General features: G+C 66.3%; 89 protein-coding genes (2 of these 89 running past the window's edge). 48 read left to right on the forward strand and 41 right to left on the reverse strand.

What is annotated here, in order from left to right:
• The 6 genes in view from HBF26_RS00715 to HBF26_RS00740 are tightly spaced (at most 13 nt apart) and all read left to right on the forward strand, a layout consistent with a single transcriptional unit that may run on beyond the window.
• On the forward strand, positions 1-507 hold the 3' portion of the coding sequence (locus HBF26_RS00715; RefSeq protein ID WP_167122089.1) for a lipopolysaccharide biosynthesis protein. 918 nt of this gene lie to the left of the window's left edge; the window shows 507 of its 1,425 coding nt (coding positions 919-1,425); the start codon falls outside the window, past its left edge; its stop codon occupies positions 505-507.
• Positions 507-1,394: a glycosyltransferase family 2 protein gene (locus HBF26_RS00720; RefSeq protein ID WP_167122091.1), complete on the forward strand. Its 888-nt coding sequence runs from the start codon at positions 507-509 to the stop codon at positions 1,392-1,394. The genes HBF26_RS00715 and HBF26_RS00720 overlap by 1 nt, the downstream gene beginning before the upstream one ends.
• Positions 1,391-2,584, forward strand: a complete 1,194-nt coding sequence (locus HBF26_RS00725; RefSeq protein ID WP_167122093.1) for an O-antigen ligase family protein — start codon at positions 1,391-1,393, stop codon at positions 2,582-2,584. Before HBF26_RS00720 ends, HBF26_RS00725 begins: the two co-directional genes overlap by 4 nt.
• Positions 2,577-3,059, forward strand: a complete 483-nt coding sequence (locus HBF26_RS00730; protein ID WP_167122095.1) for a serine O-acetyltransferase — start codon at positions 2,577-2,579, stop codon at positions 3,057-3,059. The genes HBF26_RS00725 and HBF26_RS00730 overlap by 8 nt, the downstream gene beginning before the upstream one ends.
• The gene (locus HBF26_RS00735; protein ID WP_167122097.1) at positions 3,056-3,877 is read left to right on the forward strand and encodes a glycosyltransferase family 2 protein; all 822 of its coding nucleotides are present in this window, start codon (positions 3,056-3,058) and stop codon (positions 3,875-3,877) included. Before HBF26_RS00730 ends, HBF26_RS00735 begins: the two co-directional genes overlap by 4 nt.
• 13 nt (positions 3,878-3,890) lie before the next feature.
• Positions 3,891-5,369 carry a right-handed parallel beta-helix repeat-containing protein gene (locus HBF26_RS00740; RefSeq protein ID WP_167122099.1) on the forward strand — a complete coding sequence of 493 codons (1,479 nt, stop codon included), beginning with the start codon at positions 3,891-3,893 and terminating at the stop codon, positions 5,367-5,369.
• A gap of 16 nt (positions 5,370-5,385) precedes the next feature.
• Here HBF26_RS00740 and galE (HBF26_RS00745) read toward each other — a convergent pair whose 3' ends face one another.
• Positions 5,386-6,363: a UDP-glucose 4-epimerase GalE gene (gene galE / locus HBF26_RS00745; RefSeq protein ID WP_167122101.1), complete on the reverse strand. Its 978-nt coding sequence runs from the start codon at positions 6,361-6,363 to the stop codon at positions 5,386-5,388.
• 41 nt (positions 6,364-6,404) lie between these two features.
• A complete protein-coding gene (locus HBF26_RS00750) occupies positions 6,405-7,829 on the reverse strand; it encodes an undecaprenyl-phosphate glucose phosphotransferase (protein WP_167122103.1) in 1,425 nt (474 codons plus the stop codon).
• A 388-nt stretch (positions 7,830-8,217) separates the two neighbouring features.
• Here HBF26_RS00750 and HBF26_RS00755 point away from each other — a divergent pair, with 388 nt between their 5' ends.
• The 5 genes from HBF26_RS00755 to HBF26_RS00775 all read left to right on the forward strand — a co-directional run bounded on the left by HBF26_RS00755 (position 8,218) and on the right by HBF26_RS00775 (position 14,705).
• The gene (locus HBF26_RS00755; RefSeq protein ID WP_167122105.1) at positions 8,218-8,541 is read left to right on the forward strand and encodes a hypothetical protein; all 324 of its coding nucleotides are present in this window, start codon (positions 8,218-8,220) and stop codon (positions 8,539-8,541) included.
• A gap of 125 nt (positions 8,542-8,666) precedes the next feature.
• On the forward strand, positions 8,667-9,782 hold the full coding sequence (locus HBF26_RS00760) for a polysaccharide biosynthesis/export family protein (protein WP_240151151.1): 1,116 nt from the start codon (positions 8,667-8,669) through the stop codon (positions 9,780-9,782).
• 44 nt (positions 9,783-9,826) lie between these two features.
• Positions 9,827-11,164 carry a UDP-glucose dehydrogenase family protein gene (locus HBF26_RS00765; protein WP_167122107.1) on the forward strand — a complete coding sequence of 446 codons (1,338 nt, stop codon included), beginning with the start codon at positions 9,827-9,829 and terminating at the stop codon, positions 11,162-11,164.
• 14 nt (positions 11,165-11,178) lie between these two features.
• On the forward strand, positions 11,179-12,567 hold the full coding sequence (locus tag HBF26_RS00770) for a YjbF family lipoprotein (protein WP_167122109.1): 1,389 nt from the start codon (positions 11,179-11,181) through the stop codon (positions 12,565-12,567).
• Entirely contained in the window at positions 12,567-14,705 is a 2,139-nt protein-coding gene (locus HBF26_RS00775) for a YjbH domain-containing protein (protein ID WP_167122111.1), read from the forward strand. Before HBF26_RS00770 ends, HBF26_RS00775 begins: the two co-directional genes overlap by 1 nt.
• 3 nt (positions 14,706-14,708) lie before the next feature.
• Here HBF26_RS00775 and HBF26_RS00780 read toward each other — a convergent pair whose 3' ends face one another.
• Entirely contained in the window at positions 14,709-15,146 is a 438-nt protein-coding gene (locus HBF26_RS00780; RefSeq protein ID WP_167122113.1) for a low molecular weight protein-tyrosine-phosphatase, read from the reverse strand.
• Between the two features lie 35 nt (positions 15,147-15,181).
• Here HBF26_RS00780 and HBF26_RS00785 point away from each other — a divergent pair, with 35 nt between their 5' ends.
• From HBF26_RS00785 to HBF26_RS00795, 3 genes are all read left to right on the forward strand, one after another.
• Positions 15,182-15,793, forward strand: a complete 612-nt coding sequence (locus HBF26_RS00785; RefSeq protein ID WP_167122115.1) for a phosphatase PAP2 family protein — start codon at positions 15,182-15,184, stop codon at positions 15,791-15,793.
• A gap of 54 nt (positions 15,794-15,847) precedes the next feature.
• Positions 15,848-17,578 (forward strand): MOSC and FAD-binding oxidoreductase domain-containing protein, encoded by a 1,731-nt coding sequence (locus HBF26_RS00790; RefSeq protein WP_167122117.1) that lies wholly within the window; start codon positions 15,848-15,850, stop codon positions 17,576-17,578.
• Between the two features lie 95 nt (positions 17,579-17,673).
• The gene (locus HBF26_RS00795) at positions 17,674-20,289 is read left to right on the forward strand and encodes a bifunctional diguanylate cyclase/phosphodiesterase (RefSeq protein WP_167122119.1); all 2,616 of its coding nucleotides are present in this window, start codon (positions 17,674-17,676) and stop codon (positions 20,287-20,289) included.
• 9 nt (positions 20,290-20,298) lie between these two features.
• Here HBF26_RS00795 and HBF26_RS00800 read toward each other — a convergent pair whose 3' ends face one another.
• The 4 genes from HBF26_RS00800 to HBF26_RS00815 all read right to left on the reverse strand — a co-directional run bounded on the left by HBF26_RS00800 (position 20,299) and on the right by HBF26_RS00815 (position 23,055).
• Positions 20,299-20,598 (reverse strand): DUF3247 family protein, encoded by a 300-nt coding sequence (locus HBF26_RS00800; RefSeq protein WP_240151152.1) that lies wholly within the window; start codon positions 20,596-20,598, stop codon positions 20,299-20,301.
• 251 nt (positions 20,599-20,849) lie between these two features.
• Positions 20,850-21,263 carry a hypothetical protein gene (locus tag HBF26_RS00805; RefSeq protein ID WP_167122123.1) on the reverse strand — a complete coding sequence of 138 codons (414 nt, stop codon included), beginning with the start codon at positions 21,261-21,263 and terminating at the stop codon, positions 20,850-20,852.
• Positions 21,264-21,273: 10 nt separating this feature from the next.
• On the reverse strand, positions 21,274-22,386 hold the full coding sequence (locus tag HBF26_RS00810) for a zinc-dependent alcohol dehydrogenase (RefSeq protein WP_338039608.1): 1,113 nt from the start codon (positions 22,384-22,386) through the stop codon (positions 21,274-21,276).
• A gap of 159 nt (positions 22,387-22,545) precedes the next feature.
• Complete coding sequence (locus HBF26_RS00815) at positions 22,546-23,055, reverse strand: ferritin-like domain-containing protein (protein WP_167122127.1); 510 nt, start codon at positions 23,053-23,055, stop codon at positions 22,546-22,548.
• Between the two features lie 206 nt (positions 23,056-23,261).
• On the opposite strand from HBF26_RS00815, the gene HBF26_RS00820 reads away from it, so the two are divergent.
• Positions 23,262-24,155 (forward strand): manganese catalase family protein, encoded by an 894-nt coding sequence (locus tag HBF26_RS00820; RefSeq protein WP_167122129.1) that lies wholly within the window; start codon positions 23,262-23,264, stop codon positions 24,153-24,155.
• Between the two features lie 102 nt (positions 24,156-24,257).
• Here the strand turns inward: HBF26_RS00820 and HBF26_RS00825 are convergent, their stop codons facing one another.
• Both HBF26_RS00825 and HBF26_RS00830 read right to left on the reverse strand, forming a co-directional pair.
• Positions 24,258-25,805, reverse strand: coding sequence for a lactate dehydrogenase (locus HBF26_RS00825; RefSeq protein WP_167122131.1), 1,548 nt, complete (start codon positions 25,803-25,805; stop codon positions 24,258-24,260).
• Between the two features lie 77 nt (positions 25,806-25,882).
• Complete coding sequence (locus HBF26_RS00830) at positions 25,883-26,332, reverse strand: nuclear transport factor 2 family protein (protein WP_167122133.1); 450 nt, start codon at positions 26,330-26,332, stop codon at positions 25,883-25,885.
• Between the two features lie 163 nt (positions 26,333-26,495).
• Here HBF26_RS00830 and HBF26_RS00835 point away from each other — a divergent pair, with 163 nt between their 5' ends.
• From HBF26_RS00835 to HBF26_RS00845, 3 genes are all read left to right on the forward strand, one after another.
• On the forward strand, positions 26,496-26,879 hold the full coding sequence (locus HBF26_RS00835; protein ID WP_167122135.1) for a TraR/DksA family transcriptional regulator: 384 nt from the start codon (positions 26,496-26,498) through the stop codon (positions 26,877-26,879).
• A 275-nt stretch (positions 26,880-27,154) separates the two neighbouring features.
• Positions 27,155-27,976: an alpha/beta fold hydrolase gene (locus HBF26_RS00840; protein ID WP_193569750.1), complete on the forward strand. Its 822-nt coding sequence runs from the start codon at positions 27,155-27,157 to the stop codon at positions 27,974-27,976.
• Positions 27,977-28,166: 190 nt separating this feature from the next.
• Positions 28,167-31,070, forward strand: coding sequence for a TonB-dependent receptor (locus tag HBF26_RS00845; RefSeq protein ID WP_167122139.1), 2,904 nt, complete (start codon positions 28,167-28,169; stop codon positions 31,068-31,070).
• A 186-nt stretch (positions 31,071-31,256) separates the two neighbouring features.
• Here HBF26_RS00845 and HBF26_RS00850 read toward each other — a convergent pair whose 3' ends face one another.
• Positions 31,257-31,724, reverse strand: a complete 468-nt coding sequence (locus tag HBF26_RS00850) for a DUF1203 domain-containing protein (RefSeq protein ID WP_167122142.1) — start codon at positions 31,722-31,724, stop codon at positions 31,257-31,259.
• Positions 31,725-31,901: 177 nt separating this feature from the next.
• Between HBF26_RS00850 and HBF26_RS00855 the strand changes: the two genes are divergently transcribed.
• The gene (locus HBF26_RS00855) at positions 31,902-33,200 is read left to right on the forward strand and encodes an NAD(P)/FAD-dependent oxidoreductase (RefSeq protein WP_167122144.1); all 1,299 of its coding nucleotides are present in this window, start codon (positions 31,902-31,904) and stop codon (positions 33,198-33,200) included.
• A gap of 100 nt (positions 33,201-33,300) precedes the next feature.
• Here the strand turns inward: HBF26_RS00855 and HBF26_RS00860 are convergent, their stop codons facing one another.
• The 3 genes from HBF26_RS00860 to HBF26_RS00870 form a co-directional block, all read right to left on the reverse strand.
• Positions 33,301-34,164, reverse strand: a complete 864-nt coding sequence (locus HBF26_RS00860; protein ID WP_167122147.1) for an aldo/keto reductase — start codon at positions 34,162-34,164, stop codon at positions 33,301-33,303.
• Between the two features lie 109 nt (positions 34,165-34,273).
• The gene (locus tag HBF26_RS00865; protein ID WP_167122149.1) at positions 34,274-36,562 is read right to left on the reverse strand and encodes an ATP-binding protein; all 2,289 of its coding nucleotides are present in this window, start codon (positions 36,560-36,562) and stop codon (positions 34,274-34,276) included.
• Positions 36,559-37,209 carry a response regulator gene (locus HBF26_RS00870; protein ID WP_193569724.1) on the reverse strand — a complete coding sequence of 217 codons (651 nt, stop codon included), beginning with the start codon at positions 37,207-37,209 and terminating at the stop codon, positions 36,559-36,561. The genes HBF26_RS00865 and HBF26_RS00870 overlap by 4 nt, the downstream gene beginning before the upstream one ends.
• A 351-nt stretch (positions 37,210-37,560) precedes the next feature.
• Here HBF26_RS00870 and tviB point away from each other — a divergent pair, with 351 nt between their 5' ends.
• The 4 genes from tviB to HBF26_RS00890 all read left to right on the forward strand — a co-directional run bounded on the left by tviB (position 37,561) and on the right by HBF26_RS00890 (position 43,078).
• Positions 37,561-38,829 carry a Vi polysaccharide biosynthesis UDP-N-acetylglucosamine C-6 dehydrogenase TviB gene (gene tviB / locus HBF26_RS00875; RefSeq protein ID WP_240151176.1) on the forward strand — a complete coding sequence of 423 codons (1,269 nt, stop codon included), beginning with the start codon at positions 37,561-37,563 and terminating at the stop codon, positions 38,827-38,829.
• A 14-nt stretch (positions 38,830-38,843) separates the two neighbouring features.
• Positions 38,844-39,854, forward strand: a complete 1,011-nt coding sequence (locus HBF26_RS00880; protein ID WP_167122152.1) for an NAD-dependent epimerase — start codon at positions 38,844-38,846, stop codon at positions 39,852-39,854.
• A 33-nt stretch (positions 39,855-39,887) separates the two neighbouring features.
• On the forward strand, positions 39,888-41,546 hold the full coding sequence (locus HBF26_RS00885; protein ID WP_167122155.1) for a GMC oxidoreductase: 1,659 nt from the start codon (positions 39,888-39,890) through the stop codon (positions 41,544-41,546).
• A gap of 131 nt (positions 41,547-41,677) precedes the next feature.
• Positions 41,678-43,078, forward strand: a complete 1,401-nt coding sequence (locus HBF26_RS00890; RefSeq protein WP_167122157.1) for a TIGR03013 family XrtA/PEP-CTERM system glycosyltransferase — start codon at positions 41,678-41,680, stop codon at positions 43,076-43,078.
• A 13-nt stretch (positions 43,079-43,091) separates the two neighbouring features.
• On the opposite strand, the gene HBF26_RS00895 is transcribed toward HBF26_RS00890, so the two are convergent.
• Positions 43,092-43,733: a DnaJ domain-containing protein gene (locus HBF26_RS00895; protein ID WP_167122159.1), complete on the reverse strand. Its 642-nt coding sequence runs from the start codon at positions 43,731-43,733 to the stop codon at positions 43,092-43,094.
• A 111-nt stretch (positions 43,734-43,844) separates the two neighbouring features.
• Here HBF26_RS00895 and HBF26_RS00900 point away from each other — a divergent pair, with 111 nt between their 5' ends.
• Complete coding sequence (locus tag HBF26_RS00900; protein WP_167122161.1) at positions 43,845-44,549, forward strand: hypothetical protein; 705 nt, start codon at positions 43,845-43,847, stop codon at positions 44,547-44,549.
• 421 nt (positions 44,550-44,970) lie between these two features.
• Here the strand turns inward: HBF26_RS00900 and HBF26_RS00905 are convergent, their stop codons facing one another.
• Entirely contained in the window at positions 44,971-47,460 is a 2,490-nt protein-coding gene (locus tag HBF26_RS00905; protein ID WP_167122163.1) for an autotransporter family protein, read from the reverse strand.
• On the opposite strand from HBF26_RS00905, the gene HBF26_RS00910 reads away from it, so the two are divergent.
• The 13 genes from HBF26_RS00910 (at position 47,434) to HBF26_RS00970 (ending at position 75,296) form a co-directional block, all read left to right on the forward strand.
• Complete coding sequence (locus HBF26_RS00910; RefSeq protein ID WP_167122165.1) at positions 47,434-50,055, forward strand: hypothetical protein; 2,622 nt, start codon at positions 47,434-47,436, stop codon at positions 50,053-50,055. The two genes, HBF26_RS00905 and HBF26_RS00910, sit on opposite strands and share 27 nt — an antisense overlap.
• 85 nt (positions 50,056-50,140) lie before the next feature.
• A complete protein-coding gene (locus HBF26_RS00915; protein ID WP_167122167.1) occupies positions 50,141-51,664 on the forward strand; it encodes a hypothetical protein in 1,524 nt (507 codons plus the stop codon).
• Between the two features lie 424 nt (positions 51,665-52,088).
• Positions 52,089-58,748 (forward strand): polyketide synthase, encoded by a 6,660-nt coding sequence (locus tag HBF26_RS00920; protein ID WP_167122169.1) that lies wholly within the window; start codon positions 52,089-52,091, stop codon positions 58,746-58,748.
• Positions 58,745-65,146: a non-ribosomal peptide synthetase gene (locus HBF26_RS00925; protein ID WP_167122171.1), complete on the forward strand. Its 6,402-nt coding sequence runs from the start codon at positions 58,745-58,747 to the stop codon at positions 65,144-65,146. The genes HBF26_RS00920 and HBF26_RS00925 overlap by 4 nt, the downstream gene beginning before the upstream one ends.
• Positions 65,147-65,170: 24 nt before the next feature.
• Positions 65,171-66,301, forward strand: coding sequence for a glycosyltransferase family 2 protein (locus HBF26_RS00930; RefSeq protein WP_167122173.1), 1,131 nt, complete (start codon positions 65,171-65,173; stop codon positions 66,299-66,301).
• Complete coding sequence (locus HBF26_RS00935) at positions 66,295-67,404, forward strand: polysaccharide deacetylase family protein (RefSeq protein ID WP_167122175.1); 1,110 nt, start codon at positions 66,295-66,297, stop codon at positions 67,402-67,404. Before HBF26_RS00930 ends, HBF26_RS00935 begins: the two co-directional genes overlap by 7 nt.
• Entirely contained in the window at positions 67,392-68,654 is a 1,263-nt protein-coding gene (locus tag HBF26_RS00940) for an O-antigen ligase family protein (protein WP_167122177.1), read from the forward strand. The genes HBF26_RS00935 and HBF26_RS00940 overlap by 13 nt, the downstream gene beginning before the upstream one ends.
• Positions 68,651-70,006: a phenylacetate--CoA ligase family protein gene (locus tag HBF26_RS00945; RefSeq protein WP_167122179.1), complete on the forward strand. Its 1,356-nt coding sequence runs from the start codon at positions 68,651-68,653 to the stop codon at positions 70,004-70,006. Before HBF26_RS00940 ends, HBF26_RS00945 begins: the two co-directional genes overlap by 4 nt.
• A complete protein-coding gene (locus HBF26_RS00950) occupies positions 70,003-71,121 on the forward strand; it encodes a glycosyltransferase (RefSeq protein ID WP_167122181.1) in 1,119 nt (372 codons plus the stop codon). Before HBF26_RS00945 ends, HBF26_RS00950 begins: the two co-directional genes overlap by 4 nt.
• Positions 71,118-72,326 (forward strand): glycosyltransferase, encoded by a 1,209-nt coding sequence (locus HBF26_RS00955; protein ID WP_167122184.1) that lies wholly within the window; start codon positions 71,118-71,120, stop codon positions 72,324-72,326. Before HBF26_RS00950 ends, HBF26_RS00955 begins: the two co-directional genes overlap by 4 nt.
• A complete protein-coding gene (locus HBF26_RS00960; RefSeq protein ID WP_167122186.1) occupies positions 72,323-72,961 on the forward strand; it encodes a polysaccharide deacetylase family protein in 639 nt (212 codons plus the stop codon). The genes HBF26_RS00955 and HBF26_RS00960 overlap by 4 nt, the downstream gene beginning before the upstream one ends.
• Positions 72,958-74,124 (forward strand): glycosyltransferase family 4 protein, encoded by a 1,167-nt coding sequence (locus HBF26_RS00965; RefSeq protein ID WP_167122189.1) that lies wholly within the window; start codon positions 72,958-72,960, stop codon positions 74,122-74,124. Before HBF26_RS00960 ends, HBF26_RS00965 begins: the two co-directional genes overlap by 4 nt.
• Positions 74,121-75,296, forward strand: coding sequence for a hypothetical protein (locus HBF26_RS00970; protein WP_240151153.1), 1,176 nt, complete (start codon positions 74,121-74,123; stop codon positions 75,294-75,296). Before HBF26_RS00965 ends, HBF26_RS00970 begins: the two co-directional genes overlap by 4 nt.
• Position 75,297: 1 nt before the next feature.
• Here HBF26_RS00970 and HBF26_RS00975 read toward each other — a convergent pair whose 3' ends face one another.
• Together HBF26_RS00975 and HBF26_RS00980 are read right to left on the reverse strand one after the other, a co-directional pair.
• The gene (locus tag HBF26_RS00975) at positions 75,298-76,050 is read right to left on the reverse strand and encodes a glycosyltransferase family 2 protein (protein ID WP_167122193.1); all 753 of its coding nucleotides are present in this window, start codon (positions 76,048-76,050) and stop codon (positions 75,298-75,300) included.
• Positions 76,047-76,988, reverse strand: a complete 942-nt coding sequence (locus HBF26_RS00980; protein WP_167122194.1) for a class I SAM-dependent methyltransferase — start codon at positions 76,986-76,988, stop codon at positions 76,047-76,049. The genes HBF26_RS00975 and HBF26_RS00980 overlap by 4 nt, the downstream gene beginning before the upstream one ends.
• A 246-nt stretch (positions 76,989-77,234) precedes the next feature.
• Here HBF26_RS00980 and HBF26_RS00985 point away from each other — a divergent pair, with 246 nt between their 5' ends.
• The 4 genes from HBF26_RS00985 to HBF26_RS01000 all read left to right on the forward strand — a co-directional run bounded on the left by HBF26_RS00985 (position 77,235) and on the right by HBF26_RS01000 (position 83,202).
• On the forward strand, positions 77,235-77,606 hold the full coding sequence (locus HBF26_RS00985; protein WP_167122197.1) for a hypothetical protein: 372 nt from the start codon (positions 77,235-77,237) through the stop codon (positions 77,604-77,606).
• Between the two features lie 69 nt (positions 77,607-77,675).
• Positions 77,676-78,944, forward strand: a complete 1,269-nt coding sequence (locus tag HBF26_RS00990; protein WP_167122199.1) for a TolC family protein — start codon at positions 77,676-77,678, stop codon at positions 78,942-78,944.
• Positions 78,941-80,059 carry an efflux RND transporter periplasmic adaptor subunit gene (locus HBF26_RS00995; protein ID WP_240151154.1) on the forward strand — a complete coding sequence of 373 codons (1,119 nt, stop codon included), beginning with the start codon at positions 78,941-78,943 and terminating at the stop codon, positions 80,057-80,059. Before HBF26_RS00990 ends, HBF26_RS00995 begins: the two co-directional genes overlap by 4 nt.
• Entirely contained in the window at positions 80,059-83,202 is a 3,144-nt protein-coding gene (locus HBF26_RS01000) for an efflux RND transporter permease subunit (RefSeq protein ID WP_167122201.1), read from the forward strand. Before HBF26_RS00995 ends, HBF26_RS01000 begins: the two co-directional genes overlap by 1 nt.
• Here HBF26_RS01000 and HBF26_RS01005 read toward each other — a convergent pair.
• The 11 genes from HBF26_RS01005 to HBF26_RS01055 form a co-directional block, all read right to left on the reverse strand.
• Complete coding sequence (locus tag HBF26_RS01005; RefSeq protein ID WP_167122203.1) at positions 83,169-83,993, reverse strand: TIGR04325 family methyltransferase; 825 nt, start codon at positions 83,991-83,993, stop codon at positions 83,169-83,171. The two genes, HBF26_RS01000 and HBF26_RS01005, sit on opposite strands and share 34 nt — an antisense overlap.
• A 115-nt stretch (positions 83,994-84,108) precedes the next feature.
• Entirely contained in the window at positions 84,109-85,245 is a 1,137-nt protein-coding gene (locus HBF26_RS01010) for a GNAT family N-acetyltransferase (protein ID WP_167122205.1), read from the reverse strand.
• Positions 85,242-86,789, reverse strand: a complete 1,548-nt coding sequence (locus tag HBF26_RS01015; protein WP_167122207.1) for an oligosaccharide flippase family protein — start codon at positions 86,787-86,789, stop codon at positions 85,242-85,244. The genes HBF26_RS01010 and HBF26_RS01015 overlap by 4 nt, the downstream gene beginning before the upstream one ends.
• The gene (locus HBF26_RS01020; protein WP_167122209.1) at positions 86,786-88,486 is read right to left on the reverse strand and encodes a hypothetical protein; all 1,701 of its coding nucleotides are present in this window, start codon (positions 88,484-88,486) and stop codon (positions 86,786-86,788) included. The genes HBF26_RS01015 and HBF26_RS01020 overlap by 4 nt, the downstream gene beginning before the upstream one ends.
• Before the next feature lie 74 nt (positions 88,487-88,560).
• Positions 88,561-89,565, reverse strand: a complete 1,005-nt coding sequence (gene galE / locus HBF26_RS01025) for a UDP-glucose 4-epimerase GalE (protein ID WP_167122219.1) — start codon at positions 89,563-89,565, stop codon at positions 88,561-88,563.
• A complete protein-coding gene (locus tag HBF26_RS01030) occupies positions 89,562-90,395 on the reverse strand; it encodes an alpha/beta fold hydrolase (RefSeq protein WP_240151155.1) in 834 nt (277 codons plus the stop codon). The genes galE (HBF26_RS01025) and HBF26_RS01030 overlap by 4 nt, the downstream gene beginning before the upstream one ends.
• The gene (locus HBF26_RS01035) at positions 90,392-91,168 is read right to left on the reverse strand and encodes a serine aminopeptidase domain-containing protein (RefSeq protein WP_167122221.1); all 777 of its coding nucleotides are present in this window, start codon (positions 91,166-91,168) and stop codon (positions 90,392-90,394) included. Before HBF26_RS01035 ends, HBF26_RS01030 begins: the two co-directional genes overlap by 4 nt.
• Before the next feature lie 2 nt (positions 91,169-91,170).
• Positions 91,171-92,538, reverse strand: coding sequence for an outer membrane beta-barrel protein (locus tag HBF26_RS01040; protein WP_167122223.1), 1,368 nt, complete (start codon positions 92,536-92,538; stop codon positions 91,171-91,173).
• Positions 92,539-92,578: 40 nt separating this feature from the next.
• Complete coding sequence (locus tag HBF26_RS01045) at positions 92,579-93,334, reverse strand: CpsD/CapB family tyrosine-protein kinase (RefSeq protein WP_240151156.1); 756 nt, start codon at positions 93,332-93,334, stop codon at positions 92,579-92,581.
• 11 nt (positions 93,335-93,345) lie between these two features.
• Complete coding sequence (locus tag HBF26_RS01050; protein ID WP_167122225.1) at positions 93,346-94,878, reverse strand: XrtA system polysaccharide chain length determinant; 1,533 nt, start codon at positions 94,876-94,878, stop codon at positions 93,346-93,348.
• A gap of 36 nt (positions 94,879-94,914) precedes the next feature.
• A complete protein-coding gene (locus HBF26_RS01055; protein WP_167122228.1) occupies positions 94,915-95,538 on the reverse strand; it encodes an XrtA/PEP-CTERM system exopolysaccharide export protein in 624 nt (207 codons plus the stop codon).
• A 119-nt stretch (positions 95,539-95,657) separates the two neighbouring features.
• On the opposite strand from HBF26_RS01055, the gene HBF26_RS01060 reads away from it, so the two are divergent.
• A complete protein-coding gene (locus tag HBF26_RS01060; protein ID WP_167122231.1) occupies positions 95,658-96,407 on the forward strand; it encodes a YdcF family protein in 750 nt (249 codons plus the stop codon).
• A gap of 51 nt (positions 96,408-96,458) precedes the next feature.
• On the opposite strand, the gene HBF26_RS01065 is transcribed toward HBF26_RS01060, so the two are convergent.
• The 4 genes from HBF26_RS01065 to ispG form a co-directional block, all read right to left on the reverse strand.
• Positions 96,459-96,773, reverse strand: a complete 315-nt coding sequence (locus tag HBF26_RS01065; RefSeq protein WP_167122233.1) for a hypothetical protein — start codon at positions 96,771-96,773, stop codon at positions 96,459-96,461.
• Between the two features lie 82 nt (positions 96,774-96,855).
• Positions 96,856-97,215: a hypothetical protein gene (locus HBF26_RS01070; RefSeq protein ID WP_167122235.1), complete on the reverse strand. Its 360-nt coding sequence runs from the start codon at positions 97,213-97,215 to the stop codon at positions 96,856-96,858.
• 78 nt (positions 97,216-97,293) lie between these two features.
• Positions 97,294-98,124: an aldo/keto reductase gene (locus HBF26_RS01075; protein WP_167122237.1), complete on the reverse strand. Its 831-nt coding sequence runs from the start codon at positions 98,122-98,124 to the stop codon at positions 97,294-97,296.
• Positions 98,125-98,200: 76 nt separating this feature from the next.
• A complete protein-coding gene (gene ispG / locus HBF26_RS01080; protein ID WP_167122239.1) occupies positions 98,201-99,460 on the reverse strand; it encodes a flavodoxin-dependent (E)-4-hydroxy-3-methylbut-2-enyl-diphosphate synthase in 1,260 nt (419 codons plus the stop codon).
• A 76-nt stretch (positions 99,461-99,536) separates the two neighbouring features.
• On the opposite strand from ispG, the gene HBF26_RS01085 reads away from it, so the two are divergent.
• Positions 99,537-101,033, forward strand: a complete 1,497-nt coding sequence (locus HBF26_RS01085; protein WP_167122241.1) for a phospholipase D-like domain-containing protein — start codon at positions 99,537-99,539, stop codon at positions 101,031-101,033.
• Here HBF26_RS01085 and HBF26_RS01090 read toward each other — a convergent pair.
• From HBF26_RS01090 to HBF26_RS01100, 3 genes are read right to left on the reverse strand one after another with little or no spacing between them, the layout of a single operon-like run.
• Positions 101,017-101,307 carry a DUF6587 family protein gene (locus HBF26_RS01090; protein ID WP_167122243.1) on the reverse strand — a complete coding sequence of 97 codons (291 nt, stop codon included), beginning with the start codon at positions 101,305-101,307 and terminating at the stop codon, positions 101,017-101,019. The two genes, HBF26_RS01085 and HBF26_RS01090, sit on opposite strands and share 17 nt — an antisense overlap.
• The gene (gene feoB, locus HBF26_RS01095) at positions 101,304-103,151 is read right to left on the reverse strand and encodes a ferrous iron transporter B (RefSeq protein WP_167122245.1); all 1,848 of its coding nucleotides are present in this window, start codon (positions 103,149-103,151) and stop codon (positions 101,304-101,306) included. Before feoB ends, HBF26_RS01090 begins: the two co-directional genes overlap by 4 nt.
• Positions 103,148-103,393, reverse strand: coding sequence for a FeoA domain-containing protein (locus tag HBF26_RS01100; protein ID WP_167027079.1), 246 nt, complete (start codon positions 103,391-103,393; stop codon positions 103,148-103,150). The genes feoB and HBF26_RS01100 overlap by 4 nt, the downstream gene beginning before the upstream one ends.
• A gap of 106 nt (positions 103,394-103,499) precedes the next feature.
• Here HBF26_RS01100 and HBF26_RS01105 point away from each other — a divergent pair, with 106 nt between their 5' ends.
• Complete coding sequence (locus tag HBF26_RS01105; RefSeq protein ID WP_167122247.1) at positions 103,500-104,285, forward strand: enoyl-CoA hydratase-related protein; 786 nt, start codon at positions 103,500-103,502, stop codon at positions 104,283-104,285.
• A complete protein-coding gene (gene dacB, locus HBF26_RS01110; RefSeq protein ID WP_167122248.1) occupies positions 104,273-105,730 on the forward strand; it encodes a D-alanyl-D-alanine carboxypeptidase/D-alanyl-D-alanine endopeptidase in 1,458 nt (485 codons plus the stop codon). The genes HBF26_RS01105 and dacB overlap by 13 nt, the downstream gene beginning before the upstream one ends.
• A 15-nt stretch (positions 105,731-105,745) precedes the next feature.
• On the opposite strand, the gene HBF26_RS01115 is transcribed toward dacB, so the two are convergent.
• Complete coding sequence (locus HBF26_RS01115; RefSeq protein ID WP_167122249.1) at positions 105,746-106,231, reverse strand: glutathione peroxidase; 486 nt, start codon at positions 106,229-106,231, stop codon at positions 105,746-105,748.
• 81 nt (positions 106,232-106,312) lie between these two features.
• On the opposite strand from HBF26_RS01115, the gene HBF26_RS01120 reads away from it, so the two are divergent.
• From HBF26_RS01120 to HBF26_RS01130, 3 genes are all read left to right on the forward strand, one after another.
• A complete protein-coding gene (locus HBF26_RS01120; RefSeq protein WP_167122250.1) occupies positions 106,313-107,317 on the forward strand; it encodes an ATP-binding cassette domain-containing protein in 1,005 nt (334 codons plus the stop codon).
• A complete protein-coding gene (locus HBF26_RS01125; RefSeq protein ID WP_167122251.1) occupies positions 107,314-107,988 on the forward strand; it encodes a methionine ABC transporter permease in 675 nt (224 codons plus the stop codon). Before HBF26_RS01120 ends, HBF26_RS01125 begins: the two co-directional genes overlap by 4 nt.
• 79 nt (positions 107,989-108,067) lie before the next feature.
• Positions 108,068-108,880 (forward strand): MetQ/NlpA family ABC transporter substrate-binding protein, encoded by an 813-nt coding sequence (locus HBF26_RS01130; RefSeq protein WP_167122252.1) that lies wholly within the window; start codon positions 108,068-108,070, stop codon positions 108,878-108,880.
• Positions 108,881-108,887: 7 nt separating this feature from the next.
• Here HBF26_RS01130 and lpxK read toward each other — a convergent pair whose 3' ends face one another.
• The 5 genes from lpxK to HBF26_RS01155 all read right to left on the reverse strand — a co-directional run.
• A complete protein-coding gene (gene lpxK / locus HBF26_RS01135) occupies positions 108,888-109,865 on the reverse strand; it encodes a tetraacyldisaccharide 4'-kinase (RefSeq protein WP_167122253.1) in 978 nt (325 codons plus the stop codon).
• Positions 109,866-109,869: 4 nt separating this feature from the next.
• Positions 109,870-111,645 carry a lipid A export permease/ATP-binding protein MsbA gene (msbA, locus tag HBF26_RS01140; RefSeq protein WP_167122254.1) on the reverse strand — a complete coding sequence of 592 codons (1,776 nt, stop codon included), beginning with the start codon at positions 111,643-111,645 and terminating at the stop codon, positions 109,870-109,872.
• On the reverse strand, positions 111,642-112,070 hold the full coding sequence (locus tag HBF26_RS01145; protein WP_167122255.1) for an ExbD/TolR family protein: 429 nt from the start codon (positions 112,068-112,070) through the stop codon (positions 111,642-111,644). The genes msbA and HBF26_RS01145 overlap by 4 nt, the downstream gene beginning before the upstream one ends.
• Before the next feature lie 4 nt (positions 112,071-112,074).
• Positions 112,075-112,734 carry a MotA/TolQ/ExbB proton channel family protein gene (locus HBF26_RS01150; RefSeq protein ID WP_338039610.1) on the reverse strand — a complete coding sequence of 220 codons (660 nt, stop codon included), beginning with the start codon at positions 112,732-112,734 and terminating at the stop codon, positions 112,075-112,077.
• 499 nt (positions 112,735-113,233) lie between these two features.
• A protein-coding gene (locus HBF26_RS01155; RefSeq protein ID WP_167122256.1) for a GH92 family glycosyl hydrolase crosses the window boundary here: on the reverse strand, positions 113,234-115,343 show its 3' portion. The gene runs 1,232 nt beyond the window's last position; 2,110 of the gene's 3,342 nt are visible here — the last part of the coding sequence; its start codon lies beyond the right edge, outside the window; its stop codon occupies positions 113,234-113,236.

A 115,343-nucleotide genomic window follows, 5' to 3' on the forward strand; every position in this document is an offset into this window, starting at 1 on the left:
CCCGCCGCCGTGACCATACTCTACGGGCAACGGTATGCCGGTGTTTCGGGCCTCATTCCGCTCATGCTGCTCTTCGGCATGCTGCGCCCGCTGGGTTCGCTGATCGGCGCGCTCAGCCAGAGCCTGGGTCGTTCCGACATTGAGTTCGGTTGGAACCTGAAGATCTGCGGGGTGGCGCTGCTGGTGACGGTCGTCGGCGCGTACTCGGGCTCGCTGCAGGTCATGGCGGTGGCGCTCGCGGTCAGCCAGGTGCTGGCAACGGTTCTTTCCTACTACTTCTTTTCCTCGAAGATCATCGATATCACGGCCCGTGAATTCTTCGGTTCGTGGATGGTCGAGAGCTTCGTGCCCTATGCCTTCCTCATGTTGGCGGTGGCCCTCTATCCCGGCGAGGACTGGAAGGCCAGCGTGGTCCGCTTCCTTCTGGTGACGCCGGCCCTGCTCTGGGTGGTCTGGCGGAACCGGGACACCTGGCTCTCCCGATTCGCGCAGCCAGCAGGTGCCTGATGACCGACACGACCATGCCCCTCGTGAGCGTCTACGTTCCCACGCGCAATCGGTCCGCCCTGCTGCGGCGGGCACTCGATTCGGTGCTGGAGCAGACCTGGCCGAGGATCGAGATCCTGGTGTGCGACGAAGCGTCCACCGACGACACGCCCGAGGTGCTCGCGTCGTATGCGCGTCGTCATCCGGGCAAGGTCACCGTGTTGCGCAACGACACGCCGCAAGGCGCCTGCAGCGCGCGCAACCGCTGCATCGAACAGGCCTCGGGCACCTACGTCACAGGTCTGGACGACGACGACTTCTTCCACCCTCAGCGCATCGAGTGCCTGGTGGAGCTGTACCGCCGTCACAGACCGTCGTTCGCATGCAGCCGATTCCGGTACTTCCAGTCGGTGGCCGACGTGGCGGCGCTGCGCGACCGCATGCACGGCGAGGCCGAACTGGCCAGGGCGGACAGGCTCGATCTGCACGCCCTGCTGTACGCCAATCTCGCCGGCAACCAGGTGCTGACCGAGTTGTCGCGCATGCGGGAACTGGGCGGCTTCGACGAGAGCATGCCCGCCTGGCAGGACTACGACATGTGGATCCGGCTCGCAGAGCGATTCGGCCCCGCGGTGCGCGCCCGCACCCTTCTATCGTTCGTGGACGACGACCGCTCCCGTGCGCGCATCCGCAACTCCAGCAAACGGGCCGAAGGCAGCGGGCGCTTCATCGCGAAGCACGAGCGCCTGATGAATGCGGACCAGCGGCGCAACCACCGGAACATCCAGTACGTGATGAACCGGGAGCGGCCGCCGCTGGCCGACATCGTGCGCAACGTGTCCCTGGGAGGCTACAAGTCGACCGTGAAGCTGCTGCTGCACAAGTTCTTTGGCGTGGCGATAGGATGAAGATCAACAAGACGCGCGCCGCGGCGGTGACCCTGATGGCCATGCTCTTCGTGCAGGTTCCCCTCACGCACAGCACGGCCAGCAAGTCGCACGTGAATGTCTACCATCTCCTCCTCCTGCTGCTGCCGATGCTCTACTTCCCGGCGCTGCGCTATCTCAAGTTGAATCCGGCCACCGCGTTCATCGCCACCCTCGCCGCGACGTCGCTGGGCGCCGCCGCGGTCTACGGCGGCGGGATGCGATCGACGCTGGTGGTGTTCGTCGCCGCGTCGTACTTCCTCGGAAACGTGTTCGGGCGAAAGCTGCCGGACCTCGACCTGCGGCGCATTTTCGTGTGGATCCTTGGCTGCTGCATCGCGTTCATCGTCGTGCGCGACGCGGTGTACGCCGGCCAGCTCGGTGCGGTGTACGCCCGCACCGAGGGCGCCTCCAGCGTTCTTTACATGTCCACCGGCGGCCGCAACATCGAGGCCAGCCTGCTTGCCCTGCTCTCCATACTCCTCCTCGGCACGCGCGCCTATCCGATAGCGGCGGGCATCGCCTTCCTCACCAGTGCGACCATGCTTTCGCGTGCCGGCTTGCTCGGGGCCGCGGTATCCATCGGCATCGCCGCGTACCGTGCAAGGAAAACCCGGTCGTACTATTTCCATACCTTCATCGGGATCGCGGCGGTGGTCCTGGTCGCGGGGCTCGTGCTGTCCTCGGTGGTGGATATTCCGGTGCTCGACCGCTTCAACCTGCAGGCGGAAACCCAGCTCGAACACAAGAACGTGGGGCGCCTGGCCCTTTGGAACAGCGCCACGCTGGCGCTGGAACATAATCTGTTCGGTTACGGCGTGGGCAATGGCGTGCCGCTCATGGAAGAGATATCCGGCCTCACCTTCGTCGAGAACAACGTCCACAACATCTACCTTCAGTTCCTGCTCGAAGGCGGCATCCAGTCGTTGCTGCTCTTCCTGATCATGGTGGGGCATATCCTGCTTCGTCCGGCCGAAGGTCAGCAACGCAACATCAAGGCCTTCCTGCTCCTCTACCTGATGCTGGCATTCATCGAGTTCAGCGGCTACGAGGCGTATTTCTGGTTCTTCGTGGGCATGTTCTACGCGCGGGAGGATGTGCGTCGCGCCCGCCTCCGGCAATCGGCGCGAACCAGGCGCGATGTCCTCCCCTCGGTGGCCCACCATGCTTGACGATTTTCGTGCCGACGTGCGCCGGTACCAATCCATGCCGGGCTACCGCGGGTTGCTCTGGTGGATGCTGGATCAGTCGTTCTGGGTGATCCTGTGCTATCGCCTGATCGCGACGGCGCGCGGAACGCGCCTGCACGCGCCACTGCGCGTCTTCGAAAAGCTGGCCGAGTTCGTGCACAAGTGCTACCTGCCGACCACCGCGACGATCGGCCCCGGACTCGTGATCTATCACGCCTTCGGCATCGTCGTGAACGGCAAGACGACGATCGGCGCGAACTGCACGCTCTATGCCCGCGTGTGCATCGGCAACCGCTGGCCCGGCGACGGCACGCCGGTCATCGGAAACAACGTCACCATCGGTACCGGGGCGTGCATCTTCGGACCGGTGGTCATTCCGGACAACTTCGTGGTGAAGGCCAATGCCGTCATCACCCCCTCCTCCCCCACCACGCCCCCTGCTGGAGCATCGTCATGAGCGAGGCCGCCGTGAGATTGTCCATTGTCATCATTACCTGGAACGAACTGGGCAACCTGGAGCGCTGCCTGCGCTCCCTTCTGGACAAGGTGGATTTTTCGCGCGACGAGGTCATCGTCGTCGACAACGGTTCCACCGACGGCAGTGCGGAGTTCGTGGCTACCCTCCCGCAGATTCGCTATTTCCCTCTGGAGCGCAATTTCGGTGTGGGGCCGGCCCGGAACCGCGGGCTGTTCCTCGCCCGCGGCAAGTACTGCATGACGCTGGACAACGACACCATCTTCCTCACCGACGACCCGGGCAGCATCGTGGACGACTTCTTCCTCTCTCACCCCGACGCGGGCGTAGTGGGCTTCGAACTGCTGAACATCGACCGGAGCCGGCAGGACTCCACGCGACGCTTCCCCCGTTTCTACCAGCCGATCGCGGCGCGCGTGCCGTTGAGCCGCCGCCTCGGCTTCGTGCGACGCGAACTGGAGCGGCACCTCATGCTCGACACCCGCTTCGACGAAGGGAACGACCCGATGGAGGTCGATTACGTGCTGGGTGCGAACCAGACCTTCACCAAGGACGTGGCCGCGCTGCTGATGGGCTATGACGACCGCATCTTCTTCGGACCGGAAGATGCGGAATTCTGCGTGCGCACGAAAAAGCTGGGGCTGCGGAACTACTACAGCCGCAGGATCTCCGTGATCCACGACTACAAGCGTCGCACACGCAAGTTCTCGAAGCTCACCCTGAAGCACCTGGCCGGATTCGCCTACATGCTGAGGAAGCACGGCGGGGTCTACCGCTACTCCCTCAGCGAGCGCCGCTGAACCGGAGGCCGCCATGGATCGCCGCACGTTCCTCCGCCAGACGGCCGGCGCACTGGTGCTGGCATCCTTCCTGCCCCATGACACGTTTGCCGCTGCCTCGCCGGCGGGAAGGCGCTATTACGTCGACAGCGCCATGGGCGACGACGGACGTGACGGAAGCAGCGCCGCGACGGCCTGGCGCAGTCTCGGCAAATTGAACCAGACTACTTTCGGTCCGGGCGACCGGATCTTCTTCAGGCGCGGCGGAAGCTATGCCGGCGTGTTCGCCCCGAAAGGTTCGGGGCGCGCGGATGCACCGATCGTCGTCGACGCCTATGGCGACGGCGACGCCCCCCATCTGCACGCGGACGGCAGCGCGGCATCGACCGTGCTGCTTCGCAACGTCCAGTACTGGACGCTGCGAAGTCTCGCGATATCCAATCGCGGCCCGCAACCCGCGCCGCGAAGGACGGGCGTTCACCTGTTGCACGAAGATGCAGGCGTCGTGCACGGCATCGCCCTGCAGGGGCTGCACATTCACGATGTCAATGGCTCGCCGATGAAGAAGGCCGGCGGGGGCAGTGCCGTTCTCGTGGAAACGAAGGGCAGGAGCCGCCCGACGCGCCACGACGGCCTTGCCATCGAGGACAACACGATCGAACGGTGCCAGCGCGACGGCATCCTGTTCCTGCGCGCCGGCAGCCGCGACGGCGGTCTTGCGACCTGCGTGGTCGTTCGCGGGAACCGCATTCGAGGGGTGCCCGGCGACTGCATCCTCGTGAAGGGCTGCCGTGGAGCTCTCGTGGAGCGGAACACGGTCGGCGAATGCGGCACACTGCCCCGCGGCGAGGCCGCCGCGGGCATCTGGCCGTTCGACTGCGACGACACGCTGGTCCAGTACAACGAAGTGAGCGGCCATCGGGCTCCGGCCGACGGACAGGCTTACGACGCCGATTTCCAGTGCCGGGGCACGATCATCCAGTACAACTACAGCCACGACAACGTCGGCGGCATGGCACTGCTCTGCAACGACGGAAGCGATAAGCAGGGCATCGGTAACAGAGGCACCATCGTGCGCTACAACGTCAGCATCAACGACGCACTGCGCAAGACCGGCAGCGCCTCGCTGCGCATCTCGGGCCCCGTGGACGGCAGCCAGATCTACAACAACATCATCATCATTCCCGACAAGCCCGACGCCGGTTCGCAGCTGACCCTCTTCAAGGCCACGAGCTGGAGGGGCGTACCCAACGACACGGCCATTCACGACAACATCGTGGTCGCCCCGCGAGCGCCCGGCGTCGACATGAACCTGGCCACGCAGACACGGATGGCCGCGAACCAGGTCTACGCGGAGGGCGTGCCGGGAACATCGCCGGGCAACCGGCGGATACTGGAGCGCTTCCGGACCTACCGGCCAACCCTGGCCGAAGCGAACGCACTGGTAAAGGCCTGCTTCGCGAACGGCAAGCCCGTGCCCGACGCCCTGCAACGGATCGCCAGGCTGGCCTGATATCGCGCGTACCGGATCAATAGCGCGGCTGGAGGTGCCAGCGCCATGCGCTGTCGAGAATATCGTCCAGCACACCGATCCGCGGCTGCCAGCCGAGCATGCGGCGCGCCTGGAGGCTCGACGCCACGAGTGTGGGTGGGTCGCCCGGCCGCCGCGGTGCGATCGCGTGCGGCACCTCGCGGCCCGTGACCCGCTGCGCGGCCGCGATGACTTCGCGAACGCTGAAGCCTTCGCCATTGCCCAGGTTGAACGTGAAGGCGCCTTCGTTTTCTTCCAGGAATTCCACCGCCAGCAGGTGCGCGGAAGCGAGATCGTTCACGTGGACGTAGTCGCGAACGCAGGTACCGTCGCGGGTGTCGTAGTCGTCGCCGAACACCTTGAGGCCGGGCCCGTTGCCGAGCACCGCGCGTAACAGGTTCGGGATGAGATGGGTTTCCGGATGGTGCGACTCACCGATGATGCCGGAGGGGTCCGCGCCGGCGGCGTTGAAGTACCGCAGGGCCACGGAGCGCAGACCATACGCACGGTACGCATCCGCCAGCACCCGCTCGATCATCAGCTTGCTCTGCCCGTACGGATTGATCGGATCGGTCGGGTGGGTCTCGTCGATGGTGTCGCTACGCGGATTGCCGAACACGGCGGCGGTGGACGAGAACACCAGCCGCTGGATGCCCGCCTCGCGCATGGCGGCCAGCAGCATGAGCGTGTTGGCCACGTTGTTGCGGTAATACTGGTAGGGGTCCACGACCGATTCGCCGACCAGCGAGCGTGCGCAGAAGTGCATCACCGCATCGAACTTGTGGGTGGCGAACAGCCGCCACAACGTGACCGCATCGCCGATATCGCCGTGCACGAACGCCACATCGTCGGCCACCGCCTCGCGATGGCCTGTCGAGAGGTCGTCGTAAACCACGACATCGTGCTGGTTCTCCACCAGGTAACGCACCATGTGCGAGCCCACGTAGCCCGCACCGCCACAGATAAGGAACTTCAATCGATACCCCGCCGGAGAGTGGATAAAGGTGCCTGGTGCCGCTAGCTCGCTTCTTCGACGCGTACCTCCACGGCAGGCGCGGCCGCCGACGGCGCCTCGCTGTGCACGAAACCCTTGAAGATGGTGAGGAAGATGATGCGCAGGTCGAATGCGAGCGACCAGTGGTTGATGTAATAGAGGTCGTATTCGATGCGCTTGACGAGGTCGGTGTCGCCCCGCCAGCCATTGATCTGCGCCCATCCGGTAATGCCGGCCTTCACCAGGTGCTTGTGCATGTATCCGGAAATCTCGCCCTTGAACTTCTCGACGAACATCGGCCGTTCCGGCCGCGGTCCGACAATGGACATGTCGCCTCGCAGCACATTGATGAACTGCGGCAGCTCGTCGAGGCTGGTCTGCCGGATGAAGCGCCCGAAGCGGGTGGTGGTCTTCGCCTGCGCATTGCCCCACTGCACGGCCTTGTTCTTTTCCATGTCCACAGGCATGGAGCGGAACTTCAGCATCTCGAATTCCTTGCCGTCCAGGCCGACGCGACGCTGCCGATACAACACGGGACCGGGGCTGGACAGTTTCACGCCAATCGCCAACGCCAGCATCAGGGGGCTGATCATGAGCAGAATCATGGCCGCGATCGCGCGGTCCTCGAGCGCCTTCAGCAGCCAGGCATGGCCGAGCAAGGGGCTGTCGCGCAGCGTGACCATCGGTATGCCACCGCAGTCGACCATGCGCTGATTGATCAGCTGCCGACCCAACATGTCGGGCACGAACTTGACGGTGACCACCCGCTCTTCCATGCGGTCGAGCGCGTAACCGATGGCGCGGTGCGCGCTCACCGGCAACGCCACCAGCACCTCGTCCCATTCGCCCCGGTCGAGGATCTCGTCGATATGCCGCAGCGAGCCGGCGCAGCGCACGCCCTCCGGAACACCCTGGTCGTGGCTCGTGGCGACGTAGGCACTGATCGTCATGCCCAGCGCCGGGTTGGCCCTGGCCTGACGAACCATGTGCAGACCCGACTCAGTCGCGCCGACAAGCAGGCAACGGCGCAGACCCACGCCCTGGCGCCTCAGGTACCACAGCGTGGCGGCGGCCAGTTGGCGTACGGCTGCCATCAGTGCCAGACCGAGAAAGAATGTGAGCGTCACCCATCCACGCGAATACAGGTCGCCGACCTTGAGCAGATAGCCCAGCGCGAGCAGCGCCGCGAAGCCGGTCGTCCATGACGCTGCGATGCAGCAATATTGCTCGTACGCGCGCTCCCCAAGGGGACGCTCATACACCCTGAACAGGATCGACGCGGCGAGCGTCGCAAGCATCAGGATGATCAGCGCGACGACGTAGAAGCTGCTCATTCGCCACGTGTCGAAGCGAATGAAGTAGGCGAGGTAAGCCGCGACGACCGCGCAGATGGGGTCGCTCGCGCGAATCTCGAAATCCAGTAAGGCGTTGAATTTAGACAATTGCATGACAAGTACCTTCTGCCGGAGCGGGACGCGCCAAAACGGCGAACCTCCCAAGGTACGTGTCCCCACTGTAGGCCCCGCCTGTCTGTTACTGCACCAGGCGACGGGCCGACACGTTTCGGACCGGACCTCCAGCACAGAAGGCCCGATCTGAGAAATGTCGTACTTATCCAGTCCGACGGCCCATGCTGCATCGCACGCAAAACCTTGCGCAATCCGACAACGTGAAATTTGGGAGTGGTGTCACAAAAACAGTGGTCGGTATCGTGCGTTCAGCTGATTGCCTTGCTTACGGAACACAGTTGGCGGTGAATGCAATGCGCACCGCACGCGAGAGAACACGTTCATGAACGCGGTGCGTCGTGCCCTTTCCCTCTTGGAGACAACGCTCATGAGACGTCTATTTGTTGCGTGCATCCTTCTTGCGGTCGCGGCACCGCTCCTCGCCCAGAGCCAGCGTCCGGCGAACGCCGACGACTCCTCGCAGAACAATTCCCGCAAACCGCGCGTGGCCACGCCTGGCCAGGCGCATCAGGCCGCACGCGGCGCCATCGCACCCGCTCGCATGGGCGCGGGCACGGCCGCAGTGGCGGCGGCATCCGGTGCCACCGCGAACGATGCGAACGGCACCGGCAACGACGGTACCGGCGGCACGGGAGGTACGGGCGGCACCGGTGGCACGGGCGGAACCGGCGGTACGGGGGGAACGCACTGAAAGACGACGCAGGCGTCTGGCCGTATAGACGTCCGTTCATATTCCCGATCGGTTAATGTTTGATCGGTTTAAGTACGTCGATGGCCTCCTCACGAAGGCGCCACGATCGAAGGACCCCGTAAACGATGAAGTTCCTGCCGACTCTCGGTCTGGCCGGGTGCTGCCTGTTGCTGCAAGCATGCATCCTCGCACCCGGCCAGCACATGAAAACCGGCGAGTTGAACGACAAGGAAAGCGCAACTGGCAGCCGTTACCAGCTTGTTCCCATCACGCCCAAGCTGATCGCCATGGACCGCGCCAGCGCGGTCGCGCCTGACATCGATCCCGCGCTCACCGCGTACAAGCCGGACTCATATCGTATCGGCCCCGGCGACTCCCTCTACATCACGGTATGGGAGCATCCGGAACTCACCTCCCCCGCGGGATCGCAACAGCAGACCGCGGCAAACGGTCGCCTCGTGCGGCCCGATGGCACGCTCTTCTATCCCTACGTAGGCCTGCTGCACGCATCGGGCCTCACGGTGGAGGAACTGCGCACCGCCATCACGGAGAAATTGACGAAGTACATCGAGAAGCCGCAGGTCGACATCAGCATCGTCAACTTCGCCAGCCAGAAGGTCACGCTGTCCGGCGCCTTCGTGAAAACCGACCCGCAGGACATCACCATAACGCCCCTGACGTTGAGCCAGGCCATCGGCTCCGCGGGCGTCAACGCACAGCTCGCCGACCTTTCCAATGTGGTGCTCCGGCGCGACAACCACGATTACCACCTCGATCTGGACGCGCTCTCCCGATCGTCGGAGGGCGGTCGCGACATCTATCTGAAAGGCGGAGACAGCATCTACCTCCCCTATAACGACCGCCACGAGGCCTATGTCATCGGCGAGGTGCTCCGCCCCCAGGCCATCGCCTTCAAGACGAGCGATCTCTCGCTCACGCAGGCCCTGGGCCGTGCCGGCGGCCTCAACCAGACGAGCGCCCGTGGCAAGTCGGTATACGTGATTCGCGGCGTGGAAGACTTCGAAAAAGCACCCGCCACCATTTACCAGCTCGACGGCACCTCACCCTCCGCGTTCGCGGTGGCCGCACAGTTCGCCGTCAAGCCTGGCGATGTCGTCTTCGTGGGTCCTGCCGGCATTACCCGCTGGAACCGGTTCATCAGCCAGTTGCTGCCCTTCTCCGGGCTGATCAACAACGCGGCCACGGCGCAATACAACCTGGATCGCGACAGCAAGCTCTGAGCGCTTGCGATCCACCCCACTTCAACACTCTACGGGCGACATAAATGAAGGTCACCATATTCGGCACCGGCTATGTGGGTCTGGTCACGGGTGCCTGCCTCGCGGAAATGGGCAATCACGTGGTCTGCGTCGACGTCGACGAGGCGAAGGTCGAGGCGCTCCGCCGCGGCGTGGTTCCCATCTTCGAACCGGGGCTCGAGCCCATCGTCAAGCGGAACCATGCGTCCGGACGGCTGGACTTCACGACCGATCCCGGTCCGGCCGTCGCACACGGGGAGCTTATCTTCATCGCGGTGGGCACACCGCCCGACGAGGACGGCAGTGCCGACATGAAATACGTCCTCGGCGTGGCACGCACCATCGGCGAGCACCTCGGTGCGTATGCGGTCATCGTCAACAAGTCGACCGTGCCCGTGGGTACGGCGGACCGCGTGCGGCGCGCCGTGAACGATGTGCTGGTGGAACGCGGCGCGGCGGTGGACTTCGACGTCGTATCCAATCCCGAGTTCCTGAAGGAAGGGGACGCGGTGGAAGACTGCCTGCGTCCGGATCGCATCGTGGTCGGCTCGTCGAGCGATCGCGCCATCGCGCGCCTGCGCAAGCTCTATGCCCCGTTCAATCGCAACCACGACCGCATGGTGGTGATGGACGAGCGTTCGGCCGAGCTGACCAAGTACGCGGCGAACGCCATGCTCGCCACCAAGATCAGCTTCATGAACGAGATCGCGAATATCGCCGAGCGCGTCGGCGCCGACGTGGAACTGGTTCGCCAGGGCATCGGTGCGGACCCGCGCATCGGCTACCACTTCATCTATCCCGGCGTGGGTTACGGCGGATCGTGCTTCCCCAAGGACGTGCAGGCGTTGGAACGGATCGCGCGCGGCCACGACTACGATGCGCGACTGCTCGCGATGGTGGAAGCCGTGAACGCCGATCAGAAGACGCGCATCCACGCGCAGATCTCCGAATACTTCGGCGGCGACCTGAAGGGCCGGACGGTGGCCGTATGGGGCCTGGCGTTCAAGCCGAACACGGACGACATGCGCGAAGCACCCAGCCGCAAGCTCATGGAGGCGCTCTGGGCCGCCGGTGCACGCGTGCGCGCCTACGATCCGGAAGCACGTGCGGAGACCCGCCGCATCTACGGCGACCGCGACGACCTGGTGCTTTGCGACGATCCGTACGAGGCACTGGACGGCGCCGACGTCATGGCCCTGGTGACCGAATGGAAGGCCTTTCGGAGCCCCGACTTCGCCCGGATCAAGGCGGCTTTGAAAAGCCCTGCGCTGTTCGACGGCCGCAACCTCTATGATCCGCGCACGGTCGAAGACGCCGGCATCGCTTACTACGGCATTGGCCGCGGCCGATCCCTGCGGCACTGAGAGCGCAGGCGATCGTGCGACGTCGCGCCCTGCCCCTCACGCGTCTGTCGCTGCGTGCCGCCTGCTTCGGCGGTATCGGTCTGCTGCTGACCGCGTTGACGGCATGCTCGTCGGTTTCCCGTGGCAGCCTGGAGTCGTTGCGGCTGGCGGTGCGGCGCGAGACGGTACATCCCACGCCGGCATCCGTCGCGGCTACGCCCTATTTCCAGATGCAGGCCAACGGCCCCGACGGCGAGGCCATTCTCATCCTCGCGCGCGTTGCCGACGGGGAACTGGGCTGGTACGGCGCGGGGCGCGATGCGGTGTTCACCCGCGACGGGCTCGTGGTGAAGACGGTGGGCCTGCCACAGGATCTCGACGGAACGAATTTTCCCGCCGGCAATCCGTTCCACGACGGTTTGCAGCACCTGAGCGCACCTGTCACCTACAGTCGCCGGGTCGACTGGTCGCCGGGCTACCGCTATGGCATCGCCTTGACGGCCACGCTCGAGCCCAAAGCCATCGAAGACGTCGACATCCTCGGCACGGTCCATCGTCTTCGCCGCATCGACGAGCACGTATCCGCGCCGGCGCTGGGCGTGAGCATGACGAACCGCTACTGGATCGATCCGGCCGACGGCTTCGTCTGGAAGAGCCGTCAATACGTCGCCCCGGGCCTGCCTCTCGAACTCATTCAGCTGCAGCCGTACCGCGAGTCCACGGCGTCCGCTGATGCGAGTCCGCCACCGGCGGCATCTCCGGGCAACGGCGAGCGGCTCTCCGTGGCCACGGCCCGGCAGGCGCCACCTGACGCATACACCGTCGCCGCCGCATGGCTGCAACCCGGCCTGCGGCGCGAGCAGCTTCGCCTCCGTGCCGGCCTCGTGTACGAACTGGGGGCCATCCGTAACAAGGCGCTCGGCGAGGGCGACCTCACGCTGTCCGCGGCAGGCAAGTCGTTCCAGTCGTGGTTATCGGCGCTGCCCATCACCGGGAGACGAACAGGGGTCTCGCTGGATCCGGCCCGTCTCGAAGCCGGCCGGGCCAAGGATTGGCCCATGAGCACGGGCGACACCCTGGTCTATCCGGCCCGTCCCGATGACGTGCGCGTGGTCGGCGCCGTCGAGAAGGCCTGCCGCGTGGCCCACGTGGCCATGCAGGATGCACGCCGCTACCTCGCCGCATGTCCCGTATCCGCCGCGGCCGATCCGGATATCGTGTTCGTCGTGCAGCCCGACGGCACCGTGTTCGAGCAAGGCGTGGCCCTGTGGAACCGCTCCGCACCCCGGCCGCTCGCACCGGGTGCCTGGATCTACGTGCCATTCAACAGGCACGCCATCGCCGGCGCAGCGGACGATGCATTCAACCGGGACGTCGCCGACTTCCTTGCCACGCAGGTGCCTGGCGACGGCGGTGGCCCCTGATGCGTCGCCGCACATGGCACGGCTGCTGTCGCACCGCGCTCGCCTTGCTCGCCGGGGGTGCATCGGTGGTGCACGCGCAGGAGGCCTTCACGCAAAGCGACTTCGGTGGCGTGGGACTGCTGCAGACACCGACGGCGCGCATGGCGGAGGAAGGCGAGTTCAGTTTCGTGCTGAGCCGCACGACGCCCTATACGAACTACAACGTCTCCATGCAACCGTTGCCGTGGCTGGAAGGCTCGTTCCGCTATACGAATGTGAGCAATCGCCTTTATGGGCCGCGCTCGCTCAGCGGCAGCCAGACCTACAAGGACAAGTCCATCGACGCCAAGGTACGCCTGTGGCAGGAGAGCCGCTGGCTGCCTGCGGTGGCAGTCGGCGCGCGCGACGTGGGCGGCACGGGCCTGTTCTCGAGCGAATACGTGGTGGCGAGCAAGCGCGCGGGACCGTTCGACTTCAGCCTTGGCCTGGCCTGGGGCTATATGGGCGCACGGGGCGATATCGCCAATCCTCTGGACATCCTGAGCGATCGCTTCAGCACGCGCCCCACAGGCGGAACGGGAACCGGCAAGTTCAGCGTCAACAAATTCCTGCGCGGCCGGCCGGGATTCTTCGGCGGCGTGGAATACCGCTCGCCGTGGGAGTGGTTGATCCTCAAGGCGGAATTGGACGGCAACGACTATAAGCACCAGCCTCAGAACAACAACCAGCCAGAGCGCTGGCCGGTGAACCTCGGCGCGGTCTTCCGTCTCAACCGCAATGTCGACCTCACCGTGGGCTACGAGCGCGGCAACGTGGTCACGGCGGCTATCAACCTGCACAGTAACCTCGCGACGCACGTCGACCCACCGAAGGTTTTCGATCCCGCACCCGAGCCACTGGCCACAGACGCTTCGCCGCCCGACGTACCGCCGCCGCCACGCGCCGCGCCGGAACAGGTCGACTGGCACGCGGTGGCCGAAAGGCTGCACGAGAACGCGGGCATCGACGTGTCGCGCATCGGACGGCGCGGCTCCGAACTCGTCATCCATGGCGAGCAGCAACGCTTCTTCTACACTGCCGAGGGCGTCGGTCGCGCCACGAGAATCGTCGACCGCCGCGTGGACGACAGCATCGGATGGCTCACCGTCGCCAGCGAACGCAACGGGCTACCCATCGTGGAAACCAGCGTGCACCGGCCGCGATTCGTCGAACTGCTGGACGACCGGCTCTCACTCGCCGACTTCCGCCGCAGCGTGGAGCAGGACCCGGTGACCTCGCGCGAGGAACAAGTGCTCTATCGCGCGCCGCTCAAACGCTTCACGGGCGGTACGTCACTCGGCTACCAGCAGAATCTCGGTGGCCCGGACGCGTTCGTCCTTTACCAGGTATACGGCGCCGCCTCGGGTACGTTCAACTTCAGCCGCAATCTGTGGCTCGATGGCGTGCTGGCCGTCAACCTCGCCAACAACTACGACAAGTTCAAATACGACGCCCCGAGCAACCTCCCGCGCGTGCGCACCGACCTGCGGCAGTACCTGACCCGCTCGGACGTGACCCTCCCCAATGTCCAGCTCACCGGAACGCGACGCCTCGGGCAGGATCTTTACGGGCTGGCCTATGCAGGCATGCTGGAAAGCATGTACGGCGGCGTCGGCGGCGAGGTGCTCTACCGGCCGTTCGGCGAACGGTGGGCCGTGGGCGCCGATGTGAACTGGGTGAAGCAGCGCGGCTTCCGGCAGGACTTCTTCCTGCGCCGATACCACGTGATCACCGGGCAGGCCACAGCCTATTTCAACACCGGCTTCCACGACGTCACGGTGGCGGTGAGCGTCGGTCGCTACCTTGCCGGCGACTGGGGCAGCACGGTCGACGTGTCGCGCGAGTTCGCGAACGGGGCCCGGATGGGCGCCTATGCCACGATCACCAATAAGTCAGGCAGCGCAGGATACGGCGAAGGCAGCTTCGACAAGGGCATCTACGTGTCCATTCCCTTCGACATGCTGTTGCCGCATTCCTCGCGCAGCCGCGCCACCCTGCTCTGGCAGCCACTGATACGCGACGGCGGCGCGCGCCTCAACAAGCGCTACACCCTGTACACGCTCACGAACGACCTGGACGGCGACCTGTTCGACAAGAATCTGGAGAAGATCCGCGAATAGAACCTACAGGTAGCGCAGCCAGCTCTGCACGCCCTGCTCGATCATGCCGTACGCCTGCTCGTAAGCCGGCCGCCGCTGGCGGTAGGGATCGGGAATATCGCGACCGCCAATCCATTTGTCGAGCAGGAACACCTTGCCGCTGGCTTCGGGCGCCATGCGCCGGATCGCGTCGACATGGCTCCGTTCCATGGCCAGAACGAGGTCGGTGTCGCGCAGCAGGCGTTCGTCCACCTGTCGAGCGACATGACCTTCGCCATCCACGCCGTGCTCGCGCAGCAGCTCCAGTGCCGTGGCGTCCATGGGGTGGCCTGTCATGGCGCCGAGGCCGGCGCTCGACACGGTGGCGGCGTGGCCGGGACCGAGTCGATGCCGAAGCAGGTATTCCGCAGTGGGACTCCGGCAGATGTTGCCGATGCAGACGATCAATAGGCGCTGAAACATGTGGCCATAATAGACAACCGATGGGAGAGTCGCACGTGACGATATGGATGGCCATCACCGCACTGGGCGATAGCGCGGTGCTGCTTCCGATGATGGGCTGGATGACGATCTGCCTGGGCCTGCCGCCGTCCTGCCGACGCGACAGTTGGCGCTGGGTCGTGGCTGCCGCCGCGTGCGGCGGATGTGTGGCGCTTTCCAAACTGCTGTTCATGGCATGGGGCTTGCGGCCGCCGGGGCTCGATTTCACGGGTTTCAGCGGACACACCGCGCTTGCCATCTTCGTGTGGCCCGCGCTGGCGGCCCTGCTCTCGCGCGGTTGGGGACACGCCGCCCATCGGGTGGCCATCGTTCTCGGCCTCGCAACCGGCCTTGCGGTCGGCATATCGCGGCTGGTCCTGCGTTTCCACAGCCCGTCGGAAGTGTGGCTGGGCGCGGCGCTCGGAGCCGCCGTCGCCTTCTGGTTCCTGCGCGGCGTGTCCTCGCCGCGCACCACACCGGACGTGTCGCAAGGCCCCTGGAAGGCGGTGCTCGGCTGCGGCGCCCTGACCATCCTGGCACTCTGCTACGGACGGGTGTTTCCTTCGCAACACCTGCTGCAAGACATCGCCATCTGGCTGAGCGACCATCCTGCACCATTCACCCGCTGAGCGGCGGAACCGATCCGCCCGGCGGGCTATCCTGCAAACCAGCGGAGAGACGACATGGCAAGCGTGCTTTCGGTCAACGTCGGGTTGCCACGCGAGGTGGCATGGGAAGGCCGGATCGTTCGTACCGGCATCTTCAAGTCTCCGGTGGAAGGCCGGGTCATGGCCCGCACGCTCAACATCGACGGCGACGGCCAGGCGGATACCGCGGGCCATGGTGGCCCCAACCGCGCCGTGATGGTCTATCAGATCGAGTCGTACCGCTATTGGGAGGCCTTCCTCGGGCGTCCGCCGCTGGAGTACGGCCGGTTCGGCGAAAACCTCACCATCGAGGGACTGCCGGACAACGAGGTTCGCATCGGCGATCGCTACCGGATCGGTGGCGCGCTGTTCGAAGTCACCCAGCCACGGGTCACCTGCTATCGGGTGGGCATCCGCATGGAGCATCCGCAGATGGCGTCGCTGCTGGTGGCGCACCGTCGTCCCGGCTTCTATTTCAAGGTGCTGGAAGAAGGCGAGATCGGCGCCGGCGACCCTATCGAGCGCGTGTCGCGGGGGCCGGAGGACCTGACGGTCGCCGACGTGGACGCGCTGCTTTACCTTCCCGGCCATTCCCGCGATACCCTGGAACGCGCCCTGCGCATCCCGGCGCTGAGTCCGGGCTGGAAGCAGTCGTTCGCAAAAATGCTGGAAGACGAGGGCCGCCCCAAGGGCGCGGCAAGGAGCCAACCGGCGTGGAGCGGCTACCGGCCATTCACCGTGCAGAGCGTGCATCGCGAAAACGACGCCGTTCGATCGTTCGTGCTCGTGCCCGAGGATGGTTCGCTGCTGCCCCCGGCCTTGCCGGGGCAGTTCCTGGCGTTGCGTATCGATCGGGGAGACGGGCAATCGCCCGTCCTGCGCAGTTATTCCATCTCCGGCTGCGTACCGGGACAAAACTTTCGCATCAGCGTCAAACGGGGGAACGGCGAAGGTAGCCGCTTCCTCCACGAACACGTGGCGGCCGGTCAACGCGTGGAAGCGAGCGCACCACGCGGCGATTTCACCCTGATGGCGAACGGCTCGCCCGTGGTGCTGATCAGTGCGGGCATCGGTATCACGCCACTCCTCCCCATGCTCGGCGCACTGGCGGCGGAATCCACGCCCCGGACGGTCTGGTGGATTCACTGCACGCGCAGCGTCGCCGACGACGTGTTCCGGGACGAAGTGCGCAGTGCGCTGGCGAAGCTGCCCGCAGCGCGCGAGTGGTCGTTCTACAGCCGGCCCGACGTTGGCGACGTGGAAGGCCGCGACTATATGGTGGGCGGCAGGATCGACGGCTCGCGTCTTGCGGCCATGGGCTTGCCACCCGACGCGCACTACTACCTTTGCGGACCGCAGGCCTTCATGCGGCAGACGATGGCGGACCTGGGCCGGCTCGGCGTGGACGCCTCCCACATCCACAGCGAGACATTCGGCGCGGAAGCCTCTCTGACTCCCGGCACGGCCGGGCCCGGGGACCAACCACCCCATCCGCCTGAGGAAGCAGGCACCGGTCCGACGGTCACGTTCACTCGCAGCGGCCTCAGCGTGGCCTGGGACCCGCGCTACGGCTCGCTGCTTGAGCTTGCGGAGGCATGCGACGTGCCGGTTCGCTGGTCGTGCCGGACCGGCGTCTGTCATACCTGCCAGTGCGGGCTTGTCGAAGGCGCGGTCGCCTACGCGCCCGACCCGCTCCTGCCGCCGCCGGAAGGGGATGTACTCATCTGTTGCACGACGCCGCGAGGGCCGCTGTCGCTCGACTTGTGATTTCACATTCCCGTGACGGCCCGCGACTTGCCGACGGGCAGGCAGGTTGCTAGTTTCGATCCAGGTGAGTCCCTTACCGCCCTCCGCGAGCGCCCATGGCCGAAGCAGCACATTATCGTTCCGCGCGGCTGGTCCGCATGGTCGGTGGTGTGCTCGCACTCGTCCTCGCCGTCGGTCTGGCGCTGGTCCTGGACACGGACTACGAACGGCGCGTCGAGACGGCACGCGTGCAGACCAAGGCATTCGCCGACAGTGGCCAGCACCTGCTCGGTGAACACCTGGGTGTCGTGCAACGGGCCATGGAAGGCGTTGCATCCGACAGCGCCGAATTCGTCGCCACCGTACCCGACCGCGCGCGGGCACTGATATCCGAGAACATGGCGGGGGTCGCCAGGCGGCAGAAGAATGAGATCGCCGATCTCCTGTTCGTGGACGGAAACGGCAAGGCGATCACCCCCGGCGAGGGCGACCCCACGCTGCCTGCCTGGGTACACGACGCAGAGAACCATGAAAACCTCCGCCTGGGCCCGCTGGAATCGAGGCGCGGACAATGGCTGTTGCCGATCGCCGTACCTGCCGGGGACAACCGCTGGGTGCTCGCTCGCCTCCGGCAAACCCAGTTGCAGGTCATCGTGGAACACGTGCACGCGGGCACCGGCGGCGTGGCGGCCATTACCGATCGCTACGGGAAGATTGTCGCGCGCACCGGCCATTCGCCGGGAGCCGTCGGAGAATCCGCCGACGGCCTGTTCGAACCGTTCGGCCCCGCCAACAGCCGCAGGGTGACCCACACCGACGGCGTGAATCGCATGGTGGCGGTCAGCGGTCCGGAGAAATATCCCCTATGGATAACCGTGGGCGTCGCCACCTCCGCCGTCCTCAGTCCATGGTATCGCTTCGCCTTTTTCGGCATCTGTCTCTACCTCGTGTATTGCGTCGGCTTTGCCTACCTGTACCGCCGCGTGGCGGCCAGCGAACGAGCGCAGATCCGCGAATTGAACGAACGGCTGCAGATCCAGTCGCAGCTGGCCGATGCGGAGCGACGTTTCCGTCTGGCCTTCGACAAGAATCCCCTGCCTTACTGGGTGTTCGATACCAAGACCCTGGCGTTCCTCGAGGTGAACGAGGCCGCCGTTCGCAACTATGGATATTCGCGAGACGAATTCCTCTCAATGCGCATCACCGACATCCGGTCTTTGCAGGACGCGCGGATCCTGGAACGGCTTTTTCAGGCGCCCGATCGGAGCGAGGATGTCGAACCGGACACGGTCTGGGTGCACCGTCGCAAGGATGGCACCACCCTCGACGTACGTGTGCACGCCGCGAGCATCGATTTCGACGGACACGCGGCGCGACTCGTGCTGGCCGAGGACATCACCGAGCGGCTGCGTTCGGAACGTGCCCTTACCTATCGCGCCACCCACGACGTCATCACCGGACTTCCCAACACGGAGGCAATGGTCGAATACCTTGACCACGGCATCGGCGAGCAAGCATGGTATGAGCTCGTCTATATCCATCTCCGCGGCATCGACCAGGTAAGCGACACGTTCGGTCTGGAAGTCGGGCGCAACGTGCTGCGGCAGGTTGCCGCGCGATTCGCCGCCATCGGCACTGCGCACGGCATGGTGGCCCATCGTCCCGGCGAGCGATTCCTGGTCGCGATCGTCGATCCGGACCGACGCGACGACGTCGTCGCGAAGCTGCTGGCGGTGGTCAACGAACCAGTGGCCGTCAACGATACCTTCCACACGCTCGACCCGCAGTTGGGTACTGCCTCGCATCCACTGGACGGACGCCGTGCCGGACAGGTGATTGCCAGCGCAGCGCTGGCGGCACATGCCCGCACACACGCACCGGAGCCTATCCAGGTGTTCGAGCCAGCCATGGCCGAACGTGCCATGGGGCGCCTGACGATGGCCTCGCGCATGCGCCAGGCCATCGATTCGGGTGAGTTGACGATGCACTTCCAGCCCATCGTGGACGCCCCCACCGGCGAGATATGCAAGCTGGAAGCACTCGTTCGCTGGTGCCAGCCCGACGGCACCCAGGTCCCGCCGGCAGTGTTCATCCCGCTCTGCGAAAAAGCTGGCCTGGTCCTGCCACTCGGCCGCTGGACACTGGACTCCGTCGCGAAGGCCTGCCTGGAGTTGGCCGGGGCCGGCCACGGGGAACTGCCCGTAGCCCTGAACGTATCGGCGGTGCAGTTCCAGCGTGGTGACGTGGCGGCCCAGGTACGCGCCGTGGTGAACGCATACCACCTGTCCGCGCATGCGTTGCAGGTGGAACTCACCGAGAGCAGCCTGATGGATCAGGAGCGTGCGGTACCCGCGTTACGAGCGCTGCGTGCACAAGGCACGCATGTGTCACTGGACGACTTCGGTACCGGGTTCTCGAGCATGAGCTACCTGCGCGACCTGCCGATCGATTCGCTGAAGATCGACAGATCGTTCGTGGTGGGCGTCGACACCGACGAGCGTGCGGCATCGATCTGCCGCTCGATCATCGTGCTCGCACACACCCTCGGCATGACCGTGGTCGCCGAGGGCGTGGAGAGCGAGAGCCAGTACAGCTGGCTGAGCCGTAACGGATGTGATCAGATCCAGGGATATCACGTGGCGCAACCGATGCCGCTGCCCTCCCTGCTTGCGTATCTCGCCACACGCCCGCCGGCGCGGCCGGCGCATTCGCGCGCCGCCGATACGGGCTGAAGGTTTGCCTTACGCTTTCGTGGCGCCCATCGTCACCGAATCGAGATGCTCGACGCGCACGATGTCGCCCAGCCATACCACCCCGCTCCATCCTGGCTGCTGAGGGTCTTCGAGTTTCACCGTGCCGTTGATGCCTTCGACGTCGTTCGCATCCTTGAAGACCTGGATGGTCGGCGTAACCATCACCACGCCCTCCACCGGCGGATCCCCCGCCACATGTATGCGAACCCGTGCATTGGTCGCCAGTTCTTCCACCCAGCGTTCCAGTCGGGCGACATCCTCGGGATCGGTGAATACCTTACTTGCCATGCGGCCCATGGTCCGGTTCCTCTGCGAGTGCCGTAGCAGAGCCCACGCCGAGGAAATGCCGGGCGCGGACCTCCATAACGGCATCGCATGCTAGGCGTGCATCCGTCATGCACCGAGCTCGATCGTGTGAATACGGTGACGACATCCGGCGTGGCTGCCCATTAAGCAATGTGAAGAGCATTGACGTGGACGTGGGTTAGTTGCACGCTCGAATCGACATGATGACGTGCGAATCGCACTCGCGGGTTGAGTCAGTCGCCGGCGCGCCGCAGCAGCCACGCGGCGGCAAGCGCGGCCCCCGCGATCATGACGGCCGAACGCGCGCGCGGCGACCGCCGCGCATCCGAGGCGAGACTCTCCACGACATCCACGCGATCCGCGAAGAGCAGCATCAGCCAGTGACGAAGGTCGTTCTCACTGTGGCGAAAGGCCCTGCGCCGGATCCAACCGCTGACGCCGCGCGGTGGCACGCTGGTGCCGAACACGGGCGGCCGCCTGAAGTGCTCCGTGGACTGGAGGATCTCCACGTCCGAGATCTGTGGCTCGGGATCGCCCCAATGCACGCCATCGAGGCGCGGGGGTCTGCGCTCCATCGGCACGGCGGGACGGTTGGCCCGGTCGAGGTCCGCGCCCCACCCGGGAATACGGTCTTGTGGTCGATTCATGGCGAATACCTCAGATGGCGGTCGAGGAAGGGCTGTCGGCGCCCGGCGGTATGAGGACGGTCTTGATGCACTGATCCTGCTTGCGCGAGAACATCTCGTAGGCGTCGCTCACCTCTTCGAGCGGCACGCGGTGCGTGATGATGGCGCGCGGATCGAGCCTGCCTTCCTGGATGTGCTCTATCAGCCGCGGCAAGTGTCGCTTCACGCTCGCCTGGTTCATCCGGAGCGTGAGGCCCTTGTTGAGTGCATTGCCGATCGGCACGGCGTTGAAGGTGGGCCCGTAGACACCCACGATGGAGACGTTGCCGCCCTTGCGAACCGAGTTGATGGCCCAATGCAGCACCGTGGCGGCGCCCGCCTGGAGCTTCATCATCACGCCGGTGAGGTGCTGCATCACGCTGCCGGCTGCTTCGCAGCCCACCGCATCGATGCAGACATCGGCGCCGAGGCCGTCGGTCATCCTCTTGATATGAATGGCCATGTCGCCTACGGAGCGGAAGTTCACGGTTTCACACTGCGCATAGCGTCGGACGAAGTCCAGGCGGTACTCCACGTGGTCGACCACGATCACCCGCCCCGCTCCCATGAGCCAGGCACAGCGCGCGGCGATGATGCCGATCGGACCCGCGCCGAAGATGACGACCGTGTCATTTTCCCGAATGTCGCCCATTTCGGCGGCCTGGTAACCTGTAGGAACCACATCCGTCAGCAGAACGGCGTCTTCAATGTGCATGCCGGGCGGGATGACCGTCGGCCCGATGTCGGCAAAGGGGACGCGAACGTACTCCGCCTGGCCACCGTCATAGCCCCCCGTGGTGTGCGAATAGCCATAGATGCCCCCAGCCGCAGTGGCTTCCGGGTTTACGTTGTGGCAATTGCTGTAGAGCTCGCGCTGGCAGAAATAGCATGTGCCGCAGAAGATGTTGAACGGGACGAGCACCCTGTCCCCGACCTTCAGATTGCGGACGTCCGATCCGACATCCACCACTTCGCCCACGAACTCGTGGCCGAAGATAGAGCCCACGCGGGTGTCGGGCACAAGGCCATGATAGAGGTGCAGGTCCGACCCGCAGATGCACGAACGCAGCACTTTGACAACCGCGTCGAGCGGATGTTCGATCACAGGATCGGGAACGTGGCGCGCGCTGACCCGATAGGGCCGGCGATAAGTAGTCGCTAGCATGGCGTTCTCCCGTGACTATGGGTGTCCCTCGTCCTTCGCATGCAGCCGTGCACGAACGAGAGGATGTGCGGTGACGTGGGCGCGCCGGAACGTATGCGATCAGCGCTTGGCTTCGACGTCTGGGGTTGCATCGCGAACCAGGAACTCCTCGGTCAGCTGCGGCAGATGCTCCAGCACCCACTTCGCCATGGCCTGCTCCTGGGGGAGGATCTGCTCGCACACCCGCTTCGTCTCCTCGTCGCCCGCTGTCTCGGCTGCGGCGATGAGAGCGGTATACATGGCGATCTCAAGGTTCTCGAACACGTAGCTCGCCATCGCGCCTTTCACGATCTCATCGGAATTCACCATTCCGCCGGCCGCCTGTCCGAAGGCGGCGACCTTGCCCATCATGTCTTTCATGACCGACGGCTTGCCGCCGTGACGTTCGATGCACTGGCGAAGGAGTTCCTGCTGGCCGAGCGTTTCCTGCAGATGCTCCTCGATACGCTGCTTCACCACGGGGTAATGCTCGATGCGGCTGGCCTGCGCCTTGAGCATCTGCTCCGCCTGTTGCTCCATGGCGTGGGCGTCGCGCAGCCAGTCAAGGAGGTTCTCGCGCATGTCGGCCATCTTTGTGCTCCTTCGGTTGGGGGTCGGGGAGCGCCCATGCTTCAGGAACGGACGTGCAGTGCGTAGCCACGCTGTGTGACGGAAGCATGATGTGACGGGAAGGACTTCACGTGAGTGCAGTGCGTCGTCACTAACGATGCCCACTGCCTGCACCCCGGCTCTGTCCATCATGGCGAACACGCAAGCCACGAGGAGCACAGCCAGCGATGTTCAATCACAACAAGCGACTCCAATACACCGTCCGTGTCAGTGAATCCAATCCCGGTCTGGCCAACCTCATGCTGGAGCAGTTCGGCGGTCCGCAAGGGGAACTGGCTGCGGCCATGCGCTATTTCACGCAGGCGCTTGCCGAGGAGGATCCGGGCCGGAAAGACATGCTTCTGGATATCGCGACCGAGGAGTTGAGCCACCTGGAGGTCATCGGGTCCATCATCGCGATGCTGAACCGCGGAGCGAAAGGCATGCTCGCCGAGACCGTCGACCAGCAGGCCGACATGTACCGGGCCCTGCAAGGCGCGGGTAACGACAGCCACGTGACCCAGGTGCTCTACGGCGGTGGCCCGGCGCTCGTCAATTCCGCCGGCGTTCCCTGGAGCGGTGGATATGTGGACACCATCGGCGAGCCGACGGCCGACCTGCGTTCCAACATCGCCGCCGAGGCGCGCGCCAAGATCGTGTACGAGCGCCTGATCAACGTCACCGAAGATCCGGGTGTCCGGGACGCGCTCAACTTTCTCATGACGCGCGAGATCGCGCACCAGAAGTCGTTCGAGAAAGCGTTGTACTCTATGGACAAGAGCTTCCCGCCGGGCAAGCTCCCAGGCGACCCGCGCTTCACCGACACCTATGTCAACACGTCGCGAGGCGAAGGCGATCGCACCGGACCGTGGTGCGAGGGCAAGGGATTCAGCGAGGTCATCGTGCCCACGGAGGACAGCGTACCTGTGGATGGCGGCGACGGCCACGCCGACGTCAAACTGTCGCGCGGCGAGAAGGCGGCCGTCGACGCGTTCGCCGCCCGAGGCAAGTCCGATCCGAAGCGAGACCCTGTCACGGGCGCGGATCTGGGCACACTGCAACAGGAAGAAACCAGGAAGTAAAAAGATGGGGCCGCGAAAGCGGCCCCATCCACCATGTCCCTCAGTGAATGGGCGGCTATGGGGCCACGCGGCACGAACGATCGTCCGGCCGGCGTGAGGCGATCAAGCCTTCACGCCGTGAAGCCTCGACGGGTCGGCTTCCAGACCGACGGTGGCATGCACGGCAGCCAATGCCTGGTCGCGCGACGCCTGCTTTTGCCGCGTTGGTGGGCTTGCTTCGTCGTCCAATGGGCGAAGCAGGGCAAGCAGGTCGCGGGTTTCCGATGCGCGACGGGGAACCGTGGTCTGCTCCACCAGCCTGGCCATCACGTACCTGGAACGTTCCGTCGTCTGGCTGGCGGAGCGGGTGATGCTCGCTTTCGCAAGCCGGCCCTTGTCATAAGCAATGTCGGTCTGGCTATCGGCGACGTCTTCGACGTGCGTGTAGACATAGTTCTGCGACTTCGGGTCCAGCGTCAGCATCAGGGCGCTGTCCGCACTGAGCGGCGAGTGGTAGCTGGCGCTCAGTTGCGAGTGCACGTTCTGGGAAATACTCCGATCGAGCGCGCCGTTTCCGCCGATGCGTGTTTCCTGGGACACCGAGTAGGCGAAACCGTCCTTCTCGGAGGGCTTCAAGGGATTCGGCGCGCTCGCGGCCTGTACGATCGACGCATGGAAGTCGGGCAGCCCCGTGAGCACCGAGGCTTGCACGGCGGAAAGCGCGCCGGCCATTGGCACGAGGCCCGAAGACGAACCATCCGGCGGTGCCGTCAGTTGACCGAAGGCGCTCTTGAACATTGCCATGAAGGTTCTGTCGCCCTGCCCGCGTACCGCCGCGGCATCGAACTGCCGAAGGTATCCCGCCAACGCCTCGGCACGCTGCGCGCGGTTGCCGAGGATGGCTGTTGCACCGACGTCGACGGTCATGTCGATGGTTCCGCTCTCGCCGCTCAGCGTGAGGCTGCGCGTCGCGGCATCGGCGTGGAATACGAGGTTGGTGGGTGTATGGCCCGCCTGCGCCGAGCGCACGGTGACGTCGACCGAGGACAGCACGGCGGTGTCGAAGCCCGTCAATCCTTCGAGGTCGACGCGGGGCGGTGTCGACACCGCGCCATCGAGCGCCTTCTGGAACGCATCGGCAAGCTTTCCCACGGCTGCACGCTCGGCGTCGTCGAGGGCGGCGCTGCCGTGAATGCCGACCGCAAGGCTGCCATCCTCGGTAGTCATGTCCAGCACCACCGATTTTCCGCCGGCTGTCCGTATGCTCAGCGTGGTGGTGGCCTGCGCACCATTACCGGGCGCCGCGAGGGGCCCGCTCAGGCGCACGCTCTGGGAGAAGTCGCTACCGTCCGTCGCGAACCGGTCCAGCAGCGACTTGCCGAGGCCATCGAAACGACCGCTCAGCGAAGCGGCCGTGTAGCGACTCGCCATGATGGAAGAGATCGCGTCCTGGGACGGCGTCTGCCACACGGGTGTCGATGCCGGCGGAAATGCGTACGTCGGCGAAGGTTCGGGCGCAGCGAGCGCGCTCAGCGTAAGCACCACCGAGGCGGGAGCGGTCGCCGTGTCCGGCGCTGCATGGGCGGAAACGGACGGGGCCCGGGCTACGGACGGCGGCAATACCTCGAGGAACAGGGCGCCCGCCGTGACCATACCTGCTTGTCCGATCATGCCCCGAAGTTCCCGTCGTTCCGTGGGTCGCCCCTATCGCCCCTGTGACGGCCCGAGGCGCGGAAACTTGAGCACCCTCAGTGGCCGCAATCGTCGCGGCTGTTGTCCGCGATACCGGCGATCAGCCAGCGGCCGTCCATCTTCACCAGGTGCACGAGATCGGTGCCGCAGTGCTTCACCTTGCCGTTCACCAGGAATTCGTACGGCGTCCAGACCATGGCCAGGTCGCCGTCGACGCGCACCAGCGAATCGTGGATACGCTCCTCGATGGCGTCCTTGCCCGGCTTGATGCGATCGATGAACTCCCCCAGCGTCATCCGCACCACCTTGCCCTTGCGCAGCAACGCCACACTTCCCTCGGGCTGGACAGTTGCCCGCATCGCACCCTGGTCGTACTTCGCCATGCCGTCGAACATCGCCTGCACCGGGGCCAGCACGGCGGCCTGTTCCGGTGTCGAGGCGAACGCGGGCGCCACGGCGCCGGACAAGGCCGTGGCTACGATGACGGCGAAGGAACGGGCTTTCATGCGGATACCCCTGGGGCGCGGTGGCGTTCCGCCATCCTAGCCGCGGCTCGGCGCCCCACGCCATGGTACTTCCGGCATCCCGGGCGACACCGCAGGCGCCGCCGAATTCGACAAGCCGGGGGCGCGGCCGCCTGCTATACCGATCATTTCCCAGGAGAACCTCATGGCAACCACGTCTCTCGATCACGACTTCCTGTCCCGCCAGAAGCAACGGCTCCTCGATCTGCGCCGGCAACTGGTGGCTGTCGGCGATGCCGCCGGTGCCGACGAGCAGGCGCTCCAGGCGGCTGCCGGCGGAGAACCGCAGGACGCCGGCGACGACGGCGAGCGTTTCGCCCAGCAGGAAAACGACGAAGCCTTGCTCGGCCACAACGAGCGCCGCCTGGCTGCCGTGGACCGCGCACTGGAGAAGATCGACGAGGGCACTTACGGTATCTCGGACGGGAACGGCGAAGCCATTCCGCGCGCACGTCTCGAGGCCGTGCCCGAGAGCTGCTACACGGTGGAGGAAGCCGCCGATCAGGAGCGCATCGATCGCACTCGTTGACGCTACCGGCACCCGCGCTCCGCAATCGTCCAAAAACGAGGGCATGCGCGTCCTATCCGCTCCTGGCGGCAACGCCTAAAAAGGACGAGGGCCACCAAGGAGACACACCCGTGACCGACTCACCCGAACCGGCACTCGACCCGGCGCGCCGCAACTTCGTCATCGGCGCCGGCGTCCTCGCCGCAGGCGCATTGACAGGTATCGGAACCCTCGCCGCCAGCACCGCGGCCACCGCCGCCCCCGCTTCAAACACCACCGGAAAGAAGGAAAACACGATGCCGTTCATCACGACCAAAGACGGAACCCAGATCTTCTACAAGGACTGGGGCAAGGGCCAGCCGATCGTATTCCACCACGGCTGGCCGCTCAGCGCGGACGACTGGGATGCGCAGATGATGTTCTTCCTCAATGCGGGCTTCCGCGTCATCGCGCACGATCGTCGTGGACACGGCCGTTCCACCCAGACCGACACCGGCAACGACATGGACACCTACGCCGCCGACGTTGCCGCGCTGACGGAACATCTCGACCTGAAGAATGCCGTCCATATCGGCCACTCCACGGGCGGCGGCGAAGTGGCGCGCTACGTGGCGCGGCATGGCAAGGGCCGCGTCGCCAAGGCCGTGCTCGTGAGCGCCGTGCCGCCGATCATGGTGAAGAGCGCCGCCAACCCGGGCGGCCTCGACATCTCCGTGTTCGACGGCTTCCGCAAGCAGCTCGCGGCCAACCGCGCGCAGTTCTATCGCGAGGTGCCGATTCCGTTCTACGGCTACAACCGCCCCGGCAAGACGCCCAACGAGGGCACCGTGGGCAACTGGTGGCGCCAGGGCATGATCGGCGGCATCAAGGCGCACTACGACTGCATCAAGGCGTTCTCGGAGACCGACTTCACCGAAGACCTGAAGCAGATCGACGTGCCCACGCTGGTGATGCACGGCGACGACGACCAGATCGTGCCTTTTGCCGATTCTGCGCCGTTGTCGGTGAAGCTGCTGAAGAAGGGCGAGCTCAAGGTGTACAAGGGCTACCCGCACGGCATGCTGACGATTCACGCCGACGAGCTGAACAAGGATCTGCTGGCCTTCATCAAGGCCTGATGCTTCAGCGACAACCGTGGGAAGCGCGCTCGCGCGCTTCCCACATCTTCATGCGTTCATATCCACCCGGCAGCTGAACGGGTGCCTCGCATTCTGTTGCGACGCAGGATGACAGTTGGGTGTCGCTCCCCCATCCTCCCGCCGCAAGGGCGCCGCGGGGGCGCCGCAAGAACTTGCGGGGAAAAATCGAATGATTCGTCGCCACCTGCCGCGCGGCTTTGCCGTGCCTGCTTTCCGTGCGAAACCGCTTTCCATGGCCTGCGCCGCCGCGGTTTCCTTCGCTTGCAGCGCGACATGGGCACAGGAACAGCCCCCGCAGGACACCTCCGGCAACGCACCCGCGACACCTGCGGCCACCGCCCAGAAGCCGAAGCGCAACGCGAACCCCGATGCCGTGAGCAACCTCGATGCCGTGGTCGTCACCGGCATCCAGGGAAGCATCCAGAACGCGATCAAGGCAAAACAGAACTCCGACAACATCATCGAAGCCATCTCCGCGGAAGACATCGGCAAGCTGCCCGACAGCAGCATCGCCGAGAGCCTGGCGCGCCTGTCCGGTCTTGCCACGCAGCGCGTCGATGGCCGCGCCAACCAGATTTCCATTCGCGGCCTGTCGCCCGACTTCGCCGGCACCACGTTGAACGGCCGGGAGCAGGCCACCATCGGCGAGAACCGCGGCGTCGATTTCGACCAGTATCCATCCGAGCTGATCAGCGGAGCGGCGGTGTACAAGACGCCGGACGCCAGCCTCATCGGCCAGGGCCTTTCCGGCACCGTGGACCTGCACACGATCAGGCCACTCGACCTACCCAAGCGAGCGATCGCCGCCAACCTTCGTGGAGAAAACAACTCCCACGGCAGTCTGAACCACGGCACGGGCGTCGGCGACACAGGCCATCGCGCCAGCTTCTCGTACATCGACCAGTTCTTCGACCACACGCTCGGCCTGGCGGTCGGTTTCGCGCAACTCGATTCGCCGGTGCAGGAGAAGCAGTACCAGGCCTGGTGGTGGAACCTCAATAACGGGTCGGAAGGTGCGGAGAACCACTGGGGTGCGCCGCATACGCCGGGCATGCCAGATAACGTGCTGTCGCAGCAGGGCATGCAACTGCGCGCGAAGTCGGAAAACCAGCTGCGAAACGGCCTGATGACCGTGCTGGAATGGGCGCCCGACGATCACTACCACTCCACGCTGGACCTCTACTACTCCACGTTCGACCAGAAGACGTATCTGAACGGTGCGCAGTGGTCGAGCAGTTCGTACGACAACGTGTCGTACTCGAACGTAGGCTACGTCCCGGCTCTGCCCTATCCCATCGTCACCACCGGGCACATCGACGGCCTGCAATCCGTTTTGCAGAACGAATACACCAAGGAAAAGGATCGCCTGTTCTCCGCGGGCTGGAACAACCAGTACGACTTCGGCAACGGTTGGGCAATCAACGCCGATGCCTCGTATTCCAGCGCGAGGAAGCGCCTGCACGACGCCTATCTGTTCGCCGGCCTGCCCGGCCAGGCCACGTCGTCCACAGACTTCGCGACTCCGAAGCACGAAGGTTTTCCCGACTTCACACCGGGCGTGAATTTCGCGGACCCGACGGCGATCTTCTTCACCGATCCGAACGACTACGGCTACAACGGCCGCGAGGAATTCGACAAGCAGAAGGACACGATCAAGGCCTTCCGCCTCGAAGTCACCCATCCCGTGGGCTGGATATTTTCCGATGCCACGCTGGGCGTGAATTACTCCGACCGCCGGAAGACGAAAGAGGCCAACGTGTTCTTCGCCTGGCTGAACGGTAACGGATCCACCATCGACACCTACGTGCCCGGTTTCGCGGCGCCCATCGATCCGTCCTTCCTGCGCGGCACCACCGATCTCAGTTACGGCGGCATTCCGGGCATCGTCAACTACGACGTGCTCGGCGCATTGGCAAACCAGTTCTACCTCACGCAACGTAATGGCCAAGCCGACTGGAGCCGCAACTACACGGTGAGGGAGAAGGTTCCGGTCGCCTATCTGAAGTTCAACATCGACACCACGATGGGCGACATACCGCTGCGAGGCAACGTCGGCGTGCAGGCCGTGCGCACGGACCAGTCGTCGGTGGCGCTGCAGACCAACGGCGATGAGCTGGTCGGCCGCATTTCCGACGGTACAAAGTACACCAAGGTGTTACCGAGCCTGAATCTCGTGGCCGAGATCGCGGACAAGCAATACCTGCGATTCGGTCTCGCCAAGACGATGGCGCGCGGCCGCATCGACGACGAGAAGGTGGCGACCTCGGCGGGCGTTGCGCTGGTGAACGACGGCCCGGCCGCAGGCCAGGTGCTGTGGTCCGGCAGCGGCGGCAACCCGAAGCTGAAGCCCTATATCGCGGTTGGCGCGGATCTGTCGTGGGAAAAGTACTTCGGCACGGCCAGCTATGTGGCGGCCGCGGTGTTCAACAAGAACCTGCTGAACTACATCTACAATCAAACCACGCTCGACTACGACTTCTCCAAGTACACGAACGACAATCCCACGTTGACGCCCACCAGCACGCGCGGTTCGTTCACGCGGCCCGAGAACGGCACCGGCGGCAAGATGCAGGGCCTGGAGCTGTCCGGTGCGCTCGAACTCGGCCTGCTCACCCGTGCGCTGGACGGCTTCGGCGTGCAGGCGAACTTCTCGCTCACCAACAGCACGCTACCGGTCAGCGCCGTTTCCACCATTCCCGGCAGCCCGTCCACCCTGCCCGGTCTGTCTCGGAAGGTTGCCAACCTTGCCCTGTATTACGAGAAATACGGCTGGTCGGTGCGCATCGCGGAGCGCTACCGCTCGTCGTTCACCGGCGAGGCTGTCGCGTTGTTCGACCAACTGGGCTACACCAAGGTGCTGGCGGACCGGCAGACGGACTTCCAGCTGGGCTATGCCTTCGAGCACGGCGCATGGAACGGGCTGTCCGTGCTGCTCCAGGTGAACAACCTGACGAACTCGCCCATGAAGACCCAGCAGATCGCGGCCCTGCCGAACAGCGTGAAAGTGGCGCGGCCGCTGGAGTACGACAAGTTCGGCCGCACGGTGATGTTCGGGGTGAATTACAAGCTGTAACCGCCCTCCGGAGGTGAACAAGCCCAGCAGGGCACCTCCACCTGGCAGCAGACTTCCTCGTCCACCTGGACGAGGAAGCCCTTGCCCTGGCATAGGGGACAGACGGCCGTTTCGTCGGCAGCTGGCATCGCGTGGCCCTCGTGACGTGAGACGCCACCGTTATACGCCGCGGCCGCGCCGGAAGCACTACGCCCGGTCGACGCGCGCCGCGTAGCAACCGTAGCCGGCGTAATGCGCGTGCAGGTAGCTCACCTGCTCCATCGCGAACAGCTGCTCGATGGCGTGGGTCAGCTGTTCGCCGTGCACCACCCTTGCGTCGGCAATATGGTGGTTGCGATCGAAGCCGCGCAGGGAGATGGTGCGCACACGCAGCGGTTCCGGCACCTCGTCGATCGCGTCGTAGGCCACGGTGGCCCCTTCGCGCACGAAGATCGCGTGGCTTGAACGAAACGGCGTGTCCGCCGGTTGATGCATGTAGTTGAGCAGCAACAGGCACTCGCCGCGCCGCGCGTTGCGCAATTCGATGCGCTCGGGGAAGCCCGTGTCGTCCGACGCCCGCATGCGAACGATGCGGCGAGCCTGCAACGACGCTTCGTCGAGACCGTAAAGCGGGACAAAGGGCGCGGGATCGAGACCGGTAATGCGAAAGGACATGGCTGGCTCTTCGTTCGGGGATGGGACGTATCCTCCGCTCCGCCGTCCGGCGCGGCCATCCGGTTCTTGCGCACGCATGTGCGTCCTGACCGCGTCTTGTCGATTCATGCACTCGTGCCTTCGCGACGCGGCAACGATCGCAACGGTATGCTGCCCCGACGATATGGGAGATGACGCATGACTATCCCGAAAGATCCCGGCGCGCATACCGTCGCGATCGTCGGCGGCGGAGCCGCCGGCATCGAACTGGCTACGAGGCTCGGCAGGCGGCGAGACCTGGACGTGGTGCTGGTGGACAGAGACGCCAGCCATTTCTGGAAGCCGCGGCTGCACGAGCTCGCTGCCGGCCTGCTGGGCGACGGCGAGGAAGCCGTCTCGTATCTCGCGCATGGACAGGCGCACGGGTATCGATATGAACCCGGCGCTCTCGTGCGCGTCGATGCGGACGCCCATCGCATCGCACTGGACGAGGTGCGGATGCCGCTTACGGACGAGGCCATCCTGCCACCGCGGTCGCTGCACTACGACACGCTGGTGCTCGCCATCGGGAGCCGGGTGAACGACTTCGGCACACCGGGCGTGCTCGACTACTGCGACATGCTCGACAGTCCGGCGCAGGCCATCGCGCTGCGGCGCAAGATCCTTGCGCTGGCCTTGCGCACCGCAGGCGATCCGGCTCGCCGCATTCGCATCGGCATCGTGGGCGCCGGCGCCACGGGCGTGGAACTGGCCGCCGAGCTGCATCACGCATTCAACGACATGCACCGCTATGGGGGTTTGGCGGGCGCGTCGCGGCTCGACATCACGCTCATGGACATGGCCCCTCGCGTCCTCCCGGCCGTGGACCCGCGGACCTCGGCCTCGGCGGAACGCATCCTCGAAGGCATGGGCGTGCACGTGCGGGTGGGCGTCGGCGTCGATGCCGTCACGTCAGAGGCCTTCCATCTGTCCGATGGCGACACCGTGCCTTGCGACATACGCGTTTGGGCCGCAGGCGTCACGGGACATGATGTCGTCGCCGGCCTCGGACCGTTCGAGCTTTCGCGGGATCGCAGGATCGTCGTGGACGAATACCTGAAGGCCCGCGGGGTGCCTGACGTCTATGCCATGGGCGATTGCGCGTTCGCGGCGGCTCCCCATGGCACCAGCGTGCCGCCTACCGCGCAGGCTGCGCACCAGCAGGCGAACTACCTGGCCGACGCCCTGCCGAAGGCGATTCACGGCCACCCGGCAAGACCTTTCGTGTATCGCCCGAAGGGAACGCTCGTATCGCTCGGCGAATACAAGGCCACCGGCGAATTGCCGGTGGCGGAAAAGCGCGCGCCCATTCCGATGCGCGGCTGGCTGGCAAAACTCGTCTACGTCTCGTTGCAGCACATGCATCGCGTGGCGCTGCACGGCTGGGCGAGGGCGAACGCCCTCTGGCTGGCCGACTGGCTCCGCGACACCACGCTGCCGCCGGTAAAGCTGCATTGAGCCCCTGTGGGAGCCGCTTCAGCGGCGATGGGTGATCGCGGCAAGCTAGCCGGCTGCCGCGGGATCGCCGGCGTAGCCGGCTCCCACAAAGAGCTTGGTCTTACTTCTTCACCGCGTGCTCGAGCGCCTCGAAGTCTTCCTGCGACAGTTCCAGCGAAGCACCCTTGATGTTTTCTTCCAGATGATCCGCGCTGCCGGTACCCGGAATGGGCAGCATCACGGGGGAGCGCTTCAGAAGCCACGCCAGGGCAACCTGCCCGTCCGTCGCGCCGAGCTTCTTCGCGATGGACGAAAGCACCGATCCTTCCTTCGCCAGCTCGCCCGCCGCGAGCGGGAACCAGGGGATGAAGCCGATGCCATGCTCCGTGCAGTAGTCCAGCACGGCCTCGCTCTGCCGGTTGCCGAGGTTGTACAGGTTCTGGACCGTGACGACCTTGAAGAATTTCGCCGCGGCCTGGATTTCCTCCACGTTCACCTCGGACAGGCCGACATGGCGGATCAGGCCTTCGTTCTGCATGTCACGGATCACGCCGAACTGCTCGTCGCGCGGTACCTTCGCGTCGATACGGTGGAGCTGCCAGAGATCGATACGGTCGACGCCGAGGCGGCGCAGGCTCATCAGCACGCACTGGCGCAGGTACTCGGGCCGCCCTACCGGCGCCCAGATATCCGGGCCATGGCGGGTCAGTCCGCCCTTGGTCGCGATCACCATGCCCTTATAGGGATGGAGCACCTCGCGAATGAGGTCCTCACTGACGAAGGGGCCGTAACTATCGGCCGTGTCGATCAGGTTCACGCCGAGGGCCGGCAGTTTCTCCAGCGTCTGGCGCGCCGCCCTCGGATCGGCCGGGTCGCCCCAGATTCCCTTCCCGGTGATGCGCATGGCGCCGAACCCAAGGCGATTGACCTCGAGGTCGCCGCCGATCCTGAACGTGCCGCTGGCCGCTGCGTTGATACTGCTCATGGACTTGCTCCCGTGGGATGGATGAAGGGTGTCATGCACACATTGGGATGGACCCGACGGTCTAAACCCCCCAGAGGCAAGCTTCGAAAATAATCGCGACGGCGTCTTGTCAAAGATGCTCGTCGATCCTGCCGAGCAACTCGTCGATGTCCCCGCGGGCGACGGGCCGGGCAAGAAGCAGCGCTTCCACCTGTTCCACGTCCCGCGCCACCGTCGTCGCCCCGAGCATGAGCGCCGCACCCTTCAGGCGATGGGCGACGTGCAGGGCGCGTTCGGGTGCGGCTTCCTGAAGGGCCGCGCGAATGGCCACGAGGTCGAGCCGGGCTTCGTCGCGGAAGGCCCGCTCCGCGATCGAGGTGCCGGGCGCCCCGGCGATGGCATCGCGCAAACCGCCGAGGGTCAGGGGCTTGCCCAGAACGGTATCGATACCGCTCTCCTCGCAACGGCGCACGTGCGCTTCCCCGTGGTTCGCCGAGATGGCGATGAAGCGTGTGCGCACCGTGCCGGCGCCGGCCTCGCGCGCGCGCAATTCCGCAGCAATGTCGTAGCCCTGCATGTCAGGCAGCTCGCAGTCGAGCAGAACCCCGGCAAACATGCCCGGTACGAAGGCGTCGATGGCCGCCTGTCCGTGATCCACGGTGTGTGTGTCGTAACCGAGGAACTTCAGCTGCGCCGCGATGATCTGCCGGTTCGCCGGGTGGTCCTCGACAAGGAGGATCGTGCCCTTCGGCTCGGGGACGGCGTCGTCGGATGCTCCGGCGAAATCCTCGGGCGGCGCGACCGGCACGCGGCTGGTCGGAAGCTCGATGCGCACGGCGGTACCGGCGCCGACGTCGCTGCTGAATTCGAGCCGGCCACCGAGGTGGCGCACGATTTCCGCACAGATGCCGAGCCCGAGACCTGTACCGCCCATGCGCCGCGAATGGGTGCCGTGCGCCTGCGAGAACGGTCGGAAGAGTTCGCGCTGTCGCTCCGGCGGCACCCCGATGCCCGTATCGAACACCTCGAGAACGAGGTGGCGCACTTCGTCGGTACCGTCGTTCGCCGTCTGCCAGAGTGCGATGCCCACATGGCCGCGCTCGGTGAACTTCACGGCGTTCGACAGCAGGTTTTCCATCAGCTGGCGCATCCGTGTCTCGTCGAGCAACAGCCATGGCAAGGCACCCATCGGCAAGTCCAGGCGCACGGCCAGGCCCTTGTGCTCGATCGCGGCACGCTGCCCTTCGATCACTTCGCGCGCGACCTCCACGATATCGCACGCCGCGAGGTCGGGCGTAAAACCCTCGCTTTCCGAGCGGCTGTAATCGAGGGCGCTTTTCAGCAGGTTCTGAAGGCTGCGGCTGCTCGACTGCGCGATGGCGATCAGGTCGCGTTGCGCGCCGTCCAGCGAGGTGCGCGAGAGCAGGTCCACCGACGACGCCACGGCATTCACCGCATTGCGCACCTCATGGCTCATCACGGCGAGCAGCATCGTCTTCTGGCGTTCGCCGCGCCTCGAGGCGAGTTGCGCACGCCGCAACTGCCAAATGGCAAACACCAGCACCACGATAAGGGTGAGCCCCAGGCCGATCTCCACCCGATACGCGGAAGCCACCTGGGACAAAGTCGGTGCGCGCAGGTAGGCCGTTTCCAGCCAGCGCTCGATCACCGCGCGGTTATCGTCGGGCCCGATGCTCCGGAGGCTGTCGTCGATGATGGCGAGCAACTCGGGTGCGTCCTTCCGCACCGCGACGCGCACGCTGATCGGCATGTCCGGGACATCGCCGGCGATGCGCAGGCTCAATGCGTAGTCGCGCCGCACGATCGGATGGTAGGCCACGTCGACGCCCACGCCGGCATCGGCAATGCCGCTCTCCACCGCCGCCAGCACCTGGTGGATGTCGGCAAGGGGAAGACGGGTCACCGACGGATGCTCGCGACGCAGCCACGATTCGTAGACACCGCCACCCTTGAACGCGACCACCCGGCCGTCCAGGGCACGCATGTCCAGCGTGGCGGGGCCGACCGTGCGACTGATGATCAGGGTCCGACCTACGTAGAAGGGCTTCGACACGAGTGCGCGATCACCGACGTCGGCCTCCAGCAGCCGATCGCTGAGCGACGGCAGCATGTCGATGCGGCCTTCGTTGAACGCCCTTACCGATTCCTCCCAGGATTTTGTGCGCACGGTGACGAAGCGCAGCCCGGTGTGCCGGGACACCAGTTCGAGGTATTGGCTGACCAGTGGATTGCCCCAGGTGCCGCCCACCTCCGATCCCTGCTGCGGGTCCACGGCGATGCGCAACACGGGATGCGCGGCGATCCAGGCCTTGCGCGCGGCGGTTGCGGCCTCCGGCGTTTCCGTCGCCCCCGCGGCGAAAGCGAGCAGTCCGAAAAGGACGGCGAAGAATCGCCTCACGCCGATCCACCATCCAGCGCGAGAATGTAATCGCGCAGCAGGTACAACTCGTTGTCTGAGGAAATCCGCAGCTTCCGGAAGGCGGCCGACTTCTGCGTGCTGATCGTCTTCAGGCTGCGCCCGGAACGAGTGGCGATCTGCCCCACGGTCAGGCCTTCCAGCAACTGGCGAATCACTTCCCATTCGCGCGGGGACAACGGCACGAGCGCGGGAGGTTCGTCACTCTCCACACCGCGCTGCGGCAGGAAGCCGCGCCCGGTCATGATGGCGTCGATGGCACGGATGACATCGTCCGGTTCCTGGCTCTTGGCCACGAAACCATCCGCGCCAGCCTGTCGCAGGCTGTGGATCACCAGGCCCTGGTCGTGCGCCGAGACCACGAGGATCTTCATCCGGGGGTAGGCCGCGCGCAACTGCTTGATCAGCGCGATGCCGTCGATGTCATCCAGCGCCAGCGAGTAATCGATGATGGCCACGTCGACCGGCATCGTGGCCAGCATGGCGCGGAACGGACGGCTGCTCGAATGGCTGCCGACGATGGTGATGGAGGGGGCTTTTTCGAGGTGCGCGACCAGCCCTTTCAGGACGAGCGCATGGTCGTCCAGCAAGGCCACGCGCACAGAGCCGAGATAGGATCGCGCGGACATGAGTGGACCAGATAGCCGGATATTGCCTGTCGAATGCCTACTTTCGTGGGCGATGCGGACGCACCATATATCGGTGCGCACCCGCTTGTAAATGTCGTCATTCTAGGACTTTGGCAGCTTCCGACTGCACGCTATCGGCCATTCGACCACCTCCGTAAGCCATACAGGCAATCCCGGTCCGTGTTGCTACGCTCTCATCGCCCCGCCAGACGGGGTTTTTCGATGCCGTAAGGGGTGAAAGCGGGCATGGACACAGAAAGCCGCACAGCAGCAGCCGGCACCGTCGGCGTGGCTGAATCCGTAACGAACGCGCGTCCGTGGGACACGCCCGCCGGCCTCCTGGACCGTCCCCTGGACGGTGTCCGTTTGGGCATTGTCGGACTCGGCTATGTGGGGCTGCCCCTGGCGGTCGAGTTCGGCAAGCGTTACGCCACGCTCGGATTCGACATTCGCACCGGCCGCATCGACGAACTGCGCGCCGGCCACGACGCCACGCTGGAAGTGGACGCCGACGAACTGGCCGCGTCCGCGCGCCTTCGCTTTTCGGCCAGCCTCGACGACCTGGCGGCGTGCGACGTCTATATCGTGACGGTGCCGACGCCCATCGACGAGGCGCGCCGGCCGGACCTGACGCCGCTGCTGCGGGCCAGCGAGACGTTGGCGAAAGTGCTCAAGCGCGGCGACGTGGTGGTGTACGAGTCCACCGTCTATCCGGGCTGTACCGAGGAAGTCTGCGTTCCGGTCCTCGAGCGCGGTTCGGGTCTCGTGTTCAACCGCGACTTCTTCGTGGGTTACAGCCCGGAGCGCATCAATCCGGGCGACAAGACCCATCGCGTGAGCAGCATTCTCAAGGTGACCTCGGGCTCCACGCCCGAAGCCGCGGACTTCGTGGACGCCCTGTACCGCTCGGTGATCGGCGCCGGCACCCATCGCGCCAGTTCGCTCAAGGTGGCCGAAGCAGCGAAGGTCATCGAGAACACCCAGCGAGATCTCAACATCGCCCTGGTGAACGACCTGGCCATCCTGTTCAACAAGCTGGGCATCGACACCCTGGAGGTTCTGGAAGCCGCCGGCACCAAGTGGAACTTCCTGCCCTTCCGGCCCGGCCTGGTGGGCGGCCATTGCATCAGCGTCGATCCCTACTACCTCACGCACAAGGCCCAGCAGGTCGGCCATCATCCCGACGTGATCCTCGCCGGACGCCGCACCAACGACAGCATGGGACCGTACATCGCCGGCGAACTGGTGCGGCTGATGGTGCGCAAGGGCATCAACCCCGTGCACGCGCGCGTGCTGGTGCTCGGCCTCGCGTTCAAGGAGAACTGCCCCGACCTGCGTAACACCCGTGTCGTGGACATCGTCGCGGCCCTCGGGGGGTATGGCGTGGCGGTGGACGTGCACGATCCATGGGTGCAGGCCGGCGAGGCACGGCACGAATACGACATCGACCCCGTCGCCGAACCGGCGCGGGGCACGTACGACGCGATCGTCGTGGCCGTGGGCCATCGTGAGTTCGTCACGATGGGCGCCGAAGGTATACGCGCCTTCGGCAAGCCCCTCTCCGTGGTGTACGACGTGAAATACGTGCTGCCCCGCGACGCGGTGGACGGCCGGCTCTGAGCCAAGGCCACGGTATGACGATCCTGGTCACCGGTACCGCGGGCTTCATCGGTTCACACGTGGCCACTCGTCTGCTCGGGCTCGGCGAAGCGGTTGTCGGCCTGGACAACCTTTCCGACTACTACGATGTCGGGCTGAAGGAAGCGCGTCTGGCCCGCCTCCGGGAACTTCCCGGATATACGCATGTGCATGCGGACCTGTCCGATCGCGGCGCCATGGAACAGGCCTTCGCGATACACCGTCCCAAACGCGTGGTGCACCTCGCCGCCCAGGCGGGTGTCCGCTACGCCGCGGAGAACCCCCACATCTATGTATCCAGCAACGTCACCGGCTTCCTGCACGTGCTGGAGGGGTGCCGGAAGCATGCCGTGGAGCACCTGGTGTTCGCGTCCACCAGTTCCGTGTACGGCGCGAACACCCGCATGCCGTTCTCTGAGCACCAGCCGACGGAGCACCCGCTGACGCTCTACGCCGCCACCAAAAAGGCGAACGAACAGATGGCGCACGCGTATGCGCACCTCTACGGGCTGCCGTGCACGGGGCTTCGGTTCTTTACGGTCTACGGTCCGTGGGGCCGCCCGGACATGGCGCTGTTCCTGTTCACCCGGGCCATCCTGGCCGGCGAACCCGTGCGCGTCTTCAACCATGGCCGCCACAAGCGGAGCTTCACCTATGTGGACGACATCGTGGACGGCGTCGTCGGGATCCTCGGACGTGTTCCCTCACCGGACCCCCATTGGTCGGGCGATCGGCCCGACCCAGGCAGCAGCGGCGTCGCTCCCTATCGAATCTACAACATCGGCAACGAGAAACCGGTGGAGCTCCTGCGTTACATCGAAGTGCTGGAAAAGTGCCTCGGCAAGACCGCCCGCCTCGAGATGCTCCCGTTGCAGCCCGGGGACGTGCCGGACACGGAAGCCAACGTATCCGCCCTCGTGCAGGCCACCGGCCACGCGCCGAAAGTGGATGTGCACGAGGGCGTGCCGCGCTTCGTGGACTGGTATCGCAGGTATTACCGTGCATAAGACACCCACCCCCTGCCCGCCCGGAGATCCGCGGTGATCATCGACTACCTCGACCCACATGCCGCCGGCGATTATCGCGCGGACCTGTGCATCGTCGGCGGCGGCCCGGCCGGTATCGCCATCGCGCTTGCATTCGCCGATTCGCCGTTCACCGTCTGCCTGATCGAGGGTGGCGGCGTCTCGGGCGAAGACCGCAGCCAGTCGCTATACGAGGGCGAATCCGCGGGCGATCTGCCACTCGATGCCGGCATGTCGCGCATGCGCGTCCTCGGCGGCAGTTGTACCTTGTGGGGCGGTGGCTGCATTCCGTTCTCCGACGACGACCTCGCGCCTCGCGACTGGGTGCCCGACAGCGGATGGCCGCTGCGTTACGCCGACCTCGCCCCGTGGTACGACAAGGCGCGCGAGTTCTGCCGCATCAGTGCCTTGCCCCAGCCGGGCCACTTCGACGGATCGCCGCCGCGCGCGCCGCTGGACCTCGACCCGGAAGCCCTGGCGAACTTCGTCTTCGCGCGCAGTCCGATCACCTTCGGCGACGCGTATCGAGAGGCATTGCGCCGTTCCGCCAATGTGACCGCACTGCTGCACGCGAACGTGATGGAACTCGACGCGACGGCCGACGCCGCCACGGTCACGGGCGCACGCATCGGCTCCCTCGACGGACGGCGCGGATACGTTCGCGCGCGACACTACGTGCTTGCCGCCGGCGGCATCGAGAACGCGCGCATCATGCTGCTCTCCGACAGCGTCGCACCGGCAGGCCTCGGCAACGACCGCGATCTGGTCGGCCGCTATTTCATGGACCACCCTTGCGGCGCCATCGGCAGCGTGCGTGCGGACGATCCCGACCGCCTCACACGGCCGTACGAACGCACCATCGGCAAAGTACGCGCGCCGCTGTCCCCGGAAATCGGTCTTTCTTTCGAGGCCCAGCGCACGCATCGCAGCCTCAATGCACGAGTCCATCCCTTCGCGGTCGAGGGCCAGGTGCCCCGCGGCATCCGCGCACTGCGCGATGTGCGCGCGGCGCTGCGCCCGCCCCGCCACACCGAAGCGACCCTGCTGGAAGCGCGGATCTGCGCCGCCATGCAGAATGGGCCAACGGGGCCGGCCGTGGCCATGCACCAGAAGTTCGTGCTGAGCGCGATGCGCGTCGGCCTGCACATGGGCGACGTGATGAAAGCGGCAGCGCAGAAGTTCGCCGACCGGCCCACGGTGCGCAGCGACCGGGCCGAACTGGTCGGATTCTTCGAGCAGGCACCGCAGCGCGACAGCCGGGTGCTGCTCGGCGAATCGCGCGACGCCCTGGGCCTGCGCCGCGTGCGGGTCGAATGGCGACTCAACGATCTCGACAGGCATACGTGGCGCACCACGACGGTGATCGCCGGCCAGCGCCTCGCCGCCGCCTGCAACGGCCGTTTCGAGCCCGCGGCCTGGGCCATGGGCGACGCGCCTCCGGAGGTGCACGGTACCGCTCACCATATGGGCACGACACGCATGTCCGTCGATCCCGCCACGGGCGTGGTCGACCCCGACGGAAAAGTGCACGGCATGGCCAACCTGCACGTGGCCGGCAGTTCGGTCTTTCCGACCGGTGGTTGGGCATTTCCGACGTTCACCATCGTGGCGCTCAGCCTGCGTCTGGCCGAACAACTCCGCGCGCTGTTGAGCGAAAGCGCCGGTCTGTTGTAGTGGATCGCCCGCGAGACGGCCATTCGGACTAGCCATGGGCCGTCCGGAAGTGCAATCGACAGCCCGCGATACCCAACCTAGTCTCTCCGATATCCGCACGCGACACGACGCGTGCTTCAAGGGGACGACCGATGATTCGCCTGTTCAGACAGCCGATCGTGCGCTGGCTCACGCTGATGGGCTGCTGCGAAGTGTTGCTTCTTGCCGCATCGCTCAATGCCGCAACGTGGATTCGCTTCGCCCCGTCACCCGAAGACCTCGCCGCGTCGTCGCATTCCTTGACGGCCCGCGCCGCGATGTTCGCTATCGTGATCTTCCTGAGCATGGCGGCCCTCGGGGAATACCGAGCCACCTTGCGCATGAGCTGGCGAGGGCAGCTTGCACGGCATGCCATCGCATTCGCCTTCGGCGGCCTGATCCTAGTAGTCGGCTACTACGTGGTACCGCAGGCCTATGTGGGTCGCGGCGTCCTGGGCATGGCCCTCGTCATCGCCTTTGTCGTCACGGCGGGGTTCCGCGCGCTGTTCATGCGCCTCGTCGAGCTGGAATCGCTCAAGCGCCGCGTTCTCGTGCTGGGCGCGGGCGAACGCGCCGCGCAGATCCACAATCGCATGCGCCGGCGTTCGGACCGTCGCGGCTTCTGCCTGCTCGGTTACGTAAGGGGCCTGAACGAAACGGTGGCCGTTCCCGAAAACCTGCTGGTGAAGCCCGCCGAATCGCTGGCCGATCTGGCCCGGAGGGAACGGCTGGACGAGATCGTGGTGGGCGTGGACGACCGTCGCGGCAGCCTGCCGATGGACGAGTTGTTGGCCTGCCGCCAACTCGGCGTGCAGATCACCGACCTCACCACCTTCGTCGAGCGCGAGGCGGGACGCGTGCAGTTGACCATGCTCGATCCGTCGTGGCTCGTATTCTCTGGCGGATTCAACGCCACGCCGGTCGCCGTCTTCCTGAAAAGGGCCTTCGACCTCACCGCCTCCGCGCTGATCGCCCTGCTCTGCTGGCCGATCATGCTCGGCGTTGCGCTGGCCATACGCATCGAGTCCGGTCGGGGTCAGCCGATCCTCTATCGCCAGGAGCGCGTGGGCGAGCACGGAACGACCTTCTGGCTCTACAAATTCCGCAGCATGCGTACGGACGCGGAAATGGACGGGATTGCGCGCTGGGCGTCAAGCAACGACGACCGGGTGACCCGGGTGGGACGAATCTGCCGCAAGCTGCGCTTCGACGAGCTGCCGCAACTATGGAACGTGATACGGGGCGACATGAGCATCGTGGGGCCTCGCCCCGAGCGGCCCCAGTTCGTCACCGACCTGGAAAGCAAGATCCGTTTCTACAACCTGCGCCACAGCATCAAGCCGGGGTTGGCCGGCTGGGCGCAGTTGAGCTACCCGTATGGCGCGTCCGAAGAGGATGCGGCGGAAAAGCTCAAGTACGACCTCTTCTACGTGAAGAATCACAACCTCTTCCTCGACATGGTGATCCTCATCGAGACGGTGGAGGTGGTGCTGTTCGGTCGCGGGGCGCGGTGACGGCGCCATCTTGTCAGGGCGGGGGTTCGGGCGTGGTCACGTGCAATGCACGTAACGGCGAACTGTGCCAGTCCACCAGCGCGTCCGCTTCGAACCGCACCCACGAGGGACCGTATTCCCAGCGCCCGTCGCCGCGCCGCGTGGGTTCGCCTTCGATGGCGAGCACCTCGCCCTGTGTCATGCCGAGCGCAAGCACGGGCGCCTGTACCGATGCCTTGGGCGCGATCCGGATGGGTACCTCGCGAACCTCCGTTTCCACCACCTCGTTCGCAGGCCAAAGTGACCAGACCAGAAGCGGTGCCGAGATCGCGAGCGTCACCGCATACCAATGCCTCGCCTGGACACGCTGCGGCGGTGCTGGCGAAGGCGAAGCGGCAGTTTGCGGTTCATGCGTCACCCGCTCTGCTTCGCGCGCGGGCAGCGGAGCACCGGGAAGGCGTCCGTGCCGGCGATGGAAGTCCATCGCCGCCCCGTATTGCGCCGTCAGTCGCTGCAGGCGAGCGGCGGCCAGCTTGTCCGCACGCGTGCCGCGCCGCCTGTCGGGATGCCACAGCGCCACGTTGCGGCGATACGCACGCTTGAATTCGTCGAGCGAGCAGCCGGGCTCCACGCGCAGCTTGCCGTACAGGTCGATGAAGTCGGTTTCGTCGGTCACCAGAATGTCCCCTGCGGCGGCGCACGCGACATACCGTCAGGTCTGGCGCTCGCGCCGGCTAGCGTCGCGCACGGCCTTCACGCTTACAAGTATCACTTTTGGAGAACCGCCATGCCCTTGCTCTCCTTCCTTACCGTGGCCGCCTCGGTCCTGACAGCTTCCGCCGCCCAAGGGCCCGTTCTCGGCGCGCATGATTTCCTGGGTCAGGGCGAAGGACTGGGCGTCAGCCCGGCGGTAACCCGTGCCGTGGACACGCAACCGGCGGGCAGCGTCTTTGTCGTGTTCAACGCAGGCTATGCCAGCAACGATGCCGTACCTGCCGATACGTACCGAAATCGTTGGCGTCCGCTGGGTCGCGCCGTGAGCTATGCCAACTACGGCGGCCGCTTCGCCGTGCAGGGCTACGTCGCCCTCGCCGGCAAGGGCGGCCCGGCGCACACGGTATCGATCGAAAAGCGCGGCGAACCCGCGGGCGAACTTTCGCTTCCCTTCGTCGAGGTGCGCAACGCCACGCACGTGCAGGACATCGCCCAATCCTATGCCGAGCCTTCGCTGGTCGTCTCGAGCGGCGACGTACGCGTGGACGGACCGGCGACCCTGCTCGCTTTCTGGTGGGGCGACGGCGGCGTAAAGCGCATGACGGTCACTCCCGGCGACGGCTTCCAATTGATCGACGCGTTCACGGAGCTTCCCGATGAAAGCGGCGTACAGGGCGCGGTGGCCTGGAAACAGGTGGATCGCGCGGGCACCTATCGAGTGCATTGGACTGCCGCACCCGTGCAGGGCGCCGCACTTTGGTTGATCGCAATCCGCTGAACCGGGGTCGCGTTTCGCATCCGTTCACATCGGAACATCGAGGCGTCGTCCGATTCCGGACAGTGTGTCGAAAATGCAACTCGCAAATAGCCGCACCACGCCGTGACGTGCGTCCGAAGGCGGACGAAAATGCGCATGGGCATGCGGGCGGGGTGTCCGCAAGCGGACATCCAACCCTACAACGATAGGCCTATTTTCCTTTTCATTACATGGAGATAGCCTATCTTCTCGATACCCCGAGCCGCGGCGGAACATGTCAGGGACGCCATGGATGAAGCAGGAGCACACTGCACAGGGACGTGCCGGGAGGGAGGCGCAGGGAGCGCAGCCGCCCGCGGCCGAGGTGTCGAGCCACTAGGGGCTCGTTGTACGTCCATTGCCCCCGGGAGCCGCGATCCATGCGCTCCCGGTCTGGGCAAACTCAAAAGGTGACGCGTACGCCCAGGTTGCCGGCGAAGCCGCGCATCCCGTAGCCGCCGATGGCGTGTCGGTAGTTGGCCTCACCGTAAACCTGCACGCGCTTGCCCAACTGGCTGACGGCACCGGCGGAAACGCGATAACCATTGCCGACGCGGCCCGACCGGAAGCGATCGGCCGCATTCCACTCCTCGCTGGAGACGTCCACCGACGGATCGCCGTTACTGGTGTGCGTGAGGTCGACACTGGCATACGGCATGAACACGGGGTTGGCCGTCCGCGAAAGTCGTCCGCCGAGCGTGGCGCTTGTCTGTTTCGCCGTTCCCAGCCGCACGTCCAGTCCATCGCCATCGCGGAAGTCGCGGAAGTTCAGCGATTGGTGCTTCACCTGGAAGCGCGGCTCCACGGTCCATTCATGACCGAGGGCGAACGGCATACCCGCCTCCACGGAAGTCGTCCAGCCGTTGGCACGGATGCGCCCTACATCGGCGCCGCGCAGATCGGTACCCACGTCGCCGCGATAGCGGATGGCACCCACGACGCCGTCGACCCAGAATCCATTGCCGCTTTGCCACGTGGCCCAGGCGGAGACGCCGTTGGCGCGGTATTTTGCGCGGCTGTTGCCGTCGGCTGCCTTTGGCGTGACACGCGTCGTGCCGTGATCGGCGGCCCAGCCCGCGCGCAACGTTCCATTGTCGTGATCCAGCGCGATCAGGCTTCCGCCCAACTGCAGCGCGTTGATCTGCTGGTCGAAATCGTATCCGTAATTGCGAAACGACCGGTTCGAGCTGTAACGCAACTGGCCGCCGAGGTAACGCATGAACACCTCGCCGCCGACCGGGTCGTGCGACGTGCCCTGGCGAATGTCGCCGAGGCGCTGGTGCAGGCCGTCAGTCATCATGTCGCCGTAGGTCAGCAGTGCGGCAGGGGCCGACAGGTACGACGGCACCTGCGGCACGACTGCATTGCGGCCGTCTTCCGGAGGCGGCCTGTCCGGATTCGGGTTCTCTCCATCGCCCCCGCCACCGTCTTCGGGGTTTTCCGGCTCGCATTCGTTCTCGCAGACGAAGCGATTGCCGAGACGATAGTCCCAATTGAGATCCCCGGAAGGCAGCAGGTTCTGCGCTGGATCCGTCTGGCCGGGCCCGAAGGCATGCAAGGTGTACTGGTACGGACCGGCGGCAACGTAACCGCCTCGCAAGGCAAACGCGTCGGCGCGCGACGTGCCGCCGACCTGGATAATCGAGATGCCCTCGTGTGCATCCACCTGCCCGTTTTGGTTGTTGTCGGTATTAGCGCCTGCGCCTGTCGCCGTGACTTCGATCAGCGTTGTTCCGGTGGTCGTCACATTGCCTTCGATCAGCAGACGATCGGTCTGTTGGTTCGCCACCGCGCCGCCGGCATTCATGACCGTGTTCAGTGCAAGGTTCCCGCCCGTGCCGGACAGATCGCCGGCGACGGTCAACGTGGAGTGGTCGCCGTCGCTGCGTGGCTGGAAGGCCAGGCTTGCGCCGGATAGCGACAGCGTCCGGACGTCCGAATCGCCGGTGATGTTCCAAACAGATGCCTTGTCGAACGCAACGGCGTTGAGGCCGAGGATGCGCCCTTCGAGGATGGCGCCGTCCGTCGCGTTCAAGTCGAAGCGGCCGCCACGCGAAACCATGTCGCCACGGATGGTGCTGGCGCTCACGTTCACCGTCGCCTCGTCGCCCCTGCCCGTGCTCGTGTTGAACGCGGTCTCGATGGCGATGCCATTACCTCCCGTGACCGTGGCGCCGTTGGCGAGCGTGATCATTGCGATGGATGGCTGCAGGAGGGTCTGCGAATCGACCAGGATGCCCGAACCGTTCTGGCCGATGATGGATGAGTCATCGACGGTCAGCGTGGCACCCATATCGTTGTTACGATTGTCGGTGGTGACGATGACGCCACTCCTGACACCGGTGATCTGGGATTTACCGGCAACGTTCACGGTGCCATAGGAAAACTGCAGGCCGGCGGAATTTGCGGCCGTCCCCGAGACGGAACTGGACTGATCGATGCTAAGGGTGCCGCCGCCCGACATCAGGATGCCGCTGGCGCCGCCGCTCACGTTCGAACCGGTGACGACCGCCGAGGGTGGCGTCTCGGTGCCCGGCGAGTTGGACGCCAACTGGATGATCAGGCCGCGCCCCAGGGTATCGCTGATATTCGAACCGGCGATCGTCCCCTTGGCGCCGTTGCGCAACGTCACCGGGCCCGTGGCCGCGCCATTCAACTGCACGACGCCGTTCGACGTCGCCAGGATGGAAAGGGTGGTCCCGCCATCGACGATCAGCGTCCCCCGATCCCCCACCCCCCACGCTTCGATCGGATCGCCATTGCGCACGATGTGGACCGCACCGGGACCCTCGACGTTACCTGCCAGGACGGCGGCCGGCGCCGCCAGTAAAAGCGAAGCGATGATGGCGGGGAGTGCGGCAGCACGATGCTCCGCGTGATGTTGGGACGTCATGACGCAGTTCCTCTTTCGGCTCAGGAGTCCCTGGCGCGTGAACCAACGTCGGCAGGGGAATTCGCCGCGCATTACAGCAGTTCACTAAAAGACGGAAAATGGCGCGTAGTCCTAAATCGGCCCTTCGGCTTGAGTCCCCTGGCTGAACAACGACCTCGTATCACCGGCAATGTTAACGTCGCGTACAGCGGTATGCCTTGGGTCTTTCCCTTGCCGATTTCGCGCAGATCGCGCTTACAACCAACGGACAGTTTCCCCTGCGGGGGCTGCGCGATATTGTTTCCCGAGGCGACGGCTGCGGCCAAGCCAACCTCGCGGCAGACGATGCCGCATCGACAACTCAAGGATCGAGTCATGGCCAAGAATATTTCCGAGCCCACCGGCAGCAGCCCGGTGATCACCCATGTTTCCTCCAGCACGGGTTTCCGCGGCAAACTCGTCAGCTCGTCCGGCGAATTCCGGACGCACGTCGACACCGCGACCATGCGGCGCAGGCTTCGCGAAAATGCGCGGCGTATCCACATCGCTCAGAATCCGATTCCCACGATGCCGGACATCGAAGACGCACTCGTGGGATCCCGAGGGAAGGATGTCCTGCCCGCCGCTGTGTTCGACGGATCCACGACCGACATCGAAGCCACTTGCGCCAAGTGGGCCAGTGGCCAGCCGGGTGCGGACAATGTCTGGATCAACATCTACGCTGCCGACGCCGGCGGCCACCCGGTGGAGCCTCCCCTCTATGACGGGTTCGCGGCTGGGGACTCCGACCGGATCGAGGATCTGGACGATCCGATGGTAAAGACTTTCCCATTGAGCGTATTGCCCACGGCCGCCGGCGAGGACCAGTTCTTCGTGCTCCGCTTTGTCCAGGGCAGCGGGTTCGGCGACGAATATTTCTCGCAGGACTATGCCTTCGAAGCGGACCGCCGCGCCCCTGGCGGCGATTCGCTGGTACATCCTTTCATCGATCCCAATGTCATCAGGAATGGATTGACCACCAACTACCTCGACGCCAACGGCGGCAAACTGCTGGTCGTGGTGGATCCGTACGACGACCAGCAACCCGGCGATGTGCTGCAGGCGTTCATGCAGGTCGTGGGGGGGACTACTCCCGTCCCGACCTTGGCAAAGACCGTCGTGAATGAAGGCGACATCGTCACGCTCGAGTTCCTGAAGGACGACCTCATCGCCGGCGGCATCAATGGCAAGGTCGAGGTTTGGCTGACCTGCACCGATATTGCCGGGAACACGGCCACATCGCCGAATATACAGTTCGACACCCTCCTGGCCAATGCGCCCAGCGGTTTCGGTCCTATCTTCGTTCCCGAGCACGACAACAACGGGGACCTGCTTACCGACACCGAGGCACGTCTGAATCCTGCATTTTTTGTACCCGGTTATGTCAATGCCGTTCTGAACGACGTCGTGCGCGTCGTCGTGTTAGACGCTGCCGGCAACGAAATCATGTATGAGGATATCCCGGTCACGGATCCGGCAGCAGACCCGATCGTTTCCGGCGCGTTTACGTTGCAGGAGCTCTATGTCATACAAGAGGCGTATGGTGGGAACCCGGTATTTTCCTTCACGATGACGTACCGAATCCTGCGCAACCCGTTCACCGTCGATACGCTGCAAGTGACCACGATCAACTGCGACCTGACCCTGCCCGGCGGGCCCGATCCCGATCCCGAAACGCCGATCAACGAAAACCTGAAGCCGCCGACGATCTCGGGCGACAACGTCATCGACGAAACCGAATTCAGTAGCCCCGCGACCACGCTCATCCCGTTCGAGGCCGTCGACGGGACACCCGCCTTCGAACTCGCCGATGCGGTACAGCTCTTCATCACCGACATGAGCGGCGGCAATCGTGTTCCGGTCGGCGTGCCGGTGTCGGTCACCGATCCCGGGGCCGACCTCACCACGATCCAGGTTCCCGCCGCCATGCTGGTCGTCGGGCGGATGTACTTCCAGTACTCCCTCTCCCGCGTCGTCACGGGTAACAACACCGTCATGGCATGGTCCCCCATCCAGCCCGTGACCGTTAAGTCCTCCGATGGACTTCCCGGCGGCCCCAACTTCCTGCCGCTGGACAGCAGCATCTTCCGCGATGCCGACCAGACCAGAGGCGCGCCCCCGCGGCCGTCATACTCCTACACCCGCGTTGGCGACATCGTGAGTGGGGGGCCGAATCCCTATAGGGACATGCTCGTTCGCATCCACTACTACGAGAACATGGCCGTGGGCGACGCGATCAAGCTGAAGCTGGAAGGTAGCCACAGCTTCCCGAACTATGGCGCGCCCGCCCCCGACGCGACCTTCGAGTACGAGCATACGGTGAACGGCACCGATCTGACGAATCGTCCCACGGCCATCCCCGAGGACGTCCTGCCGGGGACCAATCCGCCGGCGGCCGAGCCCGACCAGTTCGTTGACTTCGTGATTCCCTACGAGGATGTCAGGAAGGTGAACGCAGGCCAGCCGGGCCTTGGGAGCATGAGGGTCAGCTACGAGATCACCAACGTGCAGGGGAGCAATACGTCCGATCCCGCCGTGGTGCTTTTCGCGACAATCGACGTGCGCGCTCCCGCCTGAGACGCACTGCGGACAGGCCCCTCGCATTCCTCCCGCAGGAGGAATGCGAGGAATTCTCCCACCAAGGACGGAAGAGAGAGTTCACATGAGCAAGAGAGAACGGGCCTCGAAGCAGAACCCGATATACCCTCCGCCCCGATGCCCGGCCGCGGAGGTGCAGGGGGGCATCAACCTGAAAGCCATCTTTCCGTTGCCCGGCGATGGAATCCAGCTTCTCGTCGTGACACCGGACGAGGCCGTCGAGGGCGATACGGCACTCGTCTACTGGGGCTCGGAGGACAACCTCGTCGGCGTGCTGCCGCTGCATCCGGATGTGGGACATGCGAATCCCATTACGGTCAACGGTGCGATGGCGCGATTGTTCACTCCGGAAAATACACGGAATCCGGCCGTCGAAGCGTGGTACGTGGTGCAACTGAGCCAGTTCGGCGACGAGTTCCCATCGCAGCACTTGAGCGTGAACGTGGACTTCCAACCACCCGGCGGCCTGGTGCCTCCGGAACACCAGGCATCGGTCAATCCCGACCTGGGACGCATCCCCGAACTCGACCTGCCCATCCCACCGGGCCAGCCCCTGACGCTTCACGTGCCGAACTGGGCTTTCCAGGCGGCGGATGACCGGCTCTATCTGCGCTGGGGCAGCCATGTCATCGGTCCCATCCAGGGCCAGGTCGGCGCTCCCGTGCCCATCACGGTGCCCTGGGACATCATTTCAGGCATCGACGGCGGACGTGCCATCGTCGACTACTACATCGTGGATACAGTGGGCAATGATTCGCGTTATTCCCAGGGGCAGCAGGTCATTGACCTGCCAAAACCAGACATTCCCGAAACCAATGGCACTCCGTTCCTCGACGGTGGGCTTACCTCGGCACGGCTGATCGTACCCAAGAGCGCGAGCTTGCTGACCGGCGACCTCGTGGAAGGCTTTTTCGCAGGCAAGTCGGTGGGGTCCAGGCCGGCGACGCCCCAGCAGGACATGGAGTTTCCCATCCCTGGCGCGGAGATCGCCGCCAGCCAGGGTACTCAGGTCGACGTGCATTACGTGGTGCGGCGCGCTGGTGTCACCTACTCATCGGCGGTCCTGCAGGTTGCCGTGACGCGCCCGACCGCTCCGGAATGGGACCTCATCTACGACTTCGACAGCGACAGGATTCGTTACGTCAATCCCTATCGGACCATCGTCTTCCCGGAAGCGGGTACGGAGGTGATGAACATGCAGTTCGATCCTGCCGTGCCCATCCCAGCGAGTGAACAACTTGGTGTCGAGAAGTATCCATTCCCGGAAACCGAGACGGAGGACTTCATGGGAAACGTCCTGTATATCGGCGATCCGCAATACGTGAGCCACAATAATACGTTCTTCGTGAGCTTCGCCGAGAACTGGAACGTGGTGCGTTTCGCCGTCACCTCCGTGCATCGCCAGATCACCATCTCGTTCAAGGACGCCGCTCTGAACATCATAAGTCCCATCTTCAGCATCCCCGATGGAGACCCCATGCGGCAGACCGAGATTCGCTTCGACGATGGCGGCCGGCGCCGGATCAGGCACGTGGAAATCCGCACGTACGACGTTGTCCGGTTCGACTCCTTCAAATTCAAGCGTTGAGCATCGTTCGCACGACGTCACGCCCGCCGAGTTCCGGCCTGACGGTATAGCGCTCCGAAAGGGGCGCTTTTTTTTGCGCCGCGGCCATGTCGATACCTCGCGGACCGCACCCCGAACCGCTGTGGCCGCTTCCGACGATGGAGTCAGGCTCGGCCATTCGCCCACCCCCGGCTAGCGCGCCAGTTGTATATGCCGCTCCCAACCCCGGGGCTATAAAGATTCCACAGACGCGAAGGGTCAACCGGCCCCGGGGCGTGGCGGGAGATCGCATGAATGCCGAGGGTACGGCGGGGCCGACAGGGGGCACCAGGGGCAGCGAAGCGGACGGTGGGCGCACACGGAGCGCCCTGCCCATCCGCCCCGCCGACACCTCGACCGTTCGGCCTATGCCATCGCGTTCTCCCAATCGGTACGGGGCCAGACCATGAGCGATGCAATGACCGCCGCAGGGCACGACACATCCACCGTCCACGGCCGCTTCCGCGCCGTCGCGAAGGCTTTCGCGGAACACGTCGCCCTGGTGTCGGACACGGCTAGCCTGAGCTATGCCGAACTGGACGCGCGCAGCGATCGCGTCGCCGCGAACCTGACAGCCGCGGGCGTGGAGCCGGGCTGTTATGTGGCGCTGTTGCTGGACCGTTCGGCGGAAGCGGTGATCGCGCTGCTGGGGGTACTCAAGGCGGGCGCGGCATACCTTCCGATCGATACGCGCTGGCCCGACGACCGGGTGGCGTTCGCCCTGCGCGACGCCGACGTCGCCGCCGTCGTGACCGACGATGTGCGTGACATGTACGGGAATGACGATGTACCGGTGTTCACCCTCGCGGAACTGGAGCGCACAACACCGATGTGGGAAACGCCCTCGGGCGCGAACACCTGCGAAGCGGCACGTCACCGGGCTTCCGGAAGCGACCTTGCCTACGCGATGTACACCTCCGGTTCCACCGGTACGCCCAAGGGCGTCGAGATCCGCCACGTGTCGATCCTGCGGCTCGTGTTGCGCTCGGATTACATCGACTTCAACGCGCCCAACGTACTGCATGCCGCCCCCCTGGGCTTCGACGCGTCCACGTTCGAGATCTTCGCGCCGCTTCTCAACGGCGGAACCTGTGTCGTGCACGGCGAACGCGTGCCGACGGGCCCCGGCATCGCCCGCACCGTGGCCAAACACGGCGCCGATGTCGCGTGGCTTACCGCCGCGCTGTTCAATGCCATCGTGGACGACGACCCGCGCCACCTGGCCGGGTTGCGCGTGGTGATGACGGGCGGCGAGGCGCTGTCGGTGCCGCATGTGCGCAAGGCGTACGCGGCGCTTCCCGCCACCGCGCTGATCAACGGCTATGGCCCCACCGAATGCACCACGTTCGCGACGACCTATGCGATCCCGCGCAACCTGCCCGACGACCTGCGGGCCATACCGATCGGGCGCCCCATCGGCGAGACCTCTCTGCATGTGCTCGACAGCGACGGCAACGACGTCGCCGAGGGCGAAACCGGCGAACTTTATATCGGCGGCACGGGCGTGGCCCGCGGCTACCTCAACCGGCCTGAGCTCACCGCCGAGCGCTTCGTCGCGGGTGGCACACGCTATCGCACCGGCGACCTGGTGCATTGGCTGCCCGACGGCGAGCTCGCCTTCGTCGGCCGCGCCGACGGCCAGGTGAAGATCCGTGGCTATCGCGTCGAAACGGGCGAGATCGACATCGCGCTGCGCGCTCTGCCCGGCGTGACAGCGGCCGCTGTGGTCGCCCGCGAAGACACCCCGGGAGACAAGCGCCTCGTCGCCTATTACGTCGGCGAAGACGACACCGTGACGGCGCGGGGGTTACGCGACGCACTGGCTCGTACCCTGCCCGACTACATGCTTCCCGTGGCGTGGGTGCGCATGGAACGCCTGCCCGTGAACGACAACGGCAAACTCGATCGCAAGGCGCTGCCGGCACCCGACGCCGCGCGCCCGGAACTCGCGGCGGCCTTTGCCGCGCCACGCGGCGATCTGGAAACGGCACTGTGCAACCTCTTCGCCGACGTTCTCGGCGTCGCCCGCGTCGGTCGCGACGACAACTTCTTCGACCTCGGCGGCAGCTCGCTGCTTGCGTCGCGCGTGATCGCGCGCGTGCATGACGAGCTGTCGCCCGTCCCGACCCTGGTCGGGTTCTTCGCCGAGCCGACCCCGGCTGCGGTGGGAGCCACGATCGAGGGGCGCGCCGTCCGTCACGCGCCGGCAGGACGCGTGACGGGCGGCGCGCAGGCGGCAGGGGAACCGGTGGCGATCGTCGCCGTGGCCGGGCGCTTCCCCGGCGCACCCGACGCCGAGAGCTTCTGGGAGAACCTTTGCGCGGGCCGCGAATCCATACGCTTCTTCGCGCCGGGTGAACTGGATCCGGCCGTGAGCCAGGTCGAACGCGACGATCCGGGTTATGTGGCGGCGCGCGGCGTGGTCGACGACGTGGACCAGTTCGACGCCGGATTCTTCGGCATGTCGCCCCGCGAGGCGGAACTGACCGATCCGCAGCAGCGCCTGTTCCTCGAGTTGTGCTGGGAGTGCATGGAGCGCGCCGGCTACGTACCCGACGGTCAGTCGGCCCCCGTGGGTGTCTTCGGCGGCATGCACAATGCCACGTATTACCAGAAGCACATCAGCGGCCGCCCGGACCTCATCGAAAAGCTCGGTGCCTTCCAGGTGATGCTGGGTAACGAGAAGGACTATCTCGCCACCCGCGTGGCGCACAAGCTCAACCTCACGGGCCCGGCGATCAGCCTGAATACCGCATGCTCCACGTCGCTGGTCGCGATCGCCCAGGCCTTCGATGCCCTGCGCGCGGGCCGCTGTGAGATGGCGCTCGCAGGCGGCTCGTCCATCGCCTGCCCGCCGAACAGCGGATACATCGCGCAGGAAGGATCGATGTTGTCGCCCGACGGGCATACGCGCACCTTCGACAAGGACGCACAGGGCACGGTGTTCAGCGATGGCGCCGCCGTGGTGCTGCTGAAGCGCCTTTCCGATGCCCTTCGCGATGGCGATCCGGTGTATGCCGTGATCCGCGGTGCCGCCGTGAACAACGACGGCGCCGTCAAGGCCAGCTTCACCGCGCCCAATGCCGCAGGGCAGGCAGCGGTGATCGCCATGGCGCTGGACGACGCCGGCATCTCGCCCCGCGACATCTCCTACGTGGAGGCGCACGGTACCGCGACCCCGCTGGGCGATCCCATCGAGCTGGAAGGGCTCACGCGCGCCTTCCGCCGCGCCACTGCGGACAAGGGTTTCTGCGCGCTGGGCTCGCTGAAGAGCAACGTGGGCCATCTGGTGATGGCAGCCGGCGCGGCCAGCGTGATCAAGACGGCGTTCGCACTCAGCGAACGCCGCCTGCCGCCGTCGTTGCACTTCACGTCGGCGAATCCTCGCCTGGGCCTGGAAGATTCGCCCTTCGTGGTGAACGACGCGCTGCGCCCATGGCAAACGGCGGGTGGCCCGCTTCGCGCCGGCGTGAGCTCGTTCGGCGTGGGCGGTACGAATGCCCATGTGGTGCTGGAGGAAGCCCCGGAGCGTTCGCCCTCCGAGCCCGCCAGCGGACCCCAGTTGCTCTTGCTCTCCGCGCGCACGCCGGCGGCGCTGAGCCACGCGGCCGCGCGGTTGGCCGACCACCTCGCCGCGCATCCGGACGGCAATCTGGCCGACACTGCGTGGACGCTGGCCTGTGGCCGCAAGGCGTTCGCGCAACGCACGCACCTGGTGGCGCTTTCGACGGGCGACGCGGTGACGAAACTGCGCGACATCGCCGCTGCCGCCATGTGCCGCGCCTGTGCCGACCCGGCACCCCGTATCGTTTTCCTCTTCCCGGGCCAGGGTTCGCAGTACGCCGGCATGGGACGCGAACTCCACGCGACGGAGCCCGTATTCCGCGCCGCGCTGGACGAGGTAGCGAACGCTCTGCTCGAGGAACTCGGTTTCGATCTGCGCGACCGCATGTTCGCCGACGATGCGGAGGCCCTGAAGGCCACCTCGCTTACCCAGCCGGCCACCTTCGCGCTCGAATACGCACTTGCGCGGCTATGGATGAGCCTGGGTGTGGAACCCGTCGCGATGATAGGACACAGCGTCGGCGAGTTCGTCGCCGCCGCGCTCGCGGGCGTCATGCCGCTGGCCGACGCCGCCCGCCTGGTGGCACGCCGCGGCCGCATGATGCAGGCGCTTCCGGCGGGTGCGATGCTTTCCGTTCGCCTGGGCGCCGCCGAGCTGCGAGCGCGGCTCCCGGGTGTCCTTTCCCTCGCGGCCGAGAACGCCCCGAACGCGAGCGTCGTGTCGGGACCGGCAGCAGCCGTCGACACCTTCCGCTTGCTGCTGGAGGGGGAAGGCGTGGCATGCCGCCTGCTCCATACCTCGCACGCATTCCACTCCGCCATGATGGACCCGGTACTCGACGGCTTCCGCTCGGAAGTCGGTGCGGTTGCGCTCTCCGCGCCGCGGGTGCCGATCGTTTCCACCCTTACCGGCCTTCCGCTGACCGCGGCCGAGGCCACGTCGCCTGACTACTGGACGAGGCACCTGCGGCAGACCGTGCGTTTCTCGCCGGCGCTGTTGCATGCCCTGGACGACGACACGCACGCGTTCCTCGAGGTCGGGCCGCGTCCGAGCCTTGCCCTGCTCGCACGACAGCATGCGCAGGCACGCGGCCGCACGATCCTGGCTTCGCTGGGCGAAGGCCCCGCCGATGAGCGCGCCGCATGGCTCGCCGCCGCCGGTGCGCTGTGGTCCGCCGGCGCCACGATCGCCACGCATGCCTTCGATCACCGCGAGCAACGCCGTCGCGTACGCCTGCCCACCTACCCCTTCGAGCGTAAACGGCACTGGATCGATGCCCGGTTGCCTGCCTCGATCACCCCTATCGCCGCCGCGGCCGCGCTCGCGCCACCCGCCGCCGCTCCTGCCGTCGTACCGGAGTTCCCCATGCCGATGCCTTCCGCTCCTGCTTCCAGCCACCGTCCGCAGCGCCTCGCCGCCGAACTCGTCACCCTGTTCGAAGACGTGTCGGGTGCCGATCTCGACGGCGTCGACCCGTCCACCCATTTCGTCGAACTGGGGCTGGACTCGCTTTCGCTGACCCAGGTGGCCTTGCAGTTGCAGAAGACCTACGCGCTGAAGATCACCTTCCGCGAGCTGATGGACGGCTGCTCGTCGTTCGAGCGCCTCGCGGCACACATCGATCGCCTGTTGCCGGCTGAAGCCCAGCCGGCGGCGCCCGTGGCCGCGGCAGTTCCCGCGCCGGCCATGGCGGCGGCACCGGCGGCGCAGGCCGTCGGTGGCGGACTGGTCCAGGACGTGATCGCGCAGCAGATGCAGATCATGCGGGAACAGTTGGCGTTGCTTGCGGGAGCCGCCGCTTCCGCGCCTTTGCCGGCAGGGGGAACCCTTCCCGTTGTGGGAGCCGGCTACGCCGGCGATCCCGCGGCAGCGGGCGGTCTCGCGCAAGCCCCCATCGCCGCTGAAGCGGCTCCCACACATAGCGCCGCCAACGACGAAGAAGCCGCCCTCGCCCACACCACCTACGACGTGAAGAAGGCTTTCGGCGCCATTGCGCGCATCCACTCCACGAACACGGAACTCAGCGCGCGGCAGCGCGCGCGGCTGGACGCCTTCATGCGTCGCTACATCGAGCGCAGCAAGGCATCCAAGGCCTATACCGAAGAGCACCGCCCGCACCTCGCCGATCCGCGCGTGGTGAACGGTTTCCGCCCGCTGCTCAAGGAGATCGTGTACCAGATCGTGATCGAGCGCTCCAAGGGCTCGAAAGTGTGGGACCTCGACGGGAACACATACGTGGACGCCCTGAACGGCTTCGGCATGAACCTGTTCGGCTGGCAGCCCGATTTCGTGCTCGACACGGTACGCGCGCAACTGGAAGCAGGTTACGAAATCGGCCCGCAGCATCCGCTCGCCGGCATCGTGGCAAAACAGGTGTGCGACCTCACGGGTTTCGACCGCGCCGCATTGTGCAATACCGGCTCCGAAGCGGTCATGGGTTGCGTGCGCGTGGCGCGCACCGTCACCGGCCGCGACACGCTGGTGATCTTCACCGGGTCTTACCACGGCATCTTCGACGAGGTGATCGTCCGCGGAACGAAGAAACTGAAATCGGTGCCGGCCGCCCCGGGCATCCTGCGCAACACCGCCGAGAACGTGCTGGTGCTCGACTACGGCACCCCGGAATCGCTGGCCATCATTCGCGAGCGCGCCTCGTCCATCGCCGCCGTGCTGGTCGAACCGGTGCAGAGCCGCCGCCCGGACTTCCGGCCGGTGGAGTTCCTGCAGGAGTTGCGCGCGATCACCGAGGAATCCGGCACCCTGCTCATCTTCGACGAGGTGGTCACCGGCTTCCGCTCGCACCCGCGCGGCGCCCAGGCGATGCTCGGCATCGACGCGGACATGGCGTCGTACGGCAAGGTGGTGGGCGGCGGTTTTCCCATCGGCGTGATCGCCGGCAAGCGGCGCTTCATGGACGCGCTCGACGGCGGTCACTGGCGCTTCGGCGACGATTCCACGCCGACCGTGGGCGTCACCTATTTCGCCGGTACTTTCGTGCGCCATCCGCTCGCACTGGCGGCCGCGCATGCCGTGCTCATGCACCTGAAGGAACAGGGACCCGAGTTGCAGGCCGCGCTGAATGCGAAGGTCACCGCGATGGCCGAGGAGCTGAATGCCTTCTGCGCCAGCGTGGGGGCACCGGTGCAAATTGTGCACTTCTCGTCGGTGTGGAAGATCGTCTTCAGCGAAGACCATCCGCTGCAGGACCTGTTGTTCGCCATGATGCGCAGCCGCGGCATCCACATCCTCGACAACTTCCCCTGCTTCTTCACCACGGCGCACAGCGAGGCCGATTTCGCGGCCATCGCCAATGCCTTCCGCGAGTCCATCCTCGAGATGCAGGAAGCCGACTTCCTGCCGCGCCGCCGCGAACACGCCGCCTTCGACGCCGCCCATCCGCCCATGCCCGGCGCGCGCCTGGGCAAGGATCCGGACGGCCAGCCGGCGTGGTTCGTTCCCAACCCGGATGCGCCGGGCAAGTACCTGAGGGTTACCGCATGACGCCCAACGAGCTGGCCGCCGCCACGGCGGTCGACTACGATCCGTTCGCCGGCGCGCCGCTCGCGCGCCTCGTGCCGACGACGGCCGCGCAGCGCGAGGTGTGGCTGGCATCCCGGCTGGAGCCGGAAGCCTCGCTGGCGTACAACGAGGCGGTGTCGCTGAACCTCAAGGGCTTGCTCGACGTGCCGGCCCTCGAATGGGCCCTGCAAGGCATCGTGGATCGCCACGAGGCGCTGCGTGCCACGTTTGCCGGCGACGGCGAGAGTCTCTTCATCGCGGAACACACCACCCTGCCGATCGCCTTCCACGATCTGTCGCTCCTTGCGCCGTTCGAAAGCGACGCGCGCATCCAGGCGGCGTTCTCGCGCATCGTCACCACCCCGTTCGACCTGGAGAACGGGCCGCTGGTACGCGCGGAACTGTTCCGCCTGGCGGCCGACCGCCATCTTCTGACCATCGCCGCGCACCATATCGTGTGCGACGGGTGGTCCTTCGGCGTGATCGTGCGCGATCTCGCCGCCCTTTACGCGCAACGCACAGGCCTGGGCGACGGCCCGGCCCCCGCGGGCGCGTTCTCGAACTTCGCGTTGGCCGAGGCTGCGCACGCCGGCAGCGAGACGGCACGGGAGGATGAAAAGTACTGGCTCGACCGGTTCGCCGGCGCGGTGCCCGTGCTCGACCTTCCCGTGGACCGTTCCCGCCCCCGCCGTCGTTCGTTCGCCTCACGGCGCGAAGACCGCATGCTGGACCCGACGGAAGTCGCCGCGATCAAGCGCCTGGGCGCGGCCCAGGGCGCGAGCTTCTACGCGACGCTGCTTGCCGCCTTTGCCGTCCTGCTCCGCCGTATCGCGGGGCAGGACGACGTGGTGATCGGCATCCCCACCGCGGGCCAGGCGGCCGAAGGTCTCGACACCCTGGTCGGCCATGCCGTGAACGTGTTGCCGCTGCGCGCACGCGTCGACGACACCGCGAGTTTCGCCGAGGTGCTCAGCACCGTGCGCAACGCCCTGCTGGACGCCTTCGAACACCAGCGCTACACCCTTGGCAGCCTGCTGGCACGCCTTTCACTCGTGCGCGATCCGTCGCGCCTGCCGCTGGTGGCCGTGCTGTTCAATCTCGATGCGCAGCTGGACGAAAGCACGGTGACCTTTCCTGGCCTCCGTTTCGACGTGGCGGCGGTGCCGCGCGAATTCGAGAACTTCGAGCTGTTCGTCAACGCCGTGCAGGTCGACGGCGGCTTGCGTCTCGAATGCCAGTACAACGCCGACCTCTTCGAGGGTGAGACGATCCAGGGTTGGCTCGATGCCTATGCCACGCTCCTGCGCCAGGCGGCGCTCGATCCGGGCGAAGCGGCCGTCGCTCTGCCGGTGGTCAGCGACGCCGTGTACCGCGAGCTGGCGGCGCTGCAACCCGCACCCACGCCGTTCCCGGAACTCCGCCTTGCCCACGAGTTCTTCGAACAGCAGGTGGACCGTGCACCGGAGCGCGCCGCAGTACGCCATGCCGATCGCTCGCTCAGCTACGCGGCGCTCGAATCGCGCGCGAACCGCATCGCCAACGCCCTGCGCGAGCGAGGCATCGGCCACGGCGCGCTGGTGGGCCTTTCGCTCACCCGCGGCGTCGACATGGTGGCCGCGGTGCTGGGCGTGCTGAAGTCCGGTGCAGGCTACGTGCCGCTCGACCCGGCCTTTCCCGCCGACCGTCTCGCCTTCATGGCCGAAGACGCGGCGCTTTCCGCGCTCGTGGTGGACGACGACACGCCCCTGGCATTCGACTTCGACGCCGCGCGCGTGCTCGCGCTCAACAGCGACGAGGTGGCGCGGGCCTCGTTCGCCCGGCCCGAGCGCAACCGCCGGGCCGCCACACCGGATTCGGTGGCCTATGTCATCTTCACCTCCGGCTCCACTGGCCGGCCCAAAGGCGTGCGCGTGCCGCACCGCTCGGCCGCCAATTTCCTCACGAGCATGCAACGCGTGCCAGGCATCGCGCCGGACGATCGTCTGGTGGCGGTCACGACGCTATCGTTCGACATCGCTTTCATGGAATTGCTGCTGCCGCTGACCAGCGGCGCGGAAATCGTGATCGCGGGGCGCGACGACGTTCGCGACGGCGGGCAGCTTCGCCGCCTGATCGAGGACAGTGACGCCAGCATGATGCAAGCCACGCCCGCGGGATGGCGGCTGCTCATCGATGCGGGCTGGCAAGGCCGCCCCGCGTTCCGCGCGGTGTCCGGCGGCGAACCGTTGCCGGTCGATCTGGCGGAGGCCCTGCTCGATCGTTGCGGCGAAGTGTGGAACGGCTACGGCCCCACCGAGACCACGGTGTATTCGACCTACTGGCGCGTGTCCGATCCGCGCGAGGGCATCTATATCGGCCGCCCCATCGCCAACACCACGGTGCACATCCTCGACGAGCGGGGCAATCACTGCCCGCTGGGCGTTCCCGGCGAGATTCACATCGGCGGTGCCGGCGTCACGCTGGGTTACCTCGACCGTCCGGAACTCACCGCCGAGAAATTCGTGCCCGATCCGTGGTCGGAAACGCCGGATTCGCGCATGTATCGCACTGGCGATCGTGGGCGCTGGCTGAGCAACGGGCTGCTGGAGCACCTGGGCCGGCTCGACTTCCAGGTGAAGGTGCGCGGTTACCGGATCGAGCCGGGCGAAATCGAGAGCGTGCTGGCGGATGCGCCCGAGGTCGCCCGCACGGTGGTGATCGCGCGCGAGGACCGCCCGGGGGATGTGCGCCTGGTGGCCTACGTGGTGGGACGCGATGATGTCACGCCGGACGAGGACGCCTTGCGGGCGCGCCTGCGCGCCCGCCTTCCCGATTACATGGTGCCGCAACACATCCTCGTGCTCGATGCGATTCCGCTGCTGCCCAACGGGAAGGTGGATCGCAAGGCCTTGCCGCCTCCGGTCGCGCACTCGGTGGCCGCGCCGGGCCAGCGGACGGCGCCACGCACCGAGGACGAACGCCGCGTCGCTGCCGCGATGGAGGCCGTGCTCTGCCTGCCCGACCTCGACATCCGCGATGACTTCTTCGCGCTCGGCGGCCATTCGCTGTTGGCCGCGCAGCTCACCGCGCGGTTGAACCGCGAGTTCGGCGTGACCCTGTCCTTCCGCACGCTGTTCGACGCACCGACGATCGAACAGCTGGCCGCAGCGATCGGATCGCAGGTGGCCAGCGGTGCCGCGCCGGCAGCCGAGCCGATCGTGCATCGTGCGGAAAACCAGCAGGAGCATGCGCCGCTGTCGCTGATGCAGCGCCGCCTCTGGGCCCTCGAACGCATGAACCCGGGACGCGTCACCTACAACGCGCCCTCGGCGCATCGTCTGCGCGGCAAGCTCGACGAGCACGCTTTCGACATGGCGTTCCAGGCCTTGATCCAGCGGCAGCCGATCATGCGTACCGCTTTCCGCGACACCGGCGCGGACATCGCCCAGGTGGTGGAGGCGCGGGTGGACTACCCGCTGTTTCCGGCCGAGGATCTCAGCCACCTGTCGCGCGACGAGCGCGAAATCAGGCTCATGCAACGCCTGCAGGAACTGACCGACACACCGTTCGACCTCGGCAAGGCGCCGCTGTTCAGCGCACGCATGTTCCGCCTGGCCGACGACGAGCACGCCTTCTTCTTCATGCCGCACCACATCATCTGGGACGGCTGGTCGTTCGACATCCTCTACAACGAACTGTCGGCGCTGTATCGCGCCTTCGTCGCCGGACTGCCCTCGCCGCTGGCTCCGCTGCCGGTCACGTACGGCGACTTCTCCGAATGGCACGCACACTGGCTCGAATCCGGCGCGTTCCACAACCAGTTGGAATTCTGGCGCAACCGTCTCGCACAGATGGGGGACGTACGCGCGCTGCCAACGGACCACCCCCGTCGTCCGGGCATGTCCGGGCTCGGCAGGACGGAATGGATCCGCGTGTCGCGGGAAGACACCGATGCCATGCATGACGTGGCCCGCCAGGCGGACGCCACGCTCAACATGACCCTGCTGGCGTTGTACTTCGTGATGCTCTCGGGTTCCGCCGGCCAGCGCGATCTGGTCGTGGGTACGCCCGTGCGCGGACGCAACCAGACCGAGGTCGAATCGGTCATGGGCTACTTCAACAACCTGTTGCCGCTACACGTGAGCGTCGACCCCGCGCTGTCGTTCCTGGAATTCGTGCGCCACGTAAAGCGCGTTGCCATCGAGGCCTTCGGCCATCCCGACGTGCCCCTGGAATACCTGCAACGCGAACTGCGCGTGGGCCAGGGCGCGGGCGCCACGCTTTACCAGGCGCTGTTTTCCTTCCAGGACGCCCGTCAGCGCGTGGTGGACTGGGGTGGCCTGGCGCACGAGCAGATCCTGTTGTTCCAGAGCGGCGCCACGGAGGACCTCGGCCTCTGGTTCCTCGAAGGGCACGCGGGCATGGTGGGCGGCGTCACCTATAACGCGGACCTGTTGCAGGCGGACACCGCCCGCCTCATGCGCGAGCGTTATCTCGACATGATGCGCCGCGTCGCCGACGATCCCGCCGTGGCGGTGGCTTCGCTCACCGCGGCGACGGCGAGCGAACTCGAACGCATGCACGAATGGAACGACACCGGCGCGGACGTTCGCCTCCCGGCGGGTTTGTACGCCATGGTCGCCGCGGCCGCGAAGGCCGCACCCGACGCCGTCGCGATCGCGGATGGCCCGCGCAACGTTACCTATGCGTCCCTGCTGCACCGCGCGACGCGCGTCGCCACGCTGTTGCGCGAACGAGGCGGCATGCCCGGCAGCGTCATCGGCCTCTGCGTCGATTCGGGCACGGACCGCGTGGTGGGTCTGCTGGCGATTGCGCTGGTCGGCGGCACGGCCTTGCTGCTGGACCGCGCCGATCCCGCCGGCCGGTTGAGGGACATCCTTACCGATGCGCGAATGACCGTGCTGGTCGGCGACTCGGCGCTCGAAGGCATGCTCGACTGGCCGGCCGACTGCGCCGTGTGGCTCGACACGGACCACGCGGAACTCGAGAGAGCCACCGCCGTCGACGATGTCGCGTTCGACGCGGTGGATCCCGATACCCCGGCCATGGCGTTCCCCACCTTGGGGGCGGATGGCAAGATGCGAGGTGTGGCCTTGTCGCATCGCGCGGTCGCGGGCATCGTCGGCGGTCTTGGTGAGGCGCTGTCGATCCGTACCGGGGAACGTATCTCCGGCGACGCCCTGCCCGGCGACCCGATGCTGAGCATCGAATCGCTGCTGGCGCTGGCGCACGGTGGGACCTGGGCGGTTCCGCAACGGCCGATCGGCCGCGACAGCTCCTCCATCGAGACGGCATTCCTGGACGGCATCGAAACCTTCATCGCCACGCCCGATACCTGGCAGGCGCTCTTCGACGCCGGTTGGCAGGGCGACCGCCGCCTCCGCGCCATCGTCGCCGGCGGCACGCCGGGTCCGGAGATGGCGGCCCGCATCGCGGGCGGGGCATCGTCGCTCTGGACACTGTTCGGCGACGCGACATCGGCGCCGGCCGCCACCTGCGGACGCGTCGAGCATCTGGCCGACGCGCTGCATGCGGGCAAGCCGCTGCCGCACGCTCAGGTGTGGATCCTGGACGAGAGCGGCGAACCCTGCCCCATCGGCGCGACGGGCGACGTCGCCGTTGCCGGGGACACCCTCGCCATGCCCTTCGGCCAGCGTGCTGCTTTTGAACGCCCCTCCTCCCCCGGTGAAGGCGTGCGGCGCACCGGTTATCGCGGTCGCTGGCTGCCCGGCGGCCAGCTGCAGGTACTGGATCGCTCCGACCGCCGCCTGCGGCACCAGGGCATGGACGTCGAACCGGGTGCCATCGAATCGTTGTTGCTCGCCCAGCCCGGCGTCGTGCGTGCGCTTGCCGTGCAGCGTACCGACCACACGGGTTTGTCACGCGTCGACGCCTACGTGGTGGCGGCACCAGGCGCCACCGTCGACGCCGAAGGATTGCGCGCCGCCCTCGCCGGCTTGCTGCCAGCATGGGCGATGCCCGCACACCTGGTGGTGCTCGACGCGCTGCCCTTGCTGCCCACCGGCGAACCCGACCTGGCAGCGCTCCCGCTTCCGGCGGAGCAGCCGACGGCCGTGTCCGCGGAGACGACCCAACCCCGCAGCGAGAGCGAACGCCTGCTCGCATCGGTCTGGACGGAACTGCTGGGCATGTCGCGCGTGCGGACCAGCGACAACTTCTTCGACGTGGGCGGGCACTCGCTGCTCGCCGTGGACATGGCCCTGCGCGTGCAGAAGCTCACCGGCGTGCAACTCAACCTGCTCGATATCGCGAACGGCACGCTGGGAACACTCGCCGCCGAGCTCGCCAACGCACCGCCCGCGCCTGCCCGGGCGGCGGTAAAACGCGGCCTGCTGGGCCGCCTGCTCGGCCGCGGCTGAGCGAAGGCGCCCGGGGGGAACGCCATGACACACATTGCCTGGTTCATCTGCTGGACGTCGGCTGCCCTGCTCGTGCACGTGTTCGCCGGCTATCCGCTGCTCATGTGGCTGCAGGCACGCATGCGGCCGCGGCCCGTGGCGAAGCGGGACATCCTGCCCACGGTGAGCATCGTGCTCGCCGTGCACGACGGGGAACGGCACATCCGCGCAAAGCTGGCCAACCTCCGCCAGCTGGACTACCCGGCGGCGCTGGTCGACATCGTGCTGGTATGCGACGGTTGCCGCGACGCCACCGTCGCGCTGGCCCGTCGGTCCACCGACCCGCGGCTGACCGTGCTCGACCACCCCAACCGCCGCGGCAAGGCCGCATGCATCAACGACGCCGTGGCGCTCACGCGTGGCGAGGTGATCCTGTTCACCGACGTGCGCCAGCGCCTCTCCCCCGTGGCTCTGAAGGAATTGGTGGCAAACCTCGGCGACCCCGACGTCGGGGCCGTAACCGGCGAACTGCACATGGAAAACGTGCGGACGGGATTCGCGCAGGGCGTGGACTTCTACTGGCGTTACGAGAAAGGCATCCGTCGCTCGGAAAGCCTGTCCGGCTCAACCATCGGCGTGACCGCCGGGATCCACGCGATGCGTCGCGCCCTCTTCGCGCCGTTGCCGCAAGGTACCGTACTCGACGACGTGCTGGTGCCCATGCGCGTGGCCGCACAGGGCAAACGGGTGGTCTTCGAGCCGAAGGCCATGGCGTGGGACCAGCCGTCGCAGATGCCCGAGGACGAGCGCCGTCGCAAGATCCTCACCCTGGCCGGCAACTACCAGCTCATCCAGGTTGCGCCCTGGCTTCTGCTGCCATGGTGCAATCCCCTGTGGTTCCGCTTCGTCAGCCACAAGCTGCTGCGACTGCTGGCCCCATGGCTGATCGTGGCGCTCACGGCGAGCAGCGGCCTGCTGGCAACGCGGCACCCGATGTACGCCGTCGCGTTCGGCAGCCTGGTGGGTGGCCTGTTGCTGGTTGCCATGGCCCGCCTGCAGCCGCTCCTTGGGCGCCTGCCGCCGCTGCGTATCGCGGTCGCCTTCTTCTATCTCAATCTCTTCGCCGCACAGGCGCTCGTCGCTTTCGCACGCAACCGCAGGCTGCACCTATGGTGATCCCAACGACCCAGCGCGGCGCGCCCGGCATTCGAGGCCGGCTCGGCGAACTCTGTTATTCCAGCGGCCTGCTGCATTCCCTGCAGCGTGTGCGCGCCTGGTGGCAGCGCGACTTGCGCATTCTCGCCTATCACCGCGTGATGCCCGTGCCGGATCCGGACGCCTACGAGTTCGACATGGAACTGATCAGCACGCCGCCTGCCGAGTTCCGCGAGCAGATGCTGCGGCTGAAGAGACATTTCCGGCCGATCCGACTTACCGACGTGGTCGCCGCGCTCGATGCGGGCGAGGCGCTTCCGCCGGATTCCGTCGCGGTCACCTTCGACGACGGATACGACGACAACTACCGTATCGCAGCGCCGATCCTGGACGAGGTGGGTGTACCGGCCACCTTCTTCGTTTCCACCGGCCACCTCGATACGGGCCGGCCGTACGCGTACGACTGGCTGGTGCACATGATCCTTCTGACGGATGCGCCGCAGCTCGTGCTGCCGGAGCTGGCGATCGACATCCCTCTTCCGGCCACGCGTGCGCTGCGACGCCGTATCGCAGGTAACGTGCTACTGCGCATGAAATGGATGGACGCCCTCGGCCAGACGGCGATGATCGAACGGCTCGAGGCCGAATGGGGCATGCCTTCGGTCAATGCGCGCCCCGCCGACTGTCGCCCGATGACCTGGGACCAGGCGCGCGAAATGGAAGCCGCCGGCCTGGAGTTCGGTTCGCACGGCGTGCACCACCGGATGCTGGCCCGGCTTCCGCAGGACGACATGGAGCGCGAGATTCGCGAGTCGAAGGCCACGCTGGACCGGGAGCTGCGCCATCCCGCGGTGCTCATGTCGTATCCCATCGGCGGCGATCGGGCCTATAACGACGCGGTGATAGCCGCCACGCGCAACGCTGGCTTCCAGCTGGCGTGCAGCTACATCTGCGGCACCAACGCCGAGCCCAGCGAGAACCGCTATGCCCTGCAGCGCCTGCCGGTGGAAAGCAACATGGGCCCTGGCTGGTTCGCGGCGATGCTCGCGCTGCCACAGCTGATGAGTTACCCCACGCCGCCGCACGCCGCCAACGGGCCGCGGGAGATGTCATGTTCCCCCTGATCCTCCTCTACGTCGTTCTCACCATCATTCGTCCCCAGGACTACGTCGCGGGGCTGGACACCGTGCCCATCCTGCCGGTTGTGCTGCTCATGGCATTCGCGGCATGGGTGGTGTCGAAGGAGAAAACCTTCGAAGCACCGCAGTTCGTGATCCTTCCGGCCTTCCTTCTCATCCTCATGGTGTCGCAGGCGACCAACGGCTGGGCCGGCGGCGCCGTGGACGAGCTGGCCCGCTTTGGCCCTGTCGTGATCGCGTTCTTCATCTTCGGCGCCTCATGCGGCACGCAGAAGCGCGTACGCGTGGCCATGGGCGTCTTCGTCGCTTGCGCGGCGGTACTCGCCGTGCACGGCGTCGAGCAGGCGAAACTCGGCGTGGGCTGGACGGGCGTTCCCCTGGGCGAGGGCGGTCGCATCCAGTACGTGGGCATCTTCAACGACCCCAACGACCTGGGCCTGCTATTCGCTTCCACCTTTCCCATGGCCGTATTCCTCGGCCGCCGTGGCGCGAGCATGCTGCGGCCGGTATGGCTCGGTGCGGCGCTGTTGCTGCTCTACGGCACCTATCTCACCAATTCGCGCGGCGCCATGCTCGCCGTGCTTGTCGTGGCAGGCTGCTATATCTGGTATCGCAAGGGCATGGCCGTGGCAGCCGTGCTCGGCGTGTTGGGACTCGCGGTGCTCAAGATGCTTTCCTCGCGCATGGAGGAACTGGACGCGGGGGAGGAATCCGCCGCCGGCCGCGTCGATGCCTGGTACTCGGGCCTGGAGATGTTCCGCGACAATCCGCTGCTCGGTGTCGGTCCCGGCAACTTCACCGAGTACAACGAACTGACCGCGCACAACTCCTTCATCCTGGTGCTGGCGGAAACCGGCTTCGTCGGCTTCGTACTCTGGCTGGCATTCGTGGCCTACGGCTTCCTCATGATGCTGAAGATCGTGAGGTTCCAGCGCCCGGCGGACGCCGACCCTGCCGTCGAAGCCGCCTGGACGACCGAAAAGCAGATGGCCCTCACGTTGCTGCTCTCGCTCTGCGGACTGTTCGCCGCCGCCTTCTTCCTGAGCCGAAGCTACATGGTCGTGCTGTACCTCATCGCGGCCATGGTCGCCGGGCACTACGTCGGCGCTCGCCGGCGCTGGCCCGAGCTGCCGATGTTTCGCCTTTCCGACGGCGGCTGGCGCTGGGTACCCACCGGCGCGTGCAGCGTGTTCGCGTTGTTCGTCCTCGTCGCATTCCTGTTGCGCACCACATGAAGACCTACGAAACCCTGCTGCGCCGCGTTCTCTGGCCCGTCTACGAAGGCGGCCTTCGCCGGCGCGACACGCCGGCCTACGTGCGCCGCTATGCGCACGAGCAATGGTTGTCGGCCGAGGCGATCCAGGCCTTGCAGTTCGAACGGCTGAAGCGATTGCTGGACTGGTGCTATCGGGAGGTGCCCTACTATCGCCGGCGCTGGGATGCCGAAGGCATCGAACCGCGTGACATCCGCAACCTGGACGACTACGCCAGGCTGCCGGTGTTGACGAAGGCGGACATCCGCGCGAACGCCGAGGATCTCAAGGCGCGCACGCTGAAGGATACGCTGGCCTACAAGGCCACCGGCGGCTCCACAGGCGAGCCCCTGCGCTACGGATACACGCGCGAAAGCAACGATCGCCGCATCGCGGTCATGTGGCGTGGCTACGGCTGGGCGGGCTCGCGCATGGGCCGGCGCACACTGTTTCTCTGGGGCGGGCCCGTGGGCGAGCCGAGCCGCTCGCAGCGGGCCAAGGACCGCTTTTACAACGCCGTGTTCGCCCGCAAGGTGCTCGACAGCTTCCGCATGAGCGAAAGCAACATGGCCGACTACGCGAATGCGATCGACGCGTACCGCCCGAAAGTGATCGTCGGCTACGTCGGCCCGCTCGTCCGCCTCGCGGAATGGCTGCTGGCACACGGGCGGCGAGTGGCTCGCCCGGAATCGATCATCGGCGCCGCCGAGGCCTTGCATCCGTTCCAGCGCGAGATCATCGAGCGCGCCTTCGGTGCGCCCGCCTTCAACACCTATGGCTGCCGCGAGGTGATGCTCATCGCCTCCGAGTGCGAACATCGCGAGGGCCTGCACGTGAACGCCGACCACCTGGTGGTGGAAACGCTGGGCGCCGACAGCAAGCCCACGCGAACGGGCAGCGGCGAAGTAGCCCTCACCGACCTCTTCAACTACGGCATGCCCTTCATCCGCTATGTGAACGGCGACATGGCCACGCACGCAACGTCGCAGTGCGCATGCGGCCGGGGCCTGCCGCTGCTCGCCTCCGTCGACGGACGCAAGCTCGATGCCATCCGCACGCCGGCCGGGAATATCCTTCCGGGCGAGTTCTTCCCGCACATGCTCAAGGACGTTCCCGGCCTGGCCCGGTTCCAGCTCGTGCAGCGCAGCCTCGAACGCCTCGACCTCTCCATTGTGCGAGGTCGCGATTTCGAGGACACCTCGCTCGACTACATTCGCCGCGAAGTCGCCAAGGTGCTGGGCGACAGCACCGAGCTGCACTGTCATTTCGTCGACGACATTCCCCTCACCCGCAGCGGCAAGCTGCGCGTCACCGTTTCGGAGCTGGCGTCGTGAACATCACCCACTTCGTGGAGAACCTCAACCGCGGCGGCCTGGAGCGCATGGTCATCGACCTGGTGAAGGAGCAGCACCGGGAGGGCCACAAGGTGCAGGTGGTATGCCTGTTCGAGCGCGGCTCGCTGGCCCCGGAGCTGGACGCCATCGGGGTGCCCGTCTCGGCATGCCACAAGCGCAAGGGCTTCGACCTGCGCGCGCTGGGGTGCGCCCGCCGCCTGTTGGCCGAACACCGCACGGAGGTCCTGCATACGCATAACGCGGTGGCGCATTACCAGGCGGTGCTCGCCAGCGCGGGCATGGGTATCCGCCAGGTGGTGAACACACGACACGGCATGGGTGCGCAGCGCAAGCCGGGGCGGCGGGAATGGCTGTTCCGCCGCGCACTCGCCGCCACCGACGCCGTGGTCGCCGTGTGCCAGGCCGCGCGCGACGACGCGGTCCGCCGCGGCATCGCACCCGCCGCGAAAACGTGCGTGGTGCCGAACGGCATCGTGCTCGACGGCTTCGACGTGGCCTCGGATGCCATGCACGAACGGCTCACCCGGCTTCTTCGCGTACCGCCCGGCACGCGCATCGTGGGCAGCGTGGGACGGTTGAACTGGACCAAGGACCAGGCCGGCCTCATCCGCGCCTTTCGCATCGTGCGTCATGCCCGTCCGGACACCGCCCTGGTTCTGGTGGGCGACGGCGAACTGCGCGAGACGCTCCGGGCCTGCGCCTTCGACGAAGGCGTAGCCGGCTGCGTGCACTTCCTGGGCGACCGCGACGACGTGCGCGAACTGATGCAGGGTTTCGACCTGTTCGCGCTCTCGTCGGTTACCGAGGGTTATTCAATGGCCCTGCTGGAGGCCTGTGCGGCAGGCCTTCCGATCGTCGCCACCAACGTGGGCGGCAACGCGGAGATCGTGCACGACGATGCCACCGGGCGGCTCGTGCCTCCTTGCGACCCGCCGGCGCTCGCCAACGCGATTCTCGAGCTGCTGCATGCGTCGCACAGGGCATCCACCCTGGGTACGGCAGCGCGGGCGTGGGTGGAAGCCCATGGATCACTACAAGCCATGGCGGCGCGCTACGGCCAGCTCTATTTCGGCGACCTGGATACGGCGTCGTGAAAGTCCTGGTCGTCACCAATCTCTTTCCGACGCCCTGGGATCCCCGGCGCGGCACGTTCAACCGGCAGCAGTTCCAGCGCCTTGCGGAACGCCACGAGGTGCACGTGCTCACGGCGGTCGATTTCCGCGAACGCATGGCCGGCACGTCGGGCGACGCCGGTGTGGCGGGCGTCGTCTCCGACTACTTCACCTTCTTCCACCCGCCCGGCTTCGGCCGCTTCCTCAATGCGTTCTGTTTCTTCGCCTGCCTCATGTGGCAGCGACGCCGCGACCTGCGTAACGCGGGCTACGACGTGATGCTGGCGAGTTGGGGCTATCCGGACGCGGCGGGGGCCGCATGGGTCGCTCGCCTGCTCGGCATTCCGTATGTGGTGAAGGTGCATGGCAGCGACCTGAACGTGCAGGCGGAGTTCCGCCTGCGTCGACCGCAGATCCGCTGGGCGCTGCGGGGGGCCGCCGGCGTGATTGCGGTCAGTCGGGCCCTGGCGCGCAAGGCGGTGGACCTTGGCGCAAGCGCGGACACGGTCGAACCCTTGTACAACGGCGTCGACACGCGCCTCTTCCACCGCGGCGACCGGAGCGCCGCGCGCGCGCGGCTCGATCTGCCCGCCGGCGCGCCAATCGTGCTCTACGCAGGCAACCTGAAGGCCACGAAGGGATGCCTCGACCTCATCGAGGCCTTTCCGGCACTGATGGCCCGCCACCCGGACGCAAGGCTCGTCTATGTGGGCGACGGGCCGTGCCACGGCAACCTCGAGGACAGGGCCGCGGCCTTGTGCGTCGCCCCTGCGGTGCGCCTGGTCGGCGCCGTGGACCACGCCGAACTGGCCGACTGGTTCCGCGCGGCAAACGTACTATGCCTTCCGAGCCATAACGAAGGCGTGCCCAACGTGGTATTGGAAGCCATGGCCTGCGGCATACCTATCGTCGCCACCGCCGTCGGTGGCATTCCCGAGGTCGTTCCCGACCACGCGGGCATCCTCGTGCCCCCGCATCAATCGCACGAACTCGGCACCGCGCTGGTGGAAGCGTTCGAACGCCACTTCGATCCGGCGGCGATCGCGGCGCACGCCGCCACCTTCCGCTGGGAAGAAAACATCGACCGGCTGGAGCGCGTGCTCCTTCGTGCCGTGGCGGGTGCCAACCGGCTACCGCGACGCAGAACCACCCCACCCGATCAGCCTGGCCGCCTGCCGAACACATGACCCTGAAACTCAGAAAACAAGACCTTCTCGGCCTGCTGCCGGAGCATCTCGTCCTCACGCGCACCCGCGACGCCGACCTGCGCTACCTGAGCTTCGACGACGGCCCGGACCCGGAGCACACGCCGAAGCTCCTGGACGTGCTTGCCAGACACGGCGTGAAGGCGAGCTTCTTCCTGGTGGGCGAGAAGATCGAACAGCACCCCGACATCGTGAAGCGCATCGTCGAGGAAGGCCACATGATAGGAAATCATTCGTACAGCCACTGGTCGTTCCGCAACATGAACCTCGCGAAGCAGCTCGACGAGGTGTATCGCACCGACGCCGCGCTTCGCCTGTTCGACAATCGGCCGCACCATCGCATGCGCCCGCCGCACGGCTATGTCGGAGCCTCGTTGCTCGCGCATTTCGCCCGCCGGCGCCGCAGTCTCGTGTACTGGTCTTACGACAGCCTCGACTACCAGGACCGTCCGGTGGGCGCGTTGATCGATCGCCTTCGCAATGACCCTCCCCTTGCGGGCGACATCGTGCTCATGCACGACGACAGCGACAAGGCGGCCGATGCGCTCGACGTACTCTTGCCGGAATGGCTGGCGCAGGGAATGCGCTTCGCCGCGCTGCCCGGGAGCGCCGCATGAGGATCCTCTACCATCACCGCACCCGCGGCCGGCACGTGGAAGGCGTGCATATCCGCGGCATCGTGGGGGCACTGCGCGAGCTGGGCCACGACGTGGACGTGATGTCGTTTCCCGGCGCCGACCCGGAGCGCGAAGTGGAGACGACGACGACCGGGAGCCGTAGCCGTCTCGCCGGCCTTGTCACGAAGCTTCCCGGCGTCGTCTTCGAGATGTTCGAGCTGCTCTACAACGTGGTCACACTGGCGCGTATGAGCCGCGCGTGGCGGGTGGCACAGCCGCAGCTCATCTATGAGCGCTACTCATTGTTCCTGTTCGCCACCATCTGGCTGGCCCGGCGGCGCGGCATTCCGCTGGTGCTGGAAATCAACGATTCGGCACTGGTGGAGCGGGTGCGGCCTCTGAAAATGCGCTTGTTGGCACGGCGCATCGAACGCTGGTGTTTCCGGCATGCCACGGGCCTGGTGTTCATTTCCACCTACTTTCGCGAAACTGCTATAGCCGCCTACGGCGAGATCTCGCCTTGCGTCATTTCACCGAATGCCGTGGACCTGCCCCGTTTCGATCCGTCGCGTTTCGATCGGGAGGTCCTGCGTACGCAACGCGGACTCAGCGGAAGGACAGTGTGCGGCCACGTTGGGGCGTTCGCGCATTGGCACGGCGTGGACGCCTTCGTCGAGGCCATCGCCCAGCGGCTCGACAGCGTGCCGGACCTTGCGCTTGTTTTCGTCGGCGACGGCAAGACGCTGCCGGCCGTGCGCGAGCTGATCGAGGCACGCGGCTTGTCGGACCGCGTACTGCTGCCGGGCCGCGTTCCCCACGACGAGGTGGCGAGCTGGATCGCCTGCATGGACTATGCCGTGTTGCCCAACTCCAATCACTATGGTTCGCCGATGAAGCTCTTCGAGTTCATGGGCATGGGCGTGGCAGTGGTGGCGCCCGACTACGCGCCCGTTGCCGAGGTGATCGCCGATGGTCACACCGGCTGGCTGTTCCCTCGCGGCGACGCCGCGGCCTGCGTCGAACGCGTGCTCGAACTGGCCCAGCAGGCGGAGGAACGCAGGCGCGTCGGGCAGGCTGCCCGCGATTACATCGCGAATGAACGGCAGTGGCGCAACAACGCGGAACAGCTATTGACACTCGTGCCAGCCGAGGCATGCCCATGATCGCAGCCGTCGCCCTCGTCTTCCTCCTCGCCGCTGCGCTGCTGCTGACCATAGCCATCCGCGCGCGCAACATGCAGTACTGGCTGTGGGGCTACCTCACGCGGCGCAAGCCGCCCAGGGCCGAAGGTCCGGTGCATGTGCTGTTCTGCTTCGTGGATCATTTCGAGCCGAACTGGGGTCGCGTGGATATGGACACCCAGCGCCGCCGCGTGGACCGCTGGTGCGCCGAGTATCGCGCGCTGGCATCGCGCCACCGCGACGCGGACGGGCGCATGCCACAGCACACCTTCTTCTACCCGGAAGAAGAGTATGTGGAGGAACACCTCGACAAGATCGCCGGTCTGTGCGCCGACGGCTATGGCGAAATCGAGATCCACCTGCATCACGACAACGACACACCAGAGAACTTCGTCGCCACCATGGACCGGTTCAACCGCCTGCTGCACGACAGGCACGACGCGCTTCCCCGCGATCCGGTGACCGGTCAGCTGCGCTTCGCGTTCATCCACGGCAACTGGTGCCTGGACAATTCGCGCCCCGACGGGCGCTGGTGCGGCATCGACAATGAATTGATCCTGCTGCGGGAGCTCGGCTGCTACGCCGATTTCACCCTACCCTCGGCGCCGAGCGACACACAGACGCGCATGTCGAACGCCATCTACTACGCCACCGACGATCCGCAGCGCTGCAAGTCGCACGACACCGGCGTGCCGATGCGCGTCGGCGGCGAGCCCGTGGGCGACCTGCTGATCATCCAGGGGCCTCTGGGCCTGAACTGGAAGGACCGCCGCTTCGGCATCGTGCCGCGTATCGAGAATTCCGATATCCGCAAGGGCTGCCCGCCGTCACGCCATCGCGTGGACCAGTGGGTTCGCACGGGGATCCACGTGGAAGGCCGCCCGGAATGGGTGTTCGTGAAGGTACACACGCACGGCACGCAAGAGCGTGACATGGACACGCTGCTGGGCAAGCCGATCGAAGACATGCACGATTACCTGGAGACCGCCTACAACGACGGTAGCGATTACGTGCTGCACTACGTGACGGCGCGCGAAATGTACAACGTGGCCAAGGCGGCAGAGGCCGGAATGACCGGCAACCCGGGCCTTTATCGCGACTTCGAACTGGCTCGCCCCGGGAAGATCCCCGAACCCGCCCAGGCAACCGGATGAATCAGACCAGGCGCTTGCGCATGGCCAGCCACGCGTACTGGCACATGTGACGGCTGGACGAAAACCAGTCGAGCTTGGCCACATCCCGGTAGATGCGCCACTGCCATTGCGCCGCGCGCCACTTGTCGGCAGACACCGAACCGTTACGCACCAGATAGTATGCCAGCGCCTCGCTGCCGGGCACGCACGTAGCGACGCCGGCTCGACGCACCATCTCCAGCCAGAACACGTAGTCTTCGTGGCCGACCTTCCGGAAATCGATGTCGCCCAGCCTGCGGTCGTAGATGCCGGTGAGATTCCCGATGTGGTTGCTGCGCAGCATCTGCGCATAGCCCACCCGCGTCGGAGGACGCACATGCGAGAGCAGCCGGCCATCTTCCGAAACACGATCGTAAGGCGCGTAGCAGATGGCGCTTCCGGTGTCGGCCATATGCTGCAGCTGACGTCGAAGCTTGGCCGGGTGCCAGCTGTCGTCGCTGTCCAGAAAAGCGATGTAGCTGCCGCGGGCCGCCGCCATGCCGGCGTTGCGGGCGGCGGCAACACCGGCGTTGCGTTGGGCATGGATCGTGCGGATGCGCGGGTCGGTCGCGGCGAGGTCGTCCATGATCGATGCGGTGCCGTCGCGGGAGCCATCGTTCACGATGATCAGCTCCCAGGCTTCGTGGCTTTGCGAAAGCACCGAGAGCGCGGCACCCCGCAAGGTTGCAGCCGCGTTGTAGGCCGGCATGATCACGCTGACGATGGCGTGACTCATGCGCTCACCGTACCGGGCTTGCGGCCGATGAAGTCGATGGACGTCACGCACAGCCGCTCGGGCGGTATGTGCGCGAACTGTGGATGCACCTGCATGCTCGCCAGTTCGGCCAGTCGTTTCTCGCGTGCGCACTCGGTGTTGAGCACGATGTCGAAACCGGCGGCGGCGGCGCGTTCCACGAATTCGTAGGCGCGCATGCGGTTCTGGTAGAGGAAGGCGTTGTCCCAGCGTCGCCATTCGCGGTCCGAATACTGCAGGTAGTTGAGCTGGTTGATGCTGCCATCGACATAGGCGTAGTGGTCGCCGCAGTTCACCGAATGGAACATGATCCCTCCGGGCGCCAGAATACGCATGGCTTCGCGATAGATGCCGTCGATCGCCTCGGGCAGCACGTGTTCGAGAACGCTGTTGGAGAAAACGCAATCCACCTGCTGCCCGTCGAGCCGGGTGCGTGCCGCATCGGCGGGCGCCTCGTAGACCACCACACCCTCGCTGGCCACCCCCACGTCGTCGCCTCGCTCCAGTCGTGCCAGAAGGCCCTGCTGGCGCTGCCTGACATCGCTTTCGGGTATGCCGCATGCCTCGGCAATGAGCGCCGTGTATCGCGCGAGGTTAGCGGCGCAGTTGCGCACCAGCGCCGGCCTGATGTGCCGGTTGAGATCCACCGTGACGACCTGGCGGGCGCCGCCCAGATAGCAGGCGAATGGAAAGGTGGGATACCAGCCGCTGCCGACCTCGAACAGTCGCGCCCCTGCGATGGGACGACCGACATCGCGCAGGTGTCCGACCATCAGGCGCCAGTCGTCCATCTTGACGTCGAACTCGCGACGGAACCCGCGCAGGCCGCCAAAGCGGCGCTGCAGCAGGTAATGCGCCTGTTCGCCGCCCGGCACGTGACCGAGCACCTTCTGTAACACGCCTTTGGCACGCCAATGCATGATGGCTGCTCCCATTCGAGGTCGGACGCGCCATGCGTGCAGGCGTCCGGTAACATCGACTCTGTCGCGGAGCGACCGCGATAGCCATAGCACCTCGGCAGTGCAGGCATGCAACCGACGGCTAGGACAAACGGCTGATACGGGTATGAAGGCCGCGGAAGCCCCACGTCGATGGGAGCGCCCAGGATCCGACGGATATTCGGTTGGAATTGTCTAACAACGGCACCTCCGACTACGATGTGCGCCATGTCCCGCCGCCCGCCAAGCCTCCTCGTCCGTCTGCGCCGCCATCGCGGCGTGTGGATGCTTGCGCTGGCCGTGCTGCTCTTCAAGATAACCATGTCGACCTTCTGCGCGCTCGACGGGCCCCGTGTCGCCTTCACCGACGGCTCGCCGGCTGCCCCGATCGCCGTTCAGGGCACGAACGCCGATGCCGACGACTACTGCGCGCTCGGCGAAGGCGGCGGGTGTCATTGCACCTGTGTGCATGCGGTGGCCCTGCCCACGCATGCAACCGTCATGGCGATAGCGGAGCGGCCGTCGAGCCTGCGTCTGGCTGTGACTGCGGGCGAATCGCCCGCTTTCGCGCGTTCTCCGCTGCGCCCACCGATCTCCTGAAGCCGCACCGCCCGATGCCGGTCGCGTGAGCGGCCGCGCCGATCCGCGTCCGACTTCAGGAGATCCACCATGTCTTTCCTGCGTACCGCGCCATGGGGCGCCGCGTGCGTGTGGATGGCTGCCAGCGCCATCGCCTCACCTTCCCCGACCAACGTGGCCGGCCCACCCGCCGCGCTCGGCCTGCGAAATGCCGTGCGTGAAGTCTGGGCCGCCAGTCCCGACCTGCAGGCGGCCGATGCGGAACGCCTCGCCGCCCAGGCACGCGCCCGCGCCGCCGCGCAACCGGTGTACAACCCATCGCTTTCCATCGAGGGCGAGAACGCCGACGTCGACAGGCGCACCGCCGGGGCCAGCCTCACGCTCGACGTGTCCGGCAAGCGCAGGGCTCGCATGTCCGAAGGCGACGCCGACGTGCGCGCACGCGAGGCGGCCTATGCACTGGAACGCCGACGCGTCGCGCTCGACTGGCTGAAAGCCTGGGCGGTCGCGGCCTTGTCGCGCGAGCAGGTCGCGCTGGGCCGGCGACGCGTGGAACTGATGCGGCGCTTCGACGAGCTGGCCACGGAACGCCTTCGGGTCGGCGACATCAGCAGTCCGGAGCGCGATCTGGCCGGGCTCGCGCTTGGCGAAGCGCGCATCCAGCAGGCGGCGCTGGAAACACAGGAAGCCGCGGCCGTGGCGGGACTGGCCGCGCTCGGCGGCACGCCACAACCGCTCCCGGAGCTGCCGCGGGACCTTCCGCCCCCAGCCACGGATGTACTTCCTGTGGCGACCCCGGAACGGCTGGAATCCCTCCAGGCGGACGCCGAGCAGCAGCGGGCGAACGCCGCCGTGGCTGTCGCGGATCGCGCCCGCCGGCCCGATCCCACGCTCAGCCTTACCGGAGGCCGCGTGCGCAGCGGCAACCGTACGGACCGCGTGATCGGCATCGGCGTATCGATCCCGTTACCGGTATTGAATTCCGGGCGATACGACGTGGAAGCGGCACGCGCCACCGCCGATGCCGCGTTTGCGGGCCGCCGCTCGGCTGCCCTTCGCTCGGATGCGCAGCTTGCGCAGGCAAGGACGACCTACGAGGCCGTGCGCCATGCCGCCGAAGGTTTTCGCGCCGGCCGGGCCGGTGCCTTCGACGACCGGGCCCGTTTGCTCGACCGGCTTTGGCAGGCCGGCGAGATCGGCACATCCGATTACCTCGTCCAGTTGAAGCAGAGCCTCGACACCGAACTCGCGGGCATCGCGCTCGAAAGCCAGACATGGCAGGCCTGGTTCGACTATCTCGCCGCCGCGGGCCGCCTGACCGGTTGGCTCGGCGATACCAGCAAGGATTCTTCGCCATGACTCCCCATATGCTTCATCCCATCGCCTCGCTCATGTTCGCCCTGTTGCTCGGCGCCCCCCTCGGTTCGGCGGCGCGTCCCGAAGACGCCGCGCGGTCTGCGGAAAAAGACCCGCTGATACTGGATGCCGCGGCGGTCGCTGCGGCCGGCATCGTGGTCGAAACCGCGCAGGTGCGCACGACGGTCGACCAGGTGCGCGCACCCGGCGAGGTGAAGATCGACGCCTATGCCACCGCGCTGGTGTCGCCCCGGGTTGCATCGCAGGTCGTCGCCCGACGGGCGAAGCTCGGAGACCTGGTCAAGGCCGGGCAGCCGCTGGTGGCGCTGTCGAGCGTGGATGTCGCCGAAACGCAAGGGCAGCTCATCGTGGCGAGCCAGGACTGGGCGCGAGTGGCATCGCTGGGGCCACAGGCGGTATCCGCCCGTCGTTACAACGAGGCCCTGGTGCAGCGGGACCAGGCTCGCGCGAAGCTGAAGGCGTACGGCCTTTCCGATGCGCAGATCCGCGACGTGGTGAAGCGGGGCTCGGCAGCGGCCGACGGCAGCTTCGAACTGCTGGCGCCGCAGGCGGGACGCGTGACGACCGACGACTTCATCGTCGGCGAGCGCGTTGAACCCGGCCGCACCCTCTTCACGCTGGCGGCGGAGTCGTCCGTATGGGTGGAAGCGCGCATGCCGCCCGGCCAGGCGGACGAGGTTCGGGACGGTGCCCGGGTCGTCGTCGCCGCAAACGGCCGGGAGCTGGAGGGCCACGTGATCCGTCGCGCTCACCTTACCGACGAAAAAACCCGGACGGTGGGTGTTCGAATCCGGGTGCCGAACGAGGAAGACCTGCTGCATCCCGGCGACCTCGTCGAATGCCGCATCGAGGTCGCTTCCCGGTCCCGCGGCCTCGCCGTGCCGGCCGAGGCGATCGTGCTGCTGCAGAACCAGCCCACCGTCTTCGTGCGCGGCAAGCGCGCCGGACAATTCGAGCCCGTGCCGGTCGAGGTGGGTGAGACGCGTGGCGGCTGGAAAACCATCACGCGTGGCCTCGCGGCCGGTACCCCGTACGTGCGCAAGGGAGCATTCGCGCTGAAGGCGCGGATACTGCGTTCCCAGTTGGGGGAAGAATGATGCTCGGACGCCTTGTCGCCCTTTCCCTCAAGTACAGGCTGCTGGTGGTGATTGCATTCGTCGCGGTTGCCGCGCTGGGTTATCGCGCGGCGCGCAGCCTGCCCATCGATGCATTCCCGGATGTGACCCCCGTACAGGTCAGCGTGTATACGGAGGCACCCGGACTGGCCGCGGAGGACGTGGAGCCCTTGCTCACTACCCCCATCGAGTCGGCACTCGCCGGGTTGCCGGGCGTCCAGGACATCCGTTCCGTCAGCCTGTTCGGGCTGTCCTATGTTTCCGTGTATTTCGACGATGGCATGGATGTCTATTTCGCGCGTCAGCTCGTGAACGAGCGGTTGCAACAAGTCGGCGACCGCCTGCCGGCCGGATACGGCAAGCCGGAGATGGGACCCAACACCTCCGGCCTCGGACAGGTCTTCTGGTACACGGTGGAACGCGACGACAGCACGGCCGGGGGGCATGCGTCAGACATGGACCTGCGCACCCTTCAGGACTGGACGGTGCGACTGATCCTGCGTACCGCGCCCGGCGTGGACGACGTGACCTCGTGGGGTGGGCAGGAGAAGCAGTACCAGGTGCGCGTGGATCCGATGCGCCTGCTCGCGCACGACCTCAGCCTGAAGGAAGTGATACAGGCATTGGAAGCGAACAATGCGCAGGTCGGCGGCAACTTCATCGACGTGGGGCGCGAACAGTACCTGGTGCGCGGACTGGGTCTGGTAAAAGGAGCCGCGGACATCGGCAGCATCGTGCTCAAGAGCGAACACGGTACGCCGGTGTACGTGCACGACGTGGCGACGGTGGTCGAAGCCGGCGCGCCGCGCACCGGCGCCGTGACGCGGGACGGCAAGGAAGTAGTGATGGGCCAGGCACTGGCCCGCATCGGCGAAAACGCGCGGAACGTGGTGGACGCGGTGAAGGCACGGCTCGATACCGTACGCCGGGCGTTGCCCAGCGGCACCGTGGTGAAGCCTGTATACGAACGCACCGACCTCGTCGACGCGGCGGTGGGTACCGCCGTGCGCGCCCTCGTCGAAGGCGCCATCCTGGTCGCGCTGGTGCTGTTCCTGTTCCTCGGCGAACTGCGCAGCGCGCTCGTCGTCGTGGTCACCCTGCCCCTGGCCATGCTGATCGCCTTCATCTGCATGGCTCAGGCGGGCCTCTCCGCCAACCTGATGTCGCTGGCGGGTCTGGCCATCGGCATCGGCATGATGGTGGACGGCGCCGTCGTCATGGTTGAAAACGCGTTCCGGATCATGGCGGAACGAAGGGCACGCGGGGAGCCCGTCGACCGGCCCGCGGCGGTCCTCGCCGCCGCGCGCGAGGTGGCCGCCCCCATCACTTTCGCCATTCTCATCATCATCGTGGTGTTCCTGCCGCTGTTCAGCCTGCAGGGGCTCGAAGGCAAGATGTTCAAGCCAATGGCCTTCAACATCGCCTTTGCCATGGCCGGCTCGCTGCTGCTGTCGTTGACGCTGGTACCCGTGCTCGCCGCCACCGTGCTGAAGCCGGGAACGGAACGCGATACATGGCTTCTCGCACGCCTGAAGCCGATATACGCGCGAGCGTTGGGCTGGGCACTCGGGCATCGCCGGGCCGTGCTCGCCATTGCCGGGGGTTGTCTCGTCGGTGCCCTGGCGCTGTTTCCCTTCCTTGGCAAGGAATTCATGCCCAACCTGCGCGAAGGCGCCATCATGTGGCGCATCACCTCGATTCCATCGGCCTCGCTGGACGAATCGATCGACATCTCGCGTAAGGTGGCGGAGCGCATCAAGGCCCGGTTCCCGGAAGTGGAAACCACACTGGCGATGATCGGCCGCGCGGAAAAAGGCGAAACCGCCGACGTGAACTACATGGAGGTCTATACGCCCTTGAAACCGCGTGCGCAGTGGCGCAAGGGGCAGACACTCGACAGCATCGAGCGCGACATGGCCGATGAACTGGCCGCCCTTTTGCCCACTGCCGTCGTGAGCTATACGCAGCCTATCCAGATGCGCATCGAGGAATTGATCTCCGGTGTGCGCGCCACCCTGGCCCTCAAGCTCTACGGCGAGGACCTCGGCGAGCTCGACCGTCTTGCCGGCCGGATCAAGCACGCCATCGCCGGCGTGCCCGGCGTGGCGGATCTCGCACTCGAAGCAAACCTGGGCAAACCGCAGGTCCGCATCGAGGTGGACCGGGAAGCCCTTTCGCGCCATGGGCTCAATGCCGACGACGTTCTCACCGTCGTCCGCAACGGCATCGGTGGCGAGCCCGTCGGCACCGTGGTCGACGGCGTGAAGCGGTTCGATCTCACCGTGCGCTTCGACGATGCGAGCAAGGCGTCCGTGCGCGACATCGAACGCATTCCGCTGCGAACTCCTTCCGGATCGCTGGTCCAGCTCGGCCAGGTGGCGAAGGTGAGTACGGCGGAAGGCTATTCGTTCGTCAGGCGGGAGCAGTTGCAACGCTACTCCGTCATCCAGATGGACGTGCGCGGCAGGGACATCGATTCGTTCGTGCAGGACGCCAACGCAGCCATCGCCCGCGAGGTGACGTTGCCGACGGGGTATTACACCGAATGGGGCGGTGCCTTCGAGAACCAGCAGCGAGCGCTCAAGCGGCTGGCCATCATCGTCCCCGTGACGATTTTCTTCATCTTCATCCTGCTCTACACCGCCTTCAACGCCATGCGGCATGCGGTGCTGATCCTCGCGAACGTACCGTTCGCGACCGTTGGGGGCATCGTCGGGCTCTTCATATCGGGGCAATACCTTTCCGTTCCCTCGGCCATCGGTTTCATCGCCGTCTTCGGCGTCGCCATGCTCAACGGCATCGTCATGGTCAGCTTCCTGGAAGAGCAACGGCGAGCCGGTTCGAGCGTGCGCGAGGCGGTGCTCCATGGAACCGCCCTGCGCCTGCGACCCGTACTCATGACCGCCACGGTCGCGATCCTTGGACTGGTTCCGATGCTCCTGTCGTCCGGAGTTGGTGCCGAAACGCAACGTCCGCTGGCGACCGTGGTAACCGGCGGGTTGATCACGTCCACATTGCTTACGCTGTTGCTCTTGCCTGTGGTGTACGAATGGATGGAGAACCGGCGCGTGGCCGCAACGGAGAGTGCCGCTCAAGCCGCCAGACGGAACGCGAATCCGAAGTAGCGATCCAGCGACAACTCCGGATGAAACGGAACGATGCAGTACCGCTGCGGATTCTCCCAGCGGTCCTGCAACTCGTATCCCAGCGACGACAGGCCGCCGAGGAATTCGCGCTCGGCGGTGACCCTGTATGGGCAGCAGGCCGTACCGATGTTCTGCACGGTGAAATACGACTCCCGCATGTGCACGGGCACGGAATTGAGCAGCAGGAAGCGTGGTTTCGCCGGCATCGCCGCGAGGGCATCCGCCAGCGAGTAGCGAAGGTACTGCAGCGAGCCGGCGGCGAACAGGACGTCGGTGCCGGACGCCTGTGACACGTCGTCGGCGAAGGCGAGGCGGCGCGGCGTATCGTGCTCCATCGCCCAGGCCTCTCCGGCGGCGTTGACCGCCGGCACGTCCATCACGGTCCAGCGGAGACCCTGCGGATAGGCGAGGTATCTCTGGTACGCGTAGTACGCGATGCCTACATGGCCACCAAGGTCGAATACACTGCGCGCACCTTCGGCAAGCCAGCGACCGAGCCAGTGGATCATCGGATAGTCGTTGATGAACACCCGCCGCGTCCGCTCGCGATACAGGTCCGCCGATTCGCTGTTGTCGTAACCGCTGGCGTGGTCGGCCGGGATGCTCGCCTGCGCTTCGTCGAAGCTGCGGAACACGCCACGGTAGATGTGGTGAGTCAGGGCGCGGTGGGCGAAGAAGGCCTTTCGGTAACGGGTCTCGAGAAGCTGGCGGACCAACGGCAGGCGTGCCGTGGCCTCCTGGTAGGGCCTGGGACCGACTTGAGCGTTCATGCGTGTCCTCCAGCGAAACGGTGCCTGTGACCAGCTTGCGCCTCCGGCGCCCCATTGCCCATAGCACGGGGGTCTAAACCGTTTGTCAGATCAGGCCGTTCCGCCGGGGCGCGCGCTAGACGGCGCCTTTGCGCGCGCGCAGGTCCGCGCGCACCCGATGCAGGCCCCGGTAGATCCAACGCATCGGGGCATACATGCGGAAGCCGGCGGTCGCCCGGGTGGGCCGAACCACGTAAAGCGAACCGCAGGGTTCGGCCCGCGTCGAAAGCAACCGCTTGTACTGGTTGTCGCCGTAGCCGAAGCTGATCCGCTCGCCCGGAAAGCGATCCAGCAGCCCGCGCACCGCCTGGAACACCGCAACCGAACCGATGCCCACCTTCGCCACCTCGTCGTCATAGCCGAGGTCGTCGACGAGATACGTGCCTCCGATGCGGTAGCCGTGCACGTACGCCAGCGGCCTGCCCTCGCGCAGCACGATATGGCCCACGAGATGCCCTGCGTCGGCGAGGCGACGGAAGAGCGTCACCCGCTCCGGCGCTTCCCAGTCGATGGGCACTTCCGCGTGATGCCAGGTGCGTGCGTAGACCTCGTTCATGAGACGGCAGTACCGGGGCATGTCCTCGCCGCTGTCGAACACGTGCAACGCCGCGTCGCCGCCCAGCTTTCGATAGGCCCGTCCCACCCGCTGCACTTGATCCGTCCGCTTTTTCCTGTCCATGGCGGCGAGCCACGCCTCTGCCGACGGCTGCGGATCGATCGACCAGTGCACCTGATCGAGGAGATTGGCCGACACCAGGCGGAATCCACCCCGTCCGCCAAGCGCGGTGGCGAATCGATTGGGCAGGTCCGCTTCCTGGATGCGGATCACGCGAATATCCAGGTCGCCGGCCAGCTGCCTCGTCACCGCAAGCTCGACGCCGTCGCGTTCAGCCTCGCGCGCCACCACGCCACTGCCGAGCAACCGCAGGGCCGCGCCGCGATAAAGCTTCACGCGGCGCCCGGCCACATCGAGACGGGCCGTATGTTCGACGGCAAGCAACGGCAGGTATCCGACCACCTGTCCGTGGCCATCGCGAACGACGACGACATGCGGCACGGTGCCGTCCTGCCGGCTTTCCACCTCGAACAGAAGCCAGTCCGGGTGCTGCACGATGCCACTCGCAGCGCCCGGCAGTTCGGCGACACGGGTCAGGTCGTCACGTACCGCGCGCAAGGCGTCCAGCGTGTGCAAGGTGGAACAGACGTAGTTCATGGGCTCGCCTTGGCTACCGGTGGATGAACGAACTCGACGGCCCGGACGAGTGCCCGCCCCGGCGGCCCGAGCCGGCGCCCGATGCCGGTCATGAGTTGGTAATCCTCCTCGGTCCAGTAGCGAACGAGCGCGCTACCAGGCACATACAGAGCGACGAACGCCGCCGCACCGACCAGGAAACCCAGCCGCGACGGCGTCGCCTCGGTGGCCGCCCACGCCGCCAGCGTGGCCACGAGTCCCACGGCGAACAACCGCGACATGGCGGCCACCGGCAATCCTCCGCTCGTGGCCTTGCGTAGGTAATGAACAGCGAGGGCCATTTCCACGATGCGCGTGCCCGCATAGGTCAGCACCGCGCCGGCAAGCCCGAGCATCGGCACCAGCGATATCCCGAGGATGGCGTTCGCGATCAGGGCGACGACGGCGATGCGAATACGGTCGTCCTGGCGGTCCACCACGGTCTGGAACGCCGCGATGCCGTTACCTATCAGCAGCAGCCCTCCCAGCACCAGCGTCGCTTCGATGGCGGGGATGGCATCGACATAACGGGTGCCGTACATGAGCCGGACGATTTCCGGTGTTGTCACAAGCCCCAGACCCGCGATGGCGATACCCACGGCCCAGTAGAAGCGTGTCGCTTCCGACAGGAAGCGTGCGGCGCGCGCCGTGCCGCTCTCGCCGTAGGTCTTCGCCATGTACGGCAGCAACGTGGACGTGAGACCGACCGAGAACAACTGGACCGCGCCGCGGGTCAGCGTGCCGGCAATGGCGAAATAACCCACCGCCACCGAGCCCGTGAAGGTCGTGAGGAGGAACACCTCGATGGTACCTGCCCGAAACGAGCCCATGAGGACCAGCGCGGCGGTGAGGCGCAGATGCCGGTTCACGCGCGCGGCGACCGCGGACGGAATGGGGCCGCCGGCATAGGGCCGGCAACAGCGGCGGAAGGCGATGCGGTTGATGAGGTTGAGGACCAGGCACGCAACGGCGAACAACGCAACGAACGAGACGAGGTCCGCGTGCAGGAGCATCGCTGCGAGCACCAGCAGCATGCTCACGATGCCACCGATCACCGTGGCCACGGCTTCCGGCTCGAATCGCTCCTGCCCCTTGCCGATGGCCACGAGCATGGCGTAATTGGCTTTCGCCACGACCGCCACGACGACAAGGCCCATGATCGGCAACAGCGAGCCATGCCATTCCGAGGGTTGAAAGAGGTAACCCACGAGGACGAACAGGCCGATCACCACGATCGAACTGGTCGTCTGGATGCGCGAGAAGTACGCCGCCAGGTGCGACGCGAGCGTCGGGTCACCCATCCCGTCGGCCTCCGCAACGAATTTGGTCGACGAGGTTGTCAATGCATGATTCGAACAGACCATCAACCACCCGCACAGCCATACGGTGAACGCATAGCGGCCGAAGTCGGAGGGACCGAGCGAACGCGCGATCCATACGCTCATCAGCAGGCCGAGGGCGTACTCGATATAGGTGGACACCGTGACGATGCCGACACTGCGCAGGACCGCGATCCGCCGGTTCATGGCGACACTCCCCTCGCCATCCGCACCGGAGGCGCCGTCCCGAGGCCCGCCCCCGCCGGCTGCGCCATCATCCACTGCGCCACGCCCGCGCCGCGATTGTTCCAGTTGAAGCGGCGCAGCGTGTCCGAGATGGTGGCACATGCAGGGCTGTAGGACGCGGCGAGCGCCTTGAACCGCTTCTGCAAGGCGGCGGCCCGCGCCGGGTCGCGCTCGAAATACCATGCCGCGGCAACCGGCAAGCCGAGTTCCACGGTGTGTCCGTCGCTGTACCAGCCCTCCGACTCCTGAATCTTCATCAGCGCCGGCAGCGTCGCTTGCGACGACGACCAGTACCAGGCGATCTGTCCGCCAGGGCCGGAGCAGTCGTTGCGCCAGTCATGCGGAGGCACGAGCAGGTCGGCGGAAATCCATCCGGAACGTTCCATGTACTGGCCGAAGTCGGCGATCATGCCCGGGATGCGCGAGTCCGCCGTCACCAGCCACGCGTGCCAAAGCCCGTCCACGATGTTTTCGCTCATCCACGGCGATGTGCCGCGCACGTCGTCCTTTCCGCCCGGATCGTTCTCATGCACGTTCCAGCTGTTGCGCCAGGAGCCGTCGTCGCCGAGTCCGTCGGGGTTGTGGCGCTGGTGTTCGTACAGCCAGCCTACCCTCGCGTCGATACGTTCGCGATAACGTGCCTCGCCGGTCAGTTCGTAGGCTGCCACCGTCTCCACAAGACCCAGCCCCGCAAGCCGTTCGGTGAAGTAGTCCGTGGCGTGCCGATACGGTCCCGGCGACCCGCTCCAGCCTCCTGTATTCCATAGCTCGGCCATCTTTCCGACCAGCCCGGCATCGTGCATGGAATCGTCGCCGGCCAGTGCGACGGCGAGCAGGATCGGCTCGATGTACACGTATTTGACGTCGCAAGGCTTGCCGTTCGGTAGCCAACCGCCTCCACAGGAGGGGCTTACCGGCATGCCGTCGCGCTTGATGCCGGCCATGTACCACCGGTAGCTGGTTTCCGCGGCCTCGAGGTAGTCCGCACGGCCCGTTCGCACGTAAGCCTTGAACAGGGTGGACGGCCGGTCGAAGAGCCACGCGGTCGTGTCGCCGGTGGGCATCGTGCGCGCCCACCGGAACTGCGCATCGACATAGCGGGCATAGGGTTCGCCCGGCGTGACCACGGATTGCGGGCCCGCTATAAGCGAGGACGTCAGCCATTCGGGAGCGAGGGACGCGATCGCCGCCGGCCTGCCGTCGACGAGGCCTTCGTCATAAGGCCAGCCCGCGGCATGCTTTGTCCGCGGCGCGTCGAAGGCGAAATAGTAGGTACCCGGCGGTCCGTGGAATTGCACGCGCACGGCACGGAGGCTGCCATCGCGAAAGTGCCACGTGAGCATCGGTTTCACCGCCGCAGGCACCTCGGCGCCACGCTCGTCCAGAAGGCGCACCTGCGCCGCGTCGTGCAGCAGGCCCGGCGGCAACGGAAGACCGAGAGTGACGGGAAGATCGTCGCCCTTCCCTGCGAGGCGTGCGACCTGGACCTTCCGGGCTGCCCGTGACGACGGCATCGGTGGAAATAGGTCAAGCGGTGGGGCTGTCGCCGCCGAAGCGGCTCCCGCAGGTAGCGCCAGCGCCCGGCTGTCGATCGGAAAAGCGACCATGGCCAGCGCGAGCAGGCAGCCGAGGACAAGCAGAACATGGCGGACGTGCATGGGCAAATCCGGCGCAGTGCATTCGGCGTCGGGCATCCGTCGGCGCTTGCTGCCGTGCATGGGAACGCGCCTCTTCATGCCACCGACGCGGCGAGAAAGCGGCTGCCAGCAAGGTGGTGTTCCCAAGACAGCGCGGTGCGCACGATGACGTCGAGGTCGTCGTAGGACGGCCGCCAGCCGAGCACCTCGCGCAGGCGGTCGCTGCGCGCGATCAATTTGGGAATATCGCCTGGCCGGCGCGGCAGTTCCGCCACGTTGAGGCGGTGCCCCGCCGCCCTGGCCACGGCCTCGACCACTTCGCGCACACTGTAGCCATGCCCGTAGCCGCAATTGAGCGTGAGCGATTCCCCACCCGCGCGCAGATGATCCAGCGCGCGCAAGTGCGCCGCCGCCAGGTCTTCCACGTGGATGAAATCGCGCACGCCCGTGCCGTCGGGTGTGTCGTAATCGGTCCCGTAGATGGCGATGGAGGCGCGTTTGCCCACGGCATGTTCGCAGGCTACCTTGATCAATAGCGTGGCGTTCGGTGTGGAATGGCCGATGCGACCCAGCGGATCGCATCCGGCCACGTTGAAATACCGCAGGATCACGTGCCGCATCGCGCCCGTCGCGCACCAGTCGCGCAGCATCGTCTCGGACATGAGCTTGGACGTACCATAGGGGTTGATCGGACAGGTGGGGGTGTCCTCGTCGGCCACGCCGGCTTCGGTGGTGCCATAGACCGCGGCGGTGGACGAGAAGATGAACTTGTCGATGCCTGCCGCCGCGCAGCAGGCCAGCAGGTTACGTGTGTTGCCGGTGTTGTTCCCGTAGTACTTCAGCGGATCGCTCACCGACTCCGGCACCACCGTATGGGCGGCGAAGTGCAGGACGGCGTCCACCCTGTGGGCCTCCAGAACCCGCGACACGAGATCGATGTCGCCGACATTGCCCTCGACGAACGACGCACCCAGCACAGCTTCGCGAAAACCAGTGGAGAGGTTGTCGATCACCACGACGCGCTCGCCGCGCTCGACCAGTTGCTGCACCGTATGGCTGCCGATGTAGCCGGCGCCTCCCGTGACGAGTACCGATTTCATGCGGGCCTCCCGGCGTGGGCCGGTGGGAAGTTGCGCTGGAGCCAGCCACCGATGCCGTCGAGCAGTCGGGCGCGGTCGCCGGTAAGGATGTAGGTGTGATCGGTTTCGGCGACATAACGCGTGGTCACAGCCGGATGATTCATCACCCGGCCGAAGCACTCGCGGAACTGCCGCGCATGATTGAAGTAGTTGCTGATCCCGCCCGAATAGACGAGATAGAGCTTCATGCCGCGCTCCACCATGCCGGTGAAATCGGCGATCACTTCTTCGCGCGGGGCTGGCGCCACCGCGAACACGGGCTCCGATGCCGGCCGGTCCGTGCTCACGGCGGGCTTTCGCCGCAACAGGCGCGCCCAGCGGCCGGGATCGACCAGGCGCGGAAGGTAGTGCCGAAGCTTGTAGCCAAGGGTGCGGTACGCATAACCGTCGAGGAACACCGCACCGGATACGCGCGGATCCGTCGCCGCCACGATATGGGCGTTCTGTGCGCCGGAGCAAAGACCGACCAGCACGAAGCGCTCGCAGCCCGCACGCGCCTTCAGGAGATTCATGGCGTCGTCCAGGTCGGCGCAGACCTGCTGGGCCCGCGTCAGGCCACCGCCAGTCGCGCCGCTGTCGCCCAGCGTCGACAGATCGAAGCGCAAGGTCGGGTAGCCCGCCTCGTTAAGCTGCCGGGTCAGTTCGACATGGAGGCGGAACGGGCCAATGCGATGGACCAGGCCCGCATTCAGCACGATGATCCCGGTCTCGCCAGAGGTTCCGTCCGGCACGCCGGCAATGCCGACGAGGTGGCGGCCACGGCCGAAACGGTGGGCTTCCTCACGCATCATGCGGTCTCCCTGAGGTGGCCGCTCACCGCCTGGATCAGCGGTTGCGACAGGATCGCGGTTTCCAGCCGACGCAGATCGTTCCATGGGGTCAACGGCACGATGCTCGCCACTTTGCCGGGCGGCGCAATCCATCGATCCCATGCGATGGTTTCCGCTCCACCCAGGGAGTCGAGCACCATCGTCGGCACCGTTGCCGGCCCAACCGCGAGGTCGCGGAGCTGCCGGCGCAGGCGGTCGTCCGTATCGAATCCCAGCCATTGCTCGGCCACATCGGCGTGGCTGCGTGGCTGTGTGAAGCGCCCGGCATCCTCGCGCAGCGCGGCCTGCATCGCGTCGAGAGCGGCCACGTAGTCGCTCCCGTCCAGGACCGGATCCCACACGATCGCTTCGACGAACCCCGCCCGTTCGGCAGCACACATGGCAATGCTCCCACCGAGACGCGCGCCGAACGCAATCACGCGCTCGACGCCGGCACGCGCACGCAGCTCAGCCGCGGCCAGCACCGCGTCCGCGACACATCGCTCCCAGTCCACCGTGGCGGTTTCTCCCGCCGAATCGCCCGTGCCGTGATAGTCGAAGCGCAGCACTGCCAGGCCCTGCCCTGCGAGCGCCTGGGCCAGCTGGCGATAGATCCGGTGGCAGCGGATCAGATCCTGTCCAAGCGGCGCGCACATCAGCACGGCCCGCCGTGCCGGCACGTCGGGCGCGTGGTACATCCCGAAAAGGCCGCCGTCGGGGCCAAAGAAGAAGGGTAGTTCGGCGTCGGGCCGCATGCTCATCTCCGGTACACCACGCCGATGAAGAAACTCGTCGCCTTGTAGTCCTGGCCGATCGCGTTGCTGGTTCGCCTCTCCCGCGCGACCGATACCTGCCCGCTCCAATGCTGGTTCCATTGCCGGCTGAGGTTGAGGCCCAGGCGCACCGTGGTGTCGTTCCTGTCCACCGTCTCGTACTTGAGCTTGTCCAGCGTGGCGAAGCCGCTCAGCGTGACCGTCGGGCGCAAGCGATACCCGATGCCGACGCTGAGGCCGCGATCGTTCTGGTCGAATGTGGGATCGTCGACGTAGCGGAGCTTGCTGTACGCAGGCGATGCCGTGACGGTCAGGCGCTCGCCGCGCCAGTTCCAGGTGGCATCGAGCCGGCGCTCCTTGTACACCTGCGAGCCGATCACCGCGCTTCCCGTGCCTATGCCCGTACCGACGCCAAGTCCGCTGCCCAGTCCGCCCGTACCCGCGAAGGGATCGATCGATTCCGTGCGATCGGCGCTGAGGCCGACACCGAAAGCCCCTGGCGTCGTGATGATGTCCTGCGCCGCATCCGCGTACTGGTATGCGCCGGACACGGTGAGGGAGTTGCGTAGCGTGGGCTGCCAACCGAGGCGCAGTCGCACCAGCGGCGCTGAATGACGTTCGCCGCCGTCGAACTCGAGGCGGCTGCCACCCACGAGCACGTCCGCATCGAAATGAGCCAGGTTGCTGGTGTAGCGGACGAAGGCTTCCTTGCGGTCGTAGTCGGCGCTGCTTTGCTGGTTGGAGAAGTTCACCCGCTGAAACTCGACGTTCGCGGACACCGTGTCGGTGGGGCTCAGGTCGCGGAAGACGCGAAAGGCGGCCAGGCCGCGCGACGAATCGAAGTCGTCCACCTTCGAGGCATAGCTGTTGATGTACCGCAACTCGAACTGCCCCCGCGCGGACTGGCCGAAGCGCATGCGCAACGTCGGGCCCGCCACGAGCACGTTGGTCTGTTGCTGGTTATCCGGCGAATTGCTGGCCAGCTGGTCCACGGGCTGCACGCCCGCATAGTCCTCCACCGAGAAATCGAGGCGATCCGGCATGATCGTCCAGTTGCCCTGGCCGGCCAGCTGGGTCTGCAACTGCGAGTCGAAATGGTTCTGCAGGTACTTGCGATACTCGACCGTGCCGGCCACGTTCGCCTGGAACGTCGAGCCCATCTGCGTGAACTGAAACGTCCCCCCCGGCGTCAGCACGTTCTCGCTTACCGGATTGTCCGAGGACAGGGCGATGTTGTTGCTATGCTCGACCCCGGCATAAAGCGTGTAGTTCAACGTCCCGGCCAGCACCGTCGACGGTGCCGTCGCGAGTCCGACCACGATGGCGCAGGCAAGCCTGGACGACGGCGGCATGATCCCTCCCCTTCGCCCCCGGTCCGACGGGGGCGCGCACTCAAGGCGACTGGTTGAACACCACCCCGGCGAGTTTCGCGGGGTCGAAATTGGCAACGGCCTGGCTGATCGACGAGGGGGTGTCGCGGCCGTAGCCCGCCACCAGCACGACGAAATCCGCGAGATCGGAGAGGATCCGCGCGTCCGGCGACCCCTTGACGGGCGGACCGTCGAGGAACAGGTAGCGGTCGGAGTAGCGGCAACGCAGGGAATCCAGCACGGCGCGCATGCGGAACGACGAGAAATACTCGCTGCTGTTCTCGCGTGGCCGCCCCGATGGAATGAGCCTGAGGCGCGGCACCCCCGTGGGATACATGATCGAGGCGATGCCCCGTGAGGGGTGTTCGAGGAAATCGACCAGGCCTCCGGTCTGCGGCTCCACGCCAAACGCCTTGTGCTGGTTCGGGTAGCGCAGATTGCAATCGATCAGCAGGCTGGTCTTGGATTCGTCGAAGGCGAAAGCGGTGGCAAGGTTCCGTGCCACAAAGCTCCCGCCGGAGCGCGGGCTCACCGCGACCACCAGCGTGACGAAGTTGCTATCGCCCGCCATCTCCAGGAGGCGTGTGCGGATGCTGCGGAACGAATCCGACTGTTGGCGGACCGACTCCTCGCGATGGATCAGGCGCTTCCGCTCGCAGTCGATGGGGGCGAGTGCGCCGCCCTCCTCGCGCATCCTCGCGATGGAATGGCCCGGAGCCACGTGCTCGCCCTGGCGGGAGGCGACCACGTCGCCCAGTTCGATGTTATCAGCAGCCATCTTGTTCATCGTCAACCCTTGATCCTCAGCCAGAACACCAGGAGGTAGATCGCCGCGACACCCGCGACGATCACGGCGAGCATGGTGTTTTGCAGGTGTTCGCGGCGGCGGTCGCGCGGCGTGGGGTAGAACGGAATGCTAGCCAGGATCGGAAAGCCCGTGGCCCGTTCCACCTGCGCCACGGAGCGGACGCGCGGATCGAAGCGCGCCACGGCGAACAGCAGGCCGAAAGGCACGGCGAGTGAGAGGGCGAGCCCCGCCAGTCCGAAGTGCATGAAGCGCAGACCCGTCGGCACGAGGGGCATCACCGCGGGGTTCTGCACCAGGAAGGTCAGGCCGCGCTGCTCCGCATCGAGGTTCATCGAGACGCGAGCGTTCTCGCGGCGCTTCAAAAGGTCCTGGTACACGTCGCGATTCACGGTGTAATCGCGGGTGAGCTCCGCCGTCACGTTCTCCGAGTTGGCGATGCGCTTGCTGCGCTCCAGCTCCGACTGCAGCATGGTTTCGCTTGCGGACACGCGCGCGGCGCTGGCCGCCGCATCGCTGCGTATCGAGGCGAGCTGCAGGCGCATCTGCTGATACACAGGATTCATCGTCACGGCATGGTCGAGCGCCATCGCCCCGCCGACCGCACGCTTCGCATCCGCCGTCTGCGCCTGCTTGCGCAGGTCTTCAATCTGGTGGCGAAGGCGCACTACATCCGGATATTCATCGGTGTACGTCAGCCGAAGCGTGTCGAGTTGGCCTTGCAGATCCGCTAGCTGCGTCTGGTAGATACCGCCGACCGTCTGCACCGCGTTGACTTCGGACTCGCCGCTCAGCTGCGAGGCGAGCGCCGCCGCCTGCGACTGCTTCTGCATGTAGTCCATGCGGTTGTTTTCGATCTGCGTGCGCAGCTGCGCGATGCGCGCATTGGCGTCGGTTTCGCTGCCGGGGCGCGCATCGGCATTCGCGTCGCGGTAGGCCTTCAGCTTGTCTTCCGCATCGGTAAGCTTCGTCCGGTAGGCCTCGACCTGGCTATTGATGAACTCGTATGCCTCTCGGCTTTCCCGCTGCTTGGAGGCAAGGCTTTCGCTGATGAAGAGCTGGCCGAACGCACGCGTGACCTCGAACGCGCGCTTGGGATCGGAGTCGAAATAGCTGATCGTGATGAGGTTGTCACGGCTGTTCACGATCTTCGTTCGCGCCTTGATACCCTCCACGATCCTGTCGCGCTCCACTGCCGAGGGGTTGCCCGCCAGCCAGCCGCCGGTCTTCAGCACCTCGTCGAGCACCTTGCGGCTGAAGATCACGTCGCGCGCGATGCCGGCACGGTTCTTGTTGCCCGTGGCCGCGGCGGCGCCTTCCATCAGCGGGGTGATGATGCTGGCTTCCTGGGCGAGGATCGTGGTGGACGCCTCGTACTTCTTCGGCCACACCGAGCCGACCGCCAGCGCCGCAAGAGCGATGACCGCGAAGATTACGCCCATCGCGATGCGTCGCCTCCGTGCTTCGCCCACCAGTGCAGGCACGATGCCCGAGAAAGGAACGAGTTCGCCGCTCATCGAATTACCCCTTGCGTCCGCCTGCGGCGGAATCGGTCAGAATGCGCGCTGCGGAACGGTGATCACGTCACCGGGCTGCACCGGATAGTTGTTCGCCAGGTCGCCCTGCTGGAGGATCTTCTCCAGCCTTACCGCGTAGGACTGCGTGGTGCCGCCGTCGTTGCGGCGATAGAGTTCGGTGCGATCGGGCGCCGCGAATTCGGTGGTACCCCCGGCCGCGAGCACCGCGTCGAGCACGGTCATGCCCTGGCGGTAGGGAATGGAAATCGGACTGCGCACGGCACCGGTAACGCGGACGCGCGACAGGTACTCGTGGCTGCGCAGTGCGGTAAGAATCACCGCTACCTGCGGATCGCGAATGTATTGCGCCAGCTTCTGCTGGATCTCGGCACCCACCTGCTCGGTGGTGCGGCCACCGGCGGCGACGTCGCCGACGAGCGGCACCGTCACCTTGCCGTCCGGTCGTACCGGCACGCTGACACTGAGGTCGGGGTTATGCCAGACCGTGACCTGGAGCTGGTCGTCCACACCGATCAGATAGGTGTCCACCGCCTGGCTTTCGGCGGCGGCTTTCGGCGGCGGGGACGTGCTTCCGCCTGTGGCGCACGCGCCCAGCAGCAGCACGACGGCGAGCGTGGCAACGCGATTGAAGACCTTCATGATGAACACCCGCCCCTGTGACTTCGTCGAGCGGTATCGTCATTTCAATGGCACCCCGCGTCCATTCCGACAGCCCGCCTATGCCATTCGACCGAAGGTGTTCCGGAGCGCGTTGCGTCATGCTGGAAGCCTGTTACCGACGCACTCGAGATGCCCGTTTGGCCGAGTCGCTCGACATCGTGGAAAGCCTCACGCACCCGGCCGTCCAGTCATTGCTGCTGGGCGCGATCTCGCTCGCGATGGTGTTTCGCCGCCGGCACGCACTGGCGGCATGGACAGGCGCGATAGCCCTTGCCTGGGTGTGGCTCGCATCCACACCCGCGCTCGCCCTGGCGTTAGGAAACAGCCTGGCAACGAGCGGACCGGCACAGCCTCCCCACGCCGATGCCATCGTCGTGCTCGGCGGGGAGACACGTCCCTCGGCCGACTGGTCGAGTGTGAAGACCCGCGCGGGCAAGGGGCTGGCCCTCTGGCGTGCCGGATACGCTCCGCTCCTGGTGGTATCCGGCAGCGATCAGGCACGCGCTATGGCAGAGGGCTACGCCGCGGCTGGCGTACCGGTTCACGCTATCCGGGTGGAATCACGCAGCCGGAACACACACGAAAACGCGCGCGATTCGGCGGCCATACTGACGGCCAGCGGCGCCTCGGAGGTATTGCTGGTTACGTCCGCCACCCATATGCGCCGGGCCTCGGCGGCATTCAGGAAAACGGGTATCAAGGTGTGGCCCGAGCCCACGGACGAGAGACACGCGGCCCTGTACGACGCGCCGCGTTGGTTGCCGCGGCGCGATGCCCTGACGCTGACCGCCCGCTGCCTGTACGAGCGGATAGCCCTTTGGGCCTATCACCTGCACGGATGGATCTAGGGATGCTCTGAGCAAGTTATCGCAAGCGCCATGAACTTGTTCAGAGCATCCCTAGGGATCGTCCGTCTCGATCTGGAGGGAGGTTTTCCCGTCGCGTCGGATCAGGCCGGGGCCGAACTGCACGACCTTGCCGTCCTTCAATACCACGGTGTAATCCTTGTGCGAGAACGAGAAGCGTCCGGGCCGGCGGTCGAGCCAGCTCAGCACTTCGTAACCGACGATCGTGCGGTCCGAGTCGGGACGACCGAGACGGTCGATCACCTCGTCGCGCGGCGTGCCCACGTCGAGTCGGGCGATCTTCGCCGCCATGCCCTGACATCCAGCGAGGCCGGCTACCAGCACGACCATCGCGATCGCTCGTTTCATCCTCACCCCCGGACGGGACTGCGTGGCCGCGATGGTAGCTCACCGGCGTGAAAACGTGCGACGGTCCTCCGTGAGGCGGGCCTCAGCGCGTCGTCGCCGGCGCGGGAGGACTCGGCTTCTGGCCAACCGGCCTGCCGTGCGGATCCAGGAGGTGCCCCTGCGGATCGCGGCTCTGGTCGTTCGCATCCTGTACCCGATTTGTTACGCCGGGCTTGCCCGGGCGCACCGGAGCCAGTCCGCGTTCGGTCGCCCCGGCATCCGATGCCGGATGAACGTGCGCGGCTGCCGGATGGCGAGGAATCGACGACGACGGAGCCGGCAACGGCGGCGGCTCGGTCACCCGCTCCGTGGTGGCCGGGCGGCTTGGTACGACCTGCGCCGCAGCACCGGGCGCGGCGGCGACGGCGAGAACGAGCGCGGTAACGACGATGGACGGACGCATGAGGGCTCCGGATGCGCCACGGAGGCGGCGCTTTCGTCCCGACGCTACCGCCTCGCCCGTGAAGAGCACATCTGTCGGTCAGTTCAGATCGTCCGGATGCGGGCCCATGCGGTTGCCGGCGTCGAGCCCGTCGATGGCCTTCATGTCGTCCGCCGACAGTTCGAAATCGAACACGTCGATGTTCGCGGCGATGCGTTCCGGCGTCACCGACTTCGGAATGACCATGTGTCCAAGCTGCACATGCCAGCGCAGGACGACCTGGGCCGAGGTCTTTCCATGCTTCTCGCCGATGCGGACGAGAACGGGGTGTTTCAGCAATTCGCCACCCTGCCCGAGCGGACTCCATGCCTCCGTCACGATGCCGTGTTTCGTGTTCACCGCCACGAGTTCGCGTTGGGCGAAATCCGGATGCAGCTCGATCTGGTTCACCACCGGCACGACACCCGTTTCCCCGATGATCCGCTCGAGATGCCCGGGCTGGAAATTGGAAACACCGATGGAGCGGACGCGCCCTTCCTCGCGCAGGCGCAGGAATGCCTTCCAGGTATCGACGTAGCGATCCTTCTTCGGCGTCGGCCAATGGATGAGGTACATGTCGAGGTAATCGACGCCCAGACGCTTCATGCTTTCATCGCAAGCGCGAAGCGTTTCGTCGTACCCCTGGTGCGCGTTCCAGAGCTTGGTCGTGAGGAAGATGTCGCTCCGTGCCACGCCGGAGCGTTCCATGCCCTGCCGCACGCCGCGCTCGTTGCCGTAGATCGATGCGGTGTCGATGGAGCGATAGCCCGCCTGCAAGGCGTGGGCAACCGCATCGGCGGTTTCCGCGTCGGGAATCTGGAAAACACCGAAGCCGAGCTGCGGCGCGGTGTGACCGTCGTTGAGGGTGAGGAGCGGAACCTTCGCTGCCATGGGATTCTCCGGAATGGGGACCACCCTCCATGGTCCCCATTCCGGCGCATTCGCGATGTGACGACCTCCGGGGTCGTCAGTCGCCCCGGGCGGCGTAACGGGTTTCCACGTAGTTGTCGAGGATCGCCACGAATTCTTCCGCGATGCGATCGCCGCGCAGGGTCATCGCCTTTTCGCCGTCGATGAATACCGGTGCCGACGGGGCCTCGCCATTGCCAGGCAACGAGATACCGATATTGGCGTGACGGGACTCGCCCGGCCCGTTCACCACGCAGCCCATGACCGCAAGCGTAAGGTTCTCGACGCCGTCGTACTTCACGCGCCAGAGCGGCATCTTCTCGCGAACATGCCCCTGCACCGTCTTCGCCAGCTCCTGGAAGAACTCGCTGGTGGTACGGCCGCAGCCCGGGCAAGCCGTGACCAGCGGCGTGAAGGCGCGCAGGCCCATGGTCTGCAGGAGTTCCTGCGCGACGATCACTTCCGTGGTGCGCGACTGTCCCGGCTCGGGCGTGAGCGAGATGCGGATGGTGTCGCCGATGCCTTCCTGCAGCAGCACGCCAAGCGCGGCGCTCGATGCCGCGATGCCCTTGGAACCCATGCCGGCCTCGGTGAGTCCGAGGTGCAGCGCGTAGTCGCCACGCCGGGCCAGGTCGCGATAGACCGCGATGAGTTCCTGTACGCCGGAGACCTTGCAGGACAGGATGATGCGACTGCGCGGGAGGCCGAGGTCTTCCGCACGGGCGGCGGAATCGAGCGCGGAGCGGATCAATGCCTCACGGGCCACGTGGCTGGCGTCCCATGGATTCGCCCTGCCCGCGTTCTCGTCCATCAGCGCGGCCACCATGGACTGGTCCAGCGAGCCCCAGTTCGCGCCGATGCGCACGGGCTTGTCGTAGCGGATCGCCATCTCGATGATCGAGGCGAACTGGGCGTCCTTCTTCTTGCCGAAGCCCACGTTGCCGGGATTGATGCGGTATTTGGCCAACGCCTCGGCGCAGGCCGGCTCGCCTTCCAGCAGCTGGTGGCCGTTGTAGTGGAAATCGCCGATCAGGGGCACCGAAATGCCCATCATCTCCAGCCGCTCGCGAATACGCGGCACCGCGGCGGCCGCCGCGGGGGTGTTCACGGTGATGCGCACCATCTCGGAGCCGGCACGGGCCAGTTCGGCCACCTGCTTCGCGGTGGAGACGGGATCTTCCGTGTCGGTGTTGGTCATCGACTGCACCACGATGGGCGCGCCGCCGCCCACCTGGACACGGTCGATCAGGACGCCCGTGCTGGGGCGGCGAGCGCCGGCTTCCGCAGGACGCGGGCGGCTGGAGAGGTCTTCGGTCATAGCGGGCCATTTTACCGCATCGGCATGACAGGCGCTCTCCACAAGAAGCGGCGCCAAGTGCGGATACACTTCGCGCATGAACGTCCGCCACAGTGCCACCGGATTCTCCAACCGCCTGTTCGCCGAGCAGGCCCTGAGCCGCAGCGCGGGGGCGCCCCTCATCGGGGGGAACGCGGTCGAACTGCTGATCGATGCCCGCGCGCATTTCGACGCGTGGCTCGCTGCCATCGCTTCCGCGCGGCGCCACGTCTTCCTCGAGAACTACATCGTCCGCAACGACGCCATCGGCCAGGCCTTCCTCGACGCCCTGGTGGAGCGAGCCCGGGCCGGCGTCTTCGTCGCCGTCATCGCGGACTGGGCGGGGTGCCTGGGCCAGTCGCGTTCGTCGTTCTGGAATCCGTTGCGCCAGGCCGGCGGACAGGTGCGCATCTACAATCCGCCGACACTCGGCAGCTCGTTCGGTTGGGTGAGCCGCGACCACCGCAAGGTGCTGGTGGTGGACGGCGACGTGGGTTTCCTGTCCGGCGTCTGCATCAGCGAGAAGTGGCTGGGCGATCCGGCGCGCGACGTGCCGCCGTGGCGCGACACCGGGGTGATGCTGCGCGGGCCCGCCGTCGCCGAAATAGAGCATGCGTTCGCGGACAGCTGGCGCGAAACCGGCGCACCGCTGCCGGACGACGAGCGCCTTTCGCCCCCCGTGTCGCTGCCCGAGGCAGGCCATGTCTCATTGCGCCTCATCGCCACGCAGCCGAGCACGGCGGGCATGTACCGTCTCGACCAGATGGTGGCCGCCATGGCCACACGGACGCTGTGGCTTACCGATGCCTATTTCGTCGGCGTGGCGCCGTATGTACAGGCCTTGTCGGCGGCCGCCCGCGACGGCGTGGACGTGCGCCTGCTGGTGCCCGGCAGCAGCGACATCCCGATGGTGGCCAGCATGTCGCGCTCCGGTTACCGGCCTTTGCTGAAGGCCGGCATCCGCGTGTTCGAGTGGAATGGTTCGATGCTGCACGCGAAAACGGCCGTGGCCGACGGCCGCTGGGCGCGTGTGGGTTCGTCCAACCTCAACATCGCCAGCTGGCTCAGCAACCGCGAGATCGACGTGGCGATCGAGGACGCCGACTTCGCGAACCGGCTTGCCGCGCAGTACGAGACGGACCTGGAGAACAGCACCGAGATTCTCCTGCGCGGCAGGCGCCGACGCACAGGCAACGAGCGCATGCGCAGCCGTTCGCCCAGACCGCCCCGGCCACGGCGCGCGGGCGGCAGTTCCGGCCGGGCCGCGGCAGGCGCGCTGCGCATCGCCAATACCGTGGGCGCCGCAATCACCCAGCATCGCGTGCTCGGCGACACCGAGACGGGGCCCGTGCTCGCGGGTGCGGCAGCGGCGCTGGTGCTCACGCTCGTGGCGATCGTCTGGCCAGCCGCGATCGCATGGCCGCTCGCGCTGATCGGGGCCTGGTTCACGGTGAACCTGACGGTGAACTGGTGGACGATGCGGCAACGCCGCAGGCAGCCCGGACGCGCACCGGACGACGAACCTCCGTCGGACGATCCTAGCCGCGGGATTTGAAATGCAGGGGCTGCGCCTCGGTACGAGGCGTCGCGGGGCCGCAACTGTTACACGAACCGCAGCCGTCACCGCAGCTGCCTGTGGCGCTCGCGGGCTGAAACCGGCGGCCAATGAACCGGGAAGCCGCCGAACGCCCCTCCCTGTTGAGGTTTGCCGAGACTCGCGCCATGAGGCGGGCGGACGTTTTCGGCAGCAGCTTGCGGAAAGCGATGAGCGCGCTGGCCGCGACGACGACGGCGACGATCGCGCCCTGTACGACTTCGAACGTGTTCACGAGAGCGCCCTCGCGATCTGGTAGGTAGCCAATGAAGCAAGGTAAGCCAGGCCGAACAGGTATCCGGCGGCCACGGCCACGTTGCGCCAGGAGTTGGTTTCACGCCGTATGACGGCGAGCGTGGACATGCATTGCGGCGCGAAAACGTACCACGCGAGCAACGACAAGGCCGTGGCGAGCGTCCACTGCTGCGCGATGACGGGCCCCAGCTGCGAGGCGAGCGCATCGTCGCTGCCCGACATGGCGTACACCGTGCCGAGAGCGGCCACGGCCACTTCGCGGGCGGCAAGGCCCGGGACCAGGGCCACGCATATCTGCCAGTTGAAACCGATGGGCGAGAAAACGTACTCAAGCATGCGGCCCAGGCGGCCGGCGATGCTGTAGTCGATGGCAGGCTGCGTGGCACCGGGCGGCGGCCCGGGGAAGCTGGAAAGGAACCAGAGCAGCACGGTGAGTGCGAGGATGATGCCGCCCACGCGCTTCAGGAAGATCAGGGCGCGTTCCCACAGGCCGAGCGCGATGTCGCGCACGTTCGGCAGGCGATACGAAGGCAGCTCCATGATGAGCGCGTGTTCGCTCTTGTCCTTGCGCAGGCGCTTCATGACGAAGGCCACGCCCAGGGCACTGAAGATGCCGGCGAAGTAGAGCGTGAACAGCACGATGCCCTGCAGGTTGAACAGGCCCCACACGCTGCGGTTGGGAATGAACGCGGCGATGAGCAGCGTGTAGACAGGCAACCGCGCGGAGCAGGTCATCAGCGGCGCCACCAGGATCGTGGTGAGACGGTCGCGCGGGTCCTGGATGCTGCGCGTGGCCATGATGCCGGGAATGGCGCAGGCGAAGCTGGAAAGCAGCGGAATGAACGCGCGGCCGGTAAGGCCCACGCGAAACATCATGCGATCGAGCAGGAAGGCGGCGCGCGGCAGGTAGCCGGATTCTTCCAGCACGAGGATGAACAGGAAGAGGATCAGGATCTGCGGCAGGAAGACCAGCACCGCGCCCAGGCCGGCGAAGAGGCCGTCGTTGAGCAGGCTGTGCAAGGCACTGCCTTCCGGCAGGAACCCCGTGACGAACGTGCCGAGTGCCGCGATGCCGGCCTCGATGCCGTCCATGACCGGCTGCGCCCAGGAGAACACCGCCTGGAAGATGAAGAACATGAGCGCGGCGAGGATCGCCAGACCGAACACCGGGTGCAATGCCCAGCGGTCGATCGCGTCGTCGATGGCCACGGTGTCGCGCGGCAGGGTCACGGTATCGGCGAGGATCGCGCGAACCTCCGCGTGCAATTCGTCCACGCCGGCCTGGTCGATCGGTGCCGGCACCACGTTCGGCACGCTGGCATCGATACGCTCGATGAGCGCCTTCGCTCCGCCCCGCTTCACCGCGACGGTCTCGACCACGGGAACACCGAGCCGCTGCGAGAGCCGTGCCACGTCGATGACGATGCCCCGCCGCCTTGCCGCGTCCATCATGTTCAGCGCGAGCACGACGGGCCGCCCGAGGCGGCGCACCTCGAGGACGAAGCGCAGGTGAAGCCGCAGGTTCGTGGCATCCGCCACGCATACGATCAGGTCGGGAGCGGCTTCGCCGGGGTAACGCCCGTGGCACACGTCGCGCGTGATCGCCTCGTCCGGGCTGGTGGCGTCGAAGCTGTATGCACCGGGAAGGTCGAGCACATGCAACGTGCGTCCGGACGGCGCCACGAAACGCCCCTCTTTGCGTTCCACCGTGACGCCCGCGTAATTCGCTACCTTCTGCCGGCCGCCGGTCAGCTGGTTGAACAGCGCCGTCTTGCCGCAGTTGGGGTTGCCCACGAGGGCGATGCGAGTCGCGACGGCGCTCATGCGGCACCGCCCACGGAGATCTCCACGCGCGCCGCTTCCGTCTTGCGGAGCGCGAAACGCGTGCTGCCGATCTGGATCAGCAGCGGGTCGCCCCCGAGAGGCCCCCGCGCCACAAGCCGAACCGGCTCGCCCGCGACAAAACCCAGATCGCGAAGGCGCTGGGCGATCGGGTCGGCGGGATGGGCATCGGTAACGGACTGGACCACGGCTTGGGCACCTTTCGGCGCGTCTGAGAGGCGCACAGGGAATACTCAAATAAGAACTGTTCGCATTATATGCCTTTAACGGGAGGGCTGCATCCAATGCCTGACCGCTTATGATTCCCGGCTTCTCAGCAGGAGGTTGCCCATGTCCGCCGTCGAACTGGTTCGCCAGGGCTCCGTCGCCCACCTCGTCATGAATCGCCCCGAGGTGCACAACGCCTTCGACGATGGCCTGATAGCGGATCTGACAGCCGCCATCGACGGCCTGGAACGCGACGACGACGTGCGTGTCGTGGTGCTCACGGGCGCGGGAAGCAGCTTCTCCGCCGGTGCGGACCTGCGCTGGATGCGCGGCATGGCCGCGGCTTCGGAAGAAGAAAACCGCCTCGATTCGCTTCGCCTCGCCACCCTGATGCGCCGCCTGCAATTTCTTGCGAAGCCCACCATTGCACGGGTGAACGGCGCCGCATTCGGCGGCGGCGTGGGGCTCGTTGCCTGCTGTGACATCGCCATCGCGGCAGACGATGCGAAGTTCGCCCTGTCCGAGGTGAAGCTCGGTCTCGTGCCCGCGGTGATCTCGCCTTACGTCATCGCGGCCGTCGGCCTGCGCGCCGCCCGTCGACTGTTCCTGACCGGCGAGGTGTTCGGGGCGGAGGTCGCGTTGCGCATGAGCCTGGTGCACGAGATCGTGCCTGCCGCCGGGCTCGACGGTGCCGTCGACCGCGTGACGGGCCTGCTGGCCAAGGGTGGGCCGGTGGCGCAGGGAGAAGCGAAGCGACTCGCACTGGGCATGGGCGGCATGACGTTGCAGCACATGGAGCGGATCGACACGGAGAACGCCGCGCTCATCGCGCGCCTTCGCGTTTCGCCGGAAGGACAGGACGGGCTTTCGGCCTTTCTCGACAAGAACCAGCCCTCGTGGATCGCCTGAGGGCGCGCCTCATGCTGTCGCGCTCCGTTGCGGCATGCATGATCCTGCTGGTGTCCGTCGCACACGCCGAAGGTGTCGGAACACGGATCGAGCGCCACCTCGCCGAGCCCCGCTTCGCCGCGGCCTCCTGGGGCATCTCGGTCGTGTCGCTGGATGACGGACGCACCGTCTACGCCCACGATGCCGGCAGGCTCATGCTTCCGGCCTCCACGGCCAAGCTCTATACGGCGGCATTCGCGCTGGACCGCCTTGGTCCGGATTTCCGCACACGCACCGACGTGCTGGCGAACGGTGCCATGAAAAAGGGACGGCTGCGCGGCGATATCGTGCTCCGTGGCGGTGGCGATCCGACCTTGTCGGGCGATGCATGGGCGAACAACCTGGCGGCGGCGCTGCGAGAACGCGGCATTCGCCGCATCGATGGCGCCGTGGTGGGCGACGATACCCTGTTCGCCGGGCCGCCCATCGGTGCGGGCTGGGAAGCGTCCGATCTCCAGGAAACCTACGGAGCCCAGGCGGGCGGTCTCGACATCGACGAAAATACGATGACCGTGGCCCTTGCCGGACCTCGTGTCGACGTACGGCCCCGGGACGCGGCGATCACCGTGGCGATCGACTCGGCAGAGGCACCGCCGAACGACGCACCTGCCAGAACACCCGAGTTCTATCGCGCACCCGGTTCGGACACCCTCCACGTCATTGGCCTGGATAACGCGAGCGCGAAGCCGCACACCGCACGCATCGCCATGCCCGATCCCGCCCTGGTCGCGGCGCGACGGCTCGAATCAGCCTTGCACGCGCAAGGCGTCCGGGTGGATAGCGAAGCGCGCAGCGTGCGCTGGCCAGTCCGGCCACCCGGAGGCGAACTCCTGGCCTCGTGGCCCTCGCCGACATTGCTGGAAATCCTGCAGGCGGGCCTCAAGCGGTCGCAGAACCTCTATTTGCAGACCGTTTTCCTCCTGGCCGGCCGTTCGCAAGGCGCGGATGCGACGCCCGCCGAGGATCGCGCCACCGCGGCGCTATCGGATTGGCTCGCGGCGAGAGGCATCGGTCCGACGTCCGTCGCGATGACGGAAGGCTCGGGACTTTCCCGCCACGACCTCACGACGGCATCCGCTCTGACTCGCCTGCTCGCTACGATGGACACCGCTCCCGGTGCAGCCGCATGGCGCAGCCTGCTTCCGGTGGCCGGCGTCGACGGAACGCTGGCCCGGCGCATGCGCGGCACGGCCGCGGAAGGCAACGTCGTCGCCAAGACCGGCAGCATGACCTACGTGAACGCCCTTGCGGGCTACGTCACCACCGCATCGGGACAGCGCCTGGCGTTCGCGATACTCCTCAACAATTACCGGCCGCCTCCGCACGGCGCTGAGCCACTGCGCAGCGCATCGGCGGAAGTGGATGCGATCGCCGTCATGCTCGCCGAGGCCACCGGGCGCCTTTGAAGACGCCGCCGAACATCAGGTGCCCAGCACCGCCGGCAGATCCTTTTCGATCTTCGCCGGCGTGTCGGTGGGCGCGTAGCGCGCCACCACGTTGCCCTCGCGATCGATCAGGAACTTGGTGAAATTCCACTTGACGCCTTCGGTGCCGAGCAGCCCCTTCTTCTCGGACTTGAGCCATCGATAGAGCGGGTGCGCGTTGTCGCCGTTCACGTCGATCTTCGCGAACATCGGGAACGTCACGCCATAATTGAGCGAACAGAAGTTGCGGATCTCGGCTTCGTCGCCCGGTTCCTGGTGCCCGAACTGGTCGCAGGGAAAGCCGAGCACTTCGAAGCCTTTGGCGTGCCACTCCTTATGGAGCGCTTCCAGGCCCTCGTACTGGGGCGTGAAACCGCACTTGGACGCCACATTCACCACCAGCAGCGCCTTGCCGCGGAACTCGGCAAGCGAGCGTTCCTTGCCGTCGATGTCGCGTGCGGAGAAATCGTAGATGCTGGCCATGTGGCGCGTCCAAGGGGGAGGTGCCCGCCAGTCTACCCCGCTTCGGCTAACATGGACGTCTTTCCGCCCGAGAACAGGCCCGTGATCCGTTTCGCCGCCGCGTCAAAGTCCTACTCCGTGGGCGGCAAGCTCGTCCCCGCGTTGCACCCGGTCGACCTCACCATCGAAGCGGGCGAAGTGTTCGGCATCATAGGCCACTCCGGCGCCGGCAAATCGACCATGCTCCGACTGGTAAACCTGCTCGAACGGCCCACCGCGGGCAAGGTTTTCATCGACGGTCGCGACGTCACCGATGCGCAGGGCGCGGAACTGCGGCGACTGCGTTCCGGCATCGGCATGATCTTCCAGCACTTCAACCTGCTGGCATCGCGCACCGTGGCGGAGAACGTCGCCTTTCCGCTGCGCCTGCATCAGGGTACGGACGGCGCAGGCGTCACGGCACGCGTGAGCGAGTTGCTCGATCTCGTGGGCCTCGCAGAACACGCGCACAAATACCCGGCCCAGCTCTCCGGCGGCCAGAAGCAGCGTGTCGGTATCGCCCGTGCCCTCGCGAACCGCCCGGGTATCCTGCTCTGCGACGAAGCCACGAGCGCACTCGACCCGCAGACCACGGCCTCGGTGCTCGAACTCCTCGCCGACATCAACCGCCGGCTCGGTCTCACCATCGTCCTGATCACGCACGAGATGGACGTGATCCGGCGCGTGTGCGATCGCGTCGCCGTGCTCGACGCGGGACGGGTCGTGGAACTGGGCACCGTGGCCGACGTGTTCCTGCATCCGCAACATGCCACCACCCGGCGCTTCGTTGCCGAAGCCGACCATCGCGAAGGACGCGGGCCCGAGTTCCCCGGCGTGGACGGCCCGCTCTACCGCCTTTCGTTCCGCGGCGATGCCACCTACTCTCCCCTGCTCTCGCGCGTGGTGCGCGACACGGGCGTCGAATACAACCTTCTTTCCGGACGCGTGGACCGGATCAAGGACACCCCTTACGGGCAACTCACGCTCGCCATGCACGGCGAGCGCCTGGACGACGCGCTGGCGCAGATTCGGGCAGCCGGCGTCGACATCGAGGAGGTCGCGCGATGAATCCCATGCACACGCTGTTTCCCAACATCGACTGGCCCGAGATCGCGCAGGCGTGCGTCGACACCTTGCTGATGCTGGGCGGGTCCCTGCTCTTCACGATCGTGCTCGGGCTGCCGCTCGGCATATGGCTGTTCCTCACCGCCCGCGGGCAACTGCACGCGGCGCCGCGACTCTATGCCGTCCTCTCGTTCGTCGTGAACGTGCTGCGCTCCATCCCGTTCATCATCCTCATGATCCTGCTGATTCCCCTCACCCAGGCGATCACCGGCGTGAGCATCGGCATCCGCGGCGCCATCGTTCCCCTCGTGATCGGCGCGGCCCCCTTCTTCGCGCGCCTCGTGGAAACGGCACTGCGCGAGGTCGACCGCGGCGTCATCGAGGCCAGCCAGGCCATGGGCGCCACCACGGCGCAGATCGTGTCGCGGGTACTTCTTCCCGAGGCGCGTGCCGGACTGATCGCCAGTACCACGGTCACTGCCGTGGCGCTGGTCGGCTATACCGCCATGGGCGGCATCGTAGGTGCCGGCGGCCTTGGCGCCCTCGCCTACCAGTACGGTTACAACGGCTACAAGCCGGACTACATGCTGGTCACGGTGGCATTGCTCGTGGTGCTGGTGCAGGTATTGCAGTCGCTCGGCGACCGGTTGGTCAGTCGCTACAGCCGACGCTGAACGGACGTCCGGCCGTCTTTTTGCATCCGGCGGAATGGACGCCTATGCTGTCGCACCGCAACATCATCACGGACGCCCCATGAAGAAGTACCTGCTGCCCCTCGTCTCCGCGCTCGCCATGCTTGCGGCGGCCTGTTCCGGCGGCCAGGACAAAGGCGCGGGCGGCAGTGCCGAAGCCCCGCTGACGGTGGCGGCGACGCCGGTACCGCATGCGGAAATTCTCAAGGAGATCAAGCCGCTGCTGGCGAAGCAGGGCGTGAACCTCGAAATCCGCGTGTTCACCGACTATGTGCAGCCGAACATGCAGGTGGCGCAGAAGCAGCTGGACGTGAACTTCTTCCAGACCGCCCCCTATCTCGACGCCTTCAACAAGGAGCGCGGCACCAACCTCGTGAAGGTCGTGGGTGTGCACATCGAGCCCTTCGGCGCGTATTCGCGCAAGTACACGTCGATCGACCAGCTTCCCGATGGTGCCAACGTGGTCATTCCCAACGACCCGAGCAACAACAGTCGCGCCCTGCTCCTCCTCGCGAAGCATGGCCTCATCACGCTCGCCAATCCTGACGACCGGCTCGCCACGCTGAAGGACGTCACGGGCAATCCGAAACACCTCAAGTTCCGGGAGCTGGAGGCCGCCATGCTGCCGCGCGTGCTCGGCGAAGTGGACCTCGCCCTCATCAACACCAATTACGCACTGGCGGCGAAGCTCAACCCGGTGAAGGACGCGCTCCTGATCGAAGACAAGGAATCGCCCTACGTGAACTTCCTGGTCGCACGGCCGGACAACAAGGACGACCCGCGCGTGCAGAAGCTGGCCGCCGCCCTCACCTCGCCCGAGGTGAAGGCATTCATCGAGAAGACCTACGGCGGCGCAGTGCAGCCGGCGTTCTAGGGCCTGTTCAGCCGGGGCGCACGCGCAGTGCGAGTGCGTCGAAAAACGATTCCGGCACCACCGCCCGCACGGGCACGCGCCACCAGTTGGGCCGCGCGAACGCGCGGCATTTCACCGCGTCCTTGTCGGTCATCAGCACCGGGCAGCCATCCGCGAACGTGAAGTCGTCGCGGGTGAAGGCGTGATGGTCGGCGAAGGGGTGGCCGTGCACGGCAATGCCCTGCGCGGCCAGGCTGGCGAAAAAGCGCGCCGGATTGCCTATGCCGGCCACGGCATGGGCCGGACGCCCGGCGAAGTCCGACAGCGGCGCGTCCAGCGACGGATCGTGCATGTTCACCGCGGTGCCGCCCTCGAGCGTCATCGCGATCTCTCCGGGGCCCGGTGAGCCGCCGTTGACCACGACGAAATCCACTTCTCCCAGACGACTCGCGGACTCGCGCATCGGGCCTGCAGGCAGCAAGTGTCCGTTACCCAGCCGGCGCTCGCCGTCCACCACGCATATTTCGACATCGCGCCCCAGCCGATGGTGCTGCAGGCCATCGTCGGCCAGCACCAGGTCGCAGCCGGCGTCGAGGAGCAGCCGCGCGGCTTCGGGCCGTTCGCGCCCGATGGCGACAGGGATGCCGTATTGCCGTATTAGGCTGGGTTCGTCACCCACCCGCGCGGGATCGTCGCTGCCCGTGAGCAGGTAGGGGCCACGCTCGCTGCCGCCGTAGCCGCGGCTCACCACACCGGGCGAGAAACCGCGTTCGGCCATCGCACGAGCGATGGCCACGATAAGCGGCGTCTTGCCCGTGCCGCCCACCGTGATGTTGCCGACCACCACGACGGGCACGGGCAGGCGCACCACGGCGGAGGGATCGTTCCGGAACCGGCGGGTACGCGCTTCCACCACGCGGCGGTACAGCGCCTCCAACGGTAACGTCCACCAGGGCGGAGGGCCGCCGCCGTACCAACGACGCTGCAACGACGCGCCCACGGCCACGGCGTCAGTCCGCCGCGGCCTGCTCGTGGAACTGCATGCGATGCAGCGCCGCGTACTGGCCGCCCTTGTCGATGAGCTCGCGATGGGTTCCGAGTTCGATGATCCTGCCCTGCTCCATCACCGCGATCTGATCCGCGTGCTCGATGGTGGACAGGCGGTGGGCGATCACCAGCGTGGTGCGGTCGCGCATCAGGCGCGTAAGGGCGTCCTGGATCAGCCGTTCGGATTCGGTGTCCAGCGCGCTGGTGGCTTCGTCCAGAACCAGGATGGGTGCGTTCTTCAGGATCGCCCGCGCTATGGCGAGGCGCTGGCGCTGCCCGCCGGAAAGCGAATTGCCGCCTTGGCCGATACGGGTGTTCAGCCCCTCGGGAAGGCGTTCGATGAATTCCATCGCGTTCGCGGCCTGTGCTGCCGCGACAATCTCCGCTTCCGAGGCGCCCGACATCTCGCCGTAGGCGATGTTGGCGGCGACCGTGTCGTCGAACAGCACCACGTGCTGCCCCACCCAGGCGATCTGCCGGCGCAGCGAGGCCAGGGTGTACTGCGCGTAGTCGCGACCGTCGATCAGGATGCGCCCTGCCGTCGGTTCGTAGAAACGCGGCAGCAGGCTGACCAGGCTGGACTTGCCGCTGCCCGAACGGCCGACGAGCGCGGTGACCGTGCCCGGTGCGCAGACGAGGTCGACGCCGCGAAGGGCCGCATGGTTGTTGCGCTCGTAAACGAGTTCCACGTGCTCGAAGCGGATGTCGCCCTTCGTGCGCCCGAGATCCTCGGTGCCATGGTCCACTTCCGGCGGCTCGTCGATGATCGCGAACAGGTCTTCGGCCGCGCTCACGCCCTTCTGCAGGTTGGACTGGATGCCGGCAAGGCGCTTCAGCGAAGGCAGCATGCCGCCCATGGCGGTGAGCACGGCGGTGAACACGCCGGGGGTAATCGTCTCGATGACGCCGGGGCGGGTGCCCAGGAAGACCAGCACGGCCAGCGCCATGGCGCCAACGGTCTGGATCGTGGCGCTCGACGCCGCGCTGGTGGCGGACACCTTCAGGTTCAGGCGCCGCTGACGGTCGGCGATCTCGTGGAAGCGGTCGCCCTCGCGGCCCTGTCCGCCATAGATGCGCACCTCCCGATTCGCCGCCACGGCCTCTTCGACGGCGCTGGTGACCGTGCCCATGTTGCCCTGGATGCGCTTGCTGATCTTGCGATAACGGCGGCTGATCACCGTGACGATCACGACGACGCAGGGCACCAGCACGAGCAGCGCCATCGCCAGGTAGGCGCTCTGGTAGAGCATGACCGCGAGCAGGCCCACCACGGTGAGGCCCTCCGTGACGGCCACCTTGAGCGAATCGGACGACGCGGCGGCCACCTGCTCGCTCGTATAGGTGATGCGGGAGATCTGCTGGCCGGAGGGTTCCTTCGCAAAGAACGTGGATGGCAGGCGCAGGTAAGCGGCGAACACGTCGATACGAATGGCCTGGACCACGTTACGGCCCACGTACGCGATGCCGTAATCGGTGCAATACGAGGCCACGCCGCGAACGGCGAAGATGCAGATGATCCAGATCGGCATCCAGAAAATGGTGTGCGGATCGCGCGCGATGAACAGGTTGTCGATCAGCGGCTGCAGCAGGTTGGTGAACAGCGACAGGCAGGCCGGGTCGATGATCATGCCAACGATCGCGATGATGCCCGCGGTGCGGAATCGCTTCGTATAGCCAAGCAGGCGCTTGTACGTGTGCCAGGTGCGCACGTCCCAGACGGAAACTTTCTGCGTACTCACTTGCCCGCCGCCGCCTCGGACGGTGTGGTGGCGATCGACAATCGCGTGAAACCCAACTGGCCCAGCGCGTCCATGGCCCGCACCACGTTCTGGTGCGGCGTCATCGCATCCGCGCGGATCACGACGATCCGGCCGCGGTCCGGCCCGGCCACGCGCTCGATGGTGGATTTCAGGGGCTCGATGCCCTCGCCCAGCACCTCGTCGCTGCCCACCGCGTAATGCCCGTCACGATCGACGACGACAGTGAGCGCGTTGTCCGTGGCATCCCTTGCCTCGCTGTCCGCCTTGGGCAGGTTGACCTTGAGCCGCGAATGCTCGATGAAAGTAGTGCTCAGCACGAAGAACATGAGCAGCGTAAGCAGGACGTCGATCAGCGAGATCACGTTGATCTCGAAGTCGTCCTCGCGACGGGAACCGATGCGCATGGGATCAACCGGCCTGCGTGGCTGCCGCTTCCGTCGCGGCGGTGCGGCGGCGCGCCACCGGGCGCGGGGCCGACAGATCGTCGAGCAGCGCCGTGGCTTCCTTTTCCATCTGCACCACGTAGCCCCCGACCTTCGAGCGGAAGTAGCGGTGCAGCACGTAGGCGGGGATGGAAACGATCAGACCGAAGGCCGTGCAGATCAGCGCCTCGCCGATGCCGCCGGCCATCTTCGTCGGGTCGCCGATGCCGCCCGCCATCACGTTCAGGAACATGCGGATCAGACCGATCACCGTGCCGAGCAGGCCAAGCAACGGGCCGATGAGGGCAATGGTGCCGAGCGTGTTCAGGTAACGCTCCATGCGGTGCACCACATGGCGGCCGGTGTCTTCGATGCGTTCCTTGATGAGTTCGCGCGGACGGTCGCGCACGGCCAGCGCGCCCGCGAACAGTTCGCCCAGCGGCGAGCCTTTTTCCAGCGCCTCGAGGTGGGCGGCGTCGAGCTTGGACGAGCGCGCCCATTCGCGGACTTCCGCACCCAGCCCCGGCGGCAGCACGGCCGCGCGGCGCAGGGCCCAGAAGCGTTCCAGCACGATCGCCAGCGCCGCCAGCGAACAGATCAGGATCGGCGCCAATGCCCAGCCGCCAGCCAGAAGAATCTCGAGCACGTGAACCCCGGAGCTACGAAAAAGTCAGACCCGGATGATAGCAGGGCCGGCCGTTGGGACTGCGCAACCAGTCGCAGCCCGGACAGGAGTCTTTCCCGACGGGGAACACCCGGCCGTGTGCAACCGTGGCGCGAGCACCCATCGCCGCTGAAGCGGCTCCCACAGAATGCCGGCCCGCTCTATGCGGGAACCAGCCTGCTCTGTGGCGGCCCGCCAACTCTGCGTGAGCAGGCCTGCTCTGTGTGAGCCAGCCCGCTCTGTGTGAGCCAGCCCGCTCTGTGTGAGCCAGCCTGCTCTGTGTGAACCGGCCTGCTCTGTGTGAGCCAGCCTGCTCTGTGTGAACCGGCCTGCTCTGTGTGAACCGGCCTGCTCTGTGTGAACCGGCCTGCTCTGTGTTAGCCAGCCTGCTCTGTGTGGGAGCCGGCTATGCCGGCGATCCCGCGGCAGCGGGCACTCTCGCGAGCACCCATCGCCGCTGAAGCGGCTCCCACACCAGCCCTTAGCGTGCCAGCAGCTCCAGTTCGGCCACGGCGCCCGGCGCGTCGGATTCGAGCACCAGCCGGTAATGCTTGTACGAAGCCGTCTGCTTGAGCGCGAAAGCCCGCGTCTGACGGTGCCAGGGGAAGTGCTCGTCGCGCCGCTCGTCCAGGGTGGTCCACTGCTTGCCGTCCGCGGAGCCCTGCAGGGTCCAGTGCGAAGGTGCCGGAAGGGCTGCGCCGGACGTGATGGTGTAGACGGCCACGGCAGCAGGCTTGTCCAGGCGGTAGTCGACGGTCGTCTTCCCCTTGGGCAGGGCGAACTCGGTGGACGAGTCGTTGTCCGCCACGGCGGCGAGCTTCGCGTCACGGTGGCCGCCGAGGCTGACGCCTCCCGCCCGGGTCACGTCGCGCAGCGGCGACGGCTTTTGGCCCTCGGCCGTGATCGACGCAGGCAAGGCGTCCGCACCGGTGCCCCACCGAGACGGCTCCGCGCCCATCGTGAAGTCGAGCGTCGCGCCCTTCGCCAGCAGTTCGTGCGGCAGGGTGAGCTTGTTCCAGGGCTGGCCGTTCACCTTCAGCGACTGCACATAGCGGTTGGTGTCGCTCACGCCCGGTGCACGGATGTCGATCTTCTCCCCATTCTCCAGGGCGATCGTCATGCGCGGGAAATGCGGTGCCCCGATCACGTACTCGGGCGTGCCCATGCGCAACGGATAGAAGCCCGCCGCCGCGAACAGCCACCACGCCGACATCTCGCCATTGTCCTCGTCGCCGGGATACCCCTGGCCGATTTCGCTGCCCACGTAAAGGCGCGACACCGCATCGCGCAGCTTGTCCTGCGCCTTCCAGGGCTGGCCGGCCTCGTCGTACATCCAGATAATGTGGTGCGAAGGCTGGTTCGAATGGCCGTATTGGCCCATGCGCACGTCGCGGGCTTCCAGCATTTCGTGGATCACGCCGCCGTAGTCGCCCACGTCGAAGGTGCCGGGCGTGGAGAAGAAGGTGTCGAGTTTCGCGGCAAGCGCGTCGCGCCCGCCGTAGAGCCCGGCGAGGCCGGCACCGTCCTGCGGCGCGTGGAACGCCATGTTCCAGGCGTCTGTTTCGGTGTAGTCGCCGCCCCAGCGCGTCGGATTGAAGTCCTTCGCGTTCCAGCGCCACTTGCCCGCCGGATCGCGGGCGACGAAGAAGCCCACTTCAGGTTCGAACAGGTTGGTGTAACCCAGCGCGCGGGAGCGATACCACACCGCGTCGTCGGCGTAATTGCGGTAACCGTCCCCGTTCGCCGGCGTCTTCGCCAGCGCCGCGGCGAGATTGCCGATAGCGAAATCGTTGATGTAGCCGTCCATCGACCAGGACAGACCCTCATCCACCTTGTCGTCGGTGTAGCCGTTGAACAGCGACCGCTCGATGCCCTTGCGGCCCGCGCCCTTCACGTCGCTGGCGCTGGAGGCGTTGCGGATCGCCGACTGGTAGAACGACGCCACGTCGAAATTGCGGACACCCTTCAGCCAGGCGTCGGAGAAGGCCACGTCCGAGCTGGTGCCCACCATGAGGTCGGCATATCCCGGCGAGCTCCAGCGCGCGATCCAGCCGCCGTCGCGATACTGCTGCACGAAGCCGTCGATCATCTCGCCCGCTTCCTTCGGGGTGAACAGCACGTACGCCGGCCACGCCGTGCGATAGGTGTCCCAGAAGCCATTGTTGACGTAGGGCTTGCCGTCGACGATGCGCGCACCGGTATGCGTGTCCGTGTTCGCGCCAACGGCGGCCGAGAACGGACTGGCGTAGCGCCACACCGGTTTGTCCTTGCTGCCCGTGTTCTCGTAGGCGCGGTTCGGATACAGGAACAGGCGGTAGAGGTTCGAGTAGAGGATGGTGCGTTCGTCGCGCGTGGCACCCTCCACCTTCACGATGCCGAGGCGTTCGTCCCAGGCCTTGCGGGCACGCTCGTGCACGCTGTCGAACGTGTCGCCCGCCGCGATTTCCTGCGCCAGGTTGGCCTTGGCCTGATCGATGCCGATGAGCGAGGTGGCGATCCGCATCGTGACCGTGCGGCCGTCTTTCTTCGACGTGTCGAAGCCGTACCATGCCGAGGCAGCGTCGCGATGCTCGCCGGTCAACCGGCCGCTC

Origin of the sequence: Luteibacter jiangsuensis, from assembly GCF_011742555.1 — a bacterium.
Lineage (GTDB): Bacteria > Pseudomonadota > Gammaproteobacteria > Xanthomonadales > Rhodanobacteraceae > Luteibacter > Luteibacter jiangsuensis.

Coding starts and splice junctions, on each gene's coding strand:
- HBF26_RS00990 (WP_167122199.1), top strand. CDS start 77,676: ATGTCTTTCCTGCGTACCGCGCCATGGGGCGCCGCGTGCGTGTGGATG.
- feoB (WP_167122245.1), bottom strand. CDS start 103,151: ATGAGCGCCGTCGCGACTCGCATCGCCCTCGTGGGCAACCCCAACTGC.
- HBF26_RS01035 (WP_167122221.1), bottom strand. CDS start 91,168: ATGCGGCCCGACGCCGAACTACCCTTCTTCTTTGGCCCCGACGGCGGC.
- HBF26_RS00720 (WP_167122091.1), top strand. CDS start 507: ATGACCGACACGACCATGCCCCTCGTGAGCGTCTACGTTCCCACGCGC.
- HBF26_RS01075 (WP_167122237.1), bottom strand. CDS start 98,124: ATGGCAGCGAAGGTTCCGCTCCTCACCCTCAACGACGGTCACACCGCG.
- HBF26_RS00725 (WP_167122093.1), top strand. CDS start 1,391: ATGAAGATCAACAAGACGCGCGCCGCGGCGGTGACCCTGATGGCCATG.
- HBF26_RS00820 (WP_167122129.1), top strand. CDS start 23,262: ATGTTCAATCACAACAAGCGACTCCAATACACCGTCCGTGTCAGTGAA.
- HBF26_RS01015 (WP_167122207.1), bottom strand. CDS start 86,789: ATGAACCGGCGGATCGCGGTCCTGCGCAGTGTCGGCATCGTCACGGTG.
- HBF26_RS00890 (WP_167122157.1), top strand. CDS start 41,678: ATGATTCGCCTGTTCAGACAGCCGATCGTGCGCTGGCTCACGCTGATG.
- HBF26_RS00815 (WP_167122127.1), bottom strand. CDS start 23,055: ATGGCCGACATGCGCGAGAACCTCCTTGACTGGCTGCGCGACGCCCAC.
- HBF26_RS00925 (WP_167122171.1), top strand. CDS start 58,745: ATGACGCCCAACGAGCTGGCCGCCGCCACGGCGGTCGACTACGATCCG.
- HBF26_RS00845 (WP_167122139.1), top strand. CDS start 28,167: ATGATTCGTCGCCACCTGCCGCGCGGCTTTGCCGTGCCTGCTTTCCGT.
- HBF26_RS00800 (WP_240151152.1), bottom strand. CDS start 20,598: ATGGCAAGTAAGGTATTCACCGATCCCGAGGATGTCGCCCGACTGGAA.
- HBF26_RS01115 (WP_167122249.1), bottom strand. CDS start 106,231: ATGGCCAGCATCTACGATTTCTCCGCACGCGACATCGACGGCAAGGAA.
- HBF26_RS00855 (WP_167122144.1), top strand. CDS start 31,902: ATGACTATCCCGAAAGATCCCGGCGCGCATACCGTCGCGATCGTCGGC.
- HBF26_RS01040 (WP_167122223.1), bottom strand. CDS start 92,538: ATGCCGCCGTCGTCCAGGCTTGCCTGCGCCATCGTGGTCGGACTCGCG.
- HBF26_RS00905 (WP_167122163.1), bottom strand. CDS start 47,460: ATGACGTCCCAACATCACGCGGAGCATCGTGCTGCCGCACTCCCCGCC.
- HBF26_RS00795 (WP_167122119.1), top strand. CDS start 17,674: ATGGCCGAAGCAGCACATTATCGTTCCGCGCGGCTGGTCCGCATGGTC.
- HBF26_RS01145 (WP_167122255.1), bottom strand. CDS start 112,070: ATGCGCATCGGTTCCCGTCGCGAGGACGACTTCGAGATCAACGTGATC.
- HBF26_RS00995 (WP_240151154.1), top strand. CDS start 78,941: ATGACTCCCCATATGCTTCATCCCATCGCCTCGCTCATGTTCGCCCTG.
- HBF26_RS00870 (WP_193569724.1), bottom strand. CDS start 37,209: ATGTCCGCGCGATCCTATCTCGGCTCTGTGCGCGTGGCCTTGCTGGAC.
- HBF26_RS00850 (WP_167122142.1), bottom strand. CDS start 31,724: ATGTCCTTTCGCATTACCGGTCTCGATCCCGCGCCCTTTGTCCCGCTT.
- HBF26_RS00940 (WP_167122177.1), top strand. CDS start 67,392: ATGTTCCCCCTGATCCTCCTCTACGTCGTTCTCACCATCATTCGTCCC.
- HBF26_RS00930 (WP_167122173.1), top strand. CDS start 65,171: ATGACACACATTGCCTGGTTCATCTGCTGGACGTCGGCTGCCCTGCTC.
- HBF26_RS00965 (WP_167122189.1), top strand. CDS start 72,958: ATGAGGATCCTCTACCATCACCGCACCCGCGGCCGGCACGTGGAAGGC.
- HBF26_RS00735 (WP_167122097.1), top strand. CDS start 3,056: ATGAGCGAGGCCGCCGTGAGATTGTCCATTGTCATCATTACCTGGAAC.
- HBF26_RS01045 (WP_240151156.1), bottom strand. CDS start 93,334: ATGGCTGCTGATAACATCGAACTGGGCGACGTGGTCGCCTCCCGCCAG.
- HBF26_RS00805 (WP_167122123.1), bottom strand. CDS start 21,263: ATGAATCGACCACAAGACCGTATTCCCGGGTGGGGCGCGGACCTCGAC.
- HBF26_RS00830 (WP_167122133.1), bottom strand. CDS start 26,332: ATGAAAGCCCGTTCCTTCGCCGTCATCGTAGCCACGGCCTTGTCCGGC.
- HBF26_RS00740 (WP_167122099.1), top strand. CDS start 3,891: ATGGATCGCCGCACGTTCCTCCGCCAGACGGCCGGCGCACTGGTGCTG.
- HBF26_RS01010 (WP_167122205.1), bottom strand. CDS start 85,245: ATGAACTACGTCTGTTCCACCTTGCACACGCTGGACGCCTTGCGCGCG.
- HBF26_RS00730 (WP_167122095.1), top strand. CDS start 2,577: ATGCTTGACGATTTTCGTGCCGACGTGCGCCGGTACCAATCCATGCCG.
- HBF26_RS00780 (WP_167122113.1), bottom strand. CDS start 15,146: ATGTTTCAGCGCCTATTGATCGTCTGCATCGGCAACATCTGCCGGAGT.
- HBF26_RS00945 (WP_167122179.1), top strand. CDS start 68,651: ATGAAGACCTACGAAACCCTGCTGCGCCGCGTTCTCTGGCCCGTCTAC.
- HBF26_RS00835 (WP_167122135.1), top strand. CDS start 26,496: ATGGCAACCACGTCTCTCGATCACGACTTCCTGTCCCGCCAGAAGCAA.
- HBF26_RS01030 (WP_240151155.1), bottom strand. CDS start 90,395: ATGATGCGTGAGGAAGCCCACCGTTTCGGCCGTGGCCGCCACCTCGTC.
- HBF26_RS01105 (WP_167122247.1), top strand. CDS start 103,500: ATGTCCGCCGTCGAACTGGTTCGCCAGGGCTCCGTCGCCCACCTCGTC.
- HBF26_RS00750 (WP_167122103.1), bottom strand. CDS start 7,829: ATGCAATTGTCTAAATTCAACGCCTTACTGGATTTCGAGATTCGCGCG.
- HBF26_RS00840 (WP_193569750.1), top strand. CDS start 27,155: ATGCCGTTCATCACGACCAAAGACGGAACCCAGATCTTCTACAAGGAC.
- ispG (WP_167122239.1), bottom strand. CDS start 99,460: ATGACCGAAGACCTCTCCAGCCGCCCGCGTCCTGCGGAAGCCGGCGCT.
- HBF26_RS00970 (WP_240151153.1), top strand. CDS start 74,121: ATGATCGCAGCCGTCGCCCTCGTCTTCCTCCTCGCCGCTGCGCTGCTG.
- HBF26_RS01020 (WP_167122209.1), bottom strand. CDS start 88,486: ATGCACGTCCGCCATGTTCTGCTTGTCCTCGGCTGCCTGCTCGCGCTG.
- HBF26_RS00980 (WP_167122194.1), bottom strand. CDS start 76,988: ATGCATTGGCGTGCCAAAGGCGTGTTACAGAAGGTGCTCGGTCACGTG.
- HBF26_RS01055 (WP_167122228.1), bottom strand. CDS start 95,538: ATGAAGGTCTTCAATCGCGTTGCCACGCTCGCCGTCGTGCTGCTGCTG.
- HBF26_RS00910 (WP_167122165.1), top strand. CDS start 47,434: ATGCTCCGCGTGATGTTGGGACGTCATGACGCAGTTCCTCTTTCGGCT.
- HBF26_RS00790 (WP_167122117.1), top strand. CDS start 15,848: ATGGCAAGCGTGCTTTCGGTCAACGTCGGGTTGCCACGCGAGGTGGCA.
- HBF26_RS00880 (WP_167122152.1), top strand. CDS start 38,844: ATGACGATCCTGGTCACCGGTACCGCGGGCTTCATCGGTTCACACGTG.
- HBF26_RS00935 (WP_167122175.1), top strand. CDS start 66,295: ATGGTGATCCCAACGACCCAGCGCGGCGCGCCCGGCATTCGAGGCCGG.
- HBF26_RS01000 (WP_167122201.1), top strand. CDS start 80,059: ATGCTCGGACGCCTTGTCGCCCTTTCCCTCAAGTACAGGCTGCTGGTG.
- HBF26_RS01050 (WP_167122225.1), bottom strand. CDS start 94,878: ATGAGCGGCGAACTCGTTCCTTTCTCGGGCATCGTGCCTGCACTGGTG.
- HBF26_RS00985 (WP_167122197.1), top strand. CDS start 77,235: ATGTCCCGCCGCCCGCCAAGCCTCCTCGTCCGTCTGCGCCGCCATCGC.
- galE (WP_167122219.1), bottom strand. CDS start 89,565: ATGAAATCGGTACTCGTCACGGGAGGCGCCGGCTACATCGGCAGCCAT.
- HBF26_RS01125 (WP_167122251.1), top strand. CDS start 107,314: ATGAATCCCATGCACACGCTGTTTCCCAACATCGACTGGCCCGAGATC.
- HBF26_RS01070 (WP_167122235.1), bottom strand. CDS start 97,215: ATGCGTCCGTCCATCGTCGTTACCGCGCTCGTTCTCGCCGTCGCCGCC.
- HBF26_RS01005 (WP_167122203.1), bottom strand. CDS start 83,993: ATGAACGCTCAAGTCGGTCCCAGGCCCTACCAGGAGGCCACGGCACGC.
- HBF26_RS01065 (WP_167122233.1), bottom strand. CDS start 96,773: ATGAAACGAGCGATCGCGATGGTCGTGCTGGTAGCCGGCCTCGCTGGA.
- HBF26_RS00960 (WP_167122186.1), top strand. CDS start 72,323: ATGACCCTGAAACTCAGAAAACAAGACCTTCTCGGCCTGCTGCCGGAG.
- HBF26_RS00775 (WP_167122111.1), top strand. CDS start 12,567: ATGCGTCGCCGCACATGGCACGGCTGCTGTCGCACCGCGCTCGCCTTG.
- HBF26_RS01060 (WP_167122231.1), top strand. CDS start 95,658: ATGCTGGAAGCCTGTTACCGACGCACTCGAGATGCCCGTTTGGCCGAG.
- HBF26_RS00920 (WP_167122169.1), top strand. CDS start 52,089: ATGAGCGATGCAATGACCGCCGCAGGGCACGACACATCCACCGTCCAC.
- HBF26_RS00900 (WP_167122161.1), top strand. CDS start 43,845: ATGCCCTTGCTCTCCTTCCTTACCGTGGCCGCCTCGGTCCTGACAGCT.
- HBF26_RS00915 (WP_167122167.1), top strand. CDS start 50,141: ATGAGCAAGAGAGAACGGGCCTCGAAGCAGAACCCGATATACCCTCCG.
- HBF26_RS00975 (WP_167122193.1), bottom strand. CDS start 76,050: ATGAGTCACGCCATCGTCAGCGTGATCATGCCGGCCTACAACGCGGCT.
- HBF26_RS00825 (WP_167122131.1), bottom strand. CDS start 25,805: ATGATCGGACAAGCAGGTATGGTCACGGCGGGCGCCCTGTTCCTCGAG.
- HBF26_RS01085 (WP_167122241.1), top strand. CDS start 99,537: ATGAACGTCCGCCACAGTGCCACCGGATTCTCCAACCGCCTGTTCGCC.
- HBF26_RS00765 (WP_167122107.1), top strand. CDS start 9,827: ATGAAGGTCACCATATTCGGCACCGGCTATGTGGGTCTGGTCACGGGT.
- HBF26_RS00760 (WP_240151151.1), top strand. CDS start 8,667: ATGAAGTTCCTGCCGACTCTCGGTCTGGCCGGGTGCTGCCTGTTGCTG.
- HBF26_RS00755 (WP_167122105.1), top strand. CDS start 8,218: ATGAGACGTCTATTTGTTGCGTGCATCCTTCTTGCGGTCGCGGCACCG.
- HBF26_RS00860 (WP_167122147.1), bottom strand. CDS start 34,164: ATGAGCAGTATCAACGCAGCGGCCAGCGGCACGTTCAGGATCGGCGGC.
- HBF26_RS01130 (WP_167122252.1), top strand. CDS start 108,068: ATGAAGAAGTACCTGCTGCCCCTCGTCTCCGCGCTCGCCATGCTTGCG.